Origin of the sequence: Thermoflexus sp. (assembly GCF_042408815.1) — a bacterium.
Classification (GTDB): Bacteria; Chloroflexota; Anaerolineae; order Thermoflexales; family Thermoflexaceae; genus Thermoflexus.
The window spans coordinates 1-112,258 of record NZ_JBHOQR010000027.1; the positions used below are offsets into that span (position 1 = coordinate 1).

Below are 112,258 nucleotides of genomic sequence, written 5' to 3' on the forward strand. Positions count from 1 at the left end.
CACATACTCCGCTAACCCCCGCAACGATAACACCTTCGTAATCGCCGACGTCAGCGTCGTCTTCCCATGATCAATATGCCCAATCGTCCCTACATTCACATGCGGCTTCGCCCGCACAAACACCGCCTTCGACATCGTTGCCCTCCTAAGCAGTTTTCATTTTGGAATCAGAACCTGCGCGAGGGAGTTCAAATCCAACAAACCCGACAGCTCCTGCATCGCCCCCAGGCGGGGCGCTCCCTTACCCCGCTCGGCCCTCAAGTCCATGAACCACCCTGCCAGCCCCCACGATGGCTGAAACGATCCGCCGCGGTAGGAACTCCAGGAGCCCACGACGGGACTCGAACCCGTGACCCCACCCTTACCAAGGGTGTGCTCTGCCGCCTGAGCTACGTGGGCTCGCGATGAGACCTCCTCCTTTACTGCCGAATTCGAACTGCGCCACCCATGTCCCCGAGGATCCTGATTATGGGGACAGAGGCCTTCCTGGGCCAGGTCGCCCCATGCTTTCACAATAAAAAATCTTTCACAATAAAAAATAATGGGCGGGGAGGGATTCGAACCCCCGAAGGCTTGCGCCACCTGGTTTACAGCCAGGCCCCGTTGGCCACTTGGGTACCCGCCCCTGTCAAGCCGACGGCGGGATTCGAACCCGCAACCTCGCGCTTACAAGGCGCTTGCTCTACCGGTTGAGCTACGTCGGCACTCCAGGTGCAATTATACCCAGTGTGGAGGGGGGCGGTCAAGATCAGGCTTCTGAAGTCAGGCCGTCGGTTGTGCCATCCGCAGCGGCTGCTCCCCTGGGGCTCAGGCTCGCTGGGGAAAAGGACTTATCCTTCCAGACCCCTGAATCGCCATGCGAGATGATCCCCATGATCGTCCCGATTCATTTAAAATGTGAGCAAGCGGGCAATCCTTTGCTTCGAAGGGAGATGGAACGGCGATGGGTTCCATGGGAAACTGACCTGGCCACTTTCAGGAGCCTGAGGAGCTCTCGATCTCCCTGCGGAACGATCGGAGGAGGGATCGCCATGGAAAAGCTGAACCTCCTGGAACGTCTGGCTCAGGGTCCTTTACTGGCGGATGGGGCCATGGGCACCATGCTCTACGCGCGAGGTTTTTCGTTTGATCGCTGCTATGAAGCGCTGAACATCGAGGCTCCCGAAGTCGTTCTGGATATCCATCGAGCGTATCTGCAAGCAGGGGCTGATTTGCTGGAGACCAATACATTCGGGGCGAACCGCTATCGCCTCGCTGAGCATGGTCTGGAGGATCGGGTGACCTCCCTGAACCACGCAGGGGTTGCCCTGGCCCGACAGGCCGCCCGGGAAGCGAACCGTCCGGTGTGGATCGCTGGCTCCGTCGGACCCCTGGGCGTGCCCTTGGCCCCCCTGGGTCGAGTCAAGGCCGTGGAAGCCCGGGAAGCTTTTCGGGAACAGATCGCCGCACTGGCGGAGGCCGGCGTGGATGCTCTGATCCTGGAGACCTTCTCATCCCTCCCCGAGCTTCTGGAGGCTATCCGCGCAGCCCAGGAGGCCGCCCCTCATGTGCCAGTCATCGCCGAGATGACCTTTGCTCAGGATGGCTATACGTTGATGGGACACAGCCCGGAGGAAGTCGTTGAGACCCTTTTGGACTTGGGTGTTCCCATCATAGGGGCGAATTGCTCGGTGGGGCCCGCCAAGCTGTTTCCGGTGATCCGCCGGATGGCTTCTCGGATCACAGAGGCCGGTGGTCCTCCGCCTTATCTGGTGGTCATGCCGAACGCGGGTTGGCCCGAGATGGCGGCCGGTCGCCTTCGCTACCCGGCCACCCCGGACTACTTTGCGGACTATGTGTCTCGCTTCAGGGCCCTGGGCGTACGGATCCTCGGCGGATGCTGCGGGACAACACCGGAACACATCGCCGCAATGCGTCGAGCGTTGGAGACGGAGGCAGAAACCCCGTCGGCGGACCGCCGTCCGATCTTCCAAGGGGTCTCCCTCCCTGCTCCGGTCGAACCGGAACCCACCGATCTGGCCCGTCGTCTGCGAGCCGGCCTCTTTGTCATCAGTGTGGAAGTGGATCCTCCCCGGGGCCATGATGCCAGCGCCATGCTGGAGGTGGCGCGCTCGCTGAAAGCAGGCGGGGTGGATGCTCTGAACATCGCCGATAGCCCGATGGCCCGGCTGCGGATGAGCCCATGGGCCCTGGCCTTCTTGGTCCAGAACCATGTGGGCATGGAAACCATCCTTCACTTCCCAACCCGGGGGCGTAATCTCCTACGCATCCAGTCGGATCTCCTGGCCATCCACGCCCTGGGGGTGCGTAACCTCTTCGTTGTCATGGGGGATCCTCCCGCTCAGGGAGATTACCCGGAGGCCACCGATGCGATGGACATCGTGCCATCGGGCCTGGTGCGGTTGATTAAAGAGCGGTTCAACGCCGGCCTGGATCATGCCGGGGAATCCATTGGTCGGCCGACCGCCTTCTTTGTAGGCGTGGCTCTGAACTTCAACGCACCGGATCCAGCGCGGGAGATCAAGACGCTGCGCCGGAAGATCCGAGCAGGGGCGGATTTCATCATGACTCAGCCGGTTTATGAGCCCGCTGCCCTCAAGAATTTCCTCCAGCGCTATGAAGAAGAGGAAGGACCCATCCCCATTCCGATCCTGGCGGGAGTGCTTCCTCTGTTAAGCCTCCGCCATGCGGAATTCCTGCACAACGAGGTGCCAGGCATCCGGGTTCCAGAAGCGATTCAAGAGCGCCTCCGGCGGGCTGGCGAAGCGCGAGCGCGATCGGAGGGGTTGCGCATGGCCCAGGAAGCCGTGGCGGAGCTCGCGGAGTTCACCCAGGGGCTCTACGTGATGCCCCCGATGGGCCGCTACGATCTGGTTTTCCAGCTCATGGAAGCGATCCCCGCTCACCGTCGGGGACGGACGCCACGGCCGGATGGAGGGAGCCATGGAGATCGGCCATGAGGCGCCATCCCATTTCTTGCCCCCGGGGGATCGGAAGGAGGAGACGGCAGGATAACAGAGGCCACTTTCGAGGCTTGGCCGCCCCCGAATCTCTTTTCCGCCTGAGAATGGGAATCCCCTCACAGGGAGGTGCTTATGAGCTATATCGAACAACTGCTGGGCGAGAATGAGCGCGTCCTTTTCCAGACCCGGCAGCATCCCTTGGTCCTCCTCCGCCCGGTGCTGGGTTATGGAATCCCTGCGGGCATTCTGATCGGCATGACCATCGCCAGCGGCCTCCTCTTCCCTCCGTTCACGCCCCCGGTAGTGATCGCGGGCCTGGCCCTGGCGGCGATCCCCCTGGCGCTGCTGATCCGATCCCTGCTGCGCTGGTGGAACGAAGTGTATCTGGTGACCACGCGGCGGGTAGTCCAGGTGGAGGGGATCTTGAACAAAAACGTCCTCGACTCTTCCCTCGAAAAGGTTAATGATGTGGTCCTGCGCCAATCCATATGGGGACGCCTGTTCAACTATGGGGACATCGAGATCCTCACCGGGAGCGAGATCGGGGTGAACCGTCTGAACCGGATTGCTGACCCTCTGCGCTTCAAGCAGGTCATGCTGGATCAGAAGGCCATGTTAGGGGAACGCCCGGGAATGGAGAGCACAGAAGGCGGCGAGATCGAGGTCCTGCTGGCGCAACTGGGGATGCTGCATCGCAGCGGTCTGCTGAGCGATGAGGAGTTCGAAGAGAAGAAGCAGACCCTGCTGAGGCGAAAGGAGCAAAATCCTAATTCATGAAGGGCCTGCGCCGCCGGACCCAGATTGGAAGAAGGATTGGCTTTCACAAGCCCCCTGGTGGGGGGATCCATGGCACGAACGAAGGGACAAGGAAACTTCCCGGGTGGAGACCGCAATGCACGTTCATGAAGTGATCCCTCGATCAGAATATGAGGCGGCCGCCGCGTGGATCCGGGAACGGATCCCCTTTCCACCGCGAATCGGGCTGGTGTTGGGCTCCGGCCTCGCCGCGCTGGCCGATGGGGTGGATGGATCGGTCGTCCTCGCCTTCACAGAGATCCCTGGCTTCCCGGCTGCCACCGTCGAAGGACATCCCGGACGGGTGATTGTGGGGCGGCTGGAGGGGCACCCCGTGATGGTGCTCCAGGGGCGCGCCCATTTCTATGAGGGCTATTCGGTCCAGCGCATCACCCTCCCGATCCGGGTGATGCAACTTCTGGGCATTCGCCTTCTGATCCTGACCAACGCGGCAGGGGGGATCAATCCATCGTTCCGGCCTGGGGATGTGATGATTCTCCGCGATCACATCGGCCTCTTCGGGATGGCAGGAATCAACCCTCTCCGAGGGCCGAATGAATCGGATTGGGGCCCCCGCTTTCCGGATCTGTCCCGCGCCTACGATCCAGCGCTACGAGCGCTGGCCCGGGAGGTTGCCGAAGCGGAAGGCATCCCGATCCATGAGGGCGTCTATGTAATGCTGGGCGGGCCCAGCTTTGAGACGCCGGCAGAGGTGCGATTCCTGCGCTTGATCGGAGCCGATGCGGTCGGGATGTCCACCGTCCCAGAGGTGATCGTCGCCTGCCACGGCGGGATGCGGGTTCTGGCCTTGTCTGGAATCTCCAATGTTCTGAACCCAGATGCTTTTGAGCCGCCAAGTCACGAGGAGGTCCTCCAGGCAGGTCGGGTTCTGGTCCCCCGGCTGATGACGATCATCCGGGGCGTGCTGCGGAAGCTCGGAGAGAAATAAGGCGGAAGGGCGCGAATGGAAACGTTGTGGACTTTGCTGAAATCGTTCGCCCCATTGCTCTATGGAGGCATCGGCCTGCTGCTGCTGATCACCATGGGGGAGATCTGGCGCGCTTATCGTCGGCTCCTTCGGGCATTTTTCCGCGTAGAGCGGGAGATGGCCACCATGGAGCTGTTCAGCGGGCTGGTCCGGGCCGCATTTCTGCTAGCCCTCGGCCTGGGCCTCTGGCTCCTCGTAGGCCCTGGGATTCTCACCCCCATCTCCACGTCTTCCTCCCTGCCGACGCCGACATGGATGCCCTCCCCAACGGTGACCGAGCCTCTCCGGCCGATTCCCGGGCTTTCGCCCTCCCCCGGAATCCCTCTCACGCCTTCCCCGCTCCCCTCGCCCTCACCATCACCCATCCCTTCCCCTTCGCCCACGGCGACCCCCACACCGCTCCGAGCGCGCTGCCCGGATCCGAACGCACAGATCGAGCTCCCATCTCCGGGCCAGGTAATCTCCCAACCCATCACGCTGATCGGCACGGCCACCCATCCGGCCTTCCAGTTTTACAAGGTGGAAATCAACGGGCCCTATACCGGAGGCCAGTGGGTCACCCTGGGGGACATCGTGCGGCAACCGGTGATGCGGGGGCCGCTCTGGACCTTCGATCCTCGTCCCTTCCTGTCCCAGCCGGGCCGCTATCGGCTTCGCGTGGTGGTGGTGGATATCGCGGCGCGAGAGGCTGCCATCTGCGAGGTGCCTGTGGTGCTCACCGCACCCGAAAGCAGCAGGTAACGGGCGGGGTGTGAGAATCAAGAGGGGCGAGGCTTTCTAAAGCCTCGCCCCTCTTCGGAGACTCAGTCCGGTTCGCCGGTGCGCAGGGCGCTTACTTCTTCGCGTTCAGGAAGGCCCCGAAGAAGGCATTGAAGTATTCAAAGGTCCCGGTGCGGCCCTTGTGATTGGGGTCCTTAGCGTCCCACTGGGCTTTGAAAGTTGCCACCACGTCGTTGGCATCCAGTTGCGCGCCGTTGTGGAATTTCACTCCTTTGCGGAGATAGAACGTCCACACGGTGAGATCCGCGTTGGCCTCATATCGCTCCGCGAGGGCCGGCTCGACCTCCACCCCGCCGACTTTGTAAGACAGCAAGGATTCATAAACCTGCTCGCATGCCCGGAAGGTCTCGCCATCGGTCTCATCGGCGCACCAGAGGGCAATGGGCTCGGCGTTCTGCATCCAGACCAGCTCGCTCTTTCCGGGATCCATCACCGAGAAGCGCTCATTGTTGAGCGGGCTGGCGTGAGCGCCCTGCACGCTGGCCTTAAAGGCGGCTGCTGAGACCCCATGGGCCAGGGGAACCATCGGAACGTGGCGTTTAATCAATTCATTCACCTTGTCATAATGTTGCTGGCGCTGAGTGGGATCGCTCAGCTTGGCCGCCGCCCGAATCTCCTCTACCAAATCCGGGAAGAGCTGGCCGAACTGTTTGTTGGCCTCATTCGCGAAATGATAGTCGTAGAAGTTTGTGGCATCGGGGTAGTCGGCAAGCCAGCCGAGCAGATACATCGGCTCATTGCCCGCCGCCACAGCGTCCAGGAAGGCCCCCGATTCCATCTCTTTAATCTGAACCCGGATGCCGACCTCGGCGAGCTGGGCCTGGATGTCCTGGGCTACCTTGCCCGGCTCCGGGAGATAGCCGCGCACCACGCTGCGATAAGAGAGGGTGATGTCGAAGCCGTTCGGGTAACCCGCCTCGGCAAGGAGCCGCTTGGCCTCCGCGGGGTTGTAGTCATACCACTTCAGGCCATCCGTATAGCCTGGCTTCAGGATCGGCGGCACGAACTGCTCCGCCACCATCGAGCCCGCGGGGTAGAAGTTCTTGACCAGACGGGCCCGATCGATGGCCATAGCGATGGCCTGACGGACCTTCTCGTTATCCAGCGGTGGCTTGGTGTTGTTCAAACCAAGATAAGCAATGTTGAGCGGGGGGCGAATGTAAAGCTTCAGGTTAGGATTCGCCTCGATCGCCGCGAAGTCATCGGGGTTCGGGTTATCGATCCCATCCACCGTCCCTGCCTGCAGTTCCAGCAGGCGCGCCGCGGCCTCCTTGGACCAGCGGAAAATCAGGGTCTTGGCCTTGGCCTTCTCGCCCCAATAATCCGGATTGGCCTCAAAGATAATGCGATCACCCCGGACCCACTCCTTGACGCGATAGGGTCCGGTTCCATTCGGTTTCTCGCTCAGCTTCACCGAATCACCGCCGTTTGCATCCAGGTAGTCCTTATCCTGAATCGCAAAGGCGGCAAAGGCCACCTTGGATGGGAAGGCAGGATCCGGGTAGCAAAGCGTAAAGCGGACTGTATATTGATCCACGGCTTCGATTGATTTAAACTCCCCTCCGTAATTGCAGTCTGGCGCTTCGACTTTCAGCAGTTGGAACGCAGGAGTAGGAGTGGCTGCAGGGGGCGGAGTCGGCGAGGGGGGCGGAACCGTAGCAGTCGGTGTGGGAGCGGCCCCGGGCGCACATGCAGCCAGCGCCAGGGCGAGCAGAACCCATATGGAAACAAGACCCTTCCGACGCATGGCTTCTCCTCCTTTCTGGATAGAGGATTGAACAGCCGAAAGTCAGGAAGGGCTTCGGGTGAAGCCTGGTTCCGAGTATAGTTGGAACCATCGGCCGCGTCAATCGGAAATCGCAGATCCCCATCGAGCCAGTTCCAAAGGGGGGGCTTATGGGCCATGATTGCCGCCCGCTGATCCGTGCGCATGAAGTTGGAGAATACGTGTTCTGTGCTCGGGCGTGGTGGCATCGACGTCAGAGCCATCCCTCAATCCGAGAGGAAGACCGGAGGGCCGGCCGTCGTTTCCATATACGCTTCGAGCAGCAACGTCGATGGGGAGGTTATCTGATCGCCCTGTCCATCCTCCTGGCGATCGCGGGCATGGTCCTCCTGTTCGGCGCCCTGGCTTTCCGCTTGTAACGCGCACACGCACCCGCGATCGATCTCCCCATCCCCCAAAAGGGAGCCGTGAAGCGGGGCTGCTTCCAGAGCGGGGGTCGGGCCTGCCAAGAAGATTCCCTTTCATACCGTGCGTGATCCATCCTCCCCCAAGGGATGCGGGAGCAGGATCGGAATCAACGTCCCCAGATCAACCCACCCCACACCGCCGCGAACAGAAGCACGCTGATATAGGCGTTGACATTAAAGAACGCCACATCCACTCGGGAAAGATCCGTGGGGGAAACCAAGCGATGTTCATAGACCAGCAGGGCGCCGACCAACCCAAGCCCCAGCCAGTAAGGCCACCCCAGCTGGCGCATCATCCCCAGGATGGCCAGCAGGCCCAGCATGCCCAGATGGCTCAGACGCGCCAGCCATAGCGCCGTTGCGACCCCGAAGCAGGCCGGGACGCTGTAAAGCCCCTCTCGGCGATCGAAATCCACATCCTGACAGGCATAGATCAGATCAAAGCCCGCAATCCATAAGGTCACCACCGCAATGAGGATCCATGCGGGCGCATCCGATTCTTTCCAGAACGATCCACGAATGGCGATCCATGCTCCCATGGGCGCGAGGCCATCGGTGAAACCCAGGATCCAGTGGCTGAGCCATGTAAAGCGTTTGGTGTAATGATAACCGATCAGGAAGAGCAACGCTCCGGGAAGGAGCGCCACGCACAGGGGATTCAGCGCCCATGCGGCCACCAGCAGCACGATTCCGGAAAGCACCGCAGCCCCTTTCAGGATCTCCGGCCGGAGCAGGCCGCGGGGCAATGGTCGGTTCGCCGTGCGAGGATTTCGCGCGTCATATTCCCGGTCTGCCAGACGGTTCATGCTCATGGCCAGGGTGCGAGCCGCCGCCATAGCCACAGTGATCCAGAAGATCTGATGCCAGCGCGGCCAGCCATCGGCAGCCAGGAGCATGCCGATATAGGCAAAAGGCAGCGCGAAAACCGTATGCTCGAATTTGATAGCCTCCAGGAAGATCCTCAATCCGCGCCACATCCTGATCCGATTCCTCCAGCGAGCTGGATCCGGTTGGCGTTGATCAAGCACATGGACGGATAAGACCCATGCAGCGGCGCTCAAACCAGGAAGACGTCAGGGTCCCTCTGGCCCGGAGACATACGGAGGCGAAGCGCTACGCCTCGTCCTCCCAATGGCTCAAAACCATCAGGATCTCGCTTAGAGAGCGAACGATAGCGTCGGGCTGGATAGGGTGGGAGGAAGGCATAGATGAGGGCTCGCTGGACATCGCCGCCCAGATCCCTCGCATCCCGGCCAGATGGGCACCTCGGATGTCGGCGTCGAGGAGGTCGCCAACGACCACGATGGCCTGCGGGGGGAGTGCCCATGTGGCCGCGATCTGCTGGAAAAGGGCAGGATGCGGCTTCCGCCATCCGACAGCGGCGGAGATCACAATGGGATCAAAGTAGCGGCGTAGGCCAAACCGATCGATCAGCCGCCAGGAATGATCGGCATCGCCCGAGTTGGTCAGGAGCCCCAGGCGATAGTTCCGGCATCGAAGCTCCTCCAGCGTCGTGAATGTATCCGGGAAAGGTTGCCAGCAGGCCTCCTGGGGAGCCAGAAAGGCCCGCACAACCTCCCGAACGATCCCATCCGACAGCCCATCATAGCCCAAATCACCCAGAGCCAGCGCGAAGGTTTCCACCAGCGGATATTCCCGCCAATCCTCCCGCCATCGTCCATAGCGCAGAGCCATCCAGCGCTCCACGGCATCAACGAAGGCCGACCCCTCCACCTCGATTCCGTGACGGCGCAGCTCCCATATGGCAGCGGCGAACATTTCCCGACGCACTGTTTCGGGATCCTCCGGAAGCGTAATTAAGGTATGTCCGAGATCGAAGATCAAGCCCCGGATTTTCATTTCCAATCCCTCGCGGCCAGAATCGGCTTGGAAGGAATGGTCGTTCCTCCTCAAGCTTCTTTCACGGGAATCGCAGGGCGAAGCGCTCAATTCGCCCCGGAACGGTGGAGCGGGATCGGGCCTACGGATTGTAATCGAACCCAAAGCTGGGCCTTCAGGGCCTCCAGCCGTTCCCGATAAGCAGGGGAACGCACGCCCTCCACGCTCATCACCAGGGCATCCTCTCGATTGTCCCGATAATACCCGGGACGACGGCCTACGATCTCCAGGCCATATTTCCGGTAGAGGTTCTGGGCCACGAAGTTGGAGGCCCGCACCTCCAACGTGATCAGATGGGCGCCCAAAGCGATCGCCTCCTCCACCAAGGCCAAGAACATGAGCTCCCCCAGGCCGCGTCCCCGCCACGGCGCATCGATGGCGATCGTGCTGATATGGGCCTCATCTGGAACCAGCCAGAAGCCCCCATATCCCAGGATCGGCAATCGCGGGGGAGGAAACCCCCAACCGATCACGCGAACCTCGCGAGGGCGCAGGACCAAATAATGGGCGCTGGGGTTTCTTAAAATCTCCTGTTCGTATGCACGCATCGGCCAGGGCATGGAGAACGCGCGCCGCTCAATCTCCATGACCTCGGGGATATCCTTCCACTGCATCGGGTCGATCCGAAAAGGCACCGATTCCGGGATCTCAAGGGCTGGCATCTCGACCTCGCTTCGCCGGGTTTGGAAACGCAGGCCGATCCTTCCAGCTCCGATCACGGCTCCCACAAAGGCATGGGGAACACAGAAATCCCTCTAAGGGCCCGCTTCCTCCGGGACGCTAGGGGTGCGCAGGTAAATCGGACGCACCAGGGCGGGATCGGGTCGCTCGCCCGTCTGATAGCGGGCCCAAGCCAGCCGGGCGGCCCCCATCGCGCGGGATGGACCATCCCGAGGGATCAGCCAGGCTGCCATCGGATGCTGGGCCCATCGCTGGTAGTCCCGTGCCGTCCATTCCCCAACCAACCAGACGCCAGGCGTCCATGAAGTCATTACCCACTCTGCGCTCACCAGGGCAGGCTCCTCTTCGGGCATCCATCGCTCCGCCCATCGATAGCGGCGCAGCGCCAATCGCCCCCTTCCGGCTGGGAGCAGCACGTTCAGCGTCTCCACCCATGGGGGGAGATCCACCAGCATCGCCTCTTCCGTGCCGATTCCAAACAACGGGCAGTCCAGGGCCGTCGCCAGCCCCTTAGCCGCCGCAATGCCGGCCCGGAGCCCGGTAAAGGAGCCGGGCCCGCTGACCACCGCCACCGCGATCAGATCCTCTGGAGCCAGACCGGCCCGGGCCATCAACTCCTGGCAGCGTTGCATCAATTCCGCAGTATGCCGATCCGTTGTTCGCCAGTAAGCTACCGCCGCCCACTCCGCCCCATCGAAGAGCGCCAGGGCCAGCCCCAGGGTCGCCGTATCCAGCGCCAGCAGATAGCTCGGTTTTCCCTTCACGATCTCCCTCCAAATTCGCTGGGCCCTCGAATCCAGCCGATCGTCTGGAGTGGATCCCTAAAACCCTCATGGAAGAAAAGGATATGGGTCATGCGACTCGGACGCATATCGCTCCGAATCCATCATGAGCTGAAGGGCTTCCAGACGTTCGACAGGGAAGTTGCCCACCGCCTCGATTCGAATGCGGCGAATCGTGTCGTCCAGAGGGATCATAGTCACCCGAAGATACGGCTCCGGGATCAGGCCAGCCGCTCGCTCCGGCCACTCCATAGCGATGATCGCCATTTCATCGAACAGATCCCACAACCCAAGCGCCCAAACCGCTTCCGCATTGTCCAGCCGATATAAATCCACGTGATAAAACTTCACGCGCCCTGGCAATGGATACGCCTGGATCAGCACGAACGAAGGGCTCTGAACCGGTTCGGCCACCCCCAGTCCTTCCGCGATCCCCTGAATCAGCCGGGTTTTCCCAGCCCCCAGGGGGCCCTGGACCACGACGATATCTCCAGGCCGCAGCCAGCATCCCAGCATGGCTCCGATCCGCCGTGTGGTGTGTTCATCCCTGGAGATCCGCTCCAGAAGCCACACTGTCATCCCTCCGCGTGGAGTATGGGTGATCAGCCACCCACCCGAAGTCCCAGCGGCCCGCCCATGGCGCGGCTCCCGAGAACTCACCTTCGACGGCGGAGCCACGCGATCATGCCTCCCAGCAGGCTGGCAGCGCCGATCCCCCCTCCGATCCACTCGGCGAGATCATGCGGGATGAAAGGGAAACGATCTCCGGACGCTCCCTTGCCCCCCAGGGCTTCCGAATGAAGCGGAACCTCTCGAGCGGCCTCCGGGTCGAAGGGTCGGCCGTCTGCTGGGATCCCATGGCGCTGAAGCAAGAAGGCGGTAACGGCCCGGTAATCTTCCTCCGGCAGACTTCCCGGGGCGTGGAATGGCATCCGGGCGCGGATGTAAGCGTAGAGATCCGCAGCCGTTGCGAACCGCTGGAGGGTGTTGGGCCCGATCAGCGGCGGGACCACCCGGGGAAGCGTGAAGCCATTTTCCGGATAAGGCCGCGTCCCATGACAGTTGGCTTTCCAGCAATTCTGATGCGTGGGGGGCCAGGTGGCCCGCCACTCGTCGGTCAGACCCTGTCCTCGATCCCCATGACACGTCGAGCATCGGCGAGCAAAGACGGCTGCCCCCCGCTCCGCTTCCTGATCCTGATAAGCATGGGCAGAAACGGCGGGGAACAGAAAAGTTAGCCCCAGCATCCCTAGGGTCACCTTCCGCCACACCACGAAAAAAGAACGCATCCAACAAATCCCCTCTTCATTGAATTTCCTTCTCGAGGTTTGGGCGTGGTGAAGCTTGCGCATACCTTTCCCACGCCGCTTCCCAGCACCCGGGAGATCGTCAGGTCTTCGGTCCCACTTCCATGGGCGGGAAAGCGCTCATCCCCTCCAGGGCCTGACGGAGTTCGTTCACCAGGCGTCGGATTGGGTGTTCGGTGAACTGCTCCGCGTAATCCAGGGCTGCGGTCTCCGGATCGACCTCCGGCCCATACGCCTCCCGCAGATAATACAGATGGTCCATGATCCAGAGATAGAGATCAGCCTCAGTCCGACCCGGGAAATCCTCCAGCAGGCCATGCTCGCGAATGATTTCCACCACCGGTTGATACACGGTATCGTACCAATGGACCACTGCTTCATCCTCCGGGATCTCGCGGCCCAGCTCAAGGCCCATAAAGTAGCGATGCACCGCGATATGCTCCAGTAGGCGCTGATACCCCCCGGCGATCGTGAATCGAATATCCGCCTCCGGGCGAAGGCGATCCAGATGGGTCCGCTCCAGGAACTCCTCATACTCATGGAGAATCTCTAGATCCTCCGCCTGAAGATCTGGCCCCACTGGCACCCGACTCTGGACCTCAATCACCTCCGCTTCGATCTCCTCCCACCCTAGGGCCCGAGCCACTGAAACCCGGTGATGGCCATCCAGGACGAAGTAGGCATCGCCGACTTTATATAGTCGAACCGGAGGGAGGCTCGCCTCTTGGAAGAGAACAGTGCCCACCGCGATCCAGCGATCCGCCATATGGCGGCGGATCGGGAGAAAGGCTCGATCGAAGTCTTGGTATCGGTTGACGCTGCCGATGATATGATCCAATGGAACCCGCTGGATGCCCCGGTAAACGGAGCCGCGCAGGCTCAACTTCTCTTTCACTTCATCAAACGCCAGTAGCCGGTTGGGACGCCCGGTCAGGCGGGCGATGAGATTCCGAAGCATCGCCCGGAAGCGAGCCCGTCGGTACTGAGCGATGACCTCCGCGGACACCGGATCGTTGCTGTTCATGAGCTCTCCCATTCTTCACCTCGACCTCCAGCACATAATAAGGAAACACATTGATCACCAGAGTGGGGCCGACCGCGATGATGGGCCGGCGTCCATGGAAGTGCAAATGCCCATGCAGAAAATAGCGCGGGCGGAAGCGAGCGATCAACCACCGGAATGCGGAGAAACCCTGATGGGCCAGGTCCGCCCCATCGCCGATCCATCGCGGAGGGGCATGGGCGATGAACAGATCGATCGCCCGCCCGTAGCGATGCTGGTTCCACAGAAAGAGCGGAACCATCCGGAAGACCCGAAGCCACATTTCCTCTTCGGTGTATTGATAACGGCCCTCAGGGTGGTAGCGCCGGGAGCCCGCCAGCCCGCTCAGCAACAGGCCTTGCTCCCACACCACCGTCCCATCCAGGTTCTGCCCCCCCTCCGGCGCATGGCGGATCCGGCCATTGGAGAGAAGCTCCGGACGGTCATGATTTCCGTGAACATAGAAAAGCGGAGCGTTGAAAAGTTCCATCAGGAATTCCAGATATCCGTAAGGCAGATCCCCGCACGAGAGAATCAGATGGATTGGGGAAAGCCATTCCCGGGCCTGGGGCGAGTATAACGCCTCGACCACCTGATCGGAGACCACCAGGATCCGAAGCCGGCACCTCTCGCTCATGGCCACTCCCGCTGGTAATTTCGGGCCAGTTTGTCCATCACCGCCTGGCCCAAGTCGATGCCATGCCGTCGGGCCAGCTGCAGCAGATAAAGCATCACATCCGCCAGCTCCTCGGCCAGCGCTTCCCGATCCGCCGTTTCCTTCCACTGAAAAAGCTCCAGCACCTCCGCCGCCTCGAGGACCAGAGAGATCGCCAGGTTGCGCGGGGTCTGCGGCCTCGGCGAGCTCGGATCATACCATCCCTTCGCGGTAACGAACTGTTCCATCGCCTCCTCGAGTGCACGTAATTCCATGGGCCCCCTCCAGATCAGAATCATGCATCGCCCAGAGACGAATGAGCGCGCAGGTCACCGGACGCTCCGGCAGGCAGGTGCTTCCTTACCCCCTCCTTGCGACCCTCGAGGCCACCGGGCAGGGGAAACGTCTGGGAAAACTCTATAACCGACGGGAGGAGCCCCCGCGCGTCCGGATTCCGTATACCGATTCTCCTGCCTCCTGGTTGTAAAATCAAAAGCTGAAGGATATCGGAAATCTCCAGATCCGAGGCCGTGCGATGGAGTTCAAAGATTACTACGCGATCCTGGGAGTCTCCCCCGACGCCAGTGAAGAAGAGATCAAGCGAGCCTATCGGAAACTGGCCCGACAATACCATCCGGATGTGAACCCAGGCGACAAGGCGGCCGAGGAGAAATTCAAGGAAATCAATGAGGCATACGAAGTTCTCTCAGATCCAGAAAAGCGCCGAAAATACGATGAGCTCCGCCGCCAGTATGAAGCCTGGCGTCGGGCCGGTTACGATCCGGGTCAGTTCGACTGGTCTCCCTGGGTCCAGCCGGGCCGGGTGCGGGTCGAAATGGGCGATCTGGAGGACTTGCTCTCCGGGTTCTCGGATTTCTTTGAGATGCTGTTCGGGGGCATGCCCCGACGGACGCGCGGATGGACCACCACCCGGATCCGGGGGCGGGACATCGAGCAGCCGGTGACACTCACCCTGGAGGAGGTCTTCCAGGGGACCACCCGGATCATTCGCACGCGGGATGGACGTCGCCTGGAAGTGCGCATCCCACCAGGGGTGCGCTCGGGGGCCCGCGTGCGGGTTCCTGGGGCTGGAGAGCCCGGTTACGGCGGGCCGCCGGGGGATCTGTATCTGGTGGTCGAGATCGCTCCCCATCCCCGCTTCGAGCAGCGGGATCGGGATCTCTACGCTCCGTTGCCGGTCGATCTCTACACCGCTGTCCTGGGGGGTGAGGTTCCCTTCCGCCATCTGGATGGAAGGACCCTAATGGTTCACATTCCGCCGGAAACCCAGAACGGCACGCTGATCCGTCTGCGGGGAGAGGGCATGCCTTCCCCTCAGCATCCGGGCGAACGGGGAGACCTTTACCTCCGGGTTTCCGTGGAACTGCCCCGCAACCTGACCCCCCGAGAACGGGAGCTGTTCGCCGAATTGGCCCGTCTGCGCCGAGGGCGTTGATGGCTCACGCCGGTTCTGCCGCTTCCCTTTGCTCCTTAGGCGGGCCGCCCATGATGGGCTCATTCTTCTTAGGAGGGAAGGCCGATGAGCTCACGAATCCGGGAAGGGTTATGGATCTTCATCGTGGGGATCCTCGCGCTGAGCGGATGCCGCTCGTTCCCCCTGCGGGAACTGATTTTGGTCACGCCCACACCAGGATCTGGCAACGTCATCGTTGTTCCGGCAGGGCCTTCGCCGACGCCCCCGCCAATCCCACCAGGGTTGGATGAGGAGGAGCAGCGCCTGATCGCCATCTACCAGAAGATCCTGCCCTCAGTGGTGAACATCGATGTGGAGGGGACGGAAGCCTCCGCCTTCGGGAGCGGATCGGGTTTTATCTATGACACCCGAGGGCACATCGTCACTAACAACCACGTGGTGGAATCCGCTGAGGAAATCTGGGTGACCTTCTACGATGGAACCGTAGCGAAAGCCCGCGTGGTGGGGCGGGATGTCTTCAGTGATCTGGCCGTGATTCAAGTGGATGCGCCCTCGGAGCTCCTGCGCCCTGCTGAGCTGGGGGACTCGGATGCGCTGCGGGTTGGCCAGAAGGTGGTGGCCATCGGCAATCCCTTCGGCCTGCGGGGGACGATGACCCTGGGGGTGATCAGCGCGCTGGGCCGTGCCTTGGAGACCCCCACCCGCTTCCAGATCCCGGATGTCATCCAGACCGACGCGGCGATCAACCCGGGCAACTCTGGGGGGCCTCTGGTGGATCTGCAGGGGCGAGTGATCGGCGTCAACTCGGCCATTCGCACGGATTCCAGCGCGACGGGGATACCGGCCAACATCGGCATCGGATTCGCGATCCCGGTGAACACAGTCAAACGGGTGGTCCCCCAGCTGATTCAGAACGGCCGGGTTCGCTATCCTTACCTGGGGATCACGTCCACAGGCGCCATCTCGCTGGCGGAACTGCGCGCGCGAGGATACGATGTCCCCGCCACCCGTGGCGTCCTGATTCAGGAAGTGGTTCCCGATGGCCCAGCCGCCCGGGCTGGCCTGCGAGGCGGCACCCGTGAGGTTCAGATTCGGGGGGCACGCATTCTGCTGGGCGGGGACATCATCACCGCCATCGATGGCCATCCCGTCTCGTCCTTCGACGAGCTCGTCTCTTACCTGGTGAATCACACCGAGGTTGACCAGACCGTAACCTTAACGATTCTGCGAGATGGACAGGAAAGGGAAGTCCGGGTAACATTGGGCGAACGGCCCTCGTCATGAGCCCGGATTCCGCATCCTACGAGAGGAGGATACGGAGAGATGCGACGCTCGATCTGGTGGATCCTGGCAGGGGTCCTGCTCTTTGTGGGGGGCTGTGCAGTCATCACCGCGGGCGCCCTCCTTTGGGCCCGATCCGCCCTCACCCGCTCATCCGGTGAGGCGACCCTCCCCCCATCCGGAGGCTCCGCCGCTTCCTCCCCAACCCCCACCCCCATCCCTCCCGGAGTTCTGTCGGAAGCCCGGGCCCTGGAGGCAGCGTTCACATCGGTCTATCAGCGGGTCAGCCCTTCCGTGGTGCATATCACCACCCGGGCGACCGCCTTCGATCTCTTCCGGGGCCCTGTCTACCAGGAGGGTACCGGGTCCGGCTTCGTGTGGGATACCGAAGGACACATCGTCACGAATAACCATGTGGTGGAAGGCGCGGACCAGATCGAGGTGATCCTTGCGGATGGCACCACGGCCTCCGCCACGCTGGTGGGGGCGGATGCGTATAATGATCTGGCCGTGCTGCGGATCCAGGTGCCCCGAGAGAAATTGATCCCGGTGACCCTGGGAGACTCCTCACGATTGCAAGTGGGACAATGGGTGATCGCGATCGGGAATCCCTTCGGCCTGGACCGCACCATGACAGTAGGAGTGATCAGCGCCCTGGGTCGGACCCTAGAGCTCTCCGATCGGCCGTTGGGGGAGGTGATCCAGACCGACGCGGCCATCAACCCAGGCAACTCAGGAGGGCCACTGCTGGATCTGGAGGGGCAAGTGATCGGGATCAACACGGCGATCCGCTCTCCCAGCGGCGGTTCCATCGGCATCGGCTTCGCCATCCCGGTGAACACGATCAAGCGGGTGGTTCCGGAGCTGATCGCTCGGGGGCACTATCCTCATCCCTGGCTGGGCGCTTCCTTCTTTGAGATCACGCCCGCCTTCGCCCAGGCCTTCCACCTGCCGGCGGATCACGGCCTCCTCACTGTTCAGGTAGTGCCCGGCAGCCCGGCCGATCAGGCGGGGCTGCGGGGGGCATCCCAGCGGGTGAGCACCCGCTTCGGCGATGTGTTCCTGGGAGGGGACATCCTCACGGCGATCGATGATCGGCCTCTGCGTCGGGTGGATGAGCTCGTGATCTATCTGGAGAATTACAAACGCGTCGGGGAGGCGGTGACCCTCTCGATCCTACGCGACGGCCGCCCCATGACGCTCCAGGTGACCCTGGGAGAGCGGCCGCCCGGATGATCATGATCGGACCATCCGATTGGAGCGGTGCGGTCCAGAGCCCCCCAGGGAAAGCCAGCGGCGTCGCGGCCGAGGTTCCAAAACCCTCAACCCCTGGTCCAGGAGGTGAGGGTGATGATGGAAAGCCAGGTCCACTCCGTCGAGGTGGTGGATGAGGATGAGCCCCGGTATCGGATCGGGACGGTGGCTGCCATGGTGCGGCTGCATCCGCAAACCATTCGCTACTATGAATCGATCGGCCTGATCTCCCCCCGGCGGGTCCGTCGGATGCGCTTGTATTCCGAGCGGGATGTGGCTCGTCTGCGCCAGATCGTAGAGCTGACCCAGCTGGGCGTGAACCTGGCCGGGGTGGAGATCATCCTCCGCCTGCGTGAGCAGATCGCCGCCCTCCAGGCGGAGATCGAACGGCTGCGGGCGCTCCTTGGGGCCGAGCCTTCCCCGTCTTCAGAGCCTGAGCAGCACTTCGTCCAGTGAGGCCGTTCGATTTCGCCTGTATGTGGGGCTCCTGGGAATCCGACTTCCAGGAGGTCTCCATGGCCTTGCGGATCGTGAGCGATAACCGGCCTGTGGAGCTGGACGCGCCCCTGACTCAAAATCTGGCGAAAGAGGAGATCCGACGCTACGAAAATGGACCCTATCGGGCCCTTACCCTTTATCTCTGGTTCCAGACCCGGGAGCGGCGGGCGATCATCCGTCTGACGGATCGGGTGCGGCAGGCGGTTCGCGAGAGCGGGATTCGCGAAGGCTTCGCCCTGGTCAGCGCCATGCACATCACGGCGGCCGTTTATGTGAACGACCATGAAGAGGGCATCATGCAGGACATGATGGAGCTACTGGACCGCCTGGCCCCCTTCCGTTCGGATTACCACCATCACCGCACCGGAGAGGACAACGCGGATGCCCATCTAAAGAGCCTACTCCTCCATCATGAGGTAATCGTTCCGATTACGGATGGGGATCTGGATCTGGGTCCTTGGCAGGAGATCTTTTACGCGGAGTTCGACGGCCAGCGCCGCAAGCGTGTCTTGGTGAAGATCGTGGGGGTAATGTAGCGGGAGCATTCATCGATTCCCTTCTGCACTGGGAGGGCCGGGATATGCACATCGGCATCTGTTTGCCCAATTATGGACCGGCCTCATCGCCGGAGGCCATCCGCGCGGTGGCCCAGGCCGCGGAGGATCTGGGGTTCGATTCCCTTTGGACTACGGATCACATCCTGGTCCCAGAGGCCCATTCCCAGCCATACGGCCGCATTTTTGAAACCTGGACCACCCTGACCTATGTAGCCGCGCTGACCCGACGGGTTCGACTGGGCACATCGATCCTCCTCCTGGGACTGCGTAACCCGGTGCTGGTGGCCAAACAGGCAGCCACGCTGGATCAGTTGTCGAACGGCCGTCTGATCCTGGGGATCGGCGCAGGCTGGCTAGCGCGGGAGTTCGAGAGCCTGGGGATGTCTTTCCGGCGCCGCATCCGGTTCCTGGAGGAGGGCATTATCCTGATGCGGGCCCTATGGACGAATCCCCGCCCCCGTTTTCAGGGCCGCTTCTTTCGCATTGAGGACGCCGTGTTCGAGCCCCTGCCCGTCCAACCCGGAGGGCCTCCGATCTGGATTGGGGGAAACACGGAAGCCGCGGTGCGACGGGCCGCCCGCCTGGGCGATGGTTGGCATCCGGTGGGCCTGGACCCGGAGACGCTACGATCCCGCGTGGCGCAGCTCCGTGAGTGGTCTCGCGGACGCTCGCTCTCCGTTATCTGCCGCATGTATATCGCCATGGATTCCCATCTTCCCCCGGTGTATACCTCGCCGACTGGCGAGCGTCGAATGCGGCTGACCGGCTCCGAAGAACAGATCCTGGGCCATCTTCAGGCGCTTCGGGATGCCGGAGCGGATGGGGTGATCCTCACCTTTGAGACCCCCTCCGCCGCGGCGCAAATCGAACAGATGCAGCGGCTGGCCGCGTTACGACGTGATCTCGCTTAAAGCCTCTGGCTCAGAGGAGGATTGAATGTGGGGAACACTCATCGGGGATGGGATCTGGCTTCGGCTGCTGGAGCGGCATCATGCGGAGTCCCTGTTCGCACTCACGGATCGCAATCGGGATCATCTGCGGCCATGGCTGTCGTGGGTGGATCAGGTCCGGGAGGTGCGGGACAGCCTCGCGTTCATCGAAGAGACTCTGGGGCAGCTGGCGCGGGGGGAGGGCTATGCGCTGGGCCTCTGGCTGGAGAAAAACCTGATCGGGGTCATCGGCGTTCACCCGATCGATCAGATAAATGGCTCCGCTTCGATCGGTTACTGGCTCGATGCCGGCCATCAGGGCCAGGGCATCATGACCCGAGCGGTGGCGACGGTACTGGATGATCTGTTCTTTGCCCGGGGGCTGCACCGGGTGGAGATCCGGGTTGCCCCGGAGAACCATCGCAGCCGGGCCATCCCGGAGCGCCTGGGCTTCCGAATGGAGGGGATCCTGCGAGAGGCCGCCCGTTACGGCGGCCGGTGGGGGGATCTGATCGTCTATGCCCTCCTGGACCGAGAATGGGAAGCCCAGCGAACGGTGTGGGGGGGCTGAAGATTCTCGGGATCCGGCCTGCCCAGTCTCATCTCTCATGGGGATAAAGGGGCCATGGAATCCCGCGAACAGGGATGGCTTCCGATCTCGATTACCGTGAGTCTGATCCTTCTCGGATGGGTGATCGCCCGCCTGATCCCACCGGAGGGCCCTGAGGTCGCCCTCCAGATCCTGGGATCTCCCCTGGGGCTTCGCCTCACGCCCACCTTCTGGATGGGAATTTTCAGCGCCGCCCTGGCGGCTACGGGAACGGAATCGCTGCTCCAGCATCATCCATGTTTTCGGGAGGAAAGGCCCTGGCGTCAAATCGGCCGTCTAATCTCTCCCATGTGGGTGGCGGTGGGAGGACTGATCTTTACGCTGCAGCTCCCGCCCAGCCCCCTCTGGCTGATCAGCCTGGGGCTCGGGGGGGCAGCCCTGACGCTGGCCATGCTGGGCGAGCGCTATCGCCTGGAAACCACCGGGATCCCGAGGCTGGTGACCCCTCTCCTGACCCAAGCGCTGATCTACCTGGTCACTCTGGCGGCTATCGTGTGGATCTTCCAGAGCGGGCTTCGGACCCTGGGGTTGATGCTGATCAGCGGGATCCTGGCTGCCGGCCTCGCGCTGGCCCGCCTCGTCGAAGCCGAGATCCCAGAGCGCCGACGATGGCTGTATACCACCCTGATTGGATGGAGCATGGCTACGGTTGGGGCGGCTTTCCGTTACTGGGCCCTCTCCCCCGTCACTTTAGGGCTATGGTGGATGATCCTGCTCTACGAGGTGGTGGAAATGAGCCTGTGGCATCTCCAGGGGCGGGCGCTTTCCCCCCGGGTGGCCATGGAGTTTGGAGGCCTCGGCTTCCTGATCGCCCTCGTCGCCCGCTGGGTCGCTGGTTGAAAGCATGGGTCCTTTCAGAATCCCCTTTTTCCCATCTACTCGTAAAAAGCGGCATGGATGCGCCGCACGGCTTCCTCCGCCTCGCTTTCCGCGACCACCAGGGAGAGGTTATATTCTGAAGAACCCTGGGCGATGGAGAGGACATTGATGCGACTGCACCCCAAGGCGTTGAAGACCCGGGCCGCGATTCCGGGCGTCGCTCGCAACCCAGCCCCAACCACAGCGATCACCGCCACCCGATCCATCGCCCAGATGTCCTCGATATCCCGCCGGGCGATCTCCCGCTCGAACGCTTTCCGCAACGCCCGAACGACCTGGGGGGCCGCTGTGGAAGGGATGACGAAGCAGATGTTCTGCTCTGATGAGGATTGGGAGATCATCAGGATGCTGACCCCCAGCTCGGCCACCGTGGCAAAGGTTCGCGCTGCCACCCCAGGCACCCCAAGCATCCCCCGGCCCTCCACCGTGATCAAGCTCAGGTTCTTAATCAGGGTCACCGCCTTCACCCGGCCATTGCCCCGGGGCTCCGGGACGATGCGGGTGCCCGGATGCTGAGGGTTCATGGTGTTCAGGATGCGCACAGGAATCCGCCGGTCCATACACGGGAGCAGGGTGCGGGGGTGGAGAACTTTCGCCCCAAAGTAAGCCATCTCGGCAGCCTCGATATAAGAGAGCTCGGGGATCGTGCGGGCGCTGGGCACAATCTTCGGATCCGCACTCATCACGCCGTCCACATCGGTCCAGATCCACACCTCCTCCGCATCCAGGGCGTAGCCCAGGATGGTAGCGGAGAAATCAGAGCCGCCGCGCCCCAGGGTGGTCGGCCGACCCTCGGGGGTGGCACCGATGAACCCGGTGACCACTGGGAGGATCCCCTGCTCCAGGAGCGGCGCCAGGAGCGCCTGCGCCCGCGCCCGGGTCTGCTCCAGATCCGGGGAAGCTTCTCCGAAGCGATCATCGGTGATCAAGAAGGCATCCGCCTCCACAGCGCGTGCCGGGATGCTCCGGGCCCGCAGAACGGCCGCCATGATGCGGGCGCTCCAGCGCTCCCCCATCCCGGCCAGTAGATCTGCCGTAGAAGGAGACAGCTCCTTCAACGCCTCCACTGCCCGGAGCACGGTCTCCACCCGTTCAAACCCCTCCCGGAGCTCCGCTTCCAGAGCATGAGCCTCCTCCTCCGGTAGCCCCAGCGCTCGAACTGTGTCCTGATGTCGGTCCCAAAGGGCGGCCAGAGCCAGAATCCAATCCGGATTCCCTCGCGCCGCCTGATGGCTCATCTGGATCAGCGCGTCGGTCACACCGGCCATCGCCGAGACCACTACGACCAGACGCGGATCCGAAGCGCGATGTAACGCGATCAGATCCGCCACCTGATGGAATCGGGCCGCATTTCCCACGGAGGTCCCCCCGAACTTCATCACCCGCATCGCCACCTCCTGATCCGGAATAAAAACAACCCCCCGACCGTTGCCGGCCGGGGGGTTGTTCCTTTCGCTCAGAGGAACTGCGCCTTCTACATCAGACAACAACCCGGGCATCCCCCCGGCCGCTCGTCCAGCCGGTGGTCATCATCCCGGTGGTCATCAGCGCCATCTTGACGATCTCCCGGCGCATCCAGGCCACACCTCTGAAAGCGCTTTCGAAAGCCGAATGGGGCTCCGCAATGGTTGTTCCAAATTCTATCCAGCCCTGGCGATCTGTCAACCATGGCCTTTCCGGGTTCTCAGGACATCCCGCAGCGAACCGCTTTTCCTTTGGAGGGGCTATCCCACTTCCTGAAATCGGAGCCCAACGGCGGATGTCCGGTCAATCGAGCAGCCCCCCGATCCCCCCTTGTATGCTTTGCGTTGAGAGGAGTGAAGATTCTATCATGAAGCTTGCCTGGCTCTGCTGCATGAGGGCGATTTTCCCGCTCATCCTGTCGCTCGAGCTGGCTACCCAGCAGGCGACGAATCGATCGCCGATGCTTCAGGAGGCCCCTATGGATCTGGACGCGCTGCGCACGCCCACCTGCTTCCTTCAATCGATGGGTCTTTCCTTTCCCCTGGAACTGGACCTGCAGGAGCTGGAGGCCTGGTGGGAGGCGGAGGGGAAGGCGATCTCGACGATGATCGACCGCATGGGCACGCCGTGGCTGCGCGCCTACGATCGGTTTGGCCGCCGCATCGATGAAATTCTCTATCCTCCCGATTACCGCCGGATGCTCCTCCAGGGCTATCGTGCTGGCGCGGTCTGGCATGCCTTCGAAGGCGCGGGCCTGCCCGCGACCTTTCTCATCGGCTACCTCACCGCCTTTTACGACGCCGGCCTTTACTGTCCCTACACCGTCTCCTTGGCCACCGCCCTCGCTCTCCACAAATACGGCGCGGAAGAACTGAAGGCCCGCTTCCTACCTCCGCTGCTCCGACGGGACGGGGAGGTCTGGCAAGGCGCCACCTGGATGACGGAGGCAGGCGGGGGCTCCGATCTGGGGGCAACCGTGGAAACCAGGGCCCGGCCTGACGGAGAACGATGGCGGCTGACCGGGGAGAAATATTTCGCCAGCAACGCCGGAGCGGAGCTGGCAGTGGTGGCCGCCCGGCCCGAGGGTGCTCCCCACACCGTTCGCGGACTGGCCCTCTTCCTGCTCCCCCGCTACCGGGAGGACGGCGGCTTAAACTATCTCATCCGACGCCTGAAGGATAAGATCGGCACCCGCTCCGTGCCCACTGGCGAGGTGGAGCTGCGAGACAGCGAGGCCTACCTCCTGGGTCACCCAGAGACCGGCGTCTATCAGATCCTGGAGATCCTGAATGTCTCCCGCGTCGCCAACAGTATCGGCAGCGTCGCTCTGATGCAGCGGGCCATCGCCGAGGCGCTGGCTTTCGCCGAGCGCCGCGTCGCCTTCGGCCGCCCCATTCTCCAACACCCGCTGATGCGCCGCCAGTTCGCCGAGCGCATCCGCGACCTCCAGGCCGCCTTCGCCCTGGCTTGGGCAACGGTCCGTCTGCTGGAGGAAGTCTGGCCAGAACATCCCCCCTACTCGGAGCGCTATCACCTCTTCCGGCTGCTCACCCATCTGGCCAAATACTGGACAGCAGAGCAGGCCGTGCAGACGGCGAAGTGGGCCATGGAGGTCCACGGTGGAATGGGCGTGCTGGGAGAGTATCCGGTGGAGCGCTGGCTGCGGGAGGCCATGATCCTGCCCATCTGGGAGGGGACGCCCCACCGCCAGATCCTGGACGGGCTGGAAGCGATGGGACGGAAAGGTGCCCACCGCTCCCTCTTCGCGTGGCTCGCTCCGCGAGCGGATCCCCAGGCGCTGGAGGAGATGGCTGACCGGGTGGAGGCCCACCTCCAGTGCCCTCCCGAGGAGCAGGAAGCGCAGGCCGAGGCGCTGTTCCGAGATCTGGCCCGCTTCACGGCGGATACGCTCAGCCGAAGCCTTCCAGGAGAATGAATCTGCGAATCGAGATGGCCTGTCGGCTCATCCGCCAGCACAGCTCGGGGTTCCCGATCAAGGCTCGGGCGATCGCCATCCGTTGTTGCTCTCCACCCGAAAGCTGTCCGAGCAGGTGGCGCATTCAACGCCCCAATCCAACCGCCTCCAGCAGCGCGCGGGCACGCTGCTCCGGATTGAATTTCGACGGACGCCGGTAGAGGATCAGTGGCAACATCACGTTCTCCAGTGCGGTCAGGTCCGGGACCAGATGAAACAGCTGAGGGACAAATCCAATTCGCTCCCGCCGGAGATCCGCCACCGTCGAAGGGAAGATGCCATTCGGTTAGGGTCCCGCTTCCCTGTAAGAAGGGCTTTCGTTTCCCATCTGAATCCCCTTTGCCCTCGGCGCGTTTCCTCATTTTTGGAGGAACGCCTTCGGCGGCAATCCGTCCTCCCAGATGCCTCATGCCCTTGCCGCATGCCGTCTCCGGGCCCGGAAAGGCGTTCGGGTATGCCGGGTGCCAAGGAAGCGGTGGAAGCAGCCCGCGCCGCAGGCCTCACGCGCATCCAGATGGGAAACGCCTTTCCTCTGGATTTGTACTCGGGCATCACGTAGCACCTGAACCTGGAAATGCCCAAACTCAAAGCGGGGAGATCAAGAAACCATTTGGTGAACACCTGTCCGTGCGCTGGTCTTTTTTGACGGAAGGACGCACTGGAGCCAGAATGGCAATACCTTCCGCGGTCTCCCCACCGTGCATCGCCTTAGAGAGGGTGGGATTCCGCCAGGCGCTCGATTCGCTCAGGAAAGGGGCGGATCGTTCCCGTTATCTGCCAGAGTGAAACACGGGCGGTTCGAAAATGGTCTTGAGGAAAGGAGCCTGACTGTGGATGAGCGCATCCTTCAGTTTATCCGTGCTCTCCGGGCCACCGGCGTTCGGGTCTCGGTCGCGGAGTCGGCCGACGCGTTGCGGGCGGTGGAGCAGGTAGGGGTGATGGATCGCGAGATCTTTAAAGCCGCCCTTCGTACGGCCCTGGTGAAGGAGGCCCGGGCGATCCCTATCTTCGAGGAGCTCTTCCCCCTGTTCTTCGGGTTGGGCGAGCCGTCTATGGCTTCCGCTATGAACGGCCTCTCACCGGAGGACCAGCGCCGCCTGCAGATGGCCCTTCAGGCCCTTGCGGCCCGATTCGGGCCGCACCTCGCTGCCCTGATGCAACGGCTGCTGCAAGGCCAGCCTTTCACCCCAGAGGAGCTGGAGGCGCTGGCTCGTTACGCCGGCAGTCGAAGGGTGCGAGAATGGGCGGATCGCCAGGCCCTCGCCCGTTGGATGCAACGCGCCGTCGGGCTGGACGAGCGCCTAGAGCAGATGATCCGTGCCTTGCTACGGATGCTGGCCGAAGCGGGAACGGATGCGCACACCCTCCAGCAGCTGGAGGCGCAGATCCAGGCCAATCGGGCTGCGATGGCCCGCCAGCTCCAACAGGCGGCCGGAATGGCGACCCTGGAGCACCTGGCCGAGCGCCCCCCGGAGCCCAGCGAGATGGAGCTGATGGAGCGCCCCTTCCAGGATCTCACGCCGACGGATCTCCAGCGCCTGCGCCAGATGGTGGCCCGCCTGGCGGCCCGCCTGCGCACCCGGGCCGCCCTGCGCCTCAAGCGCGGCGACGGCCGCCGCCTGGATGCCAAAACCACCCTCCGGGTCAACCTGCGCCACGCCGGCGTCCCCTTCGATCTGCGTTTCCGACGGCGCCACCTCAAACCCCGCTTGGTGGTCCTGTGTGACCTCAGCACCTCTGTGCGGCATTGCTCTGAGTTCTTCCTGCACCTGATCTACCTGCTCCAGGATCAGATCAGCCGCACCCGGAGTTTCGTCTTCATCGACGATCTGGTGGAGATCACTCCCATCTTCGCGGAGCACCGGCCGGAGGAGGCCGTGCGCCAGGTGCTGATGGAAAACCCCCCAGGGTATTACAACACGGATCTGGGGAACAGCCTGTCCACCTTCTGCCGAGATTACCTGGAGGCCATCGATCGGCGGACCACCGTGATCATCGTGGGGGATGGGCGGAATAATTACAATGATCCCCGGCTGGACTGCCTGGAGCTCATCCGACGTCGGGCGAAGCGTATCCTATGGTTCAACCCGGAGCCCCGGCCGCTGTGGGGCACCGGTGACAGCGACATGCCCCTCTATGCTCCCCTCTGCGCGGCCGTCCACCAGGTCCAGAACCTGGCCGAATTGGCGGAGGCCGTGGATCGCCTGTTCGAGCGGGGCGGCGTTTAGATCCCGGTGACCAGCGAGGTGAGGGTGCGCTCAACGCCCTCGATGGTCTGGATCCTCTCGGTGATCACCCGGCCCAATGCCTGCAAATCCGGCGCTTCGATTAGGGCGATCACGTCGTAAGGCCCGGTGACCACCACCGCGGATTTCACCTCCGGAAGCCTGCGCAAGGCCTCCGCCACCGCACTGGGCTTGCCCATCGCCGCCTGGATGAACACATATGCCTGCACCATGGCAACCTCCCCCTCCTTTGGAACGCCAGCGTCTCCTCACATCCCCGAGAGCCACACCTCGACCGTACCGGCTACCGTCAGCCATGAATCCTCGATCAGAAGAACCCGAAAGGTCATGTTTAAATGAACCATCGGATGCACCTGTCCGGCCCAGAGGATGGAATCGCCGATCTTTCGATAGGGGTAACCGGGAAGGCCTTCCAGGCGCGCCCGGTCGCCTTCCTTTCCCCGATAAACGATGGAGGTCCCGGGGATCACCCCATCCCGAGGCACGCGGTAAGTGACCGGGGCGGTGAAGCGCACCGCAGCCTGAGGAGGCCGTGGCCCCAGCCGCGGCTGCGCCTCCCAGATCTCGACGCGGACCGTGCCGATGGCATGGAGGGCGCGTTCATCATAGGCATAGATCCGGAGGTTGTAGCGCACCGCCAGGGTGGGATGCGGTTGGGCCTCTGCTTCCAGAGAATCCCCCGCCAGACGGATCGTCTGCTTCCCCGCGATGTCCACGCGAGCCCCTTGCGGCACCACCCCCAGGTAACGGACGTTCGTCCCGGGCAACTGCTCTCCCACAGCCAGGTCAACCCGGTAAGGCCCTTCGTACACCAAAGGACCCGGACGGGAAGACCCCAGCCAGCAGGCGCCCCCGGCAAGAAGCGACAGCAGGAGAATCCCCCAGATCGAGCGCATCGATCGCATCACCCCTAATCTCCAGTCCCATCGCGAGAGGATGCGCCATCTAGAGCTCAGCGGCGATAGCGCTCGTAGAGCATCATCAGCGCCCGGGCGAGCTTCTCCGGGTCATGGCGCCATGGCGTTCGCTCGTCGATGACATCCATCGCCACCACCGTGTAGGGAGGGATCGGCTGCCCATCCCAGCGCACCAGCTCGCCGACCTCCTCCGGGACTTCCTTCCACGCCACATCCGTCCGGCTGTTTACCAGCACGAGGTGGAACAGGCCGGATCCCACATGGCGTTCGATGGCCTGCACATGATCCGCCACGCTATAGCCTTCGGTCTCCCCGATCTGGGTGGCCACATTGCACACATACACTTTCAGGGCCCGGCTGGCCCGGATCGCCGGAACGATCCCCCCGACCAGCAAATTGGGCAGCACGCTGGTGTAAAGGCTTCCCGGACCCAGGACGATGAGATCGGCCTCCAGGATAGCCCGGATGGTCTCCGGATACGCCCGGGCATGCTCGGGGATCAGCCACACCCGCTCAATACGGCCCCGGACCTCCGGGATGGCGGATTCTCCGTCCACGCGGTGGATACGGCCCTGTGCGTCTCGGATCTCCGCGGCCAGGACCACGTGCTCCACAGTGCACGGCAACACCCGCCCGCGGACAGCCAAGACACGGCTGGATTCCGCCACGGCCTGCTCGAAGCTTCCGGTGATCTCGGCCATCGCGGCGATGAACAGGTTGCCGAAGGCATGGCCGTTCAGGCCCGTTCCCCGACCGAACCGATACTGGAAGAGAGCGGTCATCAGGGGTTCCGCCTCCGCCAGGGCCGCGAGGCAGTTACGAAAATCCCCTGGCGGCAGCAGCCCCATTTCGCGCCGCAGACGGCCGGAGCTGCCCCCATCGTCCGCCACCGTGACCACTGCCGTCAGCCGCGCGCTCATCCCCTTCAAGCCGCGCAACAGCGTGGATTGGCCGGTGCCACCCCCAATGACGACGATCCGCGGCCCGCGCTCCCGCTGCCGGTGACGGTGCAGGATCTCCGCCACATCTCGACCGGGCTGCACGAAGGGAGAAAGCAGCGTGCGATTCAGCCGCACCAGGGCGAACCCGGTGGTCGCGAGGCCCAGGAACCCGAAGAGCGCCGCCCGGCCCAGACGGGGGATGAACTGCAGGGTCAGGTAATAGAAGATCGGGGGCAATGGTTGTTCTCGATAGATGGTGACCAGCACATAGGCCAGCGCCAGGGCCAGCTCGGTAATCCCCATCAGCAGCAGGACCAGCCATCGCTTGACCCCCAGCCCGGGGGTTAACCAGTAACGCAGGGACCGAACGGCGGATACCCACACCAGGCAAGCTTTTCCTCTTCGAATCATCTCCTCCCCCATGCAATCCTGAGCGCTTCCTGAATGCGCCCTCTCCGAGAGATATCATAACCCGACTGAACCAACTTCGCCCCTGGGGTTTGCACCGCTGGGCATTCATCCGTTAGGGGGTATCGCCCCTCGGAGAACGGGTTCCCCCTCCCCATCGAAAGAGTCCGTGCGATCAGGTTGACCATAGCGGCCCCTGAAGCGCTGGGGGCAGGATCTCCTTCGATCGTTGCAGGCTTTCCACCCCTGTCTTAGACTGGAGAGGGGGGGCAACGCGCTCCCACATCTTGCCCTGCGAGGCATGGCATTCGATGGAAACCGCCTGGTATGAGACCGGATGGACACCCTCCACGCTCGACCGACTGGCGGCGGCGCTGCGAGGGCTCTTCGTGATCACCGAAGCCCGCGTGCTGTATCCGCCGGATCAGGTGATCGCGTTCGAGGGCTATCTGCAAACCGATCCGGAATCGGCCTTTGAGATCCTGCGAACGCGCTTCGAGGCGCTGGGGTACACCCCGATCCTGCGGCGTCACGGTCAGACCGACCAGATCATCGCCCAGGCCGGGGTCGCCCGGCCGGCTCGCACCCGGCCATGGGTGAATATCCTCCTGTTCCTGGCCACAGTGGTCACCACGGTATGGGCCGGGGCGCTCTATGGCAGTGAGGGTTCCCTCGATCTGAGGCAGGGCATCATCTTTGCCGCTGCGCTGCTGCTCATCCTGGGGATTCACGAAATGGGGCATTACATTGCCGCTCGCCTGCATCGTAGCGAGGTCACACTGCCCTACTTCATCCCGGTGCCCCCTCTGATCGGGATGCTCGGCACCTTCGGAGCTTTCATCCAGATCCGATCCCCCATCCGCAACCGGAAGGCGCTTTTCGATATCGGCGTGGCAGGCCCCCTCGCCGGGTTGGCTGTCGCCCTCCCCATCCTCATCTACGGGCTCATGACCTCCCCGGTTGTCCCCCTCCGGGGCGCCGTCGCACTTGAGGGGAATTCCCTTCTTTATTGGAGCCTGAAGGTCCTGATCTTCGGCCGCCCCCTGCCTGGGGATGGCTACGACGTGCAGCTGAATGTCCTGGCATGGGCAGGGTGGATTGGATTGCTGGTGACAGCCTTCAACCTGCTGCCTCTGGGCCAGCTGGACGGCGGGCACATTCTGTATGCTATGCTCGGCCGCACCGCGTGGCGGATCTCTGAGATCGGCGTGTTCGCGCTGCTGCTGCTGGGCCTGCGCTGGCCGGGGTGGTTCCTCTGGGCCTTCATGCCGATGCTCACCGGCCTGCGCCACCCGCCGCCTCTGAACGACATCACCCCCCTGGATCCGATCCGTCAGGCGATCGGATGGTTGACCTGGATGCTGTTTCTGCTGATCTTCGTCCCTGTTCCTTTCACGCTGGTCCAATTCCCATAGGGGTCAAGGCCTCTCCCTCTGCGCCCTGCCCGGACAGCCCGGTGAGCTGGGAAACCTCCTATGATCGGAACCCGACGATGGCTGTCGAAGATCCTGCTGGTCGGCTTGCTGGGAAGCGGGCTGGGCACTGGGGCGCTGGCCCTCTGGATCGGACCCCTTCCAGATCCAAGGGATCTGAGCCGGCAGGCTCCCCGCCCTAGCGTCCGTATTCTGGACCGCCACGGCCGGCTCCTCTACGAGATGGCCCCTCCCCACCAGGGACGCCACATCTGGCTCCCGTTGCATCGGATTCCCACCGCCTGCATTGCCGCCACCCTGGCGACCGAGGATGCCCGTTTCTATGAACACCCCGGGGTGGATCCGATCGCGATCCTGCGGGCCTTATGGACCAACCTGAAGGGCGAAGAGACACGATCCGGGGCCAGCACGATTCCTCAGCAGATCGCCCGATCGCTGCTCTTGAGCTCCGATGAACGAACCGCGCGCACCCTCCGCCGGAAGGCCCGAGAGGCGATCCTGGCGCTGCTCTTGAGCCAGCGCTATGGGAAAGAGGAGCTCCTGGAAATCTATCTCAATACAGTCTTCTACGGACACTTCGCCTATGGGCTGGAAGCCGCCGCCATGACCTATCTCGGCAAGCATGCCGCGGAGCTGGATCCAGCGGAATGCGCCCTTCTGGCCGGCCTTCCCCAATCGCCGAGCCGCTATGATCCCTTCACGGATCCGAAGGCCGCCGAGGAGCGCCGCCGGCAGGTGCTCCGCCTGATGGCCCGACATGGCTTTCTTTCCCCCCAGGAAGCCGAAAGGGCTGCCGCGGAACGCTTACACTTCGCCAGCGCGCCGTTTCCTATCCACGCCCCCCATTTCGTGATGGCCGTCCGCGAGGCCCTGGTGGCGCAGTTCGGAGAAGAAGGGATGTTCGAGGAGGGCCTGGTGGTCACCACCACGCTGGATCTGGGCTGGAACGAGGCCTTCACAGAGATCCTGCGCACCCATTTGGAGGAGATCAACCATCCCCGACCGGACCACCCGGGCGCCGGCGCTCGCAACGGCGCTGTGGTGGTGATCCAGCCTTCCACCGGAGAGATCTTGGCGTGGGTGGGGAGCCCTGATTACTTCAACGCCACCATCCAGGGCGCGGTGGACGGCGTCCGCATCCCCCGCCAGCCCGGCTCCGCGCTCAAACCCTTCACCTACGCCCTCGCCTTCGATCCCCGCAGCGGCCCGCTCCTGACCCCCGCCTCGCTCCTCTGGGATCTTCCTCAGACCTTCATCACCGCGGAGGGGGAGAGCTATCAGCCCATCAATTACGATCGGCGCTACCATGGGCCGGTCTCCGCTCGCGTAGCGCTGGCCTCCTCTCTGAACGTGCCGGCAGTCGCTGTGCTGGAACAGGTAGGGGTCCCTCGTCTCGTGGAACTACTGGATCAGCTGGGGGTCCGGCTTCCCGGGCCCCCGGCCCGGTATGGGCTGGCGCTGACCCTGGGAGGGGGCGAGGTGCGACTGGTGGATCTCACGGCGGCCTACGCGGCCCTGGCGAACGGCGGCCGCCGCATCACTCCCCTCCTGATTCGAGAGGTTCGAGATCGCCACGGGCGGCTCCGATATGTGGCATCGCCAGAACCCGGTCCGCAGATCCTGGATCCCCGGGTGGTTTTCCTGATCACGGATATCCTGAAAGATCCCAACGCGCGGGCCATGGGGTTCGGATCATGGAGCCCGCTGAACCTTTCCCGCCCGGCGGCGGTGAAAACCGGGACCAGCAGCGACTGGCGGGACAACTGGACCATCGGTTACACCCCGGATTGGGTGGTGGGAGTATGGGTCGGGAATGTGGATCAGACGCCCTTGCGGGAGATCTCGGGTGTGACCGGCGCCGCGCCGATCTGGCATGCGGTGATGGAGATCATTCATCGGGATCAGCCGGCTCGGGATTTTCCGATCCCGGAGGGGGTGCATCGGGTGCGGGTCTGCGCATTATCGGGAAAGCAGCCTACCCCGGATTGCCCGCAGACCCGGGAGGAATGGTTCATCGAGGGAACAGAACCGAAGGAGCCCGATGACCTCTATCGGCGGCTGCGCATCGACCGGCGGACAGGCAGGCTGGCAGGGCCGGAGACGCCGCCCGAGGAAGTGGAAGAGCGGGTGTTGATCATGTGGCCGCCACCGGCGTGGAAATGGGCGCAGGAGAACGGCTTCCCATTGCCTCCAGTAGATGGACAGGAAACAGTGGGCGGGGCAGGCGTCCTGCGCTGGGTCTCCCCACCCGCGGGAGCCATCTATCGACGAATTCCTTCCCTCCCTTCAGAAGCTCAGCGGCTCTTAGTGGAGGTTCACTGGATCGGAAAGGGCGTTCCCCAGGTGGTGCGGGTGCAGATCGATGGTCAGCCGTGGATGGAGTGGACAGAGCCTCCGTATCGGGCCTGGTGGCCCCTCACGCCTGGATCCCATACCTTCCAGGCGATCGCCCGGCTCGGGGAAGGCCAGACCGCTGAGGCTCCTCCCTTGCATATTGAGGTTCGATGATCGCCCCGGCGGGAGAACACGGAGGAGTCGCTGGAGCGATCCTCTTCCGGACCACCAGAACCCAACGGGGAATTGCAACGTCAGGCAGACGGTTCGGATCCCGATAAGTGCCCCGGTGATTCACCGGCCCGGGACTCGAAGCGCTGCAGGGCTTGTTGCAGGAGATGCTCCCGCAGGCTGAGGGTCAGCTCCCCCCGGGTCCGCTCCAGCGTCCCCCGCACCACATCCGTCGCCCGGCGCAGATTGCCCGTCAACGCATCGGGGTAATCCATCGTGATCAGCGTCTCATAGATCTCATCCATCGCCTGAAGCAGGCGCTCCGCCTCCTCAAAACGATCGGTGCGGATCAGATCCAGGATGCGCCGACGGAGCTCCGTGGCGGCCTCCGCCAGGCCGTTCAAATAGGCGGCCTCCGAGACCCTCAATTCCTGCGGGCCGGGGAGCGGTTGGCCGGTGATGATGGTGTAGACGACGGCAGCCTCCACCCACTCCTTCAGGGCATCCTGCGTATACCCAGCGTAAAGGAGGTCCGGGAAGGGAGCCAGATCCGTCTGCAGAACGAAAGCCGCCTGCCGGGCCTCATGGAGCAGGCGCTGGCCCTCGGCGTATTCCTCCCGATGAACCGCCCGAATGCACAGCGCGCACAGACGGGTCAGCTCCCGACAGCGTGCCAGCGCGGTCTCCCGGGCAGCGTTCTTGGCCTCCAGAGCGGCATGGATTTCACGTGCGATCCCTTCCAGTTCTTTCAGGAGCATGGAAGCGCTCTCAATCAACACGACAGGCTTCTTCCATAGAAGGGCTGGACAGAGACCAAAGGTCCCTGTCCAGCCTGCCTCCTTCCCCCTGCCCCCAGGCCAGAACCATTCCCGTCCCCAGCCGTCCCGGCTCAGAACGGGATCTCCTCCTCCTCGATGGATCCGGGCTCCTCCAACACAGGCTCCTCCGCCTCCACAGCAGGCGGAGCTTCTGCAGGCCGCGGCCCGATGAACACAATGCGGTCCGCCCGCACCTCATAGACTGCCCCCGCTGTCCCATCCGAACGGCGGAAGATCCGCGGGTTGCCCGTTTGCGGATCCGGCCGCAACCGGCCTTCCACCAGCACCGGGCGTCCCTTCTGCAGATACTGATTGGCGATCTCCGCCTGCCGTCCGAAGACGGAGACCCGGAACCAGATGGTCTCCTCCCGCTGCTCACCGCTGGCATCCCGATACCGGATATTGCTGGCCATCCGGAACGACGTCACTGGCGTCCCCTCCGGCGTGTAGCGCATCTCAGGATCCGTCCCCAGATGGCCCGCGATGATCAATTTGTGATACATTGCCTCTCCTCCCTCCCTCGGATTTGACATAGAATTGAAAGAGCGCAAAGGAAGCCTGGCCCTCAGTGAAACCGGCCGGGCTGGATCCAGAGACGTGGCGCCCCCCCGGCATCCCCTCAAGCCCTACAGGAACATCGGCATCACCACATGCACAAACGACGGATCCCCCACCGACAGGACCTTAACCGGCGATTGGGGCGAGGTCATCTCGAACGCCACTCGATCCCCCTCGATGGCCTCCAGCACATCCATCAGGAATCGCACATTGAACGCGATCTCCAGACGATTTCCCTCCACCAGCGCATCCATGGCCACGCGGGTTTCCCCTTTTTCCGGTGATCGGGATTGCAGAAGAACCTGACCTGGCCGATTCCCCTCCCCGGGGGTGATCACCAGCCGAACCGCATTCGAAGCCTCACGGGCGAACACGCTGAGCGCCTTGCAAGCCTTCAATAAGCCTTCCCGGGAGATCTCGACGCGGGTTTCCCAACGCTTCGGGATAATCGCCTGGAAGTCCGGAAATTGGCCTTCAATCAACTGGGAAAGCACAGCCACACGGCTGAGGCGAAAGCCAACCTGATTCCGCCCCCGGAGGGCTATCATCGACACCGGCTCGGTCTCGCTTTTCAGCAAGCGGCCCACCTCCTCGAGCGTGCTCGCCGGAAGGATCACCGAGAAGGCGCCCTCTGGGGCACGCAGGGTTTGTATGGTCTTCACCGAGAGGCGGTAGCCATCCGCAGCCGCCATCGTCAGAACCGTCGCACCCCCCGCTGGTCCTTCCTCCCGACGGATCAACACACCGGTGAGGATGGGGCGGGTTTCATCGGCCGCGGCCGCGAACGTCACCTGATCGATCGCCTGCCGGAAGTCCTCTGGATCCAGCGCAAAGCCATCCCCCTCGATGTCCGGCAGAATCGGATACTCCTCTGGATCCAGACCTTTCATCGCCGTTTCATAGGATCCACAAACGATGTGAAGCGTCCATGTTTCGCGGTGGACCTGGAGATGAATGGATTCATCTGGAAGGGCGCCGATGAAGTCCGCCAGAGGCTTGGCGGGAACCGTGATGCCACCGGGCTCCGAGACGAGTGCTTCTTCCCATGATATGATAGCCAGATTCAAATCCGTTCCCGCCACCTTTAAGCGCCCGGGCTCTGCCTGAAGCAACACATGGGTTAATGTGGGGAGGGTCGCCCGCGAAGGGACTGCCCGGCCGGCCACTGAGAGGGCCCGCTCGAAAGCCGATTGCGCAATGGTCACGTTCATCGGGACGGACCTCCTGTCCGAGATGCGCCTGGGGGTTCGGGCTGACCGCCTCCGATAGCCAGCCCGAACCCCAAAGCAGATTTCCCTCCTCCCTCCCGTGGTCCAAAGGATCCCAGGAAGGATGTCTTATTCTTTTTGATTATAACGAGTTTTAAGGCGGAAATAGATCGTTCCGGCTTTCAGAGGAAGATGCGGGGAATTCCCTCAGCGCGCCCGCTGGAGCCCCAGGCGTTGCGCCAGGAAGACCGCCAGCGCCTCGAGCTCCTCAAACGGGAAGCGCGGAACGCCGGGATCCAGGGGGAGATCGGAGACTACCGCCCACCGCTCCTGCAATCCTTCCAGGAGATCCAGACCGGTTTCCTGGCGAACCACCTCGACTTTTGGTGCCGCCTCGGCTTTAAATCCCTCTGCCAGCACCAGATCCAGTCCGTCACATTCCCTTAAAAGCTCCGACAACGTCAGCGGATGGCTCAACCGTCGGGATAGCCAGAGCCAGTGGGGAGTGAGGCCCAGAACGAGCTCGGCGCCCGCCTCCCGGTGACGCCAGGTATCTTTTCCGGGTTGATCCCACTGCATCTCCCCATGGGGATCATGCTTGATCGTGCCCACCCGCAGTCCCCATCCCCGGAAGATCCGCACCAGACCTTCCAGCACCGTGGTCTTCCCCGATCCGGAGCGCCCGACAATGCAAACCAGGGGCGGAAACGCTGAAGACATGGGAGCACCTTCCTTCCCATCGGATTTTACGGCAGGCCCACCAGCATCACACCAATGTCATTGACGTTGGTCCCTGTGGGACCCGTGCGGATGAGATCGCCGAGGGCATCGAAGAACGCATAGGCATCATTGGCGTTCAGATGAGCCATCGCATCCAGGCCCAGAAGATCAGCGCGATGGATGCTCTCCCCATCGGCGATGGCACCGGCGGCATCTGTGGGTCCATCGATGCCATCCGTCCCCAAGGAGGCCACCACCACTTCGGGCCAGCCCTGCAGGGCGATGGCAGCCGATAGCACCAGCTCCTGGTTCCGCCCCCCTCGCCCACTTCCTCGCACCGTCACGGTGGTTTCCCCACCCCACACCACACACGCCGGGCGAGGAACCGGCCGTCCGGTGGTCGCGATTTCCTTGGCGATAGCGGCGATCACCCGAGCGACCTCCCGGGCTTCCCCCTCCACAAAAGTGGAGAGCAAGAACACGTGATACCCCATGCGCGTGGCCTCTTCCAGGGCTGCCTGGGCGGCCAGGCGATTGCTGGCCACAATCACATGGGAAACCCGATGGAAGATCTCATCGCCCGGCTTGGGGGTTTCGGGGATCTTCCCGTGCAGCCCGGCCTCCAGATGGGTGCGCACCGGGAGCGGAACTCGTTCCAGCAAGCCGTAACGGTTCAGCACTCGCCAAGCATCATAGAACGTGGAAGGGTCCGGTGCCATCGGCCCTGAGGCGATGACCGAGAGGTCATCCCCCACCACATCGGAAAGCACAAGGGTCAGCACCGTAGCTGGGAAAGCGAAACGGGCCAGCCCTCCCCCCTTGATCCGATCGAGGTGCTTACGAACAGCATTGAGCTCGTGGATCGTTGCGCCCGCGCGCAATAGGAGATCCGTCACCGCCTGGAGATCGCTCAGGCTGATTCCCTCCACCGGCCAGGTGGCCAACGCGGAGCCCCCGCCGCTGAGGGCACAGAGGATCAGATCGTCCGGCCCAGCCTGCTCCGCCAGAGCGGCCAGGGCCCGGGCCCCTCGGACGCTGTTCTCGTCAGGCACGGGATGCCCCGCCTCGATCACCACCCAGCGCTCACCCAGCGCTGCAGCCAGATGCCCGTATTTGGTCACCAGCACGCCCCGATCCAGTCGGCTGCCCAGCAATACCTGGAGCGCATAGGCCATAGGATAGGCCGCTTTGCCCAGCGCCAGCACAAACACATGGCGATACTGATTCAGATCGAGGCGCTGTTCCCCGACGATGAGCTGCGTCCCCTCCCGGCGGACATGGCGTCGCACGGCCGCGCTGGGATCCACCGCCCCCAGCGCGGCATGGAGGATCCGCATCACAGCCCTTCGGAGATCCTGGTTTACGCCTCCCTCTGACATGGCTGCCATCTCCTTATGGGAGAACTGTCGGGAATCTGTTGCGCCATGATGGTGACCCTTCTTCGGAAGCGCTGGCAAGGTACTTTAACAGCCCGCCCGGGCCCTTAGCTCTCCTCAGGAGATCCAAGGTATAGCGCTCACCCATGGATTATTTTTCACCTCTTTTGAGCCCGGAAAAACGCGTTGGGCGCAGGGGATAAGGACCCTCTGGGCCCGACATGCCATTCCCGCCCCCCATCTCCAAACGCCCACTCAGGTCCAGCCCAAAGGGGAACCGATTCCCAGCTATCGGAAGCCTCAAAAAGACGATCCGCGCGCGGCTTCCCGGTAGTGATCGATCATGCGGCTCAGGGCCATCCAGTCGGAGACCAGACAGACAAAGCCGGTCCCCTCAGGCAGGCAGATGTAGGGTCCGAGCAGCCAGCGGATCCAACGAACAGGCAACGGGTAACCTGTCGTCTCGATGACCAGGACCGTGTGATCATAAAAGGGCCCCAGCCATCGCCGGTGGCGGCGAGGGATGCGGGGGAAAAGCTCGGAGAACACCGTGGGCCGGGTATTGCGGATCCGCCGATAAGAGACTCGAAGGGCGAAGAATGGGGCTCTAAAAACCAGCGCCTCCGGCCTCGGCTCTACCCCGGAGAGCCAGCTTCCGATCTCAGGGATCAGCCAGACGGCCAGAACCGCCCCCGCCATAACCAGAAGGAGACCATCCTGTTCCGGCGGCCACGGATATTCCACTGGGATGAAAAGGGGGAGATAATACAGGGCCAACGTCAGGAGCGCGGTGCACAACGCAGGCCCGCGATACATGCGGGCCAGCCGTCGATATAACAAAAAAGGAAACCGACGGGGACGGATCACCCTTCGCCCCGGCCCCTCGATGGATGGTCGGATCTCCTCCCGCAGACCGCGCAGGGACATGGATGCAGGGGCCTCATGAAAAAGCCGCGCTGGGTTAATTTAACTCCTGCAACTCTCCAGTGACCATGAAGATCACTCGTTCGGCGATGTTCGTCACCCGATCTGCGATGCGCTCCAGGTTGTGGGAGATCCAGAGCAGACGGGTCGCCCGGAAGATCGTTCGCGGATCCTGCATCATATACGTGATCAGCTCCCGGTAGACCTGCTCGTCCAGGGCATCCACTTCATCATCCCGGGTGACCGCAGCGCGGGCTTTCTCCGGGTCATGCTCCACATAGGCCTCCAGGACCTGCCGTAGCATCTCCTTGGCGATCTGGGCCATGCGAGGGATGTCGATGAGTGGCTTGAGCAGGGGTTCGTCCGCCATCTCGATGGTGAGCTTGGCGATGCTCTTGGCATGATCCCCCATGCGCTCCAGATTGGTGGCGCAGAACATCGCCGCGATAATCGCCCTTAAATCGCTGGCCATGGGCTGCTGGGTGGCAATGGCCTCCAGGCATGCCTCTTCGATCTGATAGCGCATGCGGTTGATCTCCTCATCGAAGGCGATGATCTCCCGGGCCATCTCCACATCCAGTCGCTTCAGGGCCTCGATGCAGCGATCGATGGCCTGCTCCACCATCCCCCCCAGCCGCAGCACGTCCTGACGGATGGCGCTCAGATCACGCTCCAGCATCACACGAGCTTGCATGGGCCCCTCCCCTCCGCTTCCGATCCTGGCTTCCGCATGGTAATTCGGGCGCGCTTTCGGGTCAAACATCCTCTTCCTCCTGCTGTTCGATCCAGCGCCGGAGGATCGGCAACAGCTCCTCCCGCATCCGATCTCGGATCTCCCGGAACTCCTCCAGCATCCTCTCCTCATCCCAGGCCCACCTTCCGGGGTCAGGGTAACCGATGTGCATGCGCTCGCCCTGGCCGGGCCAGACCGGACACTCCTCGGCCGCATGGTCGCAGACGGTGAGGACCAGATCGAAGGGCTGCCCGATGAACTCGGACAGGGACTTGCTGCGATGGCCGGAGATATCGATCCCGATCTCCCGCATCACCTGGATCGCCATGGGGTGCACATAGCCGGCCGGATGGGTCCCGGCGGAAAAAACCTGCACCCGATCTCCCAGGGCAGCGCGGATCAACCCCTCTGCCATCTGACTGCGGGCCGCATTCCCAGTGCACAGCACCAGCACTCGCAGCTTCCGTGCATCCATCGGCCCTCCTCATCCGAACCGTCCGGTGATGTAATCCTCGGTGCGTCGATCCCGCGGGCGGGTGAAGACCTGCTGGGTGGGCCCGAATTCGATGAGACGGCCCACCCGATCCTCCCCAGCCAGCATGAAGGCGGTGTAATCGCTCACCCGGGCGGCCTGCTGCATGTTGTGGGTGACGATCACGATGGTGTATTCCCGGGCCAGCTCCCGCATCAGGTCCTCGATCTTCATGGTGGCGATGGGATCCAGGGCGGAGGCCGGCTCGTCCATCAGCAGCACCTCCGGCTCGGTAGCCAAGGCCCGGGCGATACACAGGCGCTGCTGCTGACCGCCGGAGAGGGTCAGCGCGTTCTGATGCAGCTTGTCATTGACCTCGTCCCACAAGGCGGCCGCCCGCAGGCAGCGCTCCACGATCTCGTCCAGTTTGCGCCGGTCCCGGATCCCCTGGATGCGCGGGCCGAAGGCCACATTCTCATAGATGCTCTTGGGGAAGGGATTCGGCTTCTGGAACACCATCCCGATCCGCCGCCGCACCTCCACCACATCCACATCGGGACCGTAGAGGTCGGTCCCCTCGAAGAGAACTCGGCCGCTCACGCGGGCGGAGGGGATGAGATCGTTCATCCGGTTGAAGCAGCGCAGCAAGGTGCTTTTGCCGCACCCGGAGGGACCGATGATCGCCGTGATCCGCCGGCGGGGGATCTTCAAGGAGATCCCCTCGATGGCGGGACGGCCGTCGTAGTAGACCGTGAGGTTCTGCGTCTCCAGGACGATCTCCTCCATGCGTTCCCCCTCACCACTGATAGCGCCGCTGCAGGCGATAGCGAAGATAGATGGCCAGCCCGTTCATCGACAGCAAAACCGCCAGCAGCACCAGGATAGCTCCCGCCGCGCGGGCGTGAAAGCCCGCCTGGGGCCGGGAGATCCAGTTGAAGATCTGGATGGGGAGCACCGTGAACGGATCGAAGGGGCTCTTGGGATCGAAGGGGATGAAGGCCAGGGCTCCGATGGTGATCAACGGGGCGGTCTCCCCGATGGCCCGGGAGAGGGCCAGGATCATCCCCGTGAGAATGCCCGGAAAGGCCACCGGCAGCACCTGATGGCGGATCACCTGCCAACGGGTGGCCCCCAGGGCGAAGGCGGCCTCCCGCAGGCTCATCGGCACCGCCCGCAGCGCCTCCCGGGAGGCGGTGATCAGGATAGGCAGGACAAGCAGGCTGAGGGTGAGGGCGCCGGCCAGGATGCTCCGCTCCAGCCGCATCGCCCGCACGAACAGCTCCAGCCCCAGCAGGCCATAAATGATGGAGGGCACCCCCGCCAGGTTGTTGATGTTCAGCTCGATGAGCCGGGTCAGCTGGTTGCGGGGCGCGTATTCCTCCAGGTAGATGGTGGCCGCCACTCCCAGGGGCACCGCGAAGAGCGCCGTCAGCCCCATCATCCAGAGCGTCCCCAGCAGCGCCGAGCGGATCCCCGCTTGCTCTGGGAACCGGGAAGGATAGGAGGTGAGGAAGGACCAGGAGAGCGTCCCCAGCCCTCGACGGGCTACATCAAGCAGCAGCAAGGCCAGGACCAGCAGGCCGAAGATGGTGGCCGCCAGCGCGATCCCCTCGAACACCTTCCCCATTCGCTCCCGACGCCGCCGTTGACTCATCGGACATGCCTCCTACCGGTAGATCTCCCGATAGCGCTCGATAATTCGCAGGGCGATCAAATTCAGCGTGAGGGTGATCAGGAAGAGCACCAGGCCTACAGCGAAGATCGTGCGGAACTCCAGGGTGCCATGGGGCACGTCCCCCAGGCTGACCTGGACGATGTAGGCGGTCATGGTCTCGATGGCACGGCGGGGGTCTAGGGTGAGGATTGGCCGTTGCCCGGCGGCGATGGCCACGATCATGGTCTCCCCGACGGCACGGGAGGCAGCCAAGATGAACGAGGCCACGATCCCAGAGAGGGCCGCCGGGATCACCACCCGCACCGCCACTTCCAGACGCGTGGCGCCCAGGGCGTAGGCTGCCTCCCGCAGAGAAGAAGGGACCGCATACAGGGCGTCCTCGCTCAGGGAGGAGATCAGGGGGATGATCATCACGCCCATGGTCAGGCCGGCGCTGAGGGCGTTGAAAGTCTCCAGATCAGGAATTATCCGCTTCAGAAGAGGCGTAACGGTAAGCAGGGCGAAATACCCGTAGACCACCGTGGGGATGCCAGCCAGGATCTCCAGGGCGGGCTTCAAGACAGCCCGGACCCGTGGCGAGGCGTATTCGCTGAGATAGATGGCGCTCAACAGGCCCACCGGCATGGCTAGGGCCAAGGCCACCGCCGAGGTGAGGAGGGTCCCTGCCACCAGCGGCAGGATCCCGAAACGCCGCTGGGCCAACAGAGGGGTCCACTCCCGTTCCAGCAGGAATTCCTTCAGAGAGACCTGTTGAAAAAAGGGCAATGCCTCCGCCACCAGGATGGCGACGATGCCGATGGTGGTGAGCACGGAGACCATGGCGGCGAAGAACAGAAGGACCTGGATCGTCAGCTCCCCCCATTCCCGCCAACGGGCGGCCATGCCCCTCCGGAAACGGGCGGCAGAGATCTCCACCGCCGAGCGAGCCATCATCCCCATGGAGCCCTGTCTCTCCAGGATGGAAATCCAAGGCGGGGTGGCGCCCCAGATCCGCCGTCCCGCCTCTTCAAGTATAGCGAGCCCCTGTCGCCCTCGCCGGGCCCCATCCCACTTACTGTTCCGCCTTGAGCAAATCTTCGATGGATAGCCCCACGGCGGCCTCGCCCTTGAACACCGTTCCCACCTTGCGGCCCTCGAAGCGCTGCCACGCCAGGGAATAGACCGAATCCGGAAGGGGGATGTATCCCACCTGGCGGATGAGCGAGGGGCCCTGGGTTAGATAGAAACGGACGAAGGCCTCCACCTCCGGGCGGTCCGCAGCCTTACGGCTCACGTAGATAAAGACGGGACGAGAGAGGGGCTTATAGGTCCCGTTCCGCACCGTTTCCTCGGAGGGGAACACGCATCCTGCTCCGCTGTCGATGGCCACCGGCTTCACTTTGTCCTGATTCTCGAAATAATAGGCAAGGCCGATATATCCCAGCGCGTATTTGTCGTTCGCCACCCCCTGAACCACCACATTGGTGTCCACGCTGGCGGTGTAATCGCCCCGGCTGGCCTTGGCCTTCCCCACGATGGCCTCCGTGAAATAATCGAAGGAGCCGCTGTCGGTGGTCCGGCCGAAGAGGTTCAACGGCGCATCGGGCCATTCGGGCCGCACCTGGTTCCAGCGGGTGATCTTCCCTTGGGCTTCAGGCTCCCAGATCTTCTTCAGCTCCGCCACGGTCATGCAGGCCACCCAGTTGTTCTGGGGATTGACCACCACGGTGAGCGCATCGTAGGCCACCGGGAGCTCGATGTATTCAACGCCACTCTTCGCACAGCTTTCCATCTCCGCCTTAGAGATGGGACGCGAGGCGTTTGAGATGTCTGTCTCCCCGTTGCAGAACTTCTTGAACCCCCCACCGGTTCCGCTAACCCCCACCACGACCTTTACACCCGGATTTTCCTTCTGGAATGCTTCCGCCACCGCCTCGGTGATGGGGTAGACGGTGGAAGAACCGTCGATCTGAATCTGGCCGCTCAAGCGGGCAGACGGCTGAGCCGCAGAAGGAGGCTGGGGCGTCGCCGTCGAGGCCGCCCGACACGCCGCTGCCACAACCGCCAGCAAAGCCACAACCTTGCTGAGCATCGGACCCCATTTCATCGCAGGCCTCCTCACCGTGAATTCGGAATCCGGGAGGGAGCCGGAGCGCCTCCTCTCCCCGCGTCAAGCCATCGCTCCTTTGCAGAGGCAGCGCGACGGCCTGGCCCAGCGAGGGGAGGGCTATCTCGATCCCTGCTTCCTTCGGTGCGCCGGATCCGCTGCGGCGCGTGTTGCCACTCGGATCCCCCGCTCCCTCAAGAACGCCCGGAGCGCCTCAGTGTCCGGCAGGCTCAACAGCACGTGGCGCCCTTCGCGCCTCAGAGGGAATGAACGTAAGGACGCCAGCCGGTTTCCGGATCGGCATAAACCGGCGCATCGATCGCCCATCGATCACGCCGCCTGACGCCACGCCCGCAGCTCCCGGCGCAGCGCCTCCAGACGCTCCAGCTCTGCCAGCAGGCCTCGGAGACGGATACCCTCCTCGTCTTCCCCTTCCCGGACCAGACGGGTGAGCTCCTCCCGGAGCCGCCGAAGCCGCTCGTCTACCTCGATGATGGTCTCCATACCCTCCTCCCTCGACTCAAGTTCACCTTCATCTTAATGGAACTTCCTGCGAGAGAGGTGAAGCGTTCTTTCGGGTTTCCCGAAAGATGTGTTAAATCTTTTTCACAACAGACGGGCGCTGTCGGCCCTCCGGCCTTCCCGCCGCCTTCCTGAAAGGTCCAGGGGAGTCTAGGAAAGATCATCTCGCCTCCCAGAATGGGCGCCCTATGGTGTAAGTCCATGTTGAGCTCTCCAACGATCCGGTTCGGATGACAGAACCTTCACCACGTCTTACAATTCAATGGGAGGCGATGGTCTCAAGGCAACGTTCTGTCGAGTTGTATAAGGGAACACACTGTTCAGCTCGAATGAGAGATCAGGGATAGGCGTCTGATGGCTGGCCAGCTCCGGCGTGGCTTGAAGTTCAGCCCGAGAGGAGGCGGGTGATGGCCGTTCCATTCGATCGGTTTCGCCAGGTGCTCGAGGACGAGCGTGCTCGATTAAAAGAAGAGCTGGCCCGACTGGATGCCCGCGCGCCGGAGGGGATCGGTTACCATGATCACATGGCCGATGACGCTACCGATGTGCTGGATCAAACGACCCGGGCTGCGTTACGCCGGCATCTGGAAATCCGCCTTCAGGAAGTGGAGGCAGCGATCCAGCGGATGGAGGAGGGCACATATGGGATCTGCCAGGCATGCGGCCGGCCGATCGATATCGCCCGCCTGAAGGCCATTCCTTTCGCGGCCCTCTGTCTGGACTGTCAATCCAAACGGGAGCGCGAACCTGGCGAGGCCTTCCGATAGGACTTGTGAAATGGGAGAGACACGATCTCAATCGGTGGAGGCGCTGGCTATGGGACGCCGCTGGATCATAGGCGCGGTCGCCTTTTCCACGCTGGCTGCTGATCAGCTGAGCAAAGCATGGGTGCGGGAGAACCTGGCCCTGTATGAATCCTGGGCCCCCATCCCGGCCCTGGCCCGCTACTTCACCTTCACTCACGTCACGAACACCGGCATCGCCTTCGGTCTGTTCCGGGAATGGGGATCAGTCCTCATCGCGGTCGCCGTGGTGGTGATCGCCTTCCTGCTCCTCTACACCCGGCAGCTGGCAACAGCAGGGTGGCCAGTTCAAATCGCCGTGGGCCTTCAACTGGGAGGAGCGTTTGGAAACCTGATCGACCGGATCCGGTTCGGATCCGTCACGGATTTCCTGGATTTCAAGTTCTGGCCAGTCTTCAATCTGGCAGACAGTGCGATCGTGGTGGGGATGCTACTGCTGCTGGTCTTCATGGGAGCCGAGGAACGCGCCCAGCCCCATCCGCCGGTTTCCTCCCCCTCCGATGATCCCCAGCAGGGATCCGGATAACCCATCATCATGGCCTTATCGCCGCGACGGCGGAGGATCGGAACCAGACCCCCCTCGGTCAGGCCAACTCACCATCCGGATCTTTCTCCGAGCAACCTGGGATGCTGGCGGTCGAAGTCTATCGGCTCCACAAATACTACAGGGCGCACCATAAGGCGCCAGGGTTGCTGGGATCCCTGAAGGCATTCTTCCGCCGCCGCTATCGGGTGATCCCCGCGGTGGAGGATGTCTCGTTCACCATCGAACCCGGGGAGATCGTGGGCTTTCTCGGCCCGAACGGCGCGGGCAAAACCACCACCTTGAAGATCCTGGCAGGCCTCCTCTACCCCACCTCCGGTGAGGTCCGGGTGTTGGGGTTCATCCCCCAGCGCCGGGAACGCGCTTTCCTGCGTCAGATCACGCTGGTGATGGGCCAGAAACAGCAGCTGCTGTGGGATCTCCCCGCCATCGAGACGTTCCTGCTGAACCAGGCAGTGTATGGAATCCCGAAGGTGGAATTTCAGCGCACCCTGGAGGAGCTGGTGGAGCTGCTGGATCTGGAAGGATTGCTCACCAAACAGGTGCGCAAGCTCAGCCTGGGAGAGCGCATGAAATGCGAGCTGGCCGCCGCCCTCCTTCATCGACCGCAGGTGCTGTTCCTGGACGAGCCCACCATCGGCCTCGATGTGACCATGCAGGCCCGGATTCGGGATTTCATCCGGGAGTATAACCGCCGGACCGGGGCCACCGTTCTGCTTACCAGCCATTATATGGCCGATGTGGCCGCCCTGTGCCGGCGGGTGCTGGTGATTCATCGCGGCCATCTGCTCTATGATGGAGATCTGGAAGCGCTGGCGGAGCGGGTGATGCCCTATCGCATCGTGCGGGTGACGATAGCACAGCCTCTTCCCATAAGCGCCCTCTCCCCTTTTGGCGAGGTGCTGAGTCTGAACTCCCACCGGGCCGAACTCCGGGTCCCCCGAGCTCGAACCGCGGAGATCGCCGCGGCACTGCTCACGGCGTTGCCGGTAACCGACCTGGCCATTGAGGAGCCTCCCGTGGAGGAAGTCATCCGGAGGGTTTTCGCCGAGGCCGCGGAGCAGGAACCCGGGCAGGTGGCCCGCTGGCCGGAGCTCGGGGAAGAAGAAGAGGAAGAGCCCGAAGCGTATGCGAAGGGTTAATCAGGACCCAGGGGCCCAGCCCCTCCATCCCCATCCCTCCCAGCACGGAAGAGCAGCGGCCCCATTCCATTGATCGTTCGATTTCACCCGGCTCGGATTGGAGCGATCTGCACCATGGCGATCCCGCAGCATCCGACCCGGATTTCGGAAAGTGTCGCCGCGATCCGCGCGACCCTGCGCGCTTATCCCACGCTGCTGCGGATTTACTGGGCCCGGACCCTGGAATATCGAGTGCAGATTCTCATCTGGATCCTCTCCGGGGTCATGCCGCTGGTGATGCTCGCCGTCTGGATCTCCATGGCCCGGGAAGGGCCGATCGGCCCCTTCGACGCAGGGACCTTCGTGGGATATTACCTCTCCGCTATCTTCTTGCGCCGGATGACTGGGGTTTGGATCATCTGGGATCTGAACCGGGATATCCGGACGGGAGGGTTGAGCGCCCAGCTGCTGCGACCCCTTCATCCCCTGCATTATGACTTGGCCCGGACGCTGGCCTCCCGCCCGATCCAGGCCCTGCTGGTTGGCCCCCCTATCGCTTTAGCCCTCTATCTGTATCCAGGCCCTCAGCTCGATCTCACGCCCATCAACCTGCTTCGGGTCGCTGCCGCCACATTCCTGGCCCTGTTGCTGGAATTCTTCTTTCAATATGCGATTGGCCTCACCGCTTTCTGGACCTCCCAGGCGGTGGCCTTTCATGAAGTTTGGTTCTTCATCAAGGCACTGGGGTCCGGGTATGTGATTCCCCTGGCCCTCATGCCGCAAGGGATCCAGCAACTGCTGCGCTGGACCCCCTTCCCCCTGATGCTATCATTTCCGCTGGAGATGCTGCTGGGGCGGCTCTCGCCGGACCGTATTGCTCAGGGCTTCATAGCCCAGGGACTGTGGTTGAGCATCGCGGTCAGTCTGGTTGTCCTGCTCTGGCGGCTGGGGATCCGGCGCTACGAGGCCTTTGGAGCCTGAAGGTAGCGGGGACGCGGACAAAAAGCCGGAGAGGAGGATTAACTACCATGTCGGGAATCTTCCCGGTGGGGAAGCTTCCCCTGGAGCTTATGCGGCGTCTGCTGGATTTCCCCATCCCGGATCCACGGGTGCGGCTCGGGCCCGGGATCGGTCTGGACGCGGCGGTAGTCGATATGGGGGATCGCTGTCTGGTGGTCAAGGCAGATCCCATCACCTTCGCCACCGATGCGATCGGATGGTATGCTGTCCAGATCAACGCCAACGATATCGCGACCACCGGCGCCCTCCCCCGCTGGATGGTGGCCGTCCTCCTCCTGCCGGAAGGACGTACCGATGTGGAGCTGGTCGAGCGGATCTTCCAGTCGCTTCGCTCCGCCTGTGAGGCGATTGGAGTCGCATTGATCGGCGGCCACAGCGAGGTCACTTATGGTCTGGAACGGCCGATCATCGCCGGATTTATGCTGGGGGAAGTCCCTTCGGATCGCCTAATCACCCCGCGTGGCGCCCGGGCTGGGGATCAGGTGATCCTGAGCAAACCGATCGCTATTGAGGGCACCTCCGTGATCGCCCGGGAGAAGCGTGCGGAGCTATTGCCGATCTTCGGGGAAGCCTTCCTCAATCGTTGCGCGGATTTTCTTTACAATCCCGGGATCAGCGTGCTGGAGGATGCGCAGATCGCCCTGAGGGCGGGTCGGGTGCACGCAATGCATGATCCGACGGAGGGAGGATTGGCCACCGGGCTCTGGGAACTGGCCCAGGCCGCCGGCCTCGGGATCCGGGTGGACCGCGAGGCTGTGCCGATCTATCCGGAGACCCGGACCCTGTGCCAGCACTATGGGCTGGATCCATGGGGCCTACTGGCTTCCGGTTCGCTCCTCATCGTCGCTCCACCCGAAGATGCGCCGGCGATCCGGGATGCGCTGATCGCGGCCGGGCGCCCCGCCGCCATCATCGGGGAGCTCCAGCCCGTGGAAGACGGAAACTGGATCGAACGCGCCGGCCGACGGGAACCCCTCCAACCTTTCCCCCGGGATGAGCTGGCTCGACTCTTCGAGGGATCGCTTTGAGTTCACGCCGTTACAAATGCAAGAGCCGCTTCAGTGGCGACGGGAAGGCGGACACCTGAGGCGATGGCGCCTCGGAAGGTCGATTTCCTGCTCGCCCAGAAAGGCGGCCGGGAAAAACGCTCGGTTATAGGGGGCTGGACAGCCGCCTTCGGGGGCCTGCCCGGCCTCCCACCTCTCTTTTCTCCTGCCGACCCCTCTGGAAAACCCCGCGGGAATGGACAGCGTATGGGTTGGCCACCCGCCTATCTCCCATAGGGCAGGCGTCCAGAAACGTTTTAAATGCTTTAAGTTATAATTAGAGAAAATCTAACCTTGGAGTCCGAATCCGTTAAACCCTCTCCTCCGGCTCCAGGTTGGCTATCGAGCTTATCGTGGCTTTGGGAAAGCGTTCGGAAACGCAGTAACTTCAGGAGATTCACACAGAGACACAAAGACACGGAGGATCTTTTTTATTCGTTGTATCGGTGGTGTCTTTGTGCGAGCTTCCGAACGATTTCACGGATGACCTCGCAAACCAGCGATGTGGAGGGCTCATGATGGCGCTCATCCTGGGATTTTTGGGACTAATCCTTTCCGTGACGGGCCGCTGTATTCCTCCTGATGGGGACCCGACGTTCTGTCCCCGCCCGGTTCCCACGCGAACTCCTTCTGTCAGCTCCGCACATGGGAAGGCAGATCCCCCGGGATCCTATCCCGGCCGGACCGGAACCCTGTCCCAACCGCTGGTCCCTTACATCTATGCCTATGTTCGGACCCCGGCTCCGACGTATCGTTCACCGGAGGATGCGCTGAACGGCGGCTCTCCCCGGCGGATCTTCCCCGGGGGCTATGTGTGGGTGAGCGTGCACGGCCGGGTGGAGGCGGGCGGGAAAGTCTTCTATCAGATCAATCGAGAGGAATACATTGAGGCCTCGTATCTAGCCTTCGGTGCCCCCTCCCGCTTTCACGGGGTGGCCTTCAGCACCCCGCCCACTCGTCCTTTCGGCTGGATGGTTCAAGCCACCTTGCCTTCCGAGGAGCCGGGCCAGGCGCCGGATCCGAAAGCCCCTGTCCTGCCCCGTTATACCCTGATCACGGTGGAAGAGATTCGTCACATTGGGAATCAGCGATGGTATCGGGTGGGCCCCCATCAGTGGATTAGGGAACAATCCGTGGGACTGGTGATTCCCACTCGGCCCCCCGCGGGGGTCCCACCGGGTTCGAAGTGGATTGAGGTGAACCTCTACGAGCAAACCCTGGCGGCTTATGAAGGGGAGCGGCTGGTCTATGCAACCTTGATCTCATCCGGCCGCGCCCGCACCCCGACTGTCACGGGCCTCTTCCGGATCCAGGTGAAGGCCCGAACCACCCGGATGGATGGAGACATCTTCGGTTACTACTACCTGGAAGATGTGCCGTGGACTATGTTCTTCTATCAGGGTTACGCCCTTCACGGGGCTTACTGGCATGATCGCTTCGGCTTCCCGCAAAGCCGGGGTTGTGTGAACCTCGCGCCCATCGACGCCCGCTGGCTGTTCGAGTGGGCCGAACCTTATGGGGATGCGCCTTTCGTGCGGGCCACCCCTGACAACCCGGGCACCTGGGTCTGGGTGCACGATTGATACATGGACATCACGGTCTGCCAACACCCTCAAAGTCCGTGAGCTGAACCCTGATCTTCGGCGGACAACACAGCCGCTGATATGAGGCGTTAGGCATTGGAGCGCTCGGTGTGCTACAATGATAGAGTCAGAGACGATGGGATGAGTTCTGTGGTCATAGGGATTCTCCGGATCCATCCCGGCCCGGAGGCCCCCAGGAGAATGAACGGCGCAATCCGTTGGGAGAAAGATCCCATATGGTTCCCCTGGAGCTGATCTATCTCTTTGCGGGCGGGGCGCTGATCGTGGGCCTCCTGCTGGGCCTCTCTTTAGGGCTTGCCCTTCGGGGAGGAAACGGTTCGCCGAAGGCCAGCGCGCCCCCGCCCCCGAAAACGGAGACCGGCATCGCGCTGGTTAGAGACCCGGATGGAACCTGGTGGGTGAAAGTTGGAAAACAACGCTACCGGCATCTACGGGAGATCCACGATCATCAGGCGGCTATGCTAGTTCTGGAAGCCCTGCGAGCGGTTCGGGGGATGACTGAAGGCTCCGCGCCGTTTCCCCTGCCTACCCCTGGGATCTCCCCCTCGGTCCCGACCCTGGCTGAGCAACTGGATGCCATTCTTCAAGAACTCCTCCAGCATCACCCTGAGCTCCCCTACCGGGCGGTTCGCTTCGAGACGATGCCGGACGGCACCCTGGGCATCACCGTGGGCGGGCAGCGCTACAGCCGATTAGAGGAGATACCCGATCCCAATCTCCGGGCCCTCCTACAGGAGGTCATCCGACGGTGGTCGGAAGGAGCAAAACCCGTAGCTTGAGAGCTACCTGCGAATCTCTATGGGTGTAGACTGTTCGTCAACCGCTGGCCTCCACCAGCGATAATCCAGATCCGGAAACACCCGGTCCAGCTCCCAGTATTCCTCCGCCAGATCCTCATCCGGGCGCCCCGCTTCGATGGAGCGGCAGAGGGCCTCGAATCGCTCCAGGTGGGTCGTGAAGCGCTCGATGGCGTAAGCCCGGGCCTGCCCGGTGGTCACCAGGAAGGGCCAGTCGCTGGCCTGAAGTAAAAGCAGCTCCCGGGCCGCCTGATCCAGGACCTTCCGGGTTGCCCTGTCGGCCTCGCAGTGCCGGGCGGCCAGCTGTTCCATCCGGGCCTCCGCCTCGTGGATGGGCTCCCACATCCAGTGAGTCTCTGGATTATCCCAGGTCCAGTGCCCGCCTCCCAGCCCCCAGCTGGATTCCGGGAGGAACAGCACCTCGCTGGGCGGATACGCCTCCACATACGCCCGGGCGGTGGTCAGCCAGACTTCCTCGCTCTCCGCCAGACGCCGCAGGACCTCCCGGATCCAATCCACTCCTTCGAACCACCAATGGCCAAATAGCTCCGCATCGTAATTCGAGGCGATGAGGCCGATCTGCCCGGTCGCCCCATGAAATTCCCGCAGGAGATCATGGACCAGATCGACGAAGTGCTGTGCATGCTGTTCCACTTTGCGGGCCGCCCATTCTGGATGGTAAACATCCTTCTCTCCCAGATCGACTTTTCCGGTCACCCGCCAGTATTGCAGCCCAGATCGCCCATCCTTCTTGTGAAATTCCCGATAATCGAAATCCCCCGGATACCCCCAGTCGGCCGACCACACCTGCATCCCAGTCCGGTTGTTGCGGGCTACCACGGCCACGCCCGAATGCACCGCCCCCGGCGCATCCGTGCGGGCCACATAATACGGACGATAAGTGGTTCCCCCCGCCGGTTCCACGGATTCAAAGGGGATCACATAATGGCGCACGATCTGACCGTAAGGTCCGATGGCGTCCCCCGCCGCCTTGCCCACGGGTCGTCCCCCTTCCACCGCATGGGTTTCCGCGAAGAACAGACGGAGCCCTTCCCGGGCGAGGAAGTGCTCCAGGCCCGGCCGAATGGTCCCATCGGGCAGGCGATAGGCCGGCCGGTAGGCGCACTCGGGGAGCCAGATGGAGAAGGGATCCCGGCCGAAGAACCGTCGGTAAGTCTGTACACCCACCCGCAATTGTCCCCGGATGGAGGAATCCCGAGAGAGGAGGGGGAGGTAGCCGTGGGTTGCTGCGCTGGTCACCAGCTCCAGCACGCCTGCTTCCTGCAGTTGTCGGAAGGCCCCGATCAGATCCCGTCCGTATCGCCCGGTGAAATGCCGGAGCCGCCGATCGTAGAACTCCACATAAAAGCGGGCCAGCTCCCGAAGATGGGCGTTCCCTTCCTGCTCGAAGCGCGCCACGTCCTGCTCCGCCCGGCCCCGCCGATCGACGACGTATTCGATGAAATGCTCCTGGATCAGAGGATCCGCCAGCTGATCCGCCAGCACCGGAGTGAGGCTGATGGTCAAGCGAGCAGGGATCCCCTGCGCATGGAGCTCGTAAAGGGCATCCAGGAGCGGAAGGTAAGTCTCGGCGATGGCTTCATGCAGCCATTCCTCCCCATGCGGCCAGCGCCCCGCTCGACGGCAATAGGGGATATGGGCGTGGAGGACAAATGTGAAGGCTCCGATCCGCTTCATAGATGGGCTCCTCTCTTCACGGAATCCCTTCCCATGATAACTGGAAACCCGGTTGAACTGTAGGAAGGAGGGTTGCGTAAAAAAAGTGGAAATCCTCTCATGAGGCTTCCATGAGGCCTGAAGTCATGAGGACGCGCGGAGGATGCATCAGCCGGGGGTTCTGGGTAGGGGGCCGCGGAGGGCGTCGCTGGATCATGCTGGGCGTGATCGGATGGGCGGGATGTATGAGCGTCCCGAAGCCCCCGACTTCGGGATCGAACCAGATAGCCTCTCCCGTCCCCCACCTCTCTCCGACAGTCCCCTCGCCGGCTCTTTCTTTCCCCACGCCTTCCCTCCGAAACATCCCGGGGTCCTTCGCCGCGTTCTGCGAAGGATGCCATCCCCAGGGGGGAACCGTGCCGGGAATCGGCCCCTCGCTGCGAGGCGTCGCGGAGCGGCATTCCACTGATTTCATCCGCCAGCAAATCCGGAGGGGACGGGGGGATATGCCGGGCTTCCAGGACCGTCTCTCGGAAGAAGAGATGGAGCAGCTGCTGGCCTACCTCCGAACCCTGGAAGGGCCGCCGACCTTTAATCGGATCCCTCCCCCGCCGGATCCGGCAGCGATCGCGCGAGGGTATGCCCTTTTCCGGGAACGCTGTGAATCGTGCCATCTGGATGGCGGGCGAAGGCCGGGGGTTGGGCTGGGCTTTGAGCCGCCGGCTCCGATCCTGGTGGATGAGCTGCGACGGCATACTCCTACTTGGATCGCCCAGCAGATCCGGGAAGGGGGTGGGCAGATGCCGGCGATCGGGGCGGACCTGACGGATGTGCAGGTGGCGGATCTGATCGCTTATCTGAGCGCGCTGGCCTCTGAGAGCGAAGAACGGCGATAGCCGATTTTCTATCCTAACCTTCAAGAGGAGGATGCCATGAAGCGGATTCCGTTCAGCCTCGGTGTTTTGCTTGCGATTCTGTTCGTCGCCGCGGCCCCGGCTCAGGAAACCGTCACGATTCAGCTGCGGGAACAGAGCGGATCCGGACAATCTGGGACGGCGGTTCTCAAGGCGGTGGGGGATCAGACCGAAGTGACGGTGAACATCAAGCCGGGCCCTGCCGGGGTGGATCAGCCGGCCCACATCCATGAGGGCACCTGCGCGAATCTTAACCCCAAACCGGCCTTTCCCCTGAGCCCTGTCCGGGATGGCCAATCTGTCACTACCGTCAACGTGAAATTGACAGATCTCCTGGCCAAACCTTTCGCGATCAATATCCACAAGTCCGCTCAGGAGATCAGCGTATATGTGGCCTGCGGAGAGATCGTGGCCGCGCTGCCGCGGACCGGCGGGGAATCGGCGGGGATTCCGGTATGGGCCGGGCTTCTGCTGCTGGGCGCGCTGCTGATCGGGGCCGGATACGCCCTGCGCCGACGGCTGGCCTGATCGGAACACGCGGATCCGGGAAGACCGCCCATCTAACCGGGGGCTGGAGGAAGGGCATGGGGGGGCGGACCGTAGGGGTGGGGATCCGCCCCCCCAGCGCATCCGCCTGATCCCAGGGCGTGGGGCCTGAAACCCCGGGACAGGTGGTCCCATCGTGAGGGACCGTCGGTCGCACGGCCCTGCAACATTCCGGGAATGCACTGGGCGAAGAACGGCCGATATGAAGGTGACCACACTCCTGGGGGAAAGCCAACCGGCTCAGGGATGGGCCAACCGGATCCTTCTCCTCCCCTTCCAGCATCTCCACCAGCCGCCGCGCCAGGTCCTCCGGCACTTCCACCTCGATCCGCACTGTCCCTTTGCTGGTCATCACGGCCCTTCCCTTGCACGGGCCGCCTGGCATGGACCATCCCCCCATGGTCGCTGCCCGGCCTCTCTGCTCTTGCCAGATGCCCGCAGAAGCCTTCCGAACTCGTCTCGCCGGATATCCGCTTGTTGCCTCTCTCTTCCAGGCACCCACCGCCCCATGAGAGCCTGCACCACGCCCAGCGGCTGGCGGCGCCTGACCCGTCTGAGGGCACGGAGGCTGGGAAAAAGAAGGAGCCCTCCCCCGGGAACGGCCCGCTCTGCGGGGGAGGGCTCCTTCCTTCGGCACACCCACTGGGGGTTGGACCTGGAGCGGGCCCGACGGGATTCGAACCCGCGATCTCCGCCTTGACAGGGCGGCGTGTTAGGCCAGGCTACACCACGGGCCCGCTTCTGCTTCGAATATACCATGTGGATGAATAAACCGTCAAGATCGCGAACGCGCGGGAAGACGATCCGGCGGGGCAGGGTATCGCAGGCGCCTCGCCCGGCCCCATCCGGGGCATCTCGCTTCCTCTAAAACAACGTAAGTTGCCGCGGCTCCTCCGGCGGCTGTTTCTCTTCGGCCTTCAACAGACCCGCTAGGAACGCCCCCAGCTTCTGGAAATCCTCCTCCACGGTCCGTTTAAGAGCGGGCTGATGGAGGGCGGCGGCGGGATGATACATGGGAAACACCACCCGATCCCCCACCCGGATGGGTTTCCCATGCACCTGGGAGATCTTGGCATTCGGCAGCCAATGGGCCAGGGAGTATCGCCCCAGGGTGACGATGACCTTCGGGTTGATGAGATCCACCTGACGGTCCAGATATGGACTGCATGCCTCGATTTCATCCATGTAGGGATCCCGATTGCCAGGCGGCCGGCACTTGATGATGTTGGTGATGTAAACATCCTCCCGCTTCAGGCCGATGGAGGCCAGCAGCTCATTGAGGAAAGCCCCCGCCGCCCCGACGAAGGGCCGGCCCTGGCGATCTTCATGGAATCCTGGGGCTTCTCCGACGAACATCACCCGAGCGCTTCGAGGTCCCTCGCCGGGCACCGCCAGGGTTCGCCCATGCGCCAGGGGGCACTTTGTGCATTTCCGTATCTCCTGATGCAGCGCCTCCAGTTCATCCATCCGGCATCGCCTCCTTCCAGAGTAGAGGCCGCAGAGAACCAGCCGTGGAACCCATTGAAACATGCCGAGAAAACTCTGGCAAGAGCGCAACATGCGCGGCATGGCCAAGGGCGGAGCCCCACAAGGCAGGGATTGCTTCGGGCGGGATCTGGATTACAATTCGGGCAGATATTTGTGCCTAAGATCCATGCCCGGAGCGTCTTTCGATGAATTGGCTGGACCAGCTGCCGCCGCGCACCCGCACGCTGTATGTGGTGTTCATCAGCATCATCCTGGCGACCCTGCCCTGCTACGTGCTGGGCGGGGTGCTGCTCGCCATGGCTCGACCCGCAGGCGAGCTCCCCGCCACCCCAACGGCGCTATTTCCAACCCTGACGCCCCTGGGGCTCACGCCGGTGATGATCCCCACCCCAACGTTCCCGTTCGGTCCGACGGAAACCCGGCTTCCAACCCCCACCCAGTGGATCCCGCCGACCCTCACGCCGACCTTCTCGCCCACTCCCTCCCGAACCCCGACGGCGACAGCGACCGCCACGTCGACTCCGACGTCCACAACAACCCCCACGCCTACTTACACTCCCACGCCTACTTATACCCCGACGGCCACCCCTTCCCCGACCGTCTCGCCCACGCCGAGGCCTACAGGCACTGCCACGCCTACCCCCACCGGCACTCCCACAGAGACGGCCACACCTTCTCCTACGCCAGCCCCACCTACACCTACACCCCCACCCTCCCCACCCACCCCCTAATGGACGGGCGCCCCCATGCGCATCCTGGTGCTCGCGGATATCCACGCAAACTTCGAGGCGCTGGAGGCGGTGCTGGCAGACGCCGGGGCCTGGGATGCCCTCTGGTTCCTCGGGGACCTGGTGGGTTACGGGCCGGACCCGGTGGCGTGTATCGATCAAGTCCAGCGCCTGGCAGCCGTGGCCCTCGCTGGCAACCACGACTGGGGGGTTCTGAGCCGGGTGCCCCTTTCCACCTTCAACCCCGCGGCCCGCCGGGTGCTGGAATGGACGCGGGAGCAGCTCCCCGCGCGCCACATCGAATACCTGATGAGCCTCCCAGCCCAAACGGAACAGGAGGGGATCACCCTGACCCATGGGAGCCTGCGGGCACCGATTTGGGAATACATCCTGGATCCGTATACCGCATGGGAGAACATCGAGCAGCTGCCCACCCGGATCGGCCTCTTCGGCCATACCCACGTGGCCATTGCTTACCATGCGCCGGATCGGGAGACGCCGCGGATGCACATCTTGGAGCCGCCCTATAATGAGCCCATCGACCTGAGGGAGGGATGGTGGCTGTTGAACCCGGGCAGTGTCGGCCAGCCTCGGGATGGCGATCCCCGGGCCGCTTACGGAATCCTGGACCTGGAAGCTATGACCTGGACGTTTCGGCGAGTTCCCTACCCGATCGCTGAGACCCAGGCGAAAATGCGCCGCCTGGGGTTTCCGCCGTTTTTGATTGAACGCCTCGCCTACGGCGAGTAGGAGTTTTCGGATGACGGCCGCTTCGGTCCTCACGCCGCGGGTCCTCCTCGTGGTCTTCGATCCGCCCATCGCGCCTGACTTTCCTCTCTCCCGGGCGATGGGCTGGAACCGAGTGGAGGAGCTGGTCGAGGGATACATCGCCGACCTGGAAGCATGCAGCCGGGGTACGGTCCGGTATCAGGTGGTGGCGCGCCTGGATTTCCCCTTGTTTCCCCCTAAAATCGACGGATTTCGCTACGCACCGGAGACTTATCGCGCGGTGCTGGAGGGCCGGCGACTGCCCCACGAACCGGACACTGCGGATTATCATGCGATCCTCACCGCCTGCGAGGGGGTTCCACGTGTGGCGCGCGGAGAGATCGATGAGATCTGGCTTTTCGGCGGCCCCTACTTCGGGTTCTACGAGTCCCGCATGGCTGGGCCCGGAGCTTTCTGGTGCAACGCCCCGCCGCTCCCCGGGGCGGAGGCCGCCGGGAGGCGGTTTGTGATCATGGGCTTCTCTTATGAACGCGGGATCGGGGAGATGCTGGAGAACTTCGGACACCGAGCAGAGGCGATCATGGAACGGGTTTTCGAAGGGGTCCCGGAGGAGCGAAACCTGTGGCGGCGCTTCACCCGCTATGATCGCATCGCCCCGGGCCGGGCCGGCGTCGGCACTATCCACTTCGCCCCCAACAGCGAGCGGGATTACGATTGGGGGAACCCCCACTACGTCTGGAGTGATTGCGATGACTGGCTGCACTTCCCGGATCTGCGGGGCCGGGGGCGATGGGTGAACTGCGCGGAGTGGGGCGGCGGGGACATCCGGGAGCATCACCGATGGTGGCTCCGCCATCTCCCCTGCGCTCCCGGGGAGACCGACGGCATCTCCCATCACTGGTGGGGCTACATCGTGGATCCCAACACCGTCCCCCGATGAACGGATCCCCGATTCGCCCGGCCCGGGGATCCGCGGTAAGATCTTCCTGCAGAACGTGGTGGGAGGCCTCCATGTGCGGGCGCTACACGATCTTCACGGAGCCGCGGCGGCTGATGGAACGGTTCCGGGCGGAATGGCCGGATGCGCCGTGGCAGCCCCGGTATAATGCAGCCCCTACCCAGCCCCTTCCCGTGCTCCTCAACAAGGATCCCCGGCGGATCCGCCTGTTGCGGTGGGGGCTGATCCCCCACTGGGCGGAGGACCCGGCGATCGGGAACCGGCTGATCAACGCCCGGGCGGAGACCCTGACCCAACGCCCGAGCTTCCGCGAGGCTTTCCGCCGGCGGCGCTGCCTGGTGCTGGCCGATGGGTTTTACGAGTGGCAGCACACGCCCCGCGGGCGTATCCCTTACTGGATCGGGTTGCAGGATCGGGAGCCCTTCGCCTTTGCTGGGCTGTGGGATCGCTGGGAGAGCCCGGAGGGGAAGATCATCGAGAGCTTCACCATCATCACCACCGTTGCCAATGAACGGGTCGCCCCTATCCACGACCGGATGCCGGTGATCCTGCTTCCGGAACATGAGGCGATCTGGCTGGATGATGCCGCCGGCCCCCGGGCCTGGCAGGAGATCCTACGCCCGTATCCGGCCGATCGGATGATCGCTTACCCGGTTTCGGCTCGGGTGAACTCCCCGCGGGCGGACGATCCGACTCTGATCCAGCCTCTATCCGAGCGTTAACCCAGAGGGCTTCCGCCGCATGGCTCCCCTTCTAAGCGGTCCCCCGTTCTTTTCCGGGTCGCGGAGGCCCCCAAAGCGCTTCTCAAGTCACCAGCGCTCCCTGTGCGGAGCTTCTCACAAGGAGCAAGCCAGACAGGCTCGCAGGGCCTGGAGCTGCGCCTCGACAGCGGAGCGAGCGGTGCCGCCGGGGGCGGCTCGACGCTCCACGGCAGCCTCGACATCCAGAGCGGCGTAGACATCCGCATCGAAAGCGGAATGATATCGGCGCATGAGCTCCAGGGGAAAGGCGGAAAGCGGTTTCCCCTGCCGAAGGGATTCCCCGACCAGCTCGCTGATCACCCGGTGCGCCTCCCGGAACGGAACCCCTTTGCGCACCAGATAATCGGCCAGCTCGGTGGCCAGCATCGCCTCCTCCAGGGCTTCCCGCATCCGCTCCGGCCGCGGCCGCATGGTCCGCACCAGGCCGGAGAGCACAGCAAGCAGGACCTCCAGCGTATCCACGGCCTCGAAGACCGGCTCTTTATCTTCCTGCAGATCCTTGTTGTAACCGGAAGGGAGGCCCTTTAGCACCGCGAGGAACCCGATCAGACAGCCCATGAGACGCCCTGCTTTCGCCCGGGCCAACTCCAGGGCATCGGGGTTGCGCTTCTGCGGCATCAGGCTGGATCCCGTTGTGTAAGCTGGATCCAGCGCCACGAACCCGAACTCCGCGCTGGTAAAAAGAATGAGATCCTCCGCCAGCCGACTCAGATGGACGCCGATCATGGCGGCAATGAAAAGGAACTCGGCGACGAAATCCCGATCGGAAACGGCATCCAGGCTGTTCGGGGAAAGGGACCGGAAGCCCAGCTCCCGGGCCAGGGCCTCCCGGTCGATCGGGAAAGGCGTCCCGGAGAGGGCGCCGCTGCCCAACGGGAGAGTCGCCAGACGGGGATAGGCGTCTCGCAGTCGCGCCCGGTCACGCTCCAAAGCCCACGCATGGGCCAAGCACCAGTGGGCGTACCGGATAGGCTGGGCCCGCTGAAGATGAGTATAGCCCGGCATGATCAGGTCCAGATGGGCTTCGGCCTGCGCCGCCAGGGCCTCCTCCAGCTCCCGCAACCCCTGATCCAGCCGGGGCCAGACCTCCATCAGGAACAGACGCAGGTCGGTGACCACCTGGTCATTGCGGCTGCGCCCCGTGTGGAGCTTGCCGGCGATCGGACCGATGTGCTCGGTCAGCCGGCGTTCGATAGCGGTGTGGATATCCTCGTCGGTGGGCTGGAAAACGAAGTCGCCCGCATCCAGCTCGGCCTGCACCGCCTTCAGGCCGGCGATGATCCTATCGCACTCCTCGGGCGTGAGCAGGCCTGCCCGGGCCAGGACGCGAGCCCAAGCGATTGAGCCGCGGATGTCATAGGGGTAAAGACGGCGATCGAAGGGGAGCGACGCATTCAACCGCTCGAACGCAGGATCCAGCAATGGGCCTTCACGGGTTCCCCACAAACGCATCCCGGTCACCTCCTTTCGGAATCCGGCGCCTCCAACCCATCGCTCTGTTCGCGAACACCTGATGGGCTCTCCGCTTCGCCCCCTGCCTGCTCCAACAACAGGGCCAACCGGATCCTAAACAAGGCATTAACCTTTGGGTGATCACGACCTGGCCAGCCCAGAAGAGGGCTGAGAGCAGCCCGAGCCCTGTGGCGATCGCCTGTTCCGGGCCGCCTGCCATGGGCGGGCCCATGAAGGTCAGGACATGGAACTCTCTTCGATCCCGATGAGGGATACCGGGCCCTCCGGATAACCGATCTCCACGAGGACTCCCCAGACCCGGGGAAGCTCCGGCCCAGGCGTGAGGCCCAGCTCGGAAGGTTCCAGTGTAAATAGCTGGGATCGGAGATCCCAGAGTGGATGCGATCCGGTAGATGTCGTCCTAGGTTCCCGCCCCCTCTCCATGATCTGACCGCCTGTAACGGTATTGTAACCGAACCGGACATAGATCGGCGGTGGGGAGGGCCTGGAGGGAATTCCCCTTCCTGTGCCCCTCCGGCCCGAGGGGGCAGGACCTCGAACAAACTTAATCCGGCCGGTCCGGTTTGCCAAAGCCAGGGCTCCTGCTTATGCTAAGCGTTGGGGCCGGCGGCGGGCGCCATCCATGTGGAGATCCAGCTCTGGAACCCAGGAGGTTTCCATGCTCCGTGAAGACGCGCTGGAATACCATCGCAAGGGCCGTCCCGGCAAGCTGGAGATTGTCCCCACCAAACCCATGATCACTCAACGAGATCTCTCCCTCGCTTACAGCCCGGGCGTTGCTTACCCGGTCCTGGAGATCGAGAAGGATCCAGACCTGGCTTATGAATACACGACGAAGGGGAATCTGGTGGCAGTGATCTCCAACGGCACTGCCATCCTCGGACTGGGAGATCGAGGGGCTCTGGCCTCGAAGCCGGTGATGGAAGGTAAGGCTGTGCTCTTCAAGAAGTTCGCCGACGTGGATGCCATCGACATCGAGGTGAACACGCGGGATCCGGATGAGTTGATCCGGGTGGTGCAGGCCATCGCCCCCACCTTCGGGGGCATCAACCTGGAGGACATCAAGGCGCCGGAATGTTTCTACATTGAGGAAACCCTGCGCGCCACCCTAGACATCCCGGTATTTCACGACGATCAGCACGGGACGGCGGTGATCTCCACGGCGGCCTTGCTCAATGCCCTAGAGCTGGTGGGCAAGCGCATCGACGAGATCAAGGTGGTGATCAACGGGGCAGGGGCCTCTGGCATTGCCTGCGCCGAGCTCTGGGTGAAGCTGGGGGTACGCAAAGAGAACCTCATTATGCTGGACACGAGGGGGGTGATCTACAAGGGGAGGAAGGAGGGAATGAACCCCTATAAAGAGCGCTTCGCTGCGGAGACCGATGCCCGGACCCTGGCAGAAGCTATCCGCGGCGCCGATGTGTTCCTGGGCCTCTCCGCCCCCAATGTGCTCACCCCAGAGATGGTGAAATCGATGGCCGAGCGGCCGATCATCTTCGCCTTGGCCAACCCGGACCCTGAGATCCGCTACGAGCTGGCCAAGGAGACCCGCCCCGACGCCATCGTGGCCACCGGCCGCAGCGATTACCCCAACCAGGTGAATAACGTCCTCGGCTTCCCCTTCATCTTCCGCGGGGCCCTGGATGTGCGGGCGCGGGCGATCAACGAGGAGATGAAGCTGGCCGCGGCGAGGGCCCTGGCCGCCCTGGCACGCGAAGATGTGCCGGATAGTGTGCTGAAGGCTTACGGGCTGGAGACGCTGCGCTTCGGGCCGGATTACATCATCCCCAAACCGCTGGATCCCCGGGTGATGCTCTGGGAGGCGCCGGCGGTGGCCCAGGCGGCGATGGAAACAGGGGTGGCCCGCATCCACATCGATATCGAGGAATACCGGGAGCGGCTGGCGGCCCGCTTGGGCAAGGGCACCCAGGTGATGCGTTTCATCATCAATAAGGCGAAAGCCGCCCCCAAGCGCATCGCCTTCGGAGAGGGCGAGGAGCTCAAGATCCTCCGCGCCGCCGCCCTGGTCCAGGAAGAAGGAATCGGCCGACCCATCCTCATCGGACGCCCGGAGGTCGTCCGCCAGCGCATCGAGGAGCTCGGCCTGCGCTGCCAGCCGGAGATCGTCTACCCCCCGGAGTTCCCACGGCTGGAGGAATACGCCCAGCGCCTCTTCGAGAAGCGCCAGCGCAAAGGCGTCACCCTCCCGCTGGCCCGCACCTTGCTGCTGGAGCCCAACTACTTCGGGCCCATGATGGTGGAAATGGGAGACGCCGATGCTTTCATCTCAGGCCTTACCTATGATTATCCCTCGGTGATCCGCCCCGCCCTTCAGGTGGTGGGGGTCCGGGAGGGCGTTCGCAAGGTCGCCGGGCTTTACATCATGATCGTGAAGGAGAAGGTCTACTTCTTCACCGATGCCACAGTGAACATCGAGCCCACGGCGGAGGACCTGGCCGAGATCGCCATCATGGCCGCGGACTTCGCCCGGCGTTTCGATATCGAGCCGCGGGTGGCCATGCTCTCCTTCTCCAACTTCGGCAGCACCCGCCATCCCCTCTCGGAGAAAGTGCGCCTGGCGGTGGAGATCGTGCGGCAACGACGTCCAGACATCTTGGTCGATGGAGAGATGCAGGCAGACACCGCGGTGGTGCCGGAGATCATTGAGGAACGTTACCCCTTCAGCCGAGTGAAGGACGCCAACATCCTGGTCTTCCCGGATCTGGAAGCGGCGAACGTCTCGTATAAGCTGTTGCAACGCTTGGGGAACGCCCAGGCCATCGGGCCGATCCTGCTGGGGATGGGCAAGCCGGTCCATGTCCTTCAAACGGGTGATGAGGTCCAGGATATCCTGTTCATCGCCGCGATTGCTGCCTTGGATGCTCAGGAGCGCGGCCAGGCCCGGGCTCCCACCCTCGCCTCGAGTCAGGGCATCGGAGCCGCTCCAGAGGGACGATTGCTTTAAGGGATGGGAGACCCCCCTTACGGCACCTCCCCATCTTCGAAGCCTATGGACAGCCGAATGATTTGACAGAGCGGCCAGCTCTGGTAGAATTGGAAAAGGACCGCCGGGGTGGCGGAACTGGCAGACGCGCCACGTTCAGGGCGTGGTGGGCCTACGCCCGTGCGGGTTCAAATCCCGCCCCCGGCATGGTCGGGCGAACCCAGGGCGTGGGGAGGGCATAGAAAGGCCCTCCACGCCCTTTTTTTATCCGGAGGGGGATCCGATGGAGAGGCGTCCATGGGCGGGCGAGATCAGCCGATGGCTGGTCCGTCTGATTGTGGGGATGGGATTGGCGCTCCTGGCCCATGTGGCGTGGGGGAACCTGGACCTTTATCGGCAACGGGTGGAGCGAGCCGAGCGCCTGCACCAGGCGATCACCATCGAGCAGATCCGGGCGACCCGCCTCGCTGAGCAAGCCCGATATGTGCAGAGCGAGGAGTTCGTAGCCCGCTGGGCCCGCATGGAGGCCGGAATGATCCGCCCTCGGGAAACGCCCTACCGCCTGGAGCGCATCCCTCCCTCTCCCACGCCTTACCCCACGCCCACCCCCACTCCCTCCCCCTGGCAAGCCTGGTGGATGCAGCTCTGGGGTCGATGAGAGCCCCTGGATGGCGCGCTTCCCTCACGAATCCCAGCCCTTCTTCATCCCCTCCCGCTCTTCAAACGTCTCCTCGCTTTGCCCAGATCCCAAAGGGGAGTTCTGATCATCGAACGACCCCGAAGCTCGCTTACAATTAAGCATGGGAAAACCTCTATCTTCAGGGAGGCCCGATGGCGAAAGGAAGCGAGAAGGCAAAGGATGTCATCCAGGTAGAGGGAACAGTTGTGGAAACGCTGCCCAACGCGATGTTTAAGGTCCGTCTCGATAATGGCCACGAGGTGCTGGCCCATCTCTCCGGACGGATGCGGATGTATTACATCCGGGTGCTGCTGGGGGACCGCGTCCTGGTGGAGCTTTCCCCTTATGATCTGAGCCGAGGGCGCATCGTGCGCCGGCTTTCCCGGTGATCCGAGGGGCACTGTTAGCTGCCCCCTGAGGGCGGGCATGCCGCTCGGAGGGCGAGATAGCAAAGAAGGGGAAAGCGCCATCCGTTACCGCTTGGAACCCGCCGAAATGCAACCGGGCAAAGCAAGACGTTTCCCCTCCACCTTTCTTGCTCTTCCATACGGCAAGGCCCTTATAATAAAAACGAACCGGCCGCAACGGCGGGTCTCTCCCTCCGTTGCCCCAGACCGTCGAAGGAGGTGCATCGCATCGCTGAATGGAGGATCATCCATACTGGCCGCGGTTTCTCCGCCGCATCCCACAGCTCCACGGAGGGAGACCATGGACACCATTAAAGTGGCTGCTAAATCGCGCACCACGGCCGTGGCCGGAGCCATCGCGGGTGTCATCCGGGAACGTGGACGGGCGGAAGTGCAGGCCATCGGCGCCGGTGCCGTCAATCAGGCGGTCAAGGCCATCTGCATCGCCCGCGCCTACCTGGCCCAGGACGGCATCGATATCGTCTGTGTCCCCGAGTTCACCGACGTCAAGATCAACGATCAGGAACGGACGGCTATCCGGTTCGTGGTCGAGAAGCGATGAGTTCCCGCCTCGACCTCCATGTTCACACCACCGCCTCCGATGGCCGGTGGTCCCCCGCCCGGGTGGTGCATGAGGCCCTTGCGCGCAATCTGCGCTACCTGGCCATCACGGACCATGAGACCACCCAGGGGGCTGTGGAGGCGATGGCCCTCGCCCGTGACACGTCTCTGGAGGTGATCCCCGGCGTGGAGATCAGTGTCGGCAGCTCCGAGGAAGAGATCGACCTGCTGGGTTATTTCGTGGATCCCGCTCACCCGGATCTCCTTCGTTTTCTGAAGGGCATGCAGGCAGAGCGAACGGAACGGATCCGAGCGATGGCCGAGCGTCTGGCTCAGCTCGGGATGCCCGTCCCTTGGGAACGGGTGCTGGAGCTGGCCACGGGGGACGTGCTGGGACGCTCCCATCTGGCCCGGGCCATGGTGGAGCAAGGCTATGTGGCCGATGAAGCCGAAGCCTTCCGACGGTGGTTGGGACGAGGCTGTCCCGCCTATATTCCTCGACGGCCGATCGATCCCCACGAGGTCCTTGCGGTGATCCGGGCGGCCGGCGGCGTGGCCGCCCTGGCCCATCCCGGGCGCTCCGGGCTTCCCCGAAATCTGGAGAGCTTATGGCGGGCAGGCCTGGTCGGGCTGGAGGTCTTCCACCCGGATCACTCCCCGGCCGATGTGGCCCGGTTGATCGCCATCGCCCGGATCTACAATCTGATCCCCACTGGCGGCAGTGATTTCCACGGCCCCGGCCCGGACGGCCGTATCCTTCTGGGCACGATGCCGGTCCCCGAACATACGGTGGAACGGCTTCGCGAGCGATGCCCGCGCTAAGCCCCCGCCTCCCATCCCCTCAACGGATCCCTCGGATTTCGTGCCCGTCGGAAGCACACGGCGAGAAGAGCAGACCACCCAGGGGTTCAGGCCATCCTCCATCGATCGGAGAAGCGCAGCGCCCGCCTTGTTCCTATCCATCTCGGATGGTATAATCCAATACGCCCTGATGAGAGGGCTACAGGTGGAAATGGGCAACCGCAAGCGAGGAGCAGGAAGAGATGGCCGCCGTTGGACCCACGTATCTGACACCGGAGGGCAAGCGACAGTTGGAGGAAGAGCTGGAATACCTGCGCACGATCAAGCGCCGGGAGATCGCTCAACGTCTGCGCTTCGCCATCCAGCAGGGCGATCTCTCGGAGAACGCCGATTACCACGCAGCGAAGGAGGAACAGGCCTTCATTGAAGGCCGGATTCGTATGCTGGAAGCCATCCTCAACAGCGCCGTCGTGATTGAGCCCCGGCCTTCGGAGGACGGCCGCGTGCGCATTGGATCGCGCGTCACCATCGCAGAGGACGGCGGCATGCCAGAAGTGTATGTGCTGGTGGGCCCCGCTGAGGCGGATCCCACCCAGGGGAAGATTTCGTATGAGTCGCCACTGGGTCAGGCGTTGTTGGGCCGGGCGCCGGGAGATGTGGTGACCGTAGAGGCACCGGCCGGCCTCTTCACCTTCCGGATCCTCGCGGTGGAATGAACGCTTCGGACAACTCGCCTCACGCTTCTCCCCCGCATTTCTAAAACACCTCAGGCCTGGAATTTTCTCTCTCCCCCTCCCCATGGCAACCATCCGCCAGCGATCCCAGGAGGGAGAAAAATGGGGGCCGGTTCAGCTCCCCAGGATAGCCAGCCCGGCCCCCAAAGCTCATGCCCATTTCTAACTTCTAATGAAGCTCGTCGAGCAGCGGTGTGAGATCCCGCTGGTAAATCGGCTCGAGATCCGCCAGGGCCTTCCCCCAGTAGGGGAGGCGGGCTGCCAGCTCATCCTCCAGGGTCGGCCGCTCCACCCGGTAGAAGATCCCAATGGGGATGCGATCCCCGTTCTCATAGGCCTTGAGAAGCGCCTGGGCTTTCTTCTCTATGATCTCTTTTTCGTCCGTCGGATTGTGAACCACCGGATCGTAGCCCGTCTCCTCCAGCTTGTAGACTCGCGCGTTGTAATACTCCCGCGTGTAGATATTGTTATAAGTTGGGCAGGGCTGGAGGACATCGATCAGCGCCGTTCCTCGGTGCTGAATGGCGGCTACGATGAGGTCCCGCAGGTGCCGCACGTCATAGGCATAGCCACGCGCGATGAACGTATAGCCCGCCCCCAGGGCCACAGCGATCGGGTTGAGGGCCTCCATCAGATTGGGCTCAGGCAGGGATTTGGTCTGCACGCCTTTAGGCAAGGTGGGAGAAGCCTGGCCTTTGGTCAGGCCGTAAACCCCGTTGTTGAAGACGATGTAAGTCAGATCCACATTGCGCCGCCCGGCGGCCAGGAAATACCCGGCTCCGATCCCATAGCCATCGCCATCGCCTCCCACGGCGATCACCGTCATCTCCGGATTAGCCAACTTGAACCCCGTGGCCACCGGCAGCACACGGCCGTGGAGGGTGTGAATCCCATAGGTTCCGATGTAATGGGGCGTCTTGCCAGAGCAGCCGATCCCCGAGAGAATCGCCACCTTATGCGGAGGAAGCTGCAAAGCGGCCAGCGCCTGGTGGATGGCGTTCAGGATCCCGAAATCCCCACAACCAGGGCACCAATCCACCCAAACTTCCGTCTTGTAATCCTTCACCGCATAGGCCATGGGATCACCTCCCGGGCTTCGCTGGAGATCATCACAATCCGCTCCTCATCGTTCTCCAGAGCGCGACGGACCCCTTCGAGGATCTCATTCACTGTGAACGGCCGGCCATCATATTTCAGCACCCGCTGGGGGATCCGAAATCCGGTCATCTCCCGGATCAGGTTCCCCAGCTGACCGGAGTAATTGTTCTCGATCAGAATCACGCGGCGGGCCTGCCGCAGGATCGCCCCCACTGGCTCGGCCGGGAAGGGCCGCATCATCCGGATCTGAAGGAAATTGAAGGTCAGCCCATTCAAGGTCGCGAGCTCCTCCAGCGCATCCAGGATCGCGCCTTTGGTGGTCCCCCACCCCACCAGGGTCACCTGGGCATCCGCAGGGCCGTAGAGGGTGAACTTCTTGCTGTCCGGGATCTCCCGGGCAGCCAGCTCCAGCTTGCGCATCCGTTTATCCATTTGCTCTAGGCGATGCACCACCCCTTCGGAGATATGACCCTTGGGGTTATGCTCATCGGTGGTGGTCCAGAAGATAACGCCCTCCGTGCCGGGGACCACCCATGGGGAGATGCCGCTTTCGGTCACCGCGTGGCGCAGGTAGCCATCCTGCTGGCCCGCCGGCTGATAGCGGATTCCCCGATCGATCACCAGATGACGGGTTTCGAAGCGAGGCACCGTGGTATAGCTGCTGGCCAGGTACTTATCCAACAGCACGATCACAGGCATCTGGTAACGATCGGCCCAGTTAAAAGCCTCGAAGCTATCGTAGAAAGCTTCCACCACATCCCCTGGGGCGATGACGATATGGGGGAACTCTCCATGGGCAGGATGGAGGGCAAATCCGAGATCGGCCTGCTCCGTGCGAGTAGGGAGACCCGTGCTGGGGCCGCCGCGCTGATAGAGGAACACGACTAGACCCGGCGCCTCGGTGATGGCCGCGAAACCGATGCCCTCCGGCATCAGGGCAAAGCCCGGCCCCGCTGTGGAGGTCGAGGCCCGGGCGCCCGCATGGGCGGCACCGACCGCCATGTTGATCGCCGAGATTTCATCCTCCGTCTGGATGACCACCACGTTGTATTGGCTCTGGACCGCTTCCAGATACGTGCTTTCATCCGTCGCCGGGCTGATCGGGTAGTAGGTCTGGACGCCCAGCCCAGCCTGAAGCTTACCCAGCGCCACCGCCTGCACACCGCGGATCAGGATGTGGTCCTCACGTCGCCCCCGCTTGCGAACCTTCCATGGAAAGTCGTTACCGAAATTTTCGCGTACATAATCATAAGTGACCCGCAAAGCCTGGATGTTCAAGTCCGCCAATCGGGCCCGACGCCCCTTAAACTGCTCCCGGATCACCTCGGCAACGAGATCGAAATCGTAATCCAGAACCGCCAGGGTGGCCCCCAGAGCCACGGTGTTTCGCATGATGTCGTATTGGCGATACTCCGCCGCCTTGCCAAAAGGCTCCAGCGCTCGACGGATCATCTCAAAATATGGCACCGGATAAAGCCGCAGATCTTCCCGCTTCAGGCGATCCCGGATGTCTCCCAGATCCGCATCGTAGATGATCCCGCCCCCCGTAACCACTTCGTGCACGTGTCCATGATGCGTGGGGAACTCGGGGTTGTGATGGTGGTCCCCGAAGAGGGTTTCCTCATCCAGCGCAGCCAGGAGATGAACCTCTTCAACAGGGGCATGGACGGGATCCTCAGCAACCCGAACCCGATAATAGCTGTGCTTGCCCATAATGTTGGAATGGTATTCGATATTGGCGAACACATAGAGCCCACCCCGATTGAAGGCTTTCGCAAGGGTTTCCGCCGCCACATTGATCCCACTGCCCTGAGGCCCCCCGATCATCCAGGAGACGAACCGTTTCGGCATGGCACCTGCCTCCTTCCTTGAGAGTAAGGATAAGGGACGGATCGGCCGCCTGCGCGTCTCACCCGTCCCTCGATCGAACATCCCCTTGAGGCCATGGGCCTCCTCAAGGGGTCCAACGACCCGGCCGGCGTGGGGGGCACCTGCCGCCCCCCCATCCCAGTGCTTTTCATCAAGTATACCCGGGATAGGGGCGATTGTAAAATTCATAACAGATGAAAAAGGGGGAACACCCCCGGATTGGGGGTATCCCCCCCATTTGGGGGATGCCGCCGATGCTCTGGATGCCCATTGCATTCGCTCAGGAATGGACGTCCACCTTCGGGAGGGCGCTGGGGAAAGCTCGCTGGTCTGACCATGGTATGGATAAGGAACCGAGATGGGGAAAGGGGGAACAGGCCGCTTCATCGCTGTTCGAGGTTCATGCCTTCTGCCCCCCGCGCGCGAATCAGGAGGGTCCACTGGCCCTTTTGCACCACCTCGCCCCGCTGATTCCGAACCTCCACGCTGAAGATCACAAATCCTGCCCGGCCATTTGGTGCGGGGCGCTTTTGAGTCACCTCGATTTCCACATAGATCGTATCCCCGATGCGGATGGGGGCTCGGAATCTCCACTCCAAGCCAGTGAAGGCTTCCACGGTCTCCTCCAGGAACCCCAGCCGAGTCGCCAATCCCGAAGCAATGGCCAAGCCGAGCAGCCCGTGGGCAATCCGTTCCCCAAAGATCGTGCCCCGGGCGTATTCCGCGTCCGTATGGAGCGGCGTGTAATCGCCGGATAGCCCGGCGAACATCACAATGTCCGTCTCCGTCACCGTGCGGCCCGGGGTGCGCACCTTCCAGCCGATCTCCAGGTCCTCGAAATACAGTCCCCGAGTGAGCGCTCTCTCTTCGGACATGGGCGATGCCTCCCGTGAGAAGGGATTTCCATTCACCGATTGGATGCCCAGCGCGTGGGGCGATCTCCATCGCCTGAAAGGATCCGCGATCATGCCTTGAAGTATAATCGGCTCGAGGGGTGCCCTCAAGCATGAACCCGGCTTTCCAGACTTCCATAGATCCGGCTCGTGGAGACTCCGGATGTGGGTGGAACAGGAGATCCGACAACAGCCTGAGGTCGCCGATCGCCTGATCCGCGAAGGATGGGAGGAATCGCGGCAGATCGTGAACGCTGTGCGTCGTTTTCAACCGGCGCTGGCGGTGCTGGCCGCGCGGGGAAGCTCCGACAACGCCGCCCGATATGGGCAATACCTACTGGGGGCCTTCGCCGGTCTCCCGGCCGCCCTCGCCACCCCTTCTCTCATCACCTTCTACCGTCGACCCCCTCGCATGGACCACGCGTGGGTAATCGGGATCTCCCAATCCGGCCGCTCACCGGACATTGTGGAGGTCATCCGAGAAGCTCGACATCAGGGCGGATGGACCCTGGCCATCACCAATGATCCTGCCTCTCCCCTCGCCTCGGCCGCCCACGCGGTCCTTCCCCTGCGGGCAGGGGAGGAACGCGCGGTGGCTGCCACCAAGACCTATACGGCGCAGCTGATCGCTCTCGCCCTCCTGGTCACGGCCTGGACCGAAGACGCCGCCATGCGGGAGGATCTGCTCCGGTTGCCAGAAGCCATCGCCCAGGCGCTGGACACGGAGGAGGCCGCCCAGGAGGCGGCAGCATTCTGGCAGCGGGTCGTCCACGGGGTGGTGATCGGCAGGGGTTTCAATTATGCGACGGCGTTCGAGGTCGCCCTCAAGCTCAAGGAATTGGCTTACATCGTGGCGGAGCCGTATTCCTCGGCGGATTTCCTCCATGGGCCCATCGCCCTGGTGGAGCCGGGCTTCCCGGTGTTCCTGATCGCTCCGGGTTCGACCTTCCGCTCCGAAATGGAAAGCCTGGCCCGCCTGCTTCGGGAGCGGGAGGCCCATCTCACGCTCTGCAGCGAAGATCACGGGCTGCTCGCCATGGCGGATGTGCGCCTCCCGCTGCCCCCGGTTCCGGAGTGGCTCTCACCGATGGTGGCTGTGATCCCTGGCCAGTGGTTCGCCGTCTCCCTCGCCCGATGGAAAGGACTGGATCCAGACCGGCCGCGAGGCTTACAGAAGGTCACTCAAACGCGATGAACCAAGGGTGCAGACCTTCCCCGGGAGTGTTTTCATGAGCGAGTGGGAGGAACTTGAGCAGGCTCCCATCCCTTACCTCACGGTATCCCAGCTGGCCGCCCATCTGAAGGAAGCGATCGAATCCCGCTTCGCCTGGGGGGATCTGTGGGTGGAGGGAGAAGTAGGGGATCTCCGCCCTACGGCGCCGGGTCACATCTTCTTCTCACTAAAAGAAGGGCGGGCCCAGATCACCTGTGTCATCTGGCGGACGCAGGCGGCCCGGATGGGCCAGCTGCCGGCGAACGGACAGACCATTGTGGCGCGCGGGCGGATCGGTTACTACGAGGATCGAGGGGATTGCCGTCTGTATGTGGATCGCTGGCTTCCCATCGGCCTGGGCCAGCGATTCCTGGCCCTCGAGGCGTTAAAGCGCCGGCTGGAGGCGGAGGGGCTGTTCGATCCCGCCCGCAAGCGGACGCTGCCTCCGTTCCCCCGCCGGATCGGCGTGGTGACCTCGCCGGCGGGAGCAGCTTTTCGGGACATCCTGAACATCCTCCGACGACGATGGCCCCTGGCCGAGGTGATCCTCTCCCCCACGGTTGTCCAGGGAGATGATGCTCCCCTTTCGATCGCCATGGCGTTGGAGAGTCTCCGAAGGGTGGCCGGGGTGGATCTGGCTATCGTCGCACGGGGTGGAGGGTCCAATGAGGAGCTTTGGGCTTTCAACGACGAGCGGGTGGTTCGGGCGGTAGCGTCCTCGCCGTTTCCAGTGGTCTCGGGCGTCGGCCATGCGATCGATCTCACCCTGACGGATGCCGTCGCCGATGTGCACGCGCCCACGCCCTCCGCGGCGGCGGAGCTGGCCACTCCGGATCGGGACGCGGTGATCGCTCAGATCGCCGGATGGCGGGATCGCCTGGAGCAGGCGATGCGCGCCCACCTGGAGCGGGCAGGGCAGGCCCTGACAACCCTGCGTGCGCGCCTGCAGGCCCACACACCTGAGCGGGAGCTGCACGCTCGTCTGGAGCGTCTGCACCGGCTGCAGACCCGGCTGAGGAGCGCGATCCGCCAGCAGATCCTGCAAGCGGAAGCCCAGTGGGGCTACCATCAGGCCCGACTGGAGGCACTAAACCCCCGCGCCGTCCTGGCCCGGGGCTACGCCTTGGTCCGCCGGGCCGACGGCCGCCTGGTCACCCGGGCGGATCAGGTCCAGCCTGGCGAGCCGCTTACCGTGCAGTGGATCGACGGGGAGGTCCCGGTGCGCGTGGAAGGAGGTTCCCCAGGATGAACGCCTATTTCCGCTTCGGCCCCCACGTGGAAGAAGCCCGAACGCGCCGCCAGCCGATCGTCGCCCTGGAGACGGTGGTGGTCGCCTTCGGCCTTCCCCGACCGGCCAACCTCCATGTCGCCCACAAGATGGAGGAAACCATCCGCACCGAGGGAGCGGTCCCGGCGACCATCGGGCTCTTGGAAGGACAGATCGTCGTTGGCCTGACGCCGGCTGAGCTCGAGCGATTCGCAGGAGACGAGGAAATTCGGAAGGTGAGCCGGCGCGATCTCCCGATCGTCCTGGCGCGTCGCCAGATCGGTGCCACTACGGTGGCGACCACCGCCTGGGCCGCCGCGCGGGCCGGGATCCGAGTAGTCGCCACGGGCGGGATCGGCGGGGTGCACCGGGGGGCGCCGTTCGATGTTTCGAACGACCTGCCGACACTGGCCACAGAGCCCGTCGTGGTGGTCTGCTCTGGAGCCAAGGCGATCCTGGATCTGCAGGCCACCCGGGAATGGCTGGAGACCTATGGGGTCCCGATCCTGGGGTGGGGCACGGAGACCCTGCCCGCTTTTTACAGCGCGTCCAGTGGTCTGCCGGTAGACGCCCGGGTGGATTCGGCGGAGGAGATCGCCCGCATCGCCCGAATCCATTGGGCACTGGGGGGGAAAGGGATCCTGGTGACCGTTCCACCCCCCGCCCCGGTGGCGGTGCCGCTGGATCGACTGGAGGGAGTGATCCGAGAGGCCCTTGAGGAAGCGGAGAAGCACGGGATTCGGGGATGGGCGGTGACGCCCTTCCTCCTGGCCCGTGTAGCGGAGCGGACCGGGGGGGAAAGCGTGCGGGTAAATCATGCCCTGCTGGTCGAAAACGCCCGCATCGCCGCCCGCATTGCGCGGGCCCTAAAGGCGTTATTCCAGGAGCCATGAGGGACAGGCGATGGAAACCATCTCGGTATTCGAACGATACGCCGCCCGTTACGACGCCTGGTATGAAGGGCCGGTGGGCCGGGGAGCCTACCGCTCGGAGGTGATGGCGCTGGCCCCTCTGCTGACCCGCTGCCCGTCCCCCTATCTGGAGATCGGCGTAGGATCCGGGCGCTTCGCTCAGGCCCTTGGCGTCGGTTTTGGGATCGATCCCGCGCGAGAGCCCCTCCGAAGGGCGGCAGCTCGGGGGATCCGGGTGGCTCAGGCCGTGGGGGAACGGCTCCCATTCCGTGACGGCGTCTTCGGCGGAGTGCTCCTGGTGGTCACCCTGTGCTTTGTGGAGGATCCCCTCCGGGTTTTGCAGGAAGCCTATCGGGTGCTGCGGGCGGACGGAGGGCTGGTGCTCGGGATGATCCTGGCGGAGAGCCCGTGGGCGGCCTACTACCAGGAGAAAGGCCGTCAGGGACATCCCTTTTATTCCATCGCGCGGTTCTACTCCCGCCAGGATCTGGAAGCATGGCTGGAGCAGGCAGGATTTCGGGTGGTTGAATATCGCTCCACTCTTTTCCAGGCTCCGGATGCTCCGGAGATCCGGGAGGAAGAGGCCCTCCCGGGCTTTGACCCTAAGGCCGGCTTCACCGGGATCCTGGCGCGGCGGATTGAAGATGTCGGATGAATTCGACCTCCGGCCAAAAGGCTTCTCCCGTCGGCGAAGATCGTCGCCCGGCGCGCAGCGCCTATGGAAGGCCGATTTCAATCCATGCAAGAGGCCTTCAGCCAATGGCCGGCCTCCGCTGGCCAGAGAGGTGTTCACGCCGGCGAAAGACCCAGCAGGCAATGCGCGAGCGGGGAGAGGGCCGGATGGGCAACAAACTCACAAAAGCACGAGAGGTTTTCCAGAGGGAGGGGCTTCGCGGCTTCGCCCGGGAGGCCTTCTGGTTCCCCTATCGAAGAGCGATCTCCATGCTCGCCGCAATCCGCGGACAGCAGCGCTTGAGGGTTGGCGAAGTTGCTCTCCTCTTCCATATTCAATCCTACGCGGAGGCCCTCCATCTGATCCAGACCTTTCAAACCGAGAACGAATGCCTGCGGTATCTGGCGAACCGCTTGCATGAAGGAGATGTGTTCTGGGATGTAGGAGCCTATCACGGCCTTTATGCAATGCTCGCCGCCCGTCTCGGTGGCCAGGTCATCGCCTTCGAACCGTATGGGCCCAATGCCCAACGGATCCAGGAGAACGCCCGGCTCAACCGGTGCGAAGATCACATCCAGGTTATGACGCTGGCGCTCTCCGATCGATATGGCATAGCCTTCTTCGACGTGCAGGGCGGACAGCGATCGTTCATGATGGGGCACATCGCCGACGGCCCTCGATCCGCCCTGAACGTTCGAACGGCCCCGGGGGACAGCCTTGTGGCTTCCGGGATCGCGGCACCGGACGTGATCAAAATCGATGTGGAGGGCCATGAGCTTCATGTGCTGTGGGGGATGCGGGAGACCTTGCGCCATTACGTGCGCGCCATGATTTGTGAGGTGCACGCGGACTATCTGGCCCGACATGGCATGTCCGGATTGGTGGAGCGCTTTTTGCAAAGCCTGGGATTCAGGGTCTTCCGCATCCGCGATCGATGGACGGAGTATTTCCTCGCTGCAGAAAGGGTTGCCGAGCCATGATGGCAGAGACCCGCCTTCCCGTGGAAGCCTCCGCCTGCGGCAAGGTGATCCTGCTGGGGGAGCATGCGGTGGTTTACGGCCGTCCCGCCCTCGCCGTCCCAGTGTGTGGGTTGCGAGCCCGGGCGCGGGCAGAGCCCCTTCCCCCAGGATCCGGATGTTGGATCGAGGCGCTGGACACCGGGGAGAGGCTCCGGCTCTCCGAGGCGCCCCCAGATCACCCACTGGCCATGGCCGTTCGCCTGGCCCTGGAACATCTGGCCCTTCCCGAACCGGACCTTCGGCTGGTGCTGCGCTCGGAGCTGCCCATCGCCAGTGGGTTGGGAAGCGGCGCCGCCGTGTCGGCAGCACTGGTACGGGGGATCTTCCGGTGGTCCGGCCAGTCCCCTGATCCAGAGCTTGTCTCCGCCCTGGTCTACGAGGTCGAGAAGCGTCATCACGGGACCCCTAGCGGGATCGACAACACCGTGATCGCCTACGAGCGCCCCCTCCGCTTCGTCCGGGGGCAACCGCCTGTGTTCCTCTCCATTGCCCGGCCCTTCACGCTGGTCATCGCCGATTCCGGTATCCCCAGCCCGACGCGGGAGACCGTGGCCACGGTGCGGATGGCATGGGAACGGGAGCCGGACCGATACGAACGGTTGTTCGACGCCATCGCCGCCCTGGTGCGAGAAGCGGAGGCTTGCCTGGCCTCCGGCCGGATCGAGGATCTGGGCCCGCTCCTGGACACCAATCACCAGCTGCTCAGGGAACTGGGGGTTTCCTCGCCAGCCCTGGATCATCTCACCCGGATCGCCCGGGAGGCCGGCGCCATGGGGGCCAAGCTGACCGGCGGCGGACGGGGAGGTCATCTGATCGCCCTGGTGCCCCCAGAGCAGGCGGAGCCGGTGGCCCGCGCCTTGCAGGCGGCCGGCGCGCGGGCCACTTACCGGACCGAGATCCCGGCCACCCTGTCGATGGAGTCGCCCCTTCGGCGCTGAATCCGGAGGCGCTCCCGTGCCTGCCCATCCATCCGTTCGATCCCCAGCACGCTATTACGCCCTGAAGGCCCTGTATCGGATCGAGACGCGGGCCGCCTATGCAGACTACGTGTTGCAGGCCCTGCGGCGAGAGGCGGAGCTATCCCCGCGGGATCAGGACCTCCTCACCACACTGGTGGATGGCGTGACCATCTGGCGGAAAACCCTGGACTGGGTGTTGACCCGCTACGTGCGGGGCGGTCTGGAGCGCCTGGACCCCTGGGTGCGGAACGCGCTGCGAATGGGGCTTTATCAATTGATGTTCCTCGATCGGATCCCCCACTGGGCCGCGGTGCATGAGACGGTAGAAGTGGCCCGCGCCGTCGCCGGCGAGGGAGCGGCCGCACTGGTGAACGCGGTGTTGCGGCGGATCTCCGCCCGACTGGAACAGGGACGGCCGGTGGCCACCTTCCCCCCGATCGAAATCGACCCCGTGGCCCACCTGGCGATCCGCTATTCCTTTCCAGAATGGATGGTGCGACGCTGGATCACCCGATATGGGATGGAAGGCGCACGGGAGCTCTGCCGCTTCCACAACACCCCGCGGCCATTGAGCCTGCGAGTGAACCGTCTGCGGGCAACCCGCGAGGAGATCCTCGCCGACCTGGAAGCGCGGGGATTGCGGGCCCGGCCTGGTGCCTATCACCCTTACATCGTGCAGGTGGAAGGAGGGCTGGACCTTGCCGCATGGCCGGCCTATCAGGAAGGAAAGGTGATTGCCCAGGACGAGGCGGCGGCTCTGGTCCCCTATCTGATGGATCTCCGGCCCGGGTTGCGGGTGCTGGATCTGTGCGCCGCTCCAGGGGGGAAGACCACGGCGATCGCAGAGGGCATGGGAGATCGAGGGATCATTGTGGCGGCGGATGCCCATTTCGGCCGCCTGCGGCGCCTGCGGGAACATGCCCTCCGGATGGGTTTCACCATCATCCGGGTGATCCAGGCGGATGGACAGCGGCCTTTCCTCTCGGAATGGGCAGACCGGATCCTGATCGACGCCCCCTGTTTGGGGACCGGGGTGCTGGCCCGGCGGAGTGACGCCCGGTGGCATAAACAGGAATCGGATTTGATCAACCTGACCCGGATACAACGCGGACTCCTGGAGGCAGCCGCCCGGATGCTCCGGCCGGGAGGACGTCTGGTCTACAGTACCTGCTCCCTCGAGCCGGAGGAAAATGAGGAGCAAATCCACGCCTTCCTCCGGGATCACCCGGAATTCCGCTTCGTGTCCGCCCAGGGGAAAGTGCCCAGCCCCCTTGTGGACGCTGAGGGCTTTTATCGAGTCCTGCCTCATATCCATCATATGGACGGAGCCTTTGGTGCGATCCTGGAAAAAGCGGGGGGTTGAAAGGCAGGATATCCATCCCTCGAGCCCTCTCATTCGGCTGACAACTCTCACCCATAAATTGTGACATTTATCACTACGTGGTCCCCCTGGGCCTTACTATGATGAAGCTGCAAGCGACGCCATCGCCGCCCACTCCTGGCGTTCGCTTGCCCTGGCCCCTCCTTTCCTGCTGCGGCCCGGCTCGGACTCAGACCGAGACCGGGCCGTATGCATTGATTGGGGATCGGATCCGATTCACCCGCGTTCGAGGCTTGCAGAGCCACAGGATTCTGGAAAGTCCCTCTGCCCCGTGGGTCCGGTGGATCCAGCCAGAAGCTCCATCGGGCGAACCCCGGAGCTCCCTATCGGTTCGTTCGAACTCGGGGCATGCGCCCCACCAGGATCCCCATGATCAGCCCATAGGCCAGATGGGCCAGGGCAAAGGATGGCCAGTCTACATAACGGACCATCACGGGGTTGAAGATCGGGAGGATAATCCACGTCGCGGACAACCAGAGCAATGGCCCCACAATCACGGCCCACAGCAAGGGAGATCCGGGGAGGGTAGGCAGAATGAGCGCATAGAGGACTCCCAGCATGATCGAAAGAAACCCATGGAGAAATAATCCGGCGAAGAACGCCCCCGCATGGAAGGACATCAGCGCTTCCGGGGATGCCCGCTGGAGCTCCCGGACCAAGGTGGCCCCAATGAGATTCACCGGGAACCAGATCCCCCGGCCAGAGAGCAGACCGTAAGCGATGGCCACAAGCACCATAACGCTCCCTCCCGCCACACCACCGATCACCCCCGCGCGGTAAGGGACGATCTCCGCCGGCCATCCGACTCCAACTTCCTCCATCTGCAGCGCCCGGCTCACCCGCTTCCACCATCCTGCCATGGCCATCCCTCCTGGAGACGGGGGCACTTCCACGGGGCAAACCCTCATATGAATGATACGCAGAGCAAAGCGGACGGTTTGAGGATCCGGATAGCTCTAAGATCTATGGAGGACCAGGCTCGCCGCTGTCTAGCAGCCCCCTTTATCACCCAGAAAGGCTCTACGGGTTTCATGGAACGCCTTGGGGAAAAGGAGAAGCCGCGCTATATTTAAAGGGGAATCGCAAGGGAGGTTGGATGGAAATGGAGCCCCGGGCGGAACAGGTGCTGGCATGGCTTCGGGAGCCGGGGGTGTTAACGGAGGAACTCCGCCGTCGCCTGTTGGAATTATTGTTGGGATCCCCATCACCTCCACGGATTTCCTATGAGGAGTTCCTGGCCGAGGCCGATGAGGATACCCGGGCGGAGTGGGTCGATGGCACCATCATCCCCTACAGCCCCGCCTCCCGAACCCACCAGGAGATCGCTCGCTTCCTCACCGCCCTCCTGAGCACCTACGTGGAGGCTCACGGCCTGGGGGTGGTGCTCCCCGCCCCCTTCCAGATGAAGCTCTCCCGCTCCGGCCGTGAGCCCGACCTCCTCTTCGTCGCCCACGACCACCTCCACCGCCTCCACCCCACCCACCTCGAAGGCCCCGCCGACCTGGTGGTCGAAATCGTTTCCCCCGAAAGCGCCCCCCGCGACCGGGGCGAAAAATTCTACGAATACCAGGAAGCCGGCATCTCCGAATACTGGCTCATCGACCCCCAGAGCCAGTGGGCCGAGTTCTATCGCCTCGAATTCCCCGGTCGCTACCGCCTCATCACCGAGGGCTCCAGCGGCGAATACCTCAGCCAGGCCCTCCCCGGCCTCCGCCTTCGCATCGAATGGCTCTGGGAGCCTCCCCCCCTCTTGGAAGCCTTCCGATATAACCAGCTCATCCCTTAACCGGGAGAAAACGGCATGCCCACCCGACCGGAAGAGATCCTCGCCCTCCTCCAGCAACCTGGCGTCCTCACCGATCTCCCCCTGCAACCCTACACGACACATTACGAATACCAGGGAATACTGGCTCATCGACCCCGCCTACCCGCAGGCAGAGTTCTATCAGCGAATGGTTGTGATCCCCGATGTATAACTGAAGGCGGATGGAACACTACAAAGTTTCCACCACTTCCTGAGGAACCAGATAGCGCTCCACCGGTTCCCCCCGGGGCAGATGAGCGGCCAGGGCCTGCCAGAGGCGACGAGCCTCCGCCCGCACCGTTTCCAGAGCGTCCCGCTCTCCCGTGGCGCGGAGCACCTTCCCCAGGGCGATCCGGGCGATCAATGCCGCCGGCCGGAAGCCCGCTGCATCCGCCCACCGGCTGGCCTCCTCCAGAACGGAGCGCGCGGCCTCGGGACGGCCCACCGCGCGGGCCCAGCGCCCCGCCTCCACCGCCGCATGCACGAACTCCACCACCAGCCCTCGGCGGCCGGTGTATTGAAGCACCTGCTCCAGCAATGCGTGGGCTTCTAGCTCCTGTCCCTGCAACCGTGCCAGGCGGGCCTCCCCGATCAACCCCACACTGCGAGCCACGGCATCCACGGCCCGCCCCTGGGCCAGCGCCTCATCCAGCAACGCCGTCGCCCGCTCGAGATCCCCCCGTGCCAGGAAAACCATGCCCAGGCCGATCTGAGCGCTCCAACGGTGCGCCCGCAGAGCGGACTGGTTTGTCAACAGTGTCACCACGCTCTGGAACTGGGCCTGCGCCTCTTCCAGCTGGCGGGCTCGCAGCGCCAGATACCCCTGGAAGATCCGCCCCCAGATCGTGCTCCAGTCCATTTCCGGAACCCGCCGGGCCAGCTGTAGTCCTTTGTTCAGATAGGCTTGCGCTTCCGCGAAATCTCCCCGTAGATCCTGCAAGTACGCCATCAGGTTGCAGCTCATCACCACATGCGGCCACTGCGCCGTGGCTTCCGCAATCGTCAACGCCTGATGCAGGCAGGCCTCTGCCGGCTCCGCCATCCCCTGCAGCGTGAGGATCCAACCATAGAAATTCAGCAACAGCGGCGCCTGCTCCGGCGCCAAGTTTTCCGCCAGCTCCACCCAGGGCCGACCCCAGAGGGGAGGAGCGGGCTGGAAGAACCCCTCCCCGGCAGAGGGAGACGAGGATTCCTCCCCGAAGACCAGCTCCAGACGATCCAGCAGATCCGCTTCTGCCAAGCTCAACTCGGAAGCGAACTGCGTCCGGATCTCCCCAGCCAGCTCTCCCACTTCCTCCAGCCGGCCCAGCATCGCCAGGGTGGTCATCAGCCGGCGGGCCGCGTTCAGCGCGTGAACCCGATCCCCCTGCGCCTCCGCCCATTCCCGGAATCGAGTGTACGTCTCCACAATCCCCTCCCAATCCCCCAGCGCTTCCAGGGCCATCCCCCGCCCGAGATAGGCCCGCCGGATCCATTCCGCCACTCCCTCATTGCCCGTGGTCTGAGCAGCCGCAGCTAGCGCCTCATCGTAATGGCGCACCGCCTGCCGGAATCCATAGGCCCTCCGGGCATGATCTCCAGCTTCCACCGCATAACGCACCATCGACAGAAGAGCCCCACGGCCCGCGCGCTGGAAGTGGTAGGCGATCTCCGCGCTGTAGGGGCCTGGATGAAGCCCATACAGGGCCGCCAGGGCTTCCGCGAGGCGTTGATGCCGGCGTCGCCGCACCACGGGAGGGATCGCCTCGTAGATCACACGGCGGACCACCTCATGCACGAAAGAAAGGCGCTCTTCCGCATCCTCTCGGAGGAAATGGCGCTCCAGTAGGATCCGGAGATCGGGCTCCGGATCCGGCGGCCCGATGAGCTCCAGCCATTGAACGGGGAACGCCCGACCGATCACCGCCGCGATCTCCAGGATCTCCCGCGCGCCCTCGGGCAGGCGGGCCACCCGATCCGTGATCAGGGCGCGCAGAGAAGAGATCGCCGCCGGTCCCTCCAGATAGCGCTCCAGGGCCTCACGCCGGAACGATCCCCCGGCCGCCAGCGCCGCGCGCAGGAGCTCCGCCGTGAAAAGGGCGTTCCCCTCCGTCAAGCTGTGCAAACGCCGGGCGAGATCCTTTAGGCGCGCGACCGGTTCCCCGCTCAACCGGGCCAGCCAGGCAGCCAGGGCCTCCAGGGAAAGACGCCCCACCCGGATCTGGTAGCCAATCCCCTCCCGTCGCAGCATCTCCAGCAAATGGCTGACCTCGCATCCCTCCGGCTCCTCCTCTGGGGTGTGAGCCAGCAACAGCACCAGGGGATGACGCGCCGCGCGTCGAGCCAGGCGACCCACCACGGTCAGGGTGGCCTCATCAGCCCAGTGCAGATCATCCACAAACATCACCAGCGGATGCTGATCCGCCAGGGCGATGATGAGGTTGGAAAAACCATCGATCAGGCGATGCCGGTTCTCCTCCGGCGTGGTCTCTGGAACAGCCGGCAGGTTCGGATAAAGAAGGTGCAGGGAGGGGATCAGCTGAGCGACCTGGGCGAGGGCAAAAAGCGGCAGCTCGCCCCGCCGGTCCGCCGAAAGCTGACTCAGCAATCGCCGCAAGCCCTCCGCCAGACAGGAAAAGGGAAGAGTACGCTCGATGAACAGGCCGCGGATGTAAAGGACGTCCGCATCATGGGCGAAACGACGGATCGCCTCCACGGCCAGCCGGGTTTTGCCCGCTCCTGGCTCCCCGATCAGCACCCCCACGCCTCCCTGCCCCCTGGCAAGCCCGGCAAAGACCTCCCGCAGGCGCTCCAGTTCGGCCTCCCGTCCCACAAAGATCTCTCCCATCCCCCCCTCTACCAAAGGGAGATCTTGCACCGGTTGCAAAAACCGGGTAGGACGGACCGACGGGAGCTCTCCGCGAAGAAGCGCTTCGTAGAGGGCGCGGGTGGCGGGGGAGGGTTCCACACCGAAAGCTTCCAGCATGACCTGCCGGCAACGCTCATACGTGCTTAACGCTCCAGCCAGATCCCCGACCGCAATCTGATAGCGCATCAGGGCACGGTAGGCCGGCTCCCGGAATTCGTCCAGCGCCAGAATCCGGCGACAGAGCGGGATCGCCTTCTCCGGCGCGCCCGCCGCCGCCAGAAGCTCCGCCAGATCCAGAGCGGCTTCCATATATCGCTCGCGCAACTGCTCCCGCTCGGTCAATGCCCACTCCGCATAAGGATCCTCAATCAGCAGATCATCCCGATACAGGGAGAGGGCCTCCAGCAGGCAGGCACGCCGTTCCTCAGGCGCCGCCGCACGCCCCGCGGCCTCCAGGAGATCTTCGAAGGCCCAGACATCCACCCAAAGCGGAGCGTCCCGGGCCACCGCATAACCGGGCGGCTGGGAGAGGATATACCGCGAAGCGCGAGGCGGTCGATCCGGCTCCAACGCGCGGCGCAGGGCGTGGATGGTGCTGCGAAGAGTGATCGCGGCTCGCTGGGGATCGGAATGGGGCCAGAGCCAGTCTAGCAGCTGATCCGAAGGCACCGGCTTTCCCCGGGCCAGCAATAGGATCTTGAAAAGCTGTTTCGCCCGACGGGTGAACCACGCGGATTCCGGAATGAGCCTCTCTTCCCGCCAGACCTCAAACCGGCCAAACATCCGCACGCGCAGCATGAGGACGATCCTTCCCCTTCGTTCACAATTTTTCAGGGCACATAGGAGTGGGCCCGCTGAAGGCATGCCCACCCGCCTTCGAAATTCCCTCCGTTAAAATAGATGCTGCGGCACTTCCATATTGCACCCCGCTCGGTCCATGGGGCAAAATAGCCAGACGGCCGTAGAGGCATGCGATGGCTTCCAGGATTGCGGCTGCCAGATCTCTCCAACCGGAGGCGCGGGATGCGCATCGGACGGATCCTAACCGAAAACGGCCCTCAATTCGTGATCGTTGGGGAGGATCAGCTGTATGCGCTGGCCGGCGATCCGTTCCGCGGGGAGCTTTCCCGCGGGAAGCCCCTGGGCCCTGCAGTTGCCCGGGCATGGCTTGCACCCTGTGTTCCCTCTAAGATTATCGCCGTGGGCCGAAATTACATCGAGCACGCCCGTGAGCAGGAAGCGGAGGTTCCCCCCGAGCCCCTGATCTTCCTGAAACCCCCCAGCGCAGTGATCGGGCCGGGGAGTCCCATTCGGATCCCACCGCAATCCCAGCGGGTGGAACACGAAGCGGAGCTGGCCGTTGTGATCGGACGCCGGGGGAAGGACATCCCGGAGGGCGAGGCGTGGGCCTATGTGCTCGGCGTGACATGCGGGAACGATGTGACCGCCCGAGACCTGCAGCGACGGGACGGCCAGTGGACCCGGAGCAAGGGCTTCGATACGTTCTGCCCCCTGGGACCCTGGATTGTCACTCATCTTTCCCCAGAGGAGATCAGCAACGCTGAGATCATCTGTCGGGTAAATGGGGAAGTCCGCCAGCATGGAAACACCCGGGAGATGGTTTTCCCGATTCCCACGCTGATCGCTTACATCTCATCGGTGATGACCCTGGAGCCGGGCGATGTAATCCTGACCGGAACCCCGTCCGGAGTTGGACCGCTCCGCCCCGGCGACTGGGTAGAGGTCGAGATCCCGGGCATCGGGACACTGCGCAACCCGGTTGAGGGATAGCCAGGAAGCCCCATGGGGCACACCACCAGAGTTGGGTGAAGGTTTGACAACGCGAGCCCATGGCGTTACCCTGGGGGATACAGAAGCCATCCTTGGGGAGGGAGGGGCTGGTGAATCGATCGGGAACCGACGTCATCCGCGTGCTGGTTGTGGGGGATGCGCCGGCTCTGGCCCAACTGGCCACGCGGGGAAGCGGCCCGCTGCGCTTTGAGGTGCGTATCGCCCCTTCCCTACCAGAGGCCGAGGCGCTGCTGGGGCCCCTTCATCCGGAGCTCCTGTTCGTCGACTGGCGATTGCCCGGCCTGGAGGACTTCCTGGAGCGTATTCGACCGCAACCGATTACCCGAGTGATAATCGGTCCGCCCCTACCCGCCTCCGAGGTGGTTCGTCTGGTGCGCCTGGGCATTCACGACTTTCTGCTGGCCCCCCATCATCCCGACGAGGTCCAGGAATGTCTTCGCCGAGCTGTAACCCTGGCCCGCGAGCGCCGTCGGTCCGTTCGGATGGTGGAACGATTGCAACACCAGCTCCAGCAGCTCAGCGTCCTCTATGAGGTCGGGCAGACGCTGACGGCCTCCCTCCGCCTGGAGGAGATCCTCTCCTCCATTATGGAAGCGGCGATCCATCTGACCCAGGCGGAGGAAGGCGGCGTATGGCTGCTGGATGAGACCGGCGAAACGCTTCATCTGCGGGTTCACCGAAGCCGGGATGCGAGGGCTTCCCCAGCCGTTTCCACGCTTCCGTTAACCATGCCCGTCTCCGACAGCTTGCTGGGGCGGGCGGTCCGCACCGGCCGTCCGATCCTGCTGGGGCCAGGGATTCATCAGCTGGATACCGGGATCCTGGTGCGCTCGCTGCTCTACGTGCCCCTCCGGTCCCCTGGACGCATCCTGGGCGTGCTGGGCGTGCTGAATCGCATGCGGGAGGCAGACTTCGCCGAATCCGATGTCCACTTCCTCACGATGCTGGGGGATTACGCGGCTGTGGCCATTGAGAAGGTCCGGCTCTTCGAAGCCATCCAGGCGGAGAAGGGCAAATTGGAGGCCATCCTCCGCGGCGTCGAAGAGCCCGTCCTGGTGCTGGATTTTCAGGAGATCCTGATCCTGGCGAATCGATCGGCCCGGCAACATCTCCGTCTTCCTCCCCAGGTGGAGGGGCAGCCGTTCCGCTCGGTGATCCGTCACCCAGAACTTCTTTCCATGATCGACCAGAAACCCCCGATCGGGCAGACCATCCGTCAGGAGATCGCGATGCCCGATCGCTTGATCTTTCAGGCCAGTCTGACGGCGGTGGAGGGTGTGGGCTACGTGGTGGTGATGCAGGACATCACCTATCTCAAGGAGCTGGATCGCATCAAATCGGAATTCGTCTCCATTGTTTCCCATGATGTCCGCACCCCATTGACCACCATACGAGGCTATGTCAGCCTGCTACCCCGAGTCGGCCCCCTGAACCCCCGTCAACAGGAGTTCGTGGAAAAAGTGGAACGGGCCATGCAGACTATCGTGGAGCTATTGAACAACCTGCTGGATCTCTCCCGGCTGGAGTCCGGGTATGCCCTCTCCATGGAGATCTGCTCGCTGGCCCGGATCCTGGATGGTGCTGTCCAGATCATCCGTCCTCAAGCCGAAGGAAAGCAGCACACCCTGATCCTGGATCTCCCTGCCGATCTCCCGCCCATTCAGGGGGACCCCCGGCGTCTGGAGCAGGTGTTCCTCAACCTGCTGAGCAACGCGGTGAAATATACGCCTCCGGGCGGACGGATCACCGTGCGGGCTCGGGAGCAGGAAGGCCACATCGCGGTGCAGGTCAGCGACACTGGAGTGGGGATCCCGCCGGCCGATCTTCCTCACATTTTCAGCAAGTTCTACCGCGTCCGACGCGAGAGCGAAGCCACGGAAGGGACCGGCCTGGGCCTGGCCATTGTGAAATCGATCGTGGAGCGTCATGGCGGGCGGGTATGGGCGGAAAGCGAAGTTGGGAAAGGGAGCACGTTCACCATTCTGCTCCCCTGCTGTTCGACCCGTCCCACGCTTCCTGCCATACCGCACCTTCAAGAGGATTCAACGCAGGATCCCCAGCCACCGCCATATGAGCAACATCCCCAGCCAGACCCCATATCCTCCCAGCAGGCTCCATCCAAAGGGAACACGACGGGCGAGCAGTAGCCAGGCGGCAAGGACGAAGCCCAGCGAGGGGATCAGGGCCAGAAAGGTGGACCGAGTGAAATGGGCGGTCTGTCCCAGATCCCGGGTCTCCGCATAGACGATCCACATGGCCAAAGGGATGCTCAACGGCATAGCCGCCATGATCCCTGCCAGAACCCGGGAGCGCTCCTGGATAATGGCCACCGCCGCAAGGATCAACCATGCGATGCCGACGTTTATCCAACGCTCCATCTACAGCCTCCGATAGCAGATCGGCGCCTCGGGATCCCGCTCCAGCTGATCCAGATTCGCCACCTGCAGATAACCCCGATCGTAGAGATACTCCACATGCGCCCCTGCCTCCAGGAGGGCCAGGAGCACCCCATAGCCATACTGCCGGCCAAAGAGCGCCTTGGAGATCTCCAGAATGGTGCGGGGTTCCTGACAGATCTCCAGAACTCGCTCTAGGCGCTGGCGATGAAAAGCCTCGATCGCCGCAATCCGCTCATAGGGGTCCAGGATGGGGTCCTCATGCCCCCCGAACGCCAGAGCGATGTCCGGGATCGCCGCCACTCGACGCAGGGACTCCAGATAATGCCCCAGGCCTGTATAACGGGTGATGCGCTCCGGGGCCTGATGGGGGGTGGTATGGGCCAGGATATGGTCGGAAGTCAGCAACACCTCATCGATCTGGAGGCAAACCTGGCCCGGGCAATGCCCGGGGGTGTGATACACCCGGAGGATCCCGAAGAGCAGCTCCCCATCTGTCAACCAGCCCTCTACGGAGGTGGACTGGAACATCGTTTTCATACTGAAATAGAGGTCAAGAAGAGCGGCCCGTCGTTCCGCCGAGACGCCGGCCTGGCTCAGGAAATGCCGCAGCTCTCGCGCCACAGTGATCAGCCGTTCGGGATAGTTCACCAGCACCCGACGATCCAGCTCATGCACCAACACCGGCGCTGCGCTCTGCCGGCGAATGAAGGTTAATCCCCCGAAATGGTCGATATGGCCATGGGTGATCAGGATCGCGGTCAGGTCGGGCAGATCCACCGGACATCCATAGCGGGTCCGCACGATTTCCAGGCCTCGCTGAAGATCCTCCTGGCTTTCCGGCAACCCCGAGCCCGCATCCACTAGAATGCGATGGCTGTCGGTCAGGATGAGATAGACATAGCCATCCAGCTCCGGGAAAAGCCGCGTCGGGAGGCGATAGAGCTCCACCCCGCTTCGCGTCCGGTAGCGCAATACCCCTTCCCGCTCTTCCCACGGTCCTCGCATCCATGACCTCCATTCCCCACGACTTTGCAACATCGCGGAGACATTCCATGGTATGGGGTTCGGCGCCTTCCCCGCAACCCCCTGAGACGGCCTCGCCTCCGGCTATGGCAACAAATCCCGGATCACCCGCAGGATCCCCTGATCCCACGCCACCCGATGGGTGACGCCCACCTTGCCCGCCAGATCCCTTTTGTGAGCTCGATACCATTCGTAAGTTCGGATCAGGGATTCCGCATTGCTGTAGCGAGGGCGCCATCCCAGCTTGGCCTTCGCCCGCTCGATGCTCACGAAAGAATCTTTATCGGCTGTCCCATAAACCCATCGATACAGCGGAGAGAGGTGCAACATCTCAAAGAGAGCAAGGGCCGCCTTCACCGGCCGAGCGGGCAGAGGCCAGACCCGCGCGCCGGTGCCCGCGTGATCGCAAAGGGCCTGCACGTCCTCTCGAACCGTCCCGAATCGATCGGCACCGATATTGAACGTGTCATTTGCCTGATCGGCATCCGCTGTAAGGGCCAGCACAATGGCGTCGGTCAGATCGTCTACATCCAGCAGCTGATAGCGGTTTCTGCCGCTGCCGATGATCGGGATCGGCTTTCCACGCTCCACCCAGTCAAACAGGATCTGGAACACGCCCAACCGGCCGGGCCCGATGAAAGTCTTGGGGCGGATGATGGTCACCACCAGCCCGCGTTCCCGGAAAGATTGACAGAGCCGCTCGGCCAGGATCTTGCTCTGGCCGTAAGGCCCAACGCCATGGAGCGGATCGTCCTCCATTATCGGATGTTTCTTGGGGATGCCATAGACAGCAGTGGAGGAGATAAACACCACACGCCGGACGCCGTGGGCCAGAGCGCTCTCCAGCACCGTTTGAGTGCCCTCCACATTCACCGAGAAGATCTCCCGGCGGGGCCACAAGGGCAAGGCCGCCGCGGCGTGGATCACCGCATCGACGCTGCGCATGACCCGATCCACCGTTTCGCGGTCGCGCACATCCCCCTTATTGAACGAAACCGGCCCGATGTAATCTTCCTCAAGGTAATCCGCGATATCCAGCAGGATCGCTTCATGGCCATACTGGAGCAGCTTGTTGGCCATATGGAAGCCGAAGAACCCCGCTCCGCCTGTGATCAGAACGCGCATAACGCCTCCTCCAGATACGGGAGCCTGGGGCTGGCCGGCCCAGCCCCAGCCCTGAAGGATGGAAGGACATTTTCAAGCCCCCAGCGCAAGCCAGAATGAACCCCAGGGGCGAGAAGCCATTCGCCCTTTCCGGGATCCGGGCCGGCCTGCGCCAGAACAGGAATCAGTAAACATTCAGTTTCACGAGCCGGCAACTGAGGATCATCGCACCTGGGCAAGCTGAGCTAAAATGTAGAGCGCATTCGAGGCCGGAGGCCGCCATATGGGAGGGATCGGCCAGCGAAAACCGCATGAAGAACAGGTTCGGCTTCACGCCATTGTGCATGGGATCGTCCAGGGAGTGAATTTCCGATACTACACCCGGCTGCGAGCGGAGGCCCTCGGCCTGAGCGGCTGGGTGGCCAATCGCTCGGATGGCACGGTGGAGGTGGTAGCAGAAGGGCCACGATCAGCGGTGGAAGCCCTCCTCACCTTCCTTCAGCAGGGCCCCCCGGCGGCCCGCGTCGATTACGTAGAAACCTACTGGGAGAAGCCGAGCGGTGAATTCCAGGGATTTCGTATCCGCTACGAAGTGGACTGAGGCCCAGGTGCAGCGCCTGGCCTGGATCACCCTTCTGCTGTCCTTCGCCGCCTGTATCGGGCTCAGCATCCTGATCCCGTGGCGGATCGTAACTTATTTTCGCACGGCCTATATCGGCACACCCGCTCGGGTATCCGCCTTGTCTGGGATCCTCCGCCTGGAGCATCCAGAGAGAGAACCCGTGGCGATCACCCCTGGCGCTGCCTACCCCCGGCTGACGGAAGGCGATCTTCTGATCACAGACGCTCAATCCCAGGGCCTGGTGATCTTCTCTGAACCACTATTTCCCACGCCTCCAGACCTGGCAGCGGTTCAGATCTATCCGAACACCCAGGTGGAAGTGCGATACGCCCGTTACCCACGGTTCGGGATCAGCCCAGAGCCGGCGCGCCTCACCCTCTATGTCCGCGCCGGCCGGATCCGGGTCATTCGCCTCGAAAGCCGGCGGGCCCTCGAGTTGGTCATTCAGACCCCCCATGGCCAGGCGGAAGTGCTCTCCGGGGCCCTGGCCGTGGAAGTCCAGAATGACCGGGCGGATTTCACCGTGCGTTCCGGGGAGGCCCGGGTGGGGAACTCGACCGGGATTCGGATCGTGCGAAGCGATCAACGGGCGCGCATTGGGCTGGACGGCCGGGTGGAAGGGCCGCTGGGAGCAGGGCGGAATCTGCTGCCAAGCCTCTTCCAAGCCCCCCTGCCAGAGCGAAAGGTGGAGGATCCAGTTCCCCCTGGCCAGTGGGCGATTTTCCAGTTTGTCAAGCAACCCGGCGAAAGCCTGGGGACAGTGGCCCAAACTTCAGACGCTGGCCGTCGCGTGCTGGCGATCTCACGCTCCGGGTTCGATCACGCCCAAACCGGAGTTTTCGTGGTCCTCAATCAGGATGTGCGGGATTTCCGCTCGCTTCAACTGCACATCAGCTTGAAGATCCTCTCCCAGGATGTCGCGGTATGTGGGGTCGTGGGGACCGAATGCCCGCTGATGATCCGCCTGGAATATAAGGACATCAACGGCAGCGATCGCCAGTGGCTGCAAGGCTTCTATGCCATCGGCGAAGTGAGCCCCCAAACGCCGGGAAGCTGCCTGCCCCAGGTTTGCCCGCCCCCCTATAACATGCATATTCGAGTCCCCCTGGGAGAATGGTATACCTTCGATTCGGGGAATCTGATCGAATCGCTGCGAGCCATTGGGGCGCCCCCCGCTACCCTCACCCGTCTGCGGATTTATGCCTCCGGTCACAGTTATTCGGTGATGTTCTCGGAGTTAGAGCTGATCGGCGAGGAGTGACGCTATGCCGGATATCAACCGTGGAACCGGAGCGGCAATGGCGATCCGGCTTCATCCATGCCCTCCGCACGGATGATACCCCGGCGCGCCAGGTCTTCCAAGTCGGCTGCTTCAACTCCTATACCTTTTAGGATCTCCACCGTGTGTTCCCCCAGACGAGGAGGAGGGCCCATCGCCGCAAACCGTTCGCCATTGAGGGTGAAGGGCAGGCAGGGCCGTTCCTCCGGGAATGCAGGGGCGAGGTCGGCCAGCGCATGGATCGCTTCCGCCGGCTCCAGCACCGGTTCCAGGCAGGCATCGAGGGTCTCCCGGAGGGCTTCCCATTCCCTCCGGGGCCGGCTCCGAAACAGCGCGGCTACCTCCGGGATGAGGGCTGGATCGAAGGCGCGGGAGATCCACTCCGGATGTCCCACCGCTTCGCAGAAAGAACGCCAGAAGGCCGGCTCTAAGGCCGCCAGCGCCATCGCCCCCCCATCCGCCGTGACATACACCCGGTAACATGGAAGAGCCCCGTTGAGAGGCATTCCCTCCCGGCCCGCTGGGAGCCCTGCTCGATGGGCCCGCCAAAAGGGTTGCATCCAGGTCACCACGACCTCAAAGATCGACGTGTCCAGAATGAGCCCCCGGCCGGTCCGCTCGCGATAGAAGAGGCCGGCCAGCACCGCAATCACCAGCGCCATCGCCCCGCCGAAATCGGCGACCGGCACAGCCGGCGGCATCGGAGGTCCCTCCTGCGGCCCATTGAGCCCCAGAAAGCCAGCCAGGGCAAGATAGTTCAGATCATGCCCGGCCCGTTCCCGCCAGCGGCTGCCGGCCCCATAGCCGGTGAGGGAAGCATAAATCAGACGGGGTTGCTGGGTGAGGAGAAGCTCAGGGGCCAGGCCCAGCCGGGCCATCACGCCCGGTCGAAAGCCCTCCACCACCCCATCGGCCGATTGAACCAAGCGCAGGAAGAGCTCCCGACCTTCGGGCTGCTTGAGGTCAATGGCCACGCTCTTCTTGCCGCGATTCACCGCGGCAAACCACGCCCCCATCCCCTCCACAAAGGGAGGCATCTCCCGAAGCCAGTCGCCTCCGCTTGGGGGCTCCACCCGGATGACTTCTGCACCCATCGCCGCCAGCCACTGCGTGGCGAAAGGCCCCGGCAGCAATCGGGTGAGATCCAGAATGCGGATCCCTGATAGAATCATCGCCTTCGCTCCTTTGGATCAGGATTTGCCCGCTGATCAGCGAAACAGATCATCCGCTCGCTCCCGTACCAGCTCGCGGGCGGAGCTTTCCCGGGGAGTGAAGGGAACGCCTCGGATCAGCACAGCCGGGATGCCCTCGGCGGCCTGGCCCAGCAACAGAGTTGCCGCCGAGGCCAGCAGATCCCCCAGCGCAACCTCCGTGTGCTGCAGGACGTAACCGAAGAGATCCGGACGCCCTCGCCAATCTTCCAGAGCCGGAAGGCCGCTGACCCCGATGGCCACACCGATCACCCCCTTTCGGTGCGCTCGGCCATGGCTGTCCGCGATCACCACGCCGATATCCACGCCGAACCGGCGCTGGATCCCCTCCCGGATCCGCCGGGCGGAGCCGTCTGGATCCTCCGGCAAGCGGAGGACGATCTCTTCCCCCTCGGGGGCCACATTCGAGCGATCCACGCCGGCGTTGGCGCAGATAAACCCCAGGCGGTGCTCGACGATGATCAATCCCGGCCGCGCCCGGAGTACCTCGGCGGTGTCCCAGAGGATGACTTCCAGCAGGCGGGGATCCTTGCCCGTGATCTGGGCCAGCTCCAGCGCGCGCGGAGAGGGAATCACTTCGGAGAGACGAACGAACCGACCCTCCGCTTTCGAAACGATTTTCTGTGCCACCACCAGCACATCTCCCGCCTGCGGCCCTCCCGAGCGGCGCAACGCCTCTGACAGCAGAGCGACCAGATCATCGCCAGGACGGATGATGGGCAGTCCTTCCAAGGGAAACAAGGTGATCGGTTTCCCTTCGGACGAAGTCATCCGTTCTTCCTCCTAATCCCCGTGATCCGAATCCCCGCGCCCTTCCCTTTATAGCGGATGTTGAGCCCGATCAGCACAGCGGTGAGCCCTTCGATGATGGGCGCATTCGCCAGGGGACCTGCATCGTAGGCGGTGAACCCGATGGCTTCAGCGAGGGCGATGGCTCGGGCTTTAGCCTCCCGATGATCCCCCACCACCAGCACATCGCACTCAGGGATCTCATCCAGATCGTGCAAGTGGAAATGAGAAATATTATGGAAGGCACCTACCACGGGGGTTTCAGGGCCCAGGATCCGCTGGGCTTCGGCGGTGGCGGAGCCATCCGGTGGTGGAGCATAACGGCGAGGATTGCCGGGATCCAGTGGGACAACCACGTCGATAATCAACTTGCGGGCCAGGATATCCCGAAGAGCCTGGAGGATCAACGCGTGGCCTTCATAAGGGACGGCAATCACCACGACCTCACCCCAAGCCGCTGCATCCGCGTTCGCGAGGCCGATCAGTTCCGCGAGCGGAACGATCGCCCGCAGGCGCTCTGCAGCGTGACGGGCCCGCTCGGGATCCCGGGAGCCGATGGCCACTGGGAAACCTGCCCGGGCCCAGCGAAGCGCCAATCCGGAGCCCTCCTTGCCAGTCCCCCCCAGGACCGCAATGCGTGGACGGGAATCCATTCGATCGCCCTCCCGCCTCGTGAGTTGGAAGCCGCACAGCGGGTCTCCCTATGGGGAGCGAAGCGCCGAAGATGGCCTTGCCCAGCTCCCCAAGCTCGTTGAGCGAATATATTATAGAGGCACGGGCTTTCCCCTAACGGCGAGGAACATCGCCTCGCTCGAATCTGAGCGGGACGGCATCGCTCTGGATATCATATATATAGAGCTCGAACCGGAGGTGCCCGCATGGCGCAGGACAAAGATCTGGGAGATCTGGAAGCCTTCTTCCGCCGTCTGGAATCCGATCCGGAATCGATCGATGTAGAAACCCTTATCGGAGCCTTTCGGGCGATCCGCCGCTGGATTCTGGTTTCCTCCATGCGCCTTCAGGTGCTGGAAGAACGGATGGCGGAGCTGGAGGCGGCACGCCGTCGGCTGGAGGAACGAATGGCGCAGCTGGAGGCGGCGATGGAAGCTTTGCAGCGACGCCATGAGGAGAGCGAGGCGCTCCTCCGACAGGTCCTGACCCATAACCTCTGGTGGGACCTCGCGCGGGGGGCCATGCCCTTGTTTTCCCCGAACTGATAGCACCACGCCATGGCGCGAGAGGATGGGAGGATCGCTTGGAGGGATGGGCGGGCACGCTAAACCCGCGCCCGCCCACCTCCATCGATGAAGGCTTCGCTGGATGCCGGCGAGGAAGAGGGGGGACCCTTTCCCCGCTCTCCCGCCCTCAACCCGGCATCCCCTGCTCTGGATCCATCGTGAGAGCGGCCTGGGCTTCCAGCACGGCGGCTCGGAAGTCCGCGAAGCGTCCCTCTACGATCGCCTGGCGCATTTCCTCCATGAACCGGAACATCGTATACAAGTTATGCAGCGTGGTCAGATACATCGCCACGGGTTCCCCCACATTGAACAGGTGCCGCAGGTAGGCGCGGGAGAACCGCCTGCAGGTAGGACATCCACATGCCTCATCGATCGGACGAGGATCCTCCGCATAGATGGCGTTGCGCAGGTTCAGACGCCCATCCCGCGTGATCGCCGTCCCATGCCGGGCCACCCGCGTGGGCATCACGCAATCGAAGAGATCCACTCCCCGCGCCACCGCTTCGACAAAATCCACTAGGGTCCCCACGCCCATAAGATAGCGGGGTTTCTCCTCAGGCAGCAGGGCGTCCATGAGCTCCAGTGTGCGGTAGGTTAAAGGCTTCGGCTCGCCCACCGACAACCCTCCGATGGCGTAGCCGGGGAAATCCAGGCCAATTAGGAAGCGCGCGCTCCGGGTCCGCAGATCTTCGAAAACCCCGCCCTGCACAATGCCGAAGAGGGCCTGGTCCGTTCGGATGTGGGCAGCCCGGCAGCGCTCCGCCCAGCGATGGGTCCGCTCCAGGGCCTTCACGTTGTAATCGTAATCCATGGGCGGGGGGCATTCATCCAGGCACATGATCAGATCCGCTCCCAGGTTCTCCTGGATGCGGATGGCCTTCTCCGGGGTGAACCGATGGAGGGATCCGTCCAGGTGGGAGCGAAAGGTGACGCCCTCATCATCCACTTCCCGCAGCCCTTGGAGGCTGAAGATCTGGAACCCGCCGCTGTCGGTGAGGATGGGCCCGTTCCAGCCCATAAAGCGGTGGAGCCCGCCCAGGCGAGCGATCCGCTCATCGCCGGGCCGCAGATACAGATGGTAGGTGTTCGCCAGGATCAGGCGGGCGCCCAGGGCTTCGAGATCCCATGCCGGCATGGTCTTCACCGCCCCCTGGGTGCCCACCGGGGCGAAACACGGCGTTGGAATGCGCCCATGGGGCGTATCCAGAAACCCCGCCCGCGCCCGTCCATCGCGGGCCAGCACCACGAACCGGAAGCCCTCCTGCGGCATGCTCCGCTTCCTCCAGTTGGGCGATCTCCCTCGAAGCCAATGGGGGCGCCGAAAGTCCCTGCCGCCCCACGCCTCCACTTCCATCTACTCCCGGAAAGGGTTTCAACTGCCCAGTTCCGCACCTCCTCCGGGTCCTCCCAGCCGCGGCCGCCTGTATCCCGCACCGCCTCGATGTATCCATGTATACGAAGTTCTTTGAGACCTCACGAAGTCTCCACGGTTCGCCTGTTTCCTGTTCGATGTCGCGGACAAACTCTTGCAGTTTCCCTTTCCGTTCACTGCTCGACATCTTCGATCCGCCAGCCCACCAGGGCCCGGCGAGGATATTGCAGATTGGCGCTCAGCGCCTCATCCATCCACCATCCCACCGTCAAGCAACAGCAAATCCACCCCATCGCCGCTGGAGCGCCTGAGCTTGCTGGCGACGGCAACCGTCGGCCGCGGTTTGCCCTCCTGCCCTACCGCAATGAATCGGGGCTCCCTCTTGAGGACGCTGTGCCGCTTTCCCTCCATCTCCTCCTGCGGGAGGATATGGAACTCCCCACTGCGCGGAAGAACGATAAATCCCAGCGGTAACGGGATAAGGCTACTCCCGCTCCGGCCCCAGATAGGCCATCGCCTCTTCGTGATCGCCATCCATTACCAGGTGAAGATAGCGGCCGCCCGTTGCCCCGGGGACATCGATGACCTTCACGCAGGAGGCATAAGGGGCTTCCTCCGGCAACATGGCCGTCAGACTGTTAGGCGCCTGGAGGAAGAAATCGGCCCGGAAGATGGCCCGCTCATCGTCCGGGATGATCGCCAGCGGGTAGATCTGGGCCTCGATCAGATCGCGGAAGAAATGGGTTCCGTAGGAGAGCTCAGGGGATCCCTGAGCGCCCCGCCGCCCGATCTCCACCAGGGCCCGGGCGTTGTAGATATCGGCATAGCCGACTTTCACTCCCAGGTAAGGGTTCACGCTGCCCCATCGGCCCGGCCCAATCAGGATGAAACGCTCCCCCGCCAGACGCCGGTTCAGCCGCCCGATGACCCGTGCGATCTCCAGCCGCGCGCTCAGCTCCGGGATGCGGGTGTAAGCGATGGGATCCACGTAGATGATATACCGGATGTTATACACCACCCCATGGGGCACCATGTGATGAGAGGTGAACAAGATGTCCTCTGCCGGGATATCCTGGGGGATGCGCGGGCTGATGGCCTGCTCGTAGTCGGTCTGCGGCCGGCACTGCAGGAGCCGGAGCATGGGCCGGGGCGGCCGCCCGCCCTCCAGGAGAACCGCGAACTCCACATCGACGGGCCGGCCGTAGTAGCGCTCCAACTTGCGCAACACCGCCCGCATCAGAGGCACGAAATCCGTTTCCTGAAGAAGGCGATCGAAGGTGATAACCAGGGAACGGGGATCAACGTTGCGGCCGATCAGGGGCTGGAGGTAATCCCCCTTATGGACCAGAGCCAGATAGGCCAGGCCAGGGTAATCCGCCTCCAACACCTCGTAGATCGGCATGGTGCGGAAAGCATTCTCCTCCAGATCAATGACATCGATGAAGTGCTGGGCGTAGCGGGCGATCGTCTGGGGATCTTTCTCCGGGCGCAGGCCAGGATGGCTCAGGGCGACCATGCGGGGGTAATCGTGGGCCACCCGCTCCACCGCACGGGTGCCCAAACCGATCACCATCCGCACAAAACCATCCTCCCGCCGGATCCGTGGGCTCCAGCGGAAGGGGTTCCGGGAGTAAGCCACTCCGGCGACCGGAGGGAAGAAGTAGCGGCCGTAGCGAGCTCCCTCCACCTTCTGAAGCAGGACCGCCATCCGCTCGTCGTAATCCACCAGCCCAACGTGCCGCCGGTAGATCAGGGGATCAGGATGGAAGACGCTGGCGTAGACCCGCTTGATGGCCGTCAACAGCGTCTCCAGGTTCTCCTCCGGAGAGCCCTGGTTGGGGCAGAAATGGCTCTCGTATTTGCCGGCGAAGGAAGCCCCGAAGTTGTCCTCCAGAAGACTCGAGGAACGCACAATGAGGGGATGCCGGCCGACCTCCCGGAGCAGCTCCCGCAGCCGCTGAATGAACCAGGGCGGAAATCGCCCTTCCAGGAAAGCATGCTGCACCTCCGGGAACTCCGCGCGGATCTCCTCCTCGGACTTGTACTTCTGGTTCAGATAAGGAAGCAATCCATTTCGTTCCATGAATTCATAAAAAACATCGGCCCCAATGAACCAGGATTCGGGGATGTTCACCCGCTCCGCCAGCGGGAAGGGATCCTCGGGATCCGGCGTCTGGAGGATCCGCCAGGCCAGCATCATCCCCGCCGCCTTGCCGCCGATCTTCCCCTGCCCGATCCGCCGCTCGTAGATCGCCCGCAGGTCCGCTGAGGTAAAGTGCTCGCGAGCGATCCCCACGAAGGCCAGCTGATCGCTGATGATGCTCTTGATCAGGACGACGCGGATCTCCTTGAGATGGGGGAGCACCGCTTTGCGTTGCGCTGGGGGCGCGGCCTCGTAAGCCTCCGCCTGAGCGAAGAGGGCCTCCACCGGGGCCAGCTCCGGGTTGAACGTGAGCACCGGGCGATGCCCCGGCGCCCGCTCCTCGAGCACCGAGCGGACGATCTCCACGAACAGGCTGTGGGGGAGGTTGTAGGCGAAATAGAACTCCGTCAGCTGGTCCCGGATCTGGGTCAGCCGTTCCTCCCACTCCTCCGCCGATTCCTGGCCGAAGGGATCCGTGAGCCCTTCGAGGCGCTGGGAGATCAGCGCCTTCTCCCGGACCTCCGCCTCGAAGGCCTCAGGGGTGATGATGCCGCGGGCGAAGAGCTCCTGACGCATCCGCTCTCGAATTCGGCGGGCCAGGATCGGGTAGCGGAGGATCTCCAAGTGCAGGGCCAGCGCCGGCGGCAGATGCCAGGGGTATCCGTGCTCTCCATCCATCCACCTTCGCCCATCCCGGGGATCCTGGATCCTGAGCATACTGCAAGTCCATACCGCGGTCAAAAATCCTCGACGCCGCCGTCCGGCCTTTTGATAGCTTCCTCTGTCGCCTATTTCGTATCCTATTCACAGGCAACCCTCCCTCCGAACGATCGCGCTAAAATCACAGCAGGAGGATTCCGATGGGTGAACCATGGGTTTTCTGTGACGAAGTGATCATTGAAGTGAAGGCCGGCGACGGCGGAGATGGATGCGTCTCGTTCCGCCGCGAGAAATATGTGCCCATGGGCGGGCCGGATGGAGGGGATGGGGGAAAAGGGGGGGACGTGATCCTGCGGGTGAACCCCCATTTGAACACGCTGGCGTATTATTATCGCCATCGCCACTTCCGGGCGGAGAACGGCCGTCACGGCCGCGGAGGCCGAAAGACCGGGGCCAGCGGAGAGGACCTGGTTCTGGAAGTGCCGCCCGGCACCGTGGTCCGAGATGCGGATACCGGGGAGATCCTGGCGGATCTCACGGAACCGGGACAGACGGTGATCGTCGCCCGGGGAGGACGGGGCGGGCGGGGAAATGCCGCTTTCGTCAGCCCGACCAATCAGGCCCCGCGGATTGCAGAGCGCGGGGAGCCTGGGGAATTCCGTCGCCTCCACTTGGAGCTGCGCCTTCTGGCGGATGTCGGACTGATCGGCAAGCCGAACGCCGGGAAATCCACCCTGCTGGCCGCCGTCACCGCCGCCCGACCGAAGATCGCAGATTATCCCTTCACCACCCTCCATCCGCATCTGGGAGTCGTGGTGCTGGATGATACGGCTTCCTTCGTGCTGGCGGACCTGCCGGGCCTGATCGAGGGGGCCCATCGAGGGGTCGGCCTCGGGCTGGCCTTCCTGCGCCACGTCGAGCGCACCCGCGTCCTGATCCATCTGCTGGATGGCCTCTCCCCGGACCCGGTCGCGGATTACGAGGCGATCCGGGCGGAGCTGGGCCATTACAACCCCGATTTGCTGAGGCGGCCCGAGATCATCGCGTTCAACAAGATGGATCTGCCGGAGGTTAAAGCCCGATGGCTGGAAGTGGAAGCGGCTTTCGCCGCGCGGGGCCTTGTGGTTCATCCGATCTCCGCCGCAGCGAAGCAGGGCACCCGGAACTTGATGTGGGAAGCCTGGAAGCGATTGCAGGAAGCGCCGCCTCCGCCCCCGCTGCAGCCCACCGCGCCCCCCCTTGTCCGGCGCGAAACCCCAATCCGGGTAGTCCGCGAACGGAATGGCTGGCGGGTTGTGGGGACAGCGGCGGAGAAGGCCGTGCGGATGGCCCGCCTGGATTCCGAGGAAGGCCTGTTACATCTCCACCGCCAGCTGGAGCAATTGGGCGTCATCGAGGCCCTGGAGCAGGCCGGGGTCCGGCCAGGGGACACCGTTTATATCGGCGAGGTGGAGCTGGAGTGGGTAGACTGGGCCGATGTGGGGAAGCGTTCATAAAGCTTCCTCGTATCTCATAGCGGAATGCGGAGCGTTTCGAATGAACCGCCTCGGCCTTCTGGGAGGAACTTTCGATCCCCCCCATTACGGCCATCTGGTGCTGGCCGAACAGGCCCGGATCCAGCTGAGTCTGGATCGGGTGCTGTTTATCCCGGCAGCGCAACCGCCGCACAAGCCAGCCGCGGAGGTCACGCCGATTGAGCATCGTTTGAACATGCTGGCGCTGGCCATCGCGGGCAATCCATTTTTCGAGATCTCCCGCGCCGACATCGATCGCCCAGGCCCTCATTACACCGTCGACCTGCTGTCCCATCTGCGAACAGCCTATCCGGAAGCGGAGTTCTTTTTTCTGTTGGGATCCGATTCGCTGGTGGATCTCCCCCGCTGGCGGGAGCCTCACCGCCTGATCCAGATGACCTGGCTGGCGGTGATGCCCCGACCCGGATATGTCGTGCACATGCCGCTTCTGGAACAGGCGTTGCCGGGGATCAGCCAGCGGCTGATCTGGCTGGACGCGCCGTTCCTGGATATCGCTTCCCATGATCTACGGCGGCGCGTGAAAAGCGGCGGCTCGATTCGGTATCTGGTCCCCCCGGAGGTGGAGACTTATATCTACACCTACGGCCTGTATCGCAACGCTGTGGCTCCCTTCCCAAAGAAACCATAATCCTGCTCTGAATCCAGATGATGATCCAACTGGTTGCTATCCAGATGCGCTGGTCTCCTCAGGATGGATCTTCCCCTGCGGCTTTTATTGCCCGCATGGATGGGCTGATGGCCCAGGCTGCCGAGCGATTGGATCAACGGGAGCCGGCGCTGGTGGCCTTCCCGGAGGATGTCGGGCTGTTGGCTGCGCTGGCGGTTCTCCCTCCAGGGCTTCGAAATCAGCCCACGATGACGAAGGCCATGGCCTTTGCGCTGCGCCAGCAGTTCCTCCCTGCCCTCTACTATCGTCTCCGCCATCGGGTGAGCTGGGCCCGCGCCCTGCTGTTGGCCATCCAGCCCCGGCTCGTTCCGCTGTATCTCCGCACCTTCTCCCTCCTGGCCCGGAAATACCGCGCGGTCCTGGTTGCCGGCTCTGCTCCGCTGGCCGCCCTCCCCCACGCCTCCGGATCCCACCTGGAGGCCATGCGCCCTCGGGGGCCTGCGGTCTACAACACCGCCGCGCTCTTCGGACCGGATGGATCCCTGATCGGCCTTCAACGGAAAGTCGCGCTGATCGATCTGGAAGGCTCTCAGGGCCTAGATCTCACCCCGGGATCCCTCGAAGAAATCCAGGTGTTCTCCACGGAAGTCGGCCGGGTGGGGATCGCGATCTGCCTGGATGCCTTCGCGCCGGAATCCCCCGTGCGGGAACGGTTGGCCCACCTGGGGGCGGAGATCCTGGTCCAGCCCTCCGCCAACCCGGGGCCCTGGACGCCGGCGCAGCAGGCGGACTGGCTTCGAGGGGCCTGGGGGGCCACGGTTCAGGAGGGACGCTTCGTGTATGCGGTCAATCCCATGATGACGGGCGCCCTTTTCGATCTGGCCTTTTACGGACAATCGGCGCTCATCGCCCGTGATGCGGATCGGACGCCTGGGGATCAGGGTTACCGGGATATCGGCCCGATGCCTGGCTTCATCGCCGTTGCCCAGAGGGACGATTCGGAGGAAATCCTAACCGCCCGGGTGCCGCATCCGGAGGAGCGTCCATAGGACTGCACCATCCGGAGCCAGTGGCAATCCCTTTGCCGAAGGCCATGTCGAGGATACCCTGGGCCGTGCTCAAAGCCATGCCCCGCTGGGCCGGGGAGATCTGGTCTATCTTTCGGACGCTGCGGAAATCCCAGGCACGCCTTATCGAGCCCAGGCGGAGGCGCGGGGGATCCGCTCCCTCTCCCCGGCGAAGCGCCAGGCGCAGGCCTTAGGCCTGGGGGCCACCTCCCGCACCCCCAGGCCCCAAACCGCCCCGGACTTCCTCAAGGAGAGGCGGCCGCCTCAATCTCGCTCCTCAGGGGCGCGAGGTTCCCCGCGCAGGCCCCGGCTGATCAGGCCGTGGACCTTCAAGGGCAGCCCGAACAGCCGGATGAAGCCCGCTGCGTCCTTGTGATCGTAAGCCCCTACGGTATCGAAGGAGACAATGTCCTCCCGATAAAGGCTGTAAGGCGAACGCCGCCCCACGACAAACACGTTCCCCTTATACAGCTTGAGGCGCACCTCTCCGGTGACATTGCGCATGACCGTCCTCACGAAAGCATCCATCGCCTCCCGCAGCGGGCTGAACCACCAGCCGTAATAGACCAGCTCCGCATACCGCAGCGCCAGGCCCTGCTTGAAATGCATGGTCTCGCGATCCAGACACAGCGTCTCCAGCGCCCGCAGGGCCTCCACCCAGATGGTTCCCCCTGGCGTCTCGTAAACCCCGCGGGACTTCATTCCCACCAGCCGGTTCTCCACCAGATCCACCCGCCCAATGCCGTGCTTCGCCCCCAGCGCATTGAGGGCCTCCATCAGGGGAACTAGCCCCATCGGCTGGCCGTTCAGCGCCACGGGGACCCCCTGCTCGAAGGCCAGCGTGATGGTCTCCGGGGTATCCGGGGCCTTCGTGGGATCCACGGTCCACAGATAGACATCATCCTCAGGCTCCCAATCGGGATCCTCCAGCGGTCCACCCTCGTGGGAGACGTGCCAGAGGTTGCGGTCACGGCTGTAGCGGCTGCTGCTCCACTCGATGGGGACGCCGTGGGCGCGGGCGTATTCGTACGCCTCGCGGCGGGAGGTGATCGACCACTCTCGCCATGGGGCGATCACCCGCAGATGGGGCGCCAGGGCCTGATAGGCCAGCTCGAAGCGGACCTGGTCGTTGCCTTTCCCGGTCGCCCCATGGGCCACCGCGTCCGCCCCCTCCTGGAGAGCGATCTCCACCTGATGCCTGGCGATCAGAGGACGCGCCATCGCGGTCCCCAGCAGGTATTTGCCCTCGTAGACTGCGCCAGCCTGCACGGTGGGCAGCACATAATCCCGCAGGAACTCCTCCCGCAGGTCGCGGATGATCACCTTGGAAGCCCCGCCGGCGTAGGCCCGCTCCTCGATCCCCTTCATCTCCTCCGCCCCCTGGCCGATATCCGCACAGAAGGCGATCACCTCGCACCCATAGGTCTCCCGCAGCCACGGGATGATGGTGGAGGTGTCCAGACCGCCGGAATAGGCCAGGACCACCTTGCGAACCATATTCACCTCCTCCTGAAATAAGGGCTTTGAATTCAGGCGTGACATCGGGAGAGATGCCCTATCGCATAACCCATCCACCAGGGGCCCGCATAGGGCGCGCCGCGGGCTCCAAAGCCCCGGCCGGGAACCCTGCGGCGTGATTCCCCCTCATTCCAGCTGAAGCATCACCGCAACCTCATCGCACCGTTCCCGAAGCGGACAACGCATGCAATCCCGCCACACCTTCTCCGGGAAGCGGTCGCGCTCAGCAACGGCAAAGCCCAGGCGCTCAAAAAAAGGAACCGCCCGGGTGAGAGCGAACACCGTGCGCGCCCCGGCGGATCGCGCCTGCTGCACCAGCGCCTGCACAATGGCTCCTCCCACCCCATTGCCCTGATAGGCTTCCTCCACGGCCAGGGAGCGGATCTCCGCCAGGGTGGGGGACATCCAGACCAGCGAACCGCAGCCCACGATCCGGCCCCCCGCCTCCGCCACCACCCAGTCCGGGAGCGTGGCCGCGATCTCCTCCACGCTCCGTGGGAGAAGCCATCCCCGTCGGGCATAGTCGTTCACCAGAGCATAGAGGATCGGGACATCCTCCGGACGGGCAGGCCGGATCTGCATCGGGTTCCCCCTCCTTTCCTGGTTTTCGTTTTGTGGCTGGAACAGGCTTCGACAGGGCCTCGGCGTTGTGAACATCATCGGTTCCTGCTCTCTTTTCATGGCTCCCTCCGGGAGCGAAGCGAAAAAAAGATCCGTTATCCCATGCCCGCCGCCATCGCCTCCTGGAGGATCGCAACAGCCTCATCGATGTGAGATCTCTCAACAATCAGCGGAGGAACCATCCGCACGACATGATCGCCGGCCGTCGTGAGGAGCAACCCCCGCTCCAACGCGGCCATCGTAACAGCCCGTGCGTCCCCTTCGATCTCGATCCCCACCAGCAGGCCCCGGCCTCGGATCTCCCGAACCCCTGGGAGCTCTGCCGTATGCAGGCGCTCCATCAGATAGGCTCCGGTCTCCCGCACATGGGCCAGGAAGGTCGGATCCCGGAGGCGCTGGAAGACATGCAAAGCCACCGCGCTCACCAGCGGCCCACCGGCGAAGGTGCTGCCGTGGTCCCCTGGCTGTAGGACAGCCGCCACCTTCTCCCGCATCAGCACCGCGCCGATGGGCAGCCCGTTGGCCAGAGGCTTGGCCACCATCAGCAAATCCGGCTCCACCCCATACGCCTCATAGGCCCACAGCGTCCCTGTGCGCCCCAGTCCGCACTGCACCTCATCGAAAATCAACAGCGCACCCGTCTCATCGCACCGGGCCCGTAGGGTTCGCAGGAACTCCGGCGAGGCGATGTGCACGCCCCCTTCCCCCTGGATCGGCTCCACGATCACGGCACAGGTTTCCGCGGTGATCGCTGCCCGGGCGGCCTCTATATCGTTAAAAGGGGCAAAGGTCACACCGGGGACCAAAGGGGCGAAGGGTTCGCGATAAGCGGGCTTCTCGGTGACCGAGAGGGCGCCCATCGTGCGGCCGTGGAAACTGTGGGTGAAGGCGACAAATCCGATCTTACGGTCATCGTAGTGCGTTCGGGCGAACTTGCGGGCGAACTTGAGGGCTGCCTCAGCCGCCTCAGCGCCGGAGTTGCAGAAGAAGACCCGGTCGGCGAAGCTGTGGGCGACCAGGGCCTCCGCCAAGCGGAGATGCGGCTCGGTGTGATAGAGATTGCTCACATGGATCAGCCGTCGGGCTTGCTCCGCGATCACCTGCGCGACTCCAGGATCCGCATGACCCAGGGCGCAAACCGCAATCCCGGCCACGAAATCCAGATACCGCCGGCCAGCCCCGTCGTAGACATACACTCCCTCGCCGTGGGTGAAGACGATAGGCGGCCGCCGATAGGTCGGGGCCAGCACCCGCTCCGCCAGCGCCACCAGCGCCCCTGTCTCCATGCGCTCATCCCTCCCGAATGATCTCTGTGCCTCCCTCTCGAAGGCCCGCCAGATTGGTGATCCGTGCGCGACGCACCCCGGCCGCCAGGGCCCCCAGCGCGGAGCGCACTTTGGGGATCATGCCCTCGCGGATGACCCCGGCTGCGATGAGGGCCTCGACCTCCCCCGCATGAAGCGAAGATCGGATCGAGTCGCCCACCTGAACCCCCGGCACATCGGTAAGGAGAACGAGCTCATCAGCGGGAAGCGCTGCGGCGATCGCTGCGGCCATCTGGTCGGCGTTCACGTTGTAGAGGCCCTCCGGCCCCAGCCCGATCGGCGCGATCACCGGGAGGAGCCCCTCTGCGACCCAGCTCCGGAGGCGCCTGGTATCCACCTCCACCGGCATTCCCACCCGTCCCAGATGGGGCACTGGGCTCACGCGCACCAGGCCCAGATCGGCCCCGCACAGCCCCAGAGCCGGCAGGCCTGCCCGCACGAGGGCCGCCACCAGGGTTTTGTTGGTCAGCCCCGCCAGAGTCATCACGGCCAGCTCCAACGTCTCCTCATCGGTTACCCGCAATCCCTCGACATACCGGGGAGTGAGGCCAATCCGCTGCTGCCATGCGCTCACCGCCTTCCCGCCGCCATGGACCAGGATGGGCAGCGGTGAGAGCGCCTTCAGAGCCGCGATTAAACCCTCCAGAAACGCCGGTTGATCCAACTCATGGCCCCCAATCTTAATCACCCGCATGGCACCTTTTCACCGCTGAGCGTTCCGTAAACCCGGGAAGGTGTTCCATCATTGCAACCCGGCCGTCTCCTCCAGGCCGAACATCACATTGAGGTTCTGCACCGCCTGCCCGGCGGCGCCTTTGAGCAGGTTGTCAATGGAAGCGGTGAGAATAACCAGCCCCGCCTCCGGCACGCCTGTCACGGAGAGCACACAGAGATTGGTGCCCACGCTGTGGCGCAGCGTGGCCAGAGCTCCCGGCGGCAGCACCTTCACAAAGGGTTCCCCGCTGTAGGACTCCACCAGCAGATCCCGAACCGTCTCCGCGGTCCATCCCGGGGCCAGGGGAACGTAAATCGTAGCCAGGATCCCTCGGGCCACCGGAAGCAATTGAGGGGAGAACACCAGAGGGCCCAGCGCGCCGTTAACGGCGTGAAGCGCCTGCTCGATCTCCGGCAGGTGCCGGTGGGCCCGGCCGATGTTGTATGGGGAAAGGTTCTCGTCCACTTCCACGAAATGGGTCGTCAGGGAGGGTTTGCGCCCCGCCCCGGAGACCCCCGATTTCGCATCCACGATGATCGGGCCCGGGCCGATGGCGCCCATCCGGGCCAGCGGGAGCAGGGCCAGCAAAGTGGCCGTGGGGTAACAGCCCGGGTTGGCGATCAGACGGGCGGAACGAATCGCGGGGCGGTTCCACTCCGTCAGGCCGTAAACGGCCTCCTCCAGGAGATCTGGAGCCGGATGCTCCTCCTTATACCATCGGGCATAGATCGCTGGATCCTTCAGCCGGAAGTCCGCCGAGAGGTCAATCACGCGGATCCCCGCAGCAAGGGCCCGACGGGCGACCGGGGCGGAAACGCCATGGGGCAGCGCCAGAAACACCACATCCACCCGATCCAGGGAGGCTTCGGCAAAGCTGACGACCGGGAAGTCCTCCGTCAGGGGGAACAGCTGGGCCAGGGACCCCCCCGCCCCGCTCTCAGAAGCCGCGAAGACGATTTCCACCGCCGGGTGCCGCCGCAGCAGCCGGAAGATCTCAAACCCAGCGTATCCGCTCACCCCATAAATCCCAACGCGAATCATCACCACCCCTCCAGAGAAAGCGAGATCGGGCATAGCCGCTAATGGGTTCCCGGGAGCGACACCATCTCCCCATCGAGGCCCTATGGCGCAAAGCTTCATGGAAAACAAAAACCCCCCGGGCATCGGAGCCCGGGGGGTAGAACATACCGTGGAACTGCCAGATATCAACGGCCAATAACCCGCCTCCCCGCACCGGACCCGATGCCCGGCAGGGCCTCTGGACGACGGATACGTGGGAAGCGGGCAATACCGTTCAACATCCTCACCGGATCCCCCATGGTTTGGGATCCATCATAAGCGACTTCCAGCAACTTGTCAAGCAACACCGTCGGGGGGGGAAGCCCCCACCACAGGGATTGCCGGTCGCGTCCCCCAGGGCGTTTTACCGCCCTATCGCGGTCGCTCATAGACCTCCGGATTCACACAATGGGGAAGCCGCTCGCCCCGCAAGCCGGCCAGGACGTTGAGAGCCGCCAGCTCCGCCATGCGGTTCCGGGTGGTCACCGTCGCGCTGCCGATATGCGGGACCACGATACAATTCGGCAACTGGAGGAGCGGATGATCGGCAGGAAGGGGCTCCGGATCCGTGACATCCAGGGCGGCGGCGAAGATACGCCCCTCCTTTAAGGCCTCGTAGAGCGCTTCCGTGTCCACAATGGGGCCGCGGGCGGCGTTGATCAGGACAGCGGTGGGTTTCATTTTGGCGAAGGCTTCCCGATTGATCAGGCGATAGGTCGTGGGGTTGAGATCCGTATGGATCGTGATGAAATCGCTTTCACGAAAGAGAGTGTCCAGATCGACGAACGTCGCGCCCAGCTCCGATTCCGCCGCCACATTTCGGTGCACATCGTGATACAGGATACGCATGTTGAATCCTTTCGCCCGGCGGGCCACCGCCGTCCCGATCCGCCCCATGCCAATGATCCCGATCGTGGCCCCGTAGACATCCTGTCCCAACAGCAACAGCGGGCCCCAGGTCACCCACCGCCCCTCCCGCACGTAGTCAATGGCCTCCTTGATCCGTCGGGCAGCGGCCAGCAGCAGGGCCCATGTGAGATCCGCGGTGGCCTCCGTCAGGACCCCCGGCGTGTTCCCCACGGGGATACCCCGTCGGGTGCATTCCGCCACATCGATGTTATCGAAACCGACGGCCATGTTGCTGACGACCTTCAGGCGGGGTGCCGCATCCAACAGCTCGGCGTTCACCTTCTCCGTCAGCAAGCAGAGCAGGCCGTCCGCGTCTACCACTTCCCGAAGCAGAACCTCCCGGGGAACCGGTAGGTCGCTGTCCCATACCTTCAGCTCCGCGTGCTCGCGCAGGATCTCGAAGGCCCGTTCCGGGATCCGTCGGGTGATGTAAACTTTGGGTTTCGCCATAGGAGGCCTCCGTTTTCTAAGGGCTTGCCTGGCGAACCCCTCCCCCCCATCCCGCGACATTGCCGCCCACCGGGAAGGAGAATTTCGCTCGATCCGAACACGACGCACACCCAATACCTCCCTCCTCTCTTTTCCCCGGAGAGGAGGGAAACATCCGCCACGAAGAGGCTTGTGGCCTCATCCCTCCAACTGGAAAACCCTGAGGAAACAACCCCATCCCCGACGGGAGCACAAGCAGCATGAAAGCGGCCTCGCATCCTGTCCGGCTGCCCTCCACCTCACCCAAAGGATCCGACACCGCCACTCTCCAGCGCGTCCACGGCCTGATCGACCAGCTCCACCAGCTCTTCCCACTCCTCCTCGGTCAGGTGGATCGACACATTGCCCAGCTCGAGATGCAAGAGGGACTGGCCATCATCCCCGGTGCTGCGCCAGAGGGTGAAGTGCTCTGTCTCCGCCAGGGTCTCCATCGTGAACTCGTCTTCCGGATCGTTCGAGAACATGACGCGCTCCTTTCCCTAAAATGGTGATGCTCACGGTGTGGAGGATCCCTCCTCCTTACGCCAGGCTGCCAGATCCAGGGTGAGGCGAGCGAAGAAGCTGTTCGGCGGCAGCGTTCCAGTGCCGTATTCCATCTCAACGACCCGGGCCTGCAGCCGCAGATCCCGCGTCTCGACTTCCATGATCGCGCCGGGGGTGGCCAGCACCAGATCCCCCTTCTGACGCAGCCGTGCCTGGAGTCCGCTGTCCCGGTATGCATATTCGCTGGCCAGCACTTTGGTCACCGTTTTGATATCGTTCTTGTCAAACAGCCAGACCTCGAAGGCCGTGACCTTCGCCGGATCCCCGACCCCGATGGTCTCCGAGATGCCCACCCCATATTCCCCGAGGAACTCCCCATTGGGCAGCTCAATGGGGAAGGAGAGATCGAAATGATCATCCCCCAGCTTATAGGTCACCTGATGCTGGGAAAGGGGCGGCTCCCAGGTTTCCGGATAGGCTTCCCTGGGAGCAGGTCGCTCCAGGGCCGTGGGGGTGACCGATGGGCCGGCAGGGGCCGTTGCAGGAGCTGGGCGTCGCGGAGCGGCCATCAGAGCCGGGCGACGCCGGAGCCAGAAAGCGCCGAGCCCCAGCAGCGCCAGGCCGGCCAGTCCGATCAGACAGAAGGACGGAACACCCCCTCCCCGGGCGGGCGTGGGCGGCACGAAGGCTTGTTCCCAGACATCCGCCAGCCGCTCCATCGCACTTCGACGGGAGAGATCCGCCTCCTGTTGCGCCAAACGCCGGATCTCCCTCGCCGCATCCGGGGGAGCCCATCGCTGGCCCAGCCAGCGCACGCTGTCCTCCGGGCTCAGAAATCCAGCCCGGACGGCGTCGGCCAGCAGGCGCAGGTAGTTCGCCCGGTAATCGACCCGCAGATCCACCGGCGCGGCGTCCGTCCACTCCACCGGAGCGATATACCAGCCGTAAATCAGGCCGCCAGCCAGCCCGACCAGGAAGGCCACCGCTCCGATCTGCAGGGCCTGACGGTATGGTCTGAGCAGAATCCCAAGGGCTTGCAGGATGGTTTTCACGGCAGACCTCCTTGCCGAATTCTCGAGGACCTCTATCGCCCGCCTGCCCCCTTCGGCATTCCATCGCCCGGAACCCAGGCCATCGGGTCCGATAGGCGCCTGGTGGCATCCATCCAGACCGCGGCAGACAGGGTTCACCGCACCGGGATCAGCGGATCCCGCGAAGCGTGGGTTAGGACTTCGCGCACACCATCGGTATCCACCACCACCATATCCTCGATGCGAATACCCCCCCATCCACGGATGTAGATCCCGGGCTCCACCGTCAGGACCGCGCCGGCCGGGACGGGATCCTCGGCGATGGGGCTGGCGGAAGGCTTCTCGTGGATCTCCAGGCCAACCCCATGGCCCAGGCCATGACCGAAGGCCTCCTGGTAGCCCGCCTCCTCAATCACTGCGCGGGCCAGCGCATCGATCTCCTTGCCGGGCATCCCGGCCCGCATATTCCGGATCGCCGTCTCCTGGGCGCGCAGGACGATCGTGTAGAGCTCCCGGAAACGCCGGGGCATGCGGCCCAGGACGAAAGTGCGGGTGATATCGGAATGATAGCTATCCACCCGCGCCCCCAGGTCCACAATGATCGGCTCCCCGATCTTCAACCGGCGATCGCCCGGATGATGGTGGGCCATGGCCGCGTTCGGGCCGGAGGCGACGATCACATCGAAGGCCACATCGTCCCCGCCATGGGTGCGCAGATACTGCTCCGCCAGCCACGCGACCTCCCGTTCCGTCATCCCCGGCCTCAGCCGGCGCCGGAGATACGCCATGGTGGCATCAGCGACACGCGCGGCCTCCCGCATGCAGGCCAGTTCCTCTTCGTCTTTAACGGCTCGCATCGCCTCGATCCAGTCCTTGATGGGAACCCATTCCACATCCGGGGTCGCTTCCTTCCAGGACATCCACTGGTCTACGGTCAGATGAGCGCTCTCGAAGCCCACCCGGCGGGGCGAGCCGATCTCCTTCAAGAATTCTGGAAGAACCTCCACGAAACGGCGGCTGGGAAGGCGATAAAGGGTGAAATCCGGCGACTGGCGAGCGGCCTGTTCCCAGTAGCGGAAATCCGTCAGGATCCAGGCCTGGCGCGGTGTGATGCAGACAATGGCAGCGGAACCCGCGAAACCGGAAAGGTAGCGAATATTCGGAAGGTAGGTGATGAAGACGGCCTCGAGGTTCCCTTCGATCATTCGCCGGCGCACTCCTTCCACTCGCTCTCGATGCCGGGTGCCCATTCTAAGCGCTCCAGGGAAGAGAACTCCCTTTGATAGGGGGCTGTTTGGATTCTTATCGTAATGGATTTCGCTGACCTGAGCAAGGACCTCGCCCAGGACGGCATGACGCCGCTGATTCTCTGGAAGAACAGGCGTTGCGTTGAGGCTTTTCCTCAATAGACCGGGTGGTCCTTCGATTCGGTTGCCTTCGGCGATCGACCCATCTCCAAAATCCCTCCCATCGATGAAAAAGCGATAGAATGAGCTATAGGCGGACGGTTCGGCCCCTGGCATCGCGCCATCTGCTTTCCAGGGATTTCCGCGAGAAGAGGGAAAGGAACGCCCATGCGTCGGCTTCTGGTGTTGGGCTGGATTCTATGGTTGGTGGCATGGGGAGGTTGGGCTCAGGAACTATCAGCCCGACGGGTGCTGTGGTTACGAGTCGAAGGAGCCCTGACGCCGGTCGTGGCCGATTACCTGCGACGAGGGATCGAGACGGCTCAGGATCAGGAGGCAGAGGCCATCATTCTGCAGCTGAACACGCCGGGTGGGGAGGTCAACCTCACGCTGCGACTGGTCTCAATGATCCGCGAAAGCCCCGTTCCCGTGATCATATACGTGGCTCCACGGGGGGCAATTGCGGGATCCGCCGGAACGCTGGTGACGCTGGCCGGGCATCTGGCCTGGATGGCGCCGGAGACGGCCATCGGGGCCGCCTCTCCGGTAGGAGGTCAGGGAGAGGAGCTTCCAGAAACCCTCAGCCAGAAAGTCAAAGAGATCCTCAAGGCTCAGGTCCGCAGTCTGGCCGAACGACGGGGGCCCGAGGCCGTACAGCTGGCCGAAGCGGCGGTGGAATCCGCAAAGGCAGTAAGCGCCCGGGAAGCTGTGAAGGCAGGCTTGGTCGATGGAATCGCGGAGAACCCGGAGGACCTGCTCCGCCAGCTGGATGGTCGGACGATCCCGGTCCAGGGCCAGCCACGCACGCTCCGCACCCTGGGCGCCGTCATCGTTCCGCTTCCGATGAACATCGTGGAGGAGATCCTCCATCGTCTGGTGGACCCCAACATCGCGTTGATCCTCCTGGCCATCGGCGTACAGGCCATTCTGATCGAGCTCTCCAACCCGGGCGGCTGGGTGGCCGGGTTCATTGGCGTGGTGTGTCTGCTGCTGGCGGCGTATGGGATCGGTGTGCTGCCCGTCAACTGGCTGGGGTTGCTTCTGATCGCGGTCGCCATCATC

Annotated in this window: 107 protein-coding genes and 5 tRNA genes (1 of these 112 cut by a window edge); 54 read left to right on the forward strand and 58 right to left on the reverse strand. The window is 63.5% G+C overall.

The features are described from left to right. The 4 genes from ACFMO3_RS09500 to ACFMO3_RS09515 all read right to left on the reverse strand — a co-directional run. On the reverse strand, positions 1 to 135 hold a 135-nt coding region (locus ACFMO3_RS09500; protein WP_376789400.1), incomplete at its 3' end, for a GTP-binding protein. 191 nt (positions 136 to 326) lie between these two features. After that, positions 327 to 399 (reverse strand) — tRNA-Thr (locus ACFMO3_RS09505). A 143-nt stretch (positions 400 to 542) separates the two neighbouring features. After that, positions 543 to 625 (reverse strand) — tRNA-Tyr (locus ACFMO3_RS09510). Between the two features lie 6 nt (positions 626 to 631). Next, positions 632 to 704, reverse strand: a tRNA-Thr gene (locus tag ACFMO3_RS09515). Positions 705 to 1,031: 327 nt separating this feature from the next. Here ACFMO3_RS09515 and ACFMO3_RS09520 point away from each other — a divergent pair. From ACFMO3_RS09520 to ACFMO3_RS09535, 4 genes are all read left to right on the forward strand, one after another. Continuing rightward, entirely contained in the window at positions 1,032 to 2,960 is a 1,929-nt protein-coding gene (locus tag ACFMO3_RS09520; protein ID WP_376790173.1) for a bifunctional homocysteine S-methyltransferase/methylenetetrahydrofolate reductase, read from the forward strand. A 135-nt stretch (positions 2,961 to 3,095) separates the two neighbouring features. After that, positions 3,096 to 3,740 (forward strand): PH domain-containing protein, encoded by a 645-nt coding sequence (locus ACFMO3_RS09525; protein ID WP_376790174.1) that lies wholly within the window; start codon positions 3,096 to 3,098, stop codon positions 3,738 to 3,740. 115 nt (positions 3,741 to 3,855) lie between these two features. Beyond that, positions 3,856 to 4,707, forward strand: a complete 852-nt coding sequence (locus tag ACFMO3_RS09530) for a purine-nucleoside phosphorylase (RefSeq protein WP_376790175.1) — start codon at positions 3,856 to 3,858, stop codon at positions 4,705 to 4,707. A 15-nt stretch (positions 4,708 to 4,722) separates the two neighbouring features. Then, the gene (locus tag ACFMO3_RS09535; protein WP_376790176.1) at positions 4,723 to 5,487 is read left to right on the forward strand and encodes a hypothetical protein; all 765 of its coding nucleotides are present in this window, start codon (positions 4,723 to 4,725) and stop codon (positions 5,485 to 5,487) included. 91 nt (positions 5,488 to 5,578) lie between these two features. On the opposite strand, the gene ACFMO3_RS09540 is transcribed toward ACFMO3_RS09535, so the two are convergent. Then, entirely contained in the window at positions 5,579 to 7,273 is a 1,695-nt protein-coding gene (locus ACFMO3_RS09540; RefSeq protein WP_376790177.1) for an ABC transporter substrate-binding protein, read from the reverse strand. Between the two features lie 149 nt (positions 7,274 to 7,422). Here ACFMO3_RS09540 and ACFMO3_RS09545 point away from each other — a divergent pair, with 149 nt between their 5' ends. Next, positions 7,423 to 7,671 (forward strand): hypothetical protein, encoded by a 249-nt coding sequence (locus ACFMO3_RS09545; protein WP_376790178.1) that lies wholly within the window; start codon positions 7,423 to 7,425, stop codon positions 7,669 to 7,671. A gap of 155 nt (positions 7,672 to 7,826) precedes the next feature. On the opposite strand, the gene ACFMO3_RS09550 is transcribed toward ACFMO3_RS09545, so the two are convergent. From ACFMO3_RS09550 to ACFMO3_RS09590, 9 genes are all read right to left on the reverse strand, one after another. After that, complete coding sequence (locus ACFMO3_RS09550) at positions 7,827 to 8,696, reverse strand: UbiA-like polyprenyltransferase (RefSeq protein ID WP_376790179.1); 870 nt, start codon at positions 8,694 to 8,696, stop codon at positions 7,827 to 7,829. A gap of 136 nt (positions 8,697 to 8,832) precedes the next feature. Beyond that, positions 8,833 to 9,579, reverse strand: coding sequence for an HAD family hydrolase (locus tag ACFMO3_RS09555; protein WP_376790180.1), 747 nt, complete (start codon positions 9,577 to 9,579; stop codon positions 8,833 to 8,835). Between the two features lie 86 nt (positions 9,580 to 9,665). Further along, the gene (gene rimI, locus ACFMO3_RS09560) at positions 9,666 to 10,280 is read right to left on the reverse strand and encodes a ribosomal protein S18-alanine N-acetyltransferase (protein ID WP_376790181.1); all 615 of its coding nucleotides are present in this window, start codon (positions 10,278 to 10,280) and stop codon (positions 9,666 to 9,668) included. A 93-nt stretch (positions 10,281 to 10,373) separates the two neighbouring features. Continuing rightward, a complete protein-coding gene (tsaB, locus tag ACFMO3_RS09565; protein WP_376790182.1) occupies positions 10,374 to 11,063 on the reverse strand; it encodes a tRNA (adenosine(37)-N6)-threonylcarbamoyltransferase complex dimerization subunit type 1 TsaB in 690 nt (229 codons plus the stop codon). 66 nt (positions 11,064 to 11,129) lie between these two features. Then, positions 11,130 to 11,660 (reverse strand): tRNA (adenosine(37)-N6)-threonylcarbamoyltransferase complex ATPase subunit type 1 TsaE, encoded by a 531-nt coding sequence (gene tsaE, locus ACFMO3_RS09570; RefSeq protein ID WP_376790183.1) that lies wholly within the window; start codon positions 11,658 to 11,660, stop codon positions 11,130 to 11,132. A 77-nt stretch (positions 11,661 to 11,737) separates the two neighbouring features. Further along, positions 11,738 to 12,370 (reverse strand): c-type cytochrome, encoded by a 633-nt coding sequence (locus tag ACFMO3_RS09575; protein WP_376790184.1) that lies wholly within the window; start codon positions 12,368 to 12,370, stop codon positions 11,738 to 11,740. A gap of 100 nt (positions 12,371 to 12,470) precedes the next feature. Then, on the reverse strand, positions 12,471 to 13,346 hold the full coding sequence (locus tag ACFMO3_RS09580) for a DUF4032 domain-containing protein (RefSeq protein WP_376790284.1): 876 nt from the start codon (positions 13,344 to 13,346) through the stop codon (positions 12,471 to 12,473). Further along, positions 13,288 to 14,067 carry a metallophosphoesterase gene (locus ACFMO3_RS09585; protein WP_376790185.1) on the reverse strand — a complete coding sequence of 260 codons (780 nt, stop codon included), beginning with the start codon at positions 14,065 to 14,067 and terminating at the stop codon, positions 13,288 to 13,290. Before ACFMO3_RS09585 ends, ACFMO3_RS09580 begins: the two co-directional genes overlap by 59 nt. Continuing rightward, entirely contained in the window at positions 14,064 to 14,360 is a 297-nt protein-coding gene (locus ACFMO3_RS09590; RefSeq protein WP_376790186.1) for a nucleotide pyrophosphohydrolase, read from the reverse strand. Before ACFMO3_RS09590 ends, ACFMO3_RS09585 begins: the two co-directional genes overlap by 4 nt. 260 nt (positions 14,361 to 14,620) lie before the next feature. On the opposite strand from ACFMO3_RS09590, the gene ACFMO3_RS09595 reads away from it, so the two are divergent. The 8 genes from ACFMO3_RS09595 to ACFMO3_RS09630 all read left to right on the forward strand — a co-directional run bounded on the left by ACFMO3_RS09595 (position 14,621) and on the right by ACFMO3_RS09630 (position 21,489). After that, the gene (locus ACFMO3_RS09595) at positions 14,621 to 15,541 is read left to right on the forward strand and encodes a DnaJ C-terminal domain-containing protein (protein ID WP_376790187.1); all 921 of its coding nucleotides are present in this window, start codon (positions 14,621 to 14,623) and stop codon (positions 15,539 to 15,541) included. A gap of 84 nt (positions 15,542 to 15,625) precedes the next feature. Further along, a complete protein-coding gene (locus ACFMO3_RS09600; protein WP_376790188.1) occupies positions 15,626 to 16,804 on the forward strand; it encodes a S1C family serine protease in 1,179 nt (392 codons plus the stop codon). Positions 16,805 to 16,843: 39 nt separating this feature from the next. Then, the gene (locus ACFMO3_RS09605; RefSeq protein WP_376790189.1) at positions 16,844 to 18,037 is read left to right on the forward strand and encodes a S1C family serine protease; all 1,194 of its coding nucleotides are present in this window, start codon (positions 16,844 to 16,846) and stop codon (positions 18,035 to 18,037) included. Positions 18,038 to 18,151: 114 nt separating this feature from the next. Next, entirely contained in the window at positions 18,152 to 18,511 is a 360-nt protein-coding gene (locus ACFMO3_RS09610) for a MerR family transcriptional regulator (RefSeq protein ID WP_376790190.1), read from the forward strand. Positions 18,512 to 18,570: 59 nt separating this feature from the next. Next, positions 18,571 to 19,089, forward strand: a complete 519-nt coding sequence (locus ACFMO3_RS09615) for a secondary thiamine-phosphate synthase enzyme YjbQ (RefSeq protein ID WP_376790191.1) — start codon at positions 18,571 to 18,573, stop codon at positions 19,087 to 19,089. A 44-nt stretch (positions 19,090 to 19,133) separates the two neighbouring features. After that, positions 19,134 to 20,021 (forward strand): LLM class F420-dependent oxidoreductase, encoded by an 888-nt coding sequence (locus ACFMO3_RS09620; protein WP_376790192.1) that lies wholly within the window; start codon positions 19,134 to 19,136, stop codon positions 20,019 to 20,021. A 25-nt stretch (positions 20,022 to 20,046) separates the two neighbouring features. Further along, positions 20,047 to 20,610 carry a GNAT family N-acetyltransferase gene (locus ACFMO3_RS09625; protein WP_376790193.1) on the forward strand — a complete coding sequence of 188 codons (564 nt, stop codon included), beginning with the start codon at positions 20,047 to 20,049 and terminating at the stop codon, positions 20,608 to 20,610. Positions 20,611 to 20,664: 54 nt separating this feature from the next. After that, complete coding sequence (locus tag ACFMO3_RS09630) at positions 20,665 to 21,489, forward strand: hypothetical protein (protein WP_376790194.1); 825 nt, start codon at positions 20,665 to 20,667, stop codon at positions 21,487 to 21,489. A 35-nt stretch (positions 21,490 to 21,524) separates the two neighbouring features. On the opposite strand, the gene ACFMO3_RS09635 is transcribed toward ACFMO3_RS09630, so the two are convergent. After that, on the reverse strand, positions 21,525 to 22,916 hold the full coding sequence (locus ACFMO3_RS09635; RefSeq protein ID WP_376790195.1) for an aspartate kinase, monofunctional class: 1,392 nt from the start codon (positions 22,914 to 22,916) through the stop codon (positions 21,525 to 21,527). Between the two features lie 443 nt (positions 22,917 to 23,359). On the opposite strand from ACFMO3_RS09635, the gene ACFMO3_RS09640 reads away from it, so the two are divergent. Then, positions 23,360 to 24,928 carry an acyl-CoA dehydrogenase family protein gene (locus ACFMO3_RS09640; protein ID WP_376790196.1) on the forward strand — a complete coding sequence of 523 codons (1,569 nt, stop codon included), beginning with the start codon at positions 23,360 to 23,362 and terminating at the stop codon, positions 24,926 to 24,928. On the opposite strand, the gene ACFMO3_RS09645 is transcribed toward ACFMO3_RS09640, so the two are convergent. Then, positions 24,903 to 25,052 carry an ATP-binding cassette domain-containing protein gene (locus ACFMO3_RS09645; RefSeq protein ID WP_376790197.1) on the reverse strand — a complete coding sequence of 50 codons (150 nt, stop codon included), beginning with the start codon at positions 25,050 to 25,052 and terminating at the stop codon, positions 24,903 to 24,905. The two genes, ACFMO3_RS09640 and ACFMO3_RS09645, sit on opposite strands and share 26 nt — an antisense overlap. Before the next feature lie 745 nt (positions 25,053 to 25,797). Here ACFMO3_RS09645 and ACFMO3_RS09650 point away from each other — a divergent pair. Continuing rightward, complete coding sequence (locus tag ACFMO3_RS09650) at positions 25,798 to 27,195, forward strand: VWA domain-containing protein (protein ID WP_376790198.1); 1,398 nt, start codon at positions 25,798 to 25,800, stop codon at positions 27,193 to 27,195. Here the strand turns inward: ACFMO3_RS09650 and ACFMO3_RS09655 are convergent. Genes ACFMO3_RS09655 through yvcK form a run of 3 tightly spaced genes read right to left on the reverse strand, consistent with a single transcriptional unit; the run spans position 27,192 to position 29,482 of the window. Next, the gene (locus ACFMO3_RS09655; protein ID WP_376790199.1) at positions 27,192 to 27,425 is read right to left on the reverse strand and encodes an Lrp/AsnC family transcriptional regulator; all 234 of its coding nucleotides are present in this window, start codon (positions 27,423 to 27,425) and stop codon (positions 27,192 to 27,194) included. The two genes, ACFMO3_RS09650 and ACFMO3_RS09655, sit on opposite strands and share 4 nt — an antisense overlap. Before the next feature lie 36 nt (positions 27,426 to 27,461). Then, positions 27,462 to 28,121 (reverse strand): hypothetical protein, encoded by a 660-nt coding sequence (locus ACFMO3_RS09660; RefSeq protein WP_376790200.1) that lies wholly within the window; start codon positions 28,119 to 28,121, stop codon positions 27,462 to 27,464. A gap of 44 nt (positions 28,122 to 28,165) precedes the next feature. Beyond that, positions 28,166 to 29,482: a uridine diphosphate-N-acetylglucosamine-binding protein YvcK gene (gene yvcK / locus ACFMO3_RS09665; RefSeq protein WP_376790201.1), complete on the reverse strand. Its 1,317-nt coding sequence runs from the start codon at positions 29,480 to 29,482 to the stop codon at positions 28,166 to 28,168. A 308-nt stretch (positions 29,483 to 29,790) separates the two neighbouring features. Between yvcK and ACFMO3_RS09670 the strand changes: the two genes are divergently transcribed. Next, the gene (locus ACFMO3_RS09670; protein ID WP_376790202.1) at positions 29,791 to 30,894 is read left to right on the forward strand and encodes a site-2 protease family protein; all 1,104 of its coding nucleotides are present in this window, start codon (positions 29,791 to 29,793) and stop codon (positions 30,892 to 30,894) included. A 60-nt stretch (positions 30,895 to 30,954) separates the two neighbouring features. After that, positions 30,955 to 33,420, forward strand: coding sequence for a penicillin-binding protein 1C (gene pbpC / locus ACFMO3_RS09675; protein ID WP_376790203.1), 2,466 nt, complete (start codon positions 30,955 to 30,957; stop codon positions 33,418 to 33,420). Positions 33,421 to 33,500: 80 nt separating this feature from the next. Here the strand turns inward: pbpC and ACFMO3_RS09680 are convergent, their stop codons facing one another. From ACFMO3_RS09680 to ACFMO3_RS09740, 13 genes are all read right to left on the reverse strand, one after another. Next, complete coding sequence (locus ACFMO3_RS09680) at positions 33,501 to 34,175, reverse strand: haloacid dehalogenase (RefSeq protein WP_376790204.1); 675 nt, start codon at positions 34,173 to 34,175, stop codon at positions 33,501 to 33,503. Between the two features lie 131 nt (positions 34,176 to 34,306). Next, positions 34,307 to 34,738 carry a single-stranded DNA-binding protein gene (locus ACFMO3_RS09685; protein WP_088572388.1) on the reverse strand — a complete coding sequence of 144 codons (432 nt, stop codon included), beginning with the start codon at positions 34,736 to 34,738 and terminating at the stop codon, positions 34,307 to 34,309. Between the two features lie 123 nt (positions 34,739 to 34,861). Further along, the gene (dnaN, locus tag ACFMO3_RS09690) at positions 34,862 to 36,004 is read right to left on the reverse strand and encodes a DNA polymerase III subunit beta (RefSeq protein WP_376790205.1); all 1,143 of its coding nucleotides are present in this window, start codon (positions 36,002 to 36,004) and stop codon (positions 34,862 to 34,864) included. 204 nt (positions 36,005 to 36,208) lie between these two features. Then, complete coding sequence (gene mobB / locus ACFMO3_RS09695; RefSeq protein WP_376790206.1) at positions 36,209 to 36,721, reverse strand: molybdopterin-guanine dinucleotide biosynthesis protein B; 513 nt, start codon at positions 36,719 to 36,721, stop codon at positions 36,209 to 36,211. Between the two features lie 26 nt (positions 36,722 to 36,747). Then, the gene (locus tag ACFMO3_RS09700; protein ID WP_376790207.1) at positions 36,748 to 38,058 is read right to left on the reverse strand and encodes a glycerate kinase; all 1,311 of its coding nucleotides are present in this window, start codon (positions 38,056 to 38,058) and stop codon (positions 36,748 to 36,750) included. 339 nt (positions 38,059 to 38,397) lie between these two features. Then, complete coding sequence (locus ACFMO3_RS09705; protein ID WP_376790208.1) at positions 38,398 to 39,024, reverse strand: hypothetical protein; 627 nt, start codon at positions 39,022 to 39,024, stop codon at positions 38,398 to 38,400. Positions 39,025 to 39,058: 34 nt separating this feature from the next. After that, positions 39,059 to 39,715 (reverse strand): phosphate signaling complex protein PhoU, encoded by a 657-nt coding sequence (phoU, locus tag ACFMO3_RS09710; RefSeq protein ID WP_376790209.1) that lies wholly within the window; start codon positions 39,713 to 39,715, stop codon positions 39,059 to 39,061. Between the two features lie 61 nt (positions 39,716 to 39,776). After that, positions 39,777 to 40,229, reverse strand: coding sequence for an arsenate reductase ArsC (locus ACFMO3_RS09715; RefSeq protein WP_376790210.1), 453 nt, complete (start codon positions 40,227 to 40,229; stop codon positions 39,777 to 39,779). A 9-nt stretch (positions 40,230 to 40,238) separates the two neighbouring features. After that, positions 40,239 to 41,012 carry a phosphate ABC transporter ATP-binding protein PstB gene (gene pstB / locus ACFMO3_RS09720; RefSeq protein WP_376790211.1) on the reverse strand — a complete coding sequence of 258 codons (774 nt, stop codon included), beginning with the start codon at positions 41,010 to 41,012 and terminating at the stop codon, positions 40,239 to 40,241. 10 nt (positions 41,013 to 41,022) lie between these two features. Further along, positions 41,023 to 41,880, reverse strand: a complete 858-nt coding sequence (gene pstA, locus ACFMO3_RS09725; RefSeq protein ID WP_376790212.1) for a phosphate ABC transporter permease PstA — start codon at positions 41,878 to 41,880, stop codon at positions 41,023 to 41,025. Positions 41,881 to 41,892: 12 nt separating this feature from the next. Beyond that, entirely contained in the window at positions 41,893 to 42,783 is an 891-nt protein-coding gene (pstC, locus tag ACFMO3_RS09730) for a phosphate ABC transporter permease subunit PstC (RefSeq protein ID WP_376790285.1), read from the reverse strand. A 169-nt stretch (positions 42,784 to 42,952) separates the two neighbouring features. Next, positions 42,953 to 43,987, reverse strand: coding sequence for a PstS family phosphate ABC transporter substrate-binding protein (locus ACFMO3_RS09735; protein WP_376790213.1), 1,035 nt, complete (start codon positions 43,985 to 43,987; stop codon positions 42,953 to 42,955). A gap of 330 nt (positions 43,988 to 44,317) precedes the next feature. Further along, positions 44,318 to 44,491: a hypothetical protein gene (locus ACFMO3_RS09740; protein ID WP_376790214.1), complete on the reverse strand. Its 174-nt coding sequence runs from the start codon at positions 44,489 to 44,491 to the stop codon at positions 44,318 to 44,320. Between the two features lie 425 nt (positions 44,492 to 44,916). Here ACFMO3_RS09740 and ACFMO3_RS09745 point away from each other — a divergent pair, with 425 nt between their 5' ends. From ACFMO3_RS09745 to ACFMO3_RS09775, 7 genes are all read left to right on the forward strand, one after another. Beyond that, a complete protein-coding gene (locus ACFMO3_RS09745) occupies positions 44,917 to 45,276 on the forward strand; it encodes a TraR/DksA family transcriptional regulator (protein ID WP_376790215.1) in 360 nt (119 codons plus the stop codon). 49 nt (positions 45,277 to 45,325) lie between these two features. Next, the gene (gene lspA, locus ACFMO3_RS09750) at positions 45,326 to 45,838 is read left to right on the forward strand and encodes a signal peptidase II (protein ID WP_376790216.1); all 513 of its coding nucleotides are present in this window, start codon (positions 45,326 to 45,328) and stop codon (positions 45,836 to 45,838) included. 101 nt (positions 45,839 to 45,939) lie between these two features. Further along, complete coding sequence (locus ACFMO3_RS09755) at positions 45,940 to 46,998, forward strand: ATP-binding cassette domain-containing protein (RefSeq protein ID WP_376790217.1); 1,059 nt, start codon at positions 45,940 to 45,942, stop codon at positions 46,996 to 46,998. A gap of 114 nt (positions 46,999 to 47,112) precedes the next feature. Next, positions 47,113 to 47,958 (forward strand): ABC transporter permease, encoded by an 846-nt coding sequence (locus ACFMO3_RS09760; RefSeq protein ID WP_376790218.1) that lies wholly within the window; start codon positions 47,113 to 47,115, stop codon positions 47,956 to 47,958. Between the two features lie 47 nt (positions 47,959 to 48,005). Further along, entirely contained in the window at positions 48,006 to 49,025 is a 1,020-nt protein-coding gene (locus ACFMO3_RS09765) for an AIR synthase family protein (RefSeq protein ID WP_376790219.1), read from the forward strand. A gap of 533 nt (positions 49,026 to 49,558) precedes the next feature. After that, on the forward strand, positions 49,559 to 50,626 hold the full coding sequence (locus ACFMO3_RS09770) for a L,D-transpeptidase (RefSeq protein WP_376790220.1): 1,068 nt from the start codon (positions 49,559 to 49,561) through the stop codon (positions 50,624 to 50,626). Between the two features lie 236 nt (positions 50,627 to 50,862). After that, entirely contained in the window at positions 50,863 to 51,426 is a 564-nt protein-coding gene (locus tag ACFMO3_RS09775; RefSeq protein WP_376790221.1) for a hypothetical protein, read from the forward strand. Between the two features lie 3 nt (positions 51,427 to 51,429). On the opposite strand, the gene ACFMO3_RS09780 is transcribed toward ACFMO3_RS09775, so the two are convergent. Continuing rightward, positions 51,430 to 53,142 (reverse strand): glycoside hydrolase family 57 protein, encoded by a 1,713-nt coding sequence (locus ACFMO3_RS09780; protein WP_376790222.1) that lies wholly within the window; start codon positions 53,140 to 53,142, stop codon positions 51,430 to 51,432. A 224-nt stretch (positions 53,143 to 53,366) separates the two neighbouring features. On the opposite strand from ACFMO3_RS09780, the gene ACFMO3_RS09785 reads away from it, so the two are divergent. After that, the gene (locus ACFMO3_RS09785; protein ID WP_376790286.1) at positions 53,367 to 54,017 is read left to right on the forward strand and encodes a c-type cytochrome; all 651 of its coding nucleotides are present in this window, start codon (positions 53,367 to 53,369) and stop codon (positions 54,015 to 54,017) included. Positions 54,018 to 54,053: 36 nt separating this feature from the next. Beyond that, positions 54,054 to 54,563, forward strand: a complete 510-nt coding sequence (locus tag ACFMO3_RS09790; protein WP_376790223.1) for an LPXTG cell wall anchor domain-containing protein — start codon at positions 54,054 to 54,056, stop codon at positions 54,561 to 54,563. Between the two features lie 679 nt (positions 54,564 to 55,242). Here ACFMO3_RS09790 and ACFMO3_RS09795 read toward each other — a convergent pair. Both ACFMO3_RS09795 and ACFMO3_RS09800 read right to left on the reverse strand, forming a co-directional pair. Beyond that, positions 55,243 to 55,318 (reverse strand) — tRNA-Asp (locus ACFMO3_RS09795). A gap of 127 nt (positions 55,319 to 55,445) precedes the next feature. Continuing rightward, a complete protein-coding gene (locus ACFMO3_RS09800) occupies positions 55,446 to 56,048 on the reverse strand; it encodes a uracil-DNA glycosylase family protein (protein WP_376790224.1) in 603 nt (200 codons plus the stop codon). Positions 56,049 to 56,254: 206 nt separating this feature from the next. Between ACFMO3_RS09800 and ACFMO3_RS09805 the strand changes: the two genes are divergently transcribed. The 4 genes from ACFMO3_RS09805 to ACFMO3_RS09820 all read left to right on the forward strand — a co-directional run bounded on the left by ACFMO3_RS09805 (position 56,255) and on the right by ACFMO3_RS09820 (position 59,206). Further along, complete coding sequence (locus ACFMO3_RS09805) at positions 56,255 to 56,800, forward strand: hypothetical protein (RefSeq protein ID WP_376790225.1); 546 nt, start codon at positions 56,255 to 56,257, stop codon at positions 56,798 to 56,800. 15 nt (positions 56,801 to 56,815) lie between these two features. Further along, positions 56,816 to 57,547, forward strand: a complete 732-nt coding sequence (locus ACFMO3_RS09810; protein ID WP_376790226.1) for a metallophosphoesterase family protein — start codon at positions 56,816 to 56,818, stop codon at positions 57,545 to 57,547. 10 nt (positions 57,548 to 57,557) lie between these two features. Continuing rightward, the gene (locus ACFMO3_RS09815; protein WP_376790227.1) at positions 57,558 to 58,466 is read left to right on the forward strand and encodes a hypothetical protein; all 909 of its coding nucleotides are present in this window, start codon (positions 57,558 to 57,560) and stop codon (positions 58,464 to 58,466) included. A 71-nt stretch (positions 58,467 to 58,537) separates the two neighbouring features. After that, positions 58,538 to 59,206 carry an SOS response-associated peptidase gene (locus ACFMO3_RS09820; protein ID WP_376790228.1) on the forward strand — a complete coding sequence of 223 codons (669 nt, stop codon included), beginning with the start codon at positions 58,538 to 58,540 and terminating at the stop codon, positions 59,204 to 59,206. A 114-nt stretch (positions 59,207 to 59,320) separates the two neighbouring features. On the opposite strand, the gene argH is transcribed toward ACFMO3_RS09820, so the two are convergent. Further along, positions 59,321 to 60,697 (reverse strand): argininosuccinate lyase, encoded by a 1,377-nt coding sequence (gene argH, locus ACFMO3_RS09825; protein WP_376790229.1) that lies wholly within the window; start codon positions 60,695 to 60,697, stop codon positions 59,321 to 59,323. Between the two features lie 679 nt (positions 60,698 to 61,376). Between argH and ACFMO3_RS09830 the strand changes: the two genes are divergently transcribed. The 7 genes from ACFMO3_RS09830 (at position 61,377) to greA (ending at position 66,826) form a co-directional block, all read left to right on the forward strand. Next, the gene (locus ACFMO3_RS09830) at positions 61,377 to 63,683 is read left to right on the forward strand and encodes an NADP-dependent malic enzyme (RefSeq protein ID WP_376790230.1); all 2,307 of its coding nucleotides are present in this window, start codon (positions 61,377 to 61,379) and stop codon (positions 63,681 to 63,683) included. A 102-nt stretch (positions 63,684 to 63,785) separates the two neighbouring features. Beyond that, positions 63,786 to 63,869: transfer RNA gene (locus tag ACFMO3_RS09835), tRNA-Leu, on the forward strand. Positions 63,870 to 63,945: 76 nt separating this feature from the next. After that, entirely contained in the window at positions 63,946 to 64,320 is a 375-nt protein-coding gene (locus ACFMO3_RS09840; RefSeq protein ID WP_376790231.1) for a septum formation initiator family protein, read from the forward strand. A 173-nt stretch (positions 64,321 to 64,493) separates the two neighbouring features. Further along, entirely contained in the window at positions 64,494 to 64,730 is a 237-nt protein-coding gene (gene infA, locus ACFMO3_RS09845) for a translation initiation factor IF-1 (protein WP_322802618.1), read from the forward strand. A gap of 319 nt (positions 64,731 to 65,049) precedes the next feature. Then, a complete protein-coding gene (locus ACFMO3_RS09850) occupies positions 65,050 to 65,310 on the forward strand; it encodes a stage V sporulation protein S (RefSeq protein WP_376790232.1) in 261 nt (86 codons plus the stop codon). Then, a complete protein-coding gene (locus ACFMO3_RS09855; RefSeq protein ID WP_376790233.1) occupies positions 65,307 to 66,131 on the forward strand; it encodes a PHP domain-containing protein in 825 nt (274 codons plus the stop codon). The genes ACFMO3_RS09850 and ACFMO3_RS09855 overlap by 4 nt, the downstream gene beginning before the upstream one ends. A gap of 221 nt (positions 66,132 to 66,352) precedes the next feature. After that, positions 66,353 to 66,826 carry a transcription elongation factor GreA gene (gene greA, locus ACFMO3_RS09860; protein ID WP_376790234.1) on the forward strand — a complete coding sequence of 158 codons (474 nt, stop codon included), beginning with the start codon at positions 66,353 to 66,355 and terminating at the stop codon, positions 66,824 to 66,826. 187 nt (positions 66,827 to 67,013) lie between these two features. On the opposite strand, the gene ACFMO3_RS09865 is transcribed toward greA, so the two are convergent. From ACFMO3_RS09865 to ACFMO3_RS09875, 3 genes are all read right to left on the reverse strand, one after another. After that, positions 67,014 to 67,922, reverse strand: coding sequence for a thiamine pyrophosphate-dependent enzyme (locus ACFMO3_RS09865; protein WP_376790235.1), 909 nt, complete (start codon positions 67,920 to 67,922; stop codon positions 67,014 to 67,016). After that, the gene (locus tag ACFMO3_RS09870) at positions 67,907 to 69,793 is read right to left on the reverse strand and encodes a 2-oxoacid:acceptor oxidoreductase subunit alpha (protein ID WP_376790236.1); all 1,887 of its coding nucleotides are present in this window, start codon (positions 69,791 to 69,793) and stop codon (positions 67,907 to 67,909) included. The genes ACFMO3_RS09865 and ACFMO3_RS09870 overlap by 16 nt, the downstream gene beginning before the upstream one ends. Before the next feature lie 401 nt (positions 69,794 to 70,194). Beyond that, a complete protein-coding gene (locus tag ACFMO3_RS09875) occupies positions 70,195 to 70,686 on the reverse strand; it encodes a MaoC/PaaZ C-terminal domain-containing protein (RefSeq protein ID WP_376790237.1) in 492 nt (163 codons plus the stop codon). 181 nt (positions 70,687 to 70,867) lie between these two features. Here ACFMO3_RS09875 and ACFMO3_RS09880 point away from each other — a divergent pair, with 181 nt between their 5' ends. The 7 genes from ACFMO3_RS09880 (at position 70,868) to rsmB (ending at position 78,109) form a co-directional block, all read left to right on the forward strand. Further along, positions 70,868 to 71,899: an SIS domain-containing protein gene (locus tag ACFMO3_RS09880; protein ID WP_376790238.1), complete on the forward strand. Its 1,032-nt coding sequence runs from the start codon at positions 70,868 to 70,870 to the stop codon at positions 71,897 to 71,899. Between the two features lie 34 nt (positions 71,900 to 71,933). After that, positions 71,934 to 73,166 (forward strand): exodeoxyribonuclease VII large subunit, encoded by a 1,233-nt coding sequence (xseA, locus tag ACFMO3_RS09885; RefSeq protein WP_376790239.1) that lies wholly within the window; start codon positions 71,934 to 71,936, stop codon positions 73,164 to 73,166. Next, positions 73,163 to 74,077 (forward strand): pseudouridine-5'-phosphate glycosidase, encoded by a 915-nt coding sequence (locus ACFMO3_RS09890; protein ID WP_376790240.1) that lies wholly within the window; start codon positions 73,163 to 73,165, stop codon positions 74,075 to 74,077. The genes xseA and ACFMO3_RS09890 overlap by 4 nt, the downstream gene beginning before the upstream one ends. Before the next feature lie 10 nt (positions 74,078 to 74,087). Beyond that, positions 74,088 to 74,750 (forward strand): class I SAM-dependent methyltransferase, encoded by a 663-nt coding sequence (locus ACFMO3_RS09895; RefSeq protein WP_376790241.1) that lies wholly within the window; start codon positions 74,088 to 74,090, stop codon positions 74,748 to 74,750. Between the two features lie 185 nt (positions 74,751 to 74,935). Further along, a complete protein-coding gene (locus ACFMO3_RS09900; protein WP_376790242.1) occupies positions 74,936 to 75,748 on the forward strand; it encodes an FkbM family methyltransferase in 813 nt (270 codons plus the stop codon). Next, entirely contained in the window at positions 75,745 to 76,725 is a 981-nt protein-coding gene (gene mvk / locus ACFMO3_RS09905; RefSeq protein ID WP_376790243.1) for a mevalonate kinase, read from the forward strand. Before ACFMO3_RS09900 ends, mvk begins: the two co-directional genes overlap by 4 nt. A gap of 16 nt (positions 76,726 to 76,741) precedes the next feature. Then, a complete protein-coding gene (gene rsmB, locus ACFMO3_RS09910) occupies positions 76,742 to 78,109 on the forward strand; it encodes a 16S rRNA (cytosine(967)-C(5))-methyltransferase RsmB (protein WP_376790244.1) in 1,368 nt (455 codons plus the stop codon). Between the two features lie 341 nt (positions 78,110 to 78,450). On the opposite strand, the gene ACFMO3_RS09915 is transcribed toward rsmB, so the two are convergent. Then, a complete protein-coding gene (locus tag ACFMO3_RS09915) occupies positions 78,451 to 78,987 on the reverse strand; it encodes a hypothetical protein (RefSeq protein ID WP_376790245.1) in 537 nt (178 codons plus the stop codon). Positions 78,988 to 79,223: 236 nt separating this feature from the next. Here ACFMO3_RS09915 and ACFMO3_RS09920 point away from each other — a divergent pair, with 236 nt between their 5' ends. Further along, the gene (locus tag ACFMO3_RS09920; RefSeq protein WP_376790246.1) at positions 79,224 to 79,913 is read left to right on the forward strand and encodes a Uma2 family endonuclease; all 690 of its coding nucleotides are present in this window, start codon (positions 79,224 to 79,226) and stop codon (positions 79,911 to 79,913) included. A gap of 208 nt (positions 79,914 to 80,121) precedes the next feature. Here ACFMO3_RS09920 and ACFMO3_RS09925 read toward each other — a convergent pair whose 3' ends face one another. Beyond that, complete coding sequence (locus tag ACFMO3_RS09925) at positions 80,122 to 83,577, reverse strand: AAA family ATPase (protein ID WP_376790247.1); 3,456 nt, start codon at positions 83,575 to 83,577, stop codon at positions 80,122 to 80,124. Between the two features lie 225 nt (positions 83,578 to 83,802). Between ACFMO3_RS09925 and ACFMO3_RS09930 the strand changes: the two genes are divergently transcribed. Both ACFMO3_RS09930 and ACFMO3_RS09935 read left to right on the forward strand, forming a co-directional pair. Then, complete coding sequence (locus ACFMO3_RS09930; RefSeq protein WP_376790248.1) at positions 83,803 to 84,570, forward strand: fumarylacetoacetate hydrolase family protein; 768 nt, start codon at positions 83,803 to 83,805, stop codon at positions 84,568 to 84,570. 110 nt (positions 84,571 to 84,680) lie between these two features. Next, entirely contained in the window at positions 84,681 to 86,738 is a 2,058-nt protein-coding gene (locus tag ACFMO3_RS09935; protein ID WP_376790249.1) for an ATP-binding protein, read from the forward strand. Here the strand turns inward: ACFMO3_RS09935 and ACFMO3_RS09940 are convergent. The 3 genes from ACFMO3_RS09940 to ACFMO3_RS09950 form a co-directional block, all read right to left on the reverse strand. Further along, on the reverse strand, positions 86,634 to 86,969 hold the full coding sequence (locus ACFMO3_RS09940) for a hypothetical protein (RefSeq protein ID WP_376790250.1): 336 nt from the start codon (positions 86,967 to 86,969) through the stop codon (positions 86,634 to 86,636). The two genes, ACFMO3_RS09935 and ACFMO3_RS09940, sit on opposite strands and share 105 nt — an antisense overlap. Next, a complete protein-coding gene (locus ACFMO3_RS09945; RefSeq protein ID WP_376790251.1) occupies positions 86,970 to 87,995 on the reverse strand; it encodes an MBL fold metallo-hydrolase in 1,026 nt (341 codons plus the stop codon). It abuts the gene before it with no gap. Positions 87,996 to 88,097: 102 nt separating this feature from the next. Further along, complete coding sequence (locus ACFMO3_RS09950) at positions 88,098 to 89,138, reverse strand: NAD-dependent epimerase/dehydratase family protein (protein ID WP_376790252.1); 1,041 nt, start codon at positions 89,136 to 89,138, stop codon at positions 88,098 to 88,100. Positions 89,139 to 89,400: 262 nt separating this feature from the next. Between ACFMO3_RS09950 and ACFMO3_RS09955 the strand changes: the two genes are divergently transcribed. Both ACFMO3_RS09955 and ACFMO3_RS09960 read left to right on the forward strand, forming a co-directional pair. Continuing rightward, positions 89,401 to 89,718, forward strand: a complete 318-nt coding sequence (locus tag ACFMO3_RS09955) for an acylphosphatase (RefSeq protein ID WP_376790253.1) — start codon at positions 89,401 to 89,403, stop codon at positions 89,716 to 89,718. Then, complete coding sequence (locus tag ACFMO3_RS09960; protein ID WP_376790254.1) at positions 89,678 to 91,000, forward strand: hypothetical protein; 1,323 nt, start codon at positions 89,678 to 89,680, stop codon at positions 90,998 to 91,000. Before ACFMO3_RS09955 ends, ACFMO3_RS09960 begins: the two co-directional genes overlap by 41 nt. A gap of 14 nt (positions 91,001 to 91,014) precedes the next feature. Here ACFMO3_RS09960 and ACFMO3_RS09965 read toward each other — a convergent pair whose 3' ends face one another. From ACFMO3_RS09965 to npdG, 3 genes are read right to left on the reverse strand one after another with little or no spacing between them, the layout of a single operon-like run. Then, entirely contained in the window at positions 91,015 to 92,190 is a 1,176-nt protein-coding gene (locus ACFMO3_RS09965; protein WP_376790255.1) for a CaiB/BaiF CoA transferase family protein, read from the reverse strand. A 36-nt stretch (positions 92,191 to 92,226) separates the two neighbouring features. Beyond that, positions 92,227 to 93,000: a coenzyme F420-0:L-glutamate ligase gene (cofE, locus tag ACFMO3_RS09970; protein ID WP_376790256.1), complete on the reverse strand. Its 774-nt coding sequence runs from the start codon at positions 92,998 to 93,000 to the stop codon at positions 92,227 to 92,229. After that, on the reverse strand, positions 92,997 to 93,671 hold the full coding sequence (gene npdG, locus ACFMO3_RS09975; protein WP_376790257.1) for an NADPH-dependent F420 reductase: 675 nt from the start codon (positions 93,669 to 93,671) through the stop codon (positions 92,997 to 92,999). The genes cofE and npdG overlap by 4 nt, the downstream gene beginning before the upstream one ends. Before the next feature lie 225 nt (positions 93,672 to 93,896). On the opposite strand from npdG, the gene ACFMO3_RS09980 reads away from it, so the two are divergent. Beyond that, on the forward strand, positions 93,897 to 94,235 hold the full coding sequence (locus tag ACFMO3_RS09980; protein WP_376790258.1) for a hypothetical protein: 339 nt from the start codon (positions 93,897 to 93,899) through the stop codon (positions 94,233 to 94,235). A 148-nt stretch (positions 94,236 to 94,383) separates the two neighbouring features. On the opposite strand, the gene tgt is transcribed toward ACFMO3_RS09980, so the two are convergent. Both tgt and ACFMO3_RS09990 read right to left on the reverse strand, forming a co-directional pair. Continuing rightward, the gene (gene tgt / locus ACFMO3_RS09985; RefSeq protein WP_376790259.1) at positions 94,384 to 95,526 is read right to left on the reverse strand and encodes a tRNA guanosine(34) transglycosylase Tgt; all 1,143 of its coding nucleotides are present in this window, start codon (positions 95,524 to 95,526) and stop codon (positions 94,384 to 94,386) included. Between the two features lie 586 nt (positions 95,527 to 96,112). Beyond that, positions 96,113 to 98,449, reverse strand: a complete 2,337-nt coding sequence (locus ACFMO3_RS09990) for a PEP/pyruvate-binding domain-containing protein (RefSeq protein ID WP_376790260.1) — start codon at positions 98,447 to 98,449, stop codon at positions 96,113 to 96,115. A gap of 182 nt (positions 98,450 to 98,631) precedes the next feature. On the opposite strand from ACFMO3_RS09990, the gene obgE reads away from it, so the two are divergent. The 3 genes from obgE to ACFMO3_RS10005 are packed head-to-tail and all read left to right on the forward strand — an operon-like array spanning position 98,632 to position 101,622. Continuing rightward, a complete protein-coding gene (gene obgE, locus ACFMO3_RS09995) occupies positions 98,632 to 99,927 on the forward strand; it encodes a GTPase ObgE (protein WP_376790261.1) in 1,296 nt (431 codons plus the stop codon). Positions 99,928 to 99,967: 40 nt separating this feature from the next. Continuing rightward, positions 99,968 to 100,594: a nicotinate-nucleotide adenylyltransferase gene (nadD, locus tag ACFMO3_RS10000; protein ID WP_376790262.1), complete on the forward strand. Its 627-nt coding sequence runs from the start codon at positions 99,968 to 99,970 to the stop codon at positions 100,592 to 100,594. Between the two features lie 17 nt (positions 100,595 to 100,611). Next, on the forward strand, positions 100,612 to 101,622 hold the full coding sequence (locus tag ACFMO3_RS10005) for a carbon-nitrogen hydrolase family protein (protein ID WP_376790263.1): 1,011 nt from the start codon (positions 100,612 to 100,614) through the stop codon (positions 101,620 to 101,622). Positions 101,623 to 101,904: 282 nt separating this feature from the next. Here the strand turns inward: ACFMO3_RS10005 and ACFMO3_RS10010 are convergent, their stop codons facing one another. From ACFMO3_RS10010 to ACFMO3_RS10050, 9 genes are all read right to left on the reverse strand, one after another. Further along, on the reverse strand, positions 101,905 to 103,182 hold the full coding sequence (locus ACFMO3_RS10010) for an argininosuccinate synthase (protein WP_376790264.1): 1,278 nt from the start codon (positions 103,180 to 103,182) through the stop codon (positions 101,905 to 101,907). A gap of 102 nt (positions 103,183 to 103,284) precedes the next feature. After that, complete coding sequence (locus ACFMO3_RS10015) at positions 103,285 to 103,740, reverse strand: N-acetyltransferase (RefSeq protein ID WP_376790265.1); 456 nt, start codon at positions 103,738 to 103,740, stop codon at positions 103,285 to 103,287. A gap of 134 nt (positions 103,741 to 103,874) precedes the next feature. Further along, positions 103,875 to 105,065, reverse strand: a complete 1,191-nt coding sequence (locus ACFMO3_RS10020; RefSeq protein ID WP_376790266.1) for an aspartate aminotransferase family protein — start codon at positions 105,063 to 105,065, stop codon at positions 103,875 to 103,877. 4 nt (positions 105,066 to 105,069) lie between these two features. Then, positions 105,070 to 105,798: an acetylglutamate kinase gene (gene argB / locus ACFMO3_RS10025; RefSeq protein WP_376790267.1), complete on the reverse strand. Its 729-nt coding sequence runs from the start codon at positions 105,796 to 105,798 to the stop codon at positions 105,070 to 105,072. A 48-nt stretch (positions 105,799 to 105,846) separates the two neighbouring features. Further along, on the reverse strand, positions 105,847 to 106,860 hold the full coding sequence (gene argC / locus ACFMO3_RS10030; protein ID WP_376790268.1) for an N-acetyl-gamma-glutamyl-phosphate reductase: 1,014 nt from the start codon (positions 106,858 to 106,860) through the stop codon (positions 105,847 to 105,849). A 390-nt stretch (positions 106,861 to 107,250) separates the two neighbouring features. Continuing rightward, positions 107,251 to 108,237: a 2-hydroxyacid dehydrogenase gene (locus ACFMO3_RS10035; RefSeq protein WP_376790269.1), complete on the reverse strand. Its 987-nt coding sequence runs from the start codon at positions 108,235 to 108,237 to the stop codon at positions 107,251 to 107,253. Positions 108,238 to 108,515: 278 nt separating this feature from the next. Continuing rightward, positions 108,516 to 108,740, reverse strand: coding sequence for a hypothetical protein (locus ACFMO3_RS10040; RefSeq protein WP_376790270.1), 225 nt, complete (start codon positions 108,738 to 108,740; stop codon positions 108,516 to 108,518). Between the two features lie 30 nt (positions 108,741 to 108,770). Continuing rightward, on the reverse strand, positions 108,771 to 109,811 hold the full coding sequence (locus ACFMO3_RS10045) for a hypothetical protein (protein WP_376790271.1): 1,041 nt from the start codon (positions 109,809 to 109,811) through the stop codon (positions 108,771 to 108,773). Between the two features lie 134 nt (positions 109,812 to 109,945). After that, positions 109,946 to 111,040: a M24 family metallopeptidase gene (locus ACFMO3_RS10050; protein WP_376790272.1), complete on the reverse strand. Its 1,095-nt coding sequence runs from the start codon at positions 111,038 to 111,040 to the stop codon at positions 109,946 to 109,948. Between the two features lie 324 nt (positions 111,041 to 111,364). On the opposite strand from ACFMO3_RS10050, the gene ACFMO3_RS10055 reads away from it, so the two are divergent. After that, on the forward strand, positions 111,365 to 112,258 hold the 5' portion of the coding sequence (locus ACFMO3_RS10055; RefSeq protein WP_376790273.1) for a nodulation protein NfeD. 462 nt of this gene lie beyond the right edge of the window; only the first 894 of its 1,356 coding nucleotides appear in the window; its start codon is at positions 111,365 to 111,367; the stop codon falls past the right edge of the window.

Bases quoted from the DNA above. Each gene is read 5' to 3' on its own strand.
- ACFMO3_RS09760 (WP_376790218.1), top strand. From the start codon at position 47,113: ATGGCGATCCCGCAGCATCCGACCCGGATTTCGGAAAGTGTCGCCGCG.
- ACFMO3_RS09555 (WP_376790180.1), bottom strand. From the start codon at position 9,579: ATGAAAATCCGGGGCTTGATCTTCGATCTCGGACATACCTTAATTACG.
- ACFMO3_RS09605 (WP_376790189.1), top strand. From the start codon at position 16,844: ATGCGACGCTCGATCTGGTGGATCCTGGCAGGGGTCCTGCTCTTTGTG.
- ACFMO3_RS09620 (WP_376790192.1), top strand. From the start codon at position 19,134: ATGCACATCGGCATCTGTTTGCCCAATTATGGACCGGCCTCATCGCCG.
- ACFMO3_RS10035 (WP_376790269.1), bottom strand. From the start codon at position 108,237: ATGGCGAAACCCAAAGTTTACATCACCCGACGGATCCCGGAACGGGCC.
- yvcK (WP_376790201.1), bottom strand. From the start codon at position 29,482: ATGATTCGAAGAGGAAAAGCTTGCCTGGTGTGGGTATCCGCCGTTCGG.
- ACFMO3_RS10040 (WP_376790270.1), bottom strand. From the start codon at position 108,740: ATGTTCTCGAACGATCCGGAAGACGAGTTCACGATGGAGACCCTGGCG.
- ACFMO3_RS09655 (WP_376790199.1), bottom strand. From the start codon at position 27,425: ATGGTGCAGGCATATGTGTTCATCCAGGCGGCGATGGGCAAGCCCAGT.
- mobB (WP_376790206.1), bottom strand. From the start codon at position 36,721: ATGTCTTCAGCGTTTCCGCCCCTGGTTTGCATTGTCGGGCGCTCCGGA.
- greA (WP_376790234.1), top strand. From the start codon at position 66,353: ATGGCCGCCGTTGGACCCACGTATCTGACACCGGAGGGCAAGCGACAG.
- ACFMO3_RS09545 (WP_376790178.1), top strand. From the start codon at position 7,423: ATGGGCCATGATTGCCGCCCGCTGATCCGTGCGCATGAAGTTGGAGAA.
- argC (WP_376790268.1), bottom strand. From the start codon at position 106,860: ATGATTCGCGTTGGGATTTATGGGGTGAGCGGATACGCTGGGTTTGAG.
- ACFMO3_RS09770 (WP_376790220.1), top strand. From the start codon at position 49,559: ATGATGGCGCTCATCCTGGGATTTTTGGGACTAATCCTTTCCGTGACG.
- ACFMO3_RS09745 (WP_376790215.1), top strand. From the start codon at position 44,917: ATGGCCGTTCCATTCGATCGGTTTCGCCAGGTGCTCGAGGACGAGCGT.
- ACFMO3_RS09715 (WP_376790210.1), bottom strand. From the start codon at position 40,229: ATGGATGCACGGAAGCTGCGAGTGCTGGTGCTGTGCACTGGGAATGCG.
- ACFMO3_RS09810 (WP_376790226.1), top strand. From the start codon at position 56,816: ATGCGCATCCTGGTGCTCGCGGATATCCACGCAAACTTCGAGGCGCTG.
- phoU (WP_376790209.1), bottom strand. From the start codon at position 39,715: ATGCAAGCTCGTGTGATGCTGGAGCGTGATCTGAGCGCCATCCGTCAG.
- ACFMO3_RS09775 (WP_376790221.1), top strand. From the start codon at position 50,863: ATGGTTCCCCTGGAGCTGATCTATCTCTTTGCGGGCGGGGCGCTGATC.
- ACFMO3_RS09880 (WP_376790238.1), top strand. From the start codon at position 70,868: ATGTGGGTGGAACAGGAGATCCGACAACAGCCTGAGGTCGCCGATCGC.
- ACFMO3_RS09635 (WP_376790195.1), bottom strand. From the start codon at position 22,916: ATGCGGGTGATGAAGTTCGGGGGGACCTCCGTGGGAAATGCGGCCCGA.
- ACFMO3_RS09595 (WP_376790187.1), top strand. From the start codon at position 14,621: ATGGAGTTCAAAGATTACTACGCGATCCTGGGAGTCTCCCCCGACGCC.
- tgt (WP_376790259.1), bottom strand. From the start codon at position 95,526: ATGCCGCAGGAGGGCTTCCGGTTCGTGGTGCTGGCCCGCGATGGACGG.
- ACFMO3_RS09705 (WP_376790208.1), bottom strand. From the start codon at position 39,024: ATGTCCCTGCGCGGTCTGCGGGAGGAGATCCGACCATCCATCGAGGGG.
- ACFMO3_RS09680 (WP_376790204.1), bottom strand. From the start codon at position 34,175: ATGCTCCTGAAAGAACTGGAAGGGATCGCACGTGAAATCCATGCCGCT.
- ACFMO3_RS09600 (WP_376790188.1), top strand. From the start codon at position 15,626: ATGAGCTCACGAATCCGGGAAGGGTTATGGATCTTCATCGTGGGGATC.
- pstC (WP_376790285.1), bottom strand. From the start codon at position 42,783: ATGGCCGCCCGTTGGCGGGAATGGGGGGAGCTGACGATCCAGGTCCTT.
- ACFMO3_RS09930 (WP_376790248.1), top strand. From the start codon at position 83,803: ATGCGCATCGGACGGATCCTAACCGAAAACGGCCCTCAATTCGTGATC.
- ACFMO3_RS09940 (WP_376790250.1), bottom strand. From the start codon at position 86,969: ATGGAGCGTTGGATAAACGTCGGCATCGCATGGTTGATCCTTGCGGCG.
- lspA (WP_376790216.1), top strand. From the start codon at position 45,326: ATGGGACGCCGCTGGATCATAGGCGCGGTCGCCTTTTCCACGCTGGCT.
- ACFMO3_RS10020 (WP_376790266.1), bottom strand. From the start codon at position 105,065: ATGGAGACAGGGGCGCTGGTGGCGCTGGCGGAGCGGGTGCTGGCCCCG.
- ACFMO3_RS09540 (WP_376790177.1), bottom strand. From the start codon at position 7,273: ATGCGTCGGAAGGGTCTTGTTTCCATATGGGTTCTGCTCGCCCTGGCG.
- ACFMO3_RS09520 (WP_376790173.1), top strand. From the start codon at position 1,032: ATGGAAAAGCTGAACCTCCTGGAACGTCTGGCTCAGGGTCCTTTACTG.
- ACFMO3_RS09945 (WP_376790251.1), bottom strand. From the start codon at position 87,995: ATGCGAGGACCGTGGGAAGAGCGGGAAGGGGTATTGCGCTACCGGACG.
- ACFMO3_RS09700 (WP_376790207.1), bottom strand. From the start codon at position 38,058: ATGCGGATCCTCCATGCCGCGCTGGGGGCGGTGGATCCCAGCGCGGCC.
- ACFMO3_RS09870 (WP_376790236.1), bottom strand. From the start codon at position 69,793: ATGCCGAAACGGTTCGTCTCCTGGATGATCGGGGGGCCTCAGGGCAGT.
- tsaE (WP_376790183.1), bottom strand. From the start codon at position 11,660: ATGACAGTGTGGCTTCTGGAGCGGATCTCCAGGGATGAACACACCACA.
- ACFMO3_RS09840 (WP_376790231.1), top strand. From the start codon at position 63,946: ATGGAGAGGCGTCCATGGGCGGGCGAGATCAGCCGATGGCTGGTCCGT.
- dnaN (WP_376790205.1), bottom strand. From the start codon at position 36,004: ATGAACGTGACCATTGCGCAATCGGCTTTCGAGCGGGCCCTCTCAGTG.
- ACFMO3_RS09805 (WP_376790225.1), top strand. From the start codon at position 56,255: ATGAATTGGCTGGACCAGCTGCCGCCGCGCACCCGCACGCTGTATGTG.
- ACFMO3_RS09990 (WP_376790260.1), bottom strand. From the start codon at position 98,449: ATGGATGGAGAGCACGGATACCCCTGGCATCTGCCGCCGGCGCTGGCC.
- ACFMO3_RS09590 (WP_376790186.1), bottom strand. From the start codon at position 14,360: ATGGAATTACGTGCACTCGAGGAGGCGATGGAACAGTTCGTTACCGCG.
- nadD (WP_376790262.1), top strand. From the start codon at position 99,968: ATGAACCGCCTCGGCCTTCTGGGAGGAACTTTCGATCCCCCCCATTAC.
- ACFMO3_RS10005 (WP_376790263.1), top strand. From the start codon at position 100,612: ATGATGATCCAACTGGTTGCTATCCAGATGCGCTGGTCTCCTCAGGAT.
- npdG (WP_376790257.1), bottom strand. From the start codon at position 93,671: ATGGATTCCCGTCCACGCATTGCGGTCCTGGGGGGGACTGGCAAGGAG.
- ACFMO3_RS09780 (WP_376790222.1), bottom strand. From the start codon at position 53,142: ATGAAGCGGATCGGAGCCTTCACATTTGTCCTCCACGCCCATATCCCC.
- xseA (WP_376790239.1), top strand. From the start codon at position 71,934: ATGAGCGAGTGGGAGGAACTTGAGCAGGCTCCCATCCCTTACCTCACG.
- ACFMO3_RS10050 (WP_376790272.1), bottom strand. From the start codon at position 111,040: ATGGGCACCCGGCATCGAGAGCGAGTGGAAGGAGTGCGCCGGCGAATG.
- ACFMO3_RS09875 (WP_376790237.1), bottom strand. From the start codon at position 70,686: ATGTCCGAAGAGAGAGCGCTCACTCGGGGACTGTATTTCGAGGACCTG.
- ACFMO3_RS09830 (WP_376790230.1), top strand. From the start codon at position 61,377: ATGCTCCGTGAAGACGCGCTGGAATACCATCGCAAGGGCCGTCCCGGC.
- ACFMO3_RS09980 (WP_376790258.1), top strand. From the start codon at position 93,897: ATGGCGCAGGACAAAGATCTGGGAGATCTGGAAGCCTTCTTCCGCCGT.
- ACFMO3_RS09530 (WP_376790175.1), top strand. From the start codon at position 3,856: ATGCACGTTCATGAAGTGATCCCTCGATCAGAATATGAGGCGGCCGCC.
- ACFMO3_RS09735 (WP_376790213.1), bottom strand. From the start codon at position 43,987: ATGAAATGGGGTCCGATGCTCAGCAAGGTTGTGGCTTTGCTGGCGGTT.
- ACFMO3_RS09610 (WP_376790190.1), top strand. From the start codon at position 18,152: ATGATGGAAAGCCAGGTCCACTCCGTCGAGGTGGTGGATGAGGATGAG.
- argB (WP_376790267.1), bottom strand. From the start codon at position 105,798: ATGCGGGTGATTAAGATTGGGGGCCATGAGTTGGATCAACCGGCGTTT.
- ACFMO3_RS09765 (WP_376790219.1), top strand. From the start codon at position 48,006: ATGTCGGGAATCTTCCCGGTGGGGAAGCTTCCCCTGGAGCTTATGCGG.
- ACFMO3_RS09815 (WP_376790227.1), top strand. From the start codon at position 57,558: ATGACGGCCGCTTCGGTCCTCACGCCGCGGGTCCTCCTCGTGGTCTTC.
- cofE (WP_376790256.1), bottom strand. From the start codon at position 93,000: ATGACTTCGTCCGAAGGGAAACCGATCACCTTGTTTCCCTTGGAAGGA.
- ACFMO3_RS09685 (WP_088572388.1), bottom strand. From the start codon at position 34,738: ATGTATCACAAATTGATCATCGCGGGCCATCTGGGGACGGATCCTGAG.
- ACFMO3_RS09525 (WP_376790174.1), top strand. From the start codon at position 3,096: ATGAGCTATATCGAACAACTGCTGGGCGAGAATGAGCGCGTCCTTTTC.
- rimI (WP_376790181.1), bottom strand. From the start codon at position 10,280: ATGCCAGCCCTTGAGATCCCGGAATCGGTGCCTTTTCGGATCGACCCG.
- ACFMO3_RS09920 (WP_376790246.1), top strand. From the start codon at position 79,224: ATGGAAATGGAGCCCCGGGCGGAACAGGTGCTGGCATGGCTTCGGGAG.
- ACFMO3_RS09785 (WP_376790286.1), top strand. From the start codon at position 53,367: ATGAGCGTCCCGAAGCCCCCGACTTCGGGATCGAACCAGATAGCCTCT.
- ACFMO3_RS09645 (WP_376790197.1), bottom strand. From the start codon at position 25,052: ATGCGCCACCTGCTCGGACAGCTTTCGGGTGGAGAGCAACAACGGATG.
- ACFMO3_RS09965 (WP_376790255.1), bottom strand. From the start codon at position 92,190: ATGATTCTATCAGGGATCCGCATTCTGGATCTCACCCGATTGCTGCCG.
- ACFMO3_RS09535 (WP_376790176.1), top strand. From the start codon at position 4,723: ATGGAAACGTTGTGGACTTTGCTGAAATCGTTCGCCCCATTGCTCTAT.
- pstB (WP_376790211.1), bottom strand. From the start codon at position 41,012: ATGGAGGAGATCGTCCTGGAGACGCAGAACCTCACGGTCTACTACGAC.
- infA (WP_322802618.1), top strand. From the start codon at position 64,494: ATGGCGAAAGGAAGCGAGAAGGCAAAGGATGTCATCCAGGTAGAGGGA.
- ACFMO3_RS09550 (WP_376790179.1), bottom strand. From the start codon at position 8,696: ATGTGGCGCGGATTGAGGATCTTCCTGGAGGCTATCAAATTCGAGCAT.
- ACFMO3_RS10015 (WP_376790265.1), bottom strand. From the start codon at position 103,740: ATGCAGATCCGGCCTGCCCGTCCGGAGGATGTCCCGATCCTCTATGCT.
- mvk (WP_376790243.1), top strand. From the start codon at position 75,745: ATGATGGCAGAGACCCGCCTTCCCGTGGAAGCCTCCGCCTGCGGCAAG.
- ACFMO3_RS09625 (WP_376790193.1), top strand. From the start codon at position 20,047: ATGTGGGGAACACTCATCGGGGATGGGATCTGGCTTCGGCTGCTGGAG.
- ACFMO3_RS09865 (WP_376790235.1), bottom strand. From the start codon at position 67,922: ATGGCCTATGCGGTGAAGGATTACAAGACGGAAGTTTGGGTGGATTGG.
- ACFMO3_RS10010 (WP_376790264.1), bottom strand. From the start codon at position 103,182: ATGTCACGCCTGAATTCAAAGCCCTTATTTCAGGAGGAGGTGAATATG.
- ACFMO3_RS09790 (WP_376790223.1), top strand. From the start codon at position 54,054: ATGAAGCGGATTCCGTTCAGCCTCGGTGTTTTGCTTGCGATTCTGTTC.
- ACFMO3_RS09670 (WP_376790202.1), top strand. From the start codon at position 29,791: ATGGAAACCGCCTGGTATGAGACCGGATGGACACCCTCCACGCTCGAC.
- ACFMO3_RS09855 (WP_376790233.1), top strand. From the start codon at position 65,307: ATGAGTTCCCGCCTCGACCTCCATGTTCACACCACCGCCTCCGATGGC.
- ACFMO3_RS09950 (WP_376790252.1), bottom strand. From the start codon at position 89,138: ATGCGCGTTCTGATCACAGGCGGAGCGGGGTTCTTCGGCTTCCATATG.
- obgE (WP_376790261.1), top strand. From the start codon at position 98,632: ATGGGTGAACCATGGGTTTTCTGTGACGAAGTGATCATTGAAGTGAAG.
- pbpC (WP_376790203.1), top strand. From the start codon at position 30,955: ATGATCGGAACCCGACGATGGCTGTCGAAGATCCTGCTGGTCGGCTTG.
- ACFMO3_RS09640 (WP_376790196.1), top strand. From the start codon at position 23,360: ATGAAGCTTGCCTGGCTCTGCTGCATGAGGGCGATTTTCCCGCTCATC.
- argH (WP_376790229.1), bottom strand. From the start codon at position 60,697: ATGCGTTTGTGGGGAACCCGTGAAGGCCCATTGCTGGATCCTGCGTTC.
- ACFMO3_RS09575 (WP_376790184.1), bottom strand. From the start codon at position 12,370: ATGCGTTCTTTTTTCGTGGTGTGGCGGAAGGTGACCCTAGGGATGCTG.
- ACFMO3_RS09820 (WP_376790228.1), top strand. From the start codon at position 58,538: ATGTGCGGGCGCTACACGATCTTCACGGAGCCGCGGCGGCTGATGGAA.
- ACFMO3_RS09740 (WP_376790214.1), bottom strand. From the start codon at position 44,491: ATGGAGACCATCATCGAGGTAGACGAGCGGCTTCGGCGGCTCCGGGAG.
- pstA (WP_376790212.1), bottom strand. From the start codon at position 41,880: ATGAGTCAACGGCGGCGTCGGGAGCGAATGGGGAAGGTGTTCGAGGGG.
- ACFMO3_RS09955 (WP_376790253.1), top strand. From the start codon at position 89,401: ATGGGAGGGATCGGCCAGCGAAAACCGCATGAAGAACAGGTTCGGCTT.
- ACFMO3_RS09850 (WP_376790232.1), top strand. From the start codon at position 65,050: ATGGACACCATTAAAGTGGCTGCTAAATCGCGCACCACGGCCGTGGCC.
- ACFMO3_RS09630 (WP_376790194.1), top strand. From the start codon at position 20,665: ATGGAATCCCGCGAACAGGGATGGCTTCCGATCTCGATTACCGTGAGT.
- ACFMO3_RS09915 (WP_376790245.1), bottom strand. From the start codon at position 78,987: ATGGCAGGATGGTGGAAGCGGGTGAGCCGGGCGCTGCAGATGGAGGAA.
- ACFMO3_RS09890 (WP_376790240.1), top strand. From the start codon at position 73,163: ATGAACGCCTATTTCCGCTTCGGCCCCCACGTGGAAGAAGCCCGAACG.
- ACFMO3_RS09800 (WP_376790224.1), bottom strand. From the start codon at position 56,048: ATGGATGAACTGGAGGCGCTGCATCAGGAGATACGGAAATGCACAAAG.
- ACFMO3_RS09925 (WP_376790247.1), bottom strand. From the start codon at position 83,577: ATGCTGCGCGTGCGGATGTTTGGCCGGTTTGAGGTCTGGCGGGAAGAG.
- ACFMO3_RS09755 (WP_376790217.1), top strand. From the start codon at position 45,940: ATGCTGGCGGTCGAAGTCTATCGGCTCCACAAATACTACAGGGCGCAC.
- ACFMO3_RS09900 (WP_376790242.1), top strand. From the start codon at position 74,936: ATGGGCAACAAACTCACAAAAGCACGAGAGGTTTTCCAGAGGGAGGGG.
- ACFMO3_RS09580 (WP_376790284.1), bottom strand. From the start codon at position 13,346: ATGCTTCGGAATCTCATCGCCCGCCTGACCGGGCGTCCCAACCGGCTA.
- ACFMO3_RS09615 (WP_376790191.1), top strand. From the start codon at position 18,571: ATGGCCTTGCGGATCGTGAGCGATAACCGGCCTGTGGAGCTGGACGCG.
- ACFMO3_RS09585 (WP_376790185.1), bottom strand. From the start codon at position 14,067: ATGAGCGAGAGGTGCCGGCTTCGGATCCTGGTGGTCTCCGATCAGGTG.
- ACFMO3_RS09895 (WP_376790241.1), top strand. From the start codon at position 74,088: ATGGAAACCATCTCGGTATTCGAACGATACGCCGCCCGTTACGACGCC.